Genomic DNA, 115,343 nt, shown 5'->3' on the forward strand with positions numbered 1-115,343 from the left:
TGAGGCTCCCGTGCTGAACAGAGGATTACCCGATGGCCAAGGCAAGCTTTAATTGGATTGACCCCCTTCTGCTGGACCAGCAGCTCACCGAAGAAGAGCGCATGGTGCGTGATAGCGCCCAGCAGTTTGCCAATGACAAGCTTGCGCCGCGGGTGCTTGAGGCTTTTCGTAATGAGCAAACCGACCCGGCTATTTTTCGCGAAATGGGTGCCACTGGGTTGCTCGGTGCCACTATTCCCGAAGCCTACGGTGGCAGTGGCCTGAATTATGTGAGTTATGGCTTGATAGCACGTGAAGTTGAGCGAATTGACTCAGGTTATCGGTCAATGATGAGTGTGCAGTCTTCCTTGGTAATGGTGCCGATTTACGAGTTTGGTAATGAGCAAACCCGGCAAAAATATTTGCCTAAGCTGGCCAGTGGCGAATACATCGGTTGCTTTGGTCTGACCGAGCCCAATCATGGCTCTGACCCAGGCGCTATGATCAGTCGTGCGCGCGCTGTCGACGGTGGTTATCGTCTGACGGGTAGCAAAATGTGGATTACCAACAGCCCGATTGCCGATGTTTTTGTGGTGTGGGCCAAAGACGATGCGGGCGAGATTCGCGGTTTTGTTTTGGAGAAAGGTTGGGAAGGTCTGAGCACTCCAGCGATTCACGGCAAGGTCGGCTTGCGTGCCTCGATTACTGGCGAGATCGTGATGGACAATGTGTTCGTGCCTGAAGTTAACGCTTTTCCGGATGTGCGCGGCCTTAAAGGTCCGTTCACGTGCCTTAATTCCGCACGGTATGGCATCAGTTGGGGCGCCTTGGGTGCGGCTGAGTTTTGCTGGCACACCGCTCGCCAGTACACGCTGGACCGCCATCAATTCGGCCGCCCGCTGGCTGCAACGCAGTTGGTGCAGAAGAAGCTCGCCGATATGCAGACTGAAATCACCCTGGCGCTGCAAGGTTGCCTGCGGCTGGGACGCATGAAGGATGAAGGCACTGCCGCTGTCGAGATTACCTCGATCATGAAACGCAATAGCTGCGGTAAATCGCTGGAGATCGCACGCATGGCGCGTGACATGCTTGGTGGCAACGGCATCAGTGATGAATTTGGCGTGGCTCGTCATCTGGTCAATCTGGAAGTGGTCAACACCTACGAAGGGACGCACGATGTGCATGCGCTGATTCTTGGGCGAGCGCAAACCGGTATTCAGGCGTTCTTCTGATTGGTGACAGGAGGGCGGCTGCCAAGGCTTCGCCCTCTATTTAATCCTTACTTCTGTTATGCCTCGTCTCAATTACGGAGTCTGAAATGTCCGGTGCTCTGTCGCATTTACGTGTTCTCGACCTATCTCGTGTATTGGCGGGGCCTTGGGCGGGGCAAATTCTCGCTGATCTCGGTGCCGAGGTGATTAAGATCGAGCGCCCTGGCGTGGGGGACGATACGCGTCATTGGGGGCCGCCGTTCTTGCAGGATAGCGCCGGGCAAAACACCTCTGAGGCGGCTTACTACCTCAGTGCTAATCGCAACAAGCAATCAGTCACCATCGACTTTACCCAGCCGCGCGGCCAGCAATTGATCCGCGAATTGGTAGCCGAGTCGGATATTCTGATTGAGAACTTCAAGGTCGGTGGTTTGGCGGCTTACGGTCTCGATTATGCGAGCCTGAAAGCGCTTAATCCGCGATTGATTTATTGCTCTATCACCGGCTTTGGCCAGACGGGGCCTTATGCCAAGCGTGCGGGCTATGATTTTATGATTCAGGGGTTGGGCGGGCTGATGAGCCTGACCGGGCGCCCAGAGGGTCAGGCTGGTGCTGGGCCAGTAAAGGTTGGGGTGGCGCTGACGGATATTCTTACCGGGCTGTATTCCACCTCAGCAATTTTAGCCGCGCTAGCCAGTCGTGGTGAGACCGGCAAAGGCCAACACATCGACATGGCGCTGTTGGATGTGCAGGTGGCATGCCTCGCCAATCAAGCGATGAACTACCTTGCTACCGGAACGTCGCCGAAGCGCTTGGGCAATGCTCATCCTAATATTGTGCCGTACCAGGATTTCCCTACGGCCGATGGCGACTTTATTCTGACGGTGGGCAACGATGGACAGTTCAGGAAGTTCTGTCAGGTCGCCGGGAAGGCTGAATGGGCGGATGATCCGCGCTTCGCAACCAATCAGTCCAGAGTCGCGCACCGAGCTGAATTGATCCCATTAATACGTCAGGTCACAGTGTTTAAAACAACTAAGCAGTGGGTGACGGATTTAGAGGGCGTTGGTGTGCCATGTGGCCCGATCAACGATGTTCAGCAGGTGTTTGCTGATCCTCAGGTTGTTGCGCGAGGATTGCAAATTGAGATGCCGCACGTGCTTGCGGGCTCTGTGCCGCAGGTCGCCAGCCCGATAAGGTTGTCCGAGACCCCCGTGCAGTATCGTAATGCCCCGCCTCTGTTGGGCGAGCATACTGAGCAGGTGTTGCAAAGCTGGTTGGGCCTGAGTGCTGCAGATCTGGCCGGCCTACGTGATGATGGAGTGCTTTAAGCAAGATTGATGAAGCGCGGAGGGGCAACAGGCCATCATTCAGCTAAACTCCGTCCTAGCTGAAAAGTGATGCCAAGATAATGGCGCCGTTTTTTTGCGAGAATCCTTGGACAACGAATTTATAATTTAATTTCACGCCTTCTGATATAACGCCTAACCTTACCCCTTTTTGGTTGACGGACAATTCCTACAGGGCTGTAGATGATTAGATTTTGTTGTATTCGATCTGCTGTAATCTTGACCGTCTCATTCTTTTCATCACTGCTTCGCTCGACACTTACTCTGATTAGTCAGCTTCGCCATCTGTTGATGTGTTTTTGCTTGCTACTTTCAGGTGTCACATCGGCTCAGCAGCCAGCGCCTAAGAGTGTGGCTTTCTGGTATGCAGCTTCACCACCATTGGCCGAGCTTGCTCAGTTCGACTGGAGTGTGGTCGAGCCTGTTCATCTGTCCCACGACGATGTTAACTATCTGCGTGCCCAAGGCTCCCAACCTTTTGCCTATCTATCCGTGGGCGAATTCGATGGCGATCTTAAGCAGCTGCAAAATCAAAGTTTGCAAGCCGGGGCCAGCCCAACGCGCAACGACGCATGGCAGAGTCAGGTTATGCGACTCAGCTCAGACGTTTGGCGTAATCATTTATTGCAACGAGCCAAAGCGCTCAAGGCCCAAGGCTACAGCGGGCTGTTTCTCGACACGCTAGACAGTTTTCAGTTGCTACCTAAAGACCAGCAAGAGGCTGAACGTGTTGCCCTGCGCGACTTCCTCAAACAACTGGCAAAGCAAGAGCCTGATCTCAAACTGTTCTTTAACCGTGGCTTTGAAGTCCTTCCCGAGTTGCCAGGTGTCGCGGCTGCCGTGGCTGTTGAGTCAATCCATGCGGGTTGGAATCCATCCAGGCGCAGCTATCGTGAAGTGCCCGCCAGTGACCGTGAGTGGCTTGAAGACCATCTAAAGCCGTTACGCGAACAGGGTATTCCATTAGTTGCCATTGATTATCTACCTGCCGAACGCCGTGTTGAGGCGCGCGAACTAGCTAAGCAATTGCAACGCGAAGGCTTTATCCCTTTTGTAACCATGCCCGATCTAAACTATTTGGGCATCAGCTCCATTGAAGTAAAGCCACGCAGAATCGCGCTGATATATGACCTGCGTGAAGGTGCGTTGTATCAGTCAACTGGCTTCAATGTGCTCGGTGGCTTGCTTGAATACCTGGGGTATCGAGTCGACTATTTCGCCGCTGATGAACTGCCGGATATCCCCGCAGCGGGTCTCTATGCTGGGGTTATTACATGGATGAACACTGGGTCGCCGGTGCAGGCCAGCGTATTCAACAAGTGGATCGCTCAGCGCCTTGATGAGCAGGTGCCGCTGGCGCTTTTCCAGGGACTGCCAATTTCAGATCCACAGCTTTTGCAACGTCTTGGCTTGCAATCAAGCACTGTCGATCTCAGTAAAAACGCCGAGTTGGTCAGTTATGACAAAACCTTGTTGGGCAGCTTTGAAGGGCCTGTCAAAATGCGTACGCGTGAATTCACGGCTGTGACTGCGTTGGCGAATGGCCCCACGCCTGCGCTGACCGTCAGTGATAACGGCGAGTTGTACACGCCTGTCGCGTTGGGCGATTGGGGGGGCGTAGCGCTCAGCCCGTTCGTGCTTGAGGCCACTCCCGATCAAAAGCGCTGGATTGTGGATCCTTTTGTCTTTCTGCAGCGCACATTGAAGCTAGAACCCATGCCGCGCCCGGATGTAACCACTGAGAATGGTCGACGTGTAGCGACTGTACATATCGATGGCGATGGTTTTGTTTCGCGTGCCGAAGTGCCGGGCAGTCCTTATGCCGGTGAAGAAGTTCTCCAAAGCTTTATCAAACCGCATGATTTCCTGACTTCAGTTTCCGTCATTGAAGGTGAGGTTGGGCCCAAGGGCATGTACCCGCATCTCTCGGCCGAACTTGAGCCGATTGCGCGCAAGATTTTTGCTGAAGACAAAGTTGAAGTGGCCACCCACACGTTCAGTCATCCATTTTTCTGGCGCCCGGATGATGCACTTAAGGGTGAGGGATTTGACCCCGAGTACGGTCTGATGATGAAGATCCCGGGGTACAAGGAAATTGACTTCAAACGAGAAATTAACGGCTCCACGGATTACATCAACCAGCGCCTGACTACACCGCAAAAGCCAGTAAAAATGGTTTTTTGGTCTGGTGATGCGATCCCGGATGCAGCCACCATCAAGCTGGCTTACGACAAAGGCTTGACCAACGTTAATGGCGGTAACACTGCACTGACCAATGCCTTTCCTTCACTGACCAACCTTTACCCGTTGATTAAACCCAGCGCCGGGGGCATTCAGTATTACGCGCCAGTGATCAACGAAAACGTATACACCAATCTCTGGCATGGCCCGTACTACGGGTTCCGTGATGTGATGCAGACGTTTGCCTTAACCGACAAGCCAAGGCGCTTGCGCGGGTTGCACCTGTATTACCATTTCTACTCCGGAACCAAGCAGGCCTCGATCAAGGTCATGGGCGAGATATATCGCTCGATGCATGCGGAGCATCCAATGTCCTTGTGGATGAGTGATTACATTCCGCGTATGCATGGCCTGTATCAAACCAGCATGGCTCAGCTCAGTGATGGCAGCTGGCAATTTCGCGGGTTGGACAAGTTACGCACCGTGCGTATTGAACCTGCAATGGGGTGGCCTGACTTAAGTCGTTCCAAAGGTGTTGCCGGTGTGAGGGATTTGCCGCAAGGCCGCTATGTGCATTTCAGCACGGAGTTCCCGGTTTTGGCGCTGCGTAAGACGCGTGACCCGCGTCCGGCGCTTGAAGAGGCCAATATCCCGCTGACCGGTTGGGAGTATCAAGATGATAAGACGGTGCGGGTGTCATTTTCCGGGCAATTTCCTTTGCAGTTCAGTGTCCGTGCTAATTCGGCTTGCACACTTGAAGTCGCGGGTAAGCGTTATGTAGCCAAGGCTGTAAAGGGTCTATGGCAATTTAAGATTGATAAAGCACAGGTGAATGATGTGCAGCTCACCTGTCGTTAAGAAAACCCGCTTACTTAGCCCCTGGACTCTACTGCTAATAGCCATTTTGGTCGGGGTGTTATTGGTTGTCAGTTTCTCGGGCAAGGACGCGCTCTTTCCGGACGATAACAAGCCGGATGCCGTTTCGGTCAACTACGCAGAGCTATTGCTCAAGGCCGATCCAGATAACCAGGAGTTGCGTGAGCAACTGATCGGGCAACTGATTGAGTTGGGCAGCTACGACGCTGCGCGCCGTCATATCAGTGAGCTCCCGGTTACCGCTTCTAATCTGGCTGGTTTTTTCGAGCTGGAACTGGATACCTTAGAGGCGCTGGCCAAGGTTGATGGCATTGACGCTGCCACCAATGCTGCACTGGTGGCGCGAATTCAGGCTTTGCCGCGCGCTGACCTTACCGTTGAGCAACTTAAGCGCCAAGCGCGTTATGCCTTGGCGCTAGGGGCTCCGGCCGTGGCTGCGCCAATCTATGAAACGTTGGCTGTGCGTGACCCTGAACAAAAAGCCGAATGGTTAGGGCAAGCGGCTAAGTGGTTCATGGCGGGCTCCGAGCCTGCGCGCGCGGCGGATGTTTATAAGCAGCTGCTTGCGGATGAAAAAAACCCTGAAAAGCACCTCGACCTGATCTATCAGACGGTGCGTGCCCTGCGCGGCGGCGGCCAAGAAAGCGCCGCAGCCATCTTTCTTAGTGAGCACATGGCGGCATTAAGTGGCCAGGACGCCGAGCTGCTGCATGAGGGGCTTCAGGCGGCTTTGGGTAGCAATCGTTATGATCTGGCAGTGCAGTTTGTCCGTGCGTGGCGTGATCAGCAGCCGAACGACATGCGAGCGATCCAGGCTGAGTTTGATTTATGTATGGCGTCGGGTGATATCGAGGCTGCATGGCCTCTGGGCCAAATGCTGGTCGATCATGATCTGGATAATCCAGAGCTTCTCACAACCATGGGCAAACTGGGCGAGTGGATTGAGCAGCCTATAGATGCATTGGACTACTGGGAGCGCTTGCTCGCACTGAGTGAAGACCCAGCAATTCGTGAGCATACGTGGCGCTTGGCTGCTCAGTTGTTCGAATTTGACCGAGCCATTCCTTTGCTAACTGAACTGAGTGAGATGCGCCAGCTCAGTAACGTAGAGCTCGACTCGCTGGTGTACAGCTATGAGTCTTTGGGCGAGCCTGAGGAGGAAGAACAATGGTTGCGCAACTATATCAAAGCGCAGCCTGGGCACGAGCTTGCGTGGGTGCGATTGCAACAACTGCTTGAGCGGACTCAGCAATTTGAGGCCGAAATACAAGTCTGGGCGCAGCTGGATAAGCGCTTTGGTGTGTCCACCAGCGGTCGTATCTATTGGGCGCAAGCTCACTGGCAACTCTTCGATGAGGAAGCTGCTTGGCAGGTCTTGGTCGCTAAAAATGCCCATGCCGAGAAGATCACTGATCCCGAATATTGGCGCTTAAGGGCTGAACTCGCCTGGGTGACAGAGAATGACCAGGATACGCAAGATTCGTTTGAGCGACTGCTGGCGCTCAACGAACCACTCTACAGCGCCGATCGCGAACAATTATTGAGCATTTACCAAAAGGTAGACCCGCCCAGGGCTTTGGCTTTGTTGGTGTCTTTCTGGCACGCACGCCACCAGCCTGAGCGGCTCGCCAACGCTTTGGATTTAGCTCAGCAGTTGGGCGACTGGGAGCAGTACGCCGCCTTGGTTGAGAGCGCCAACAAACTACCTGGTATGGAGAAATATCCAGCATTGTGGAATGCCCGTGCGCAATTGGCTCTTCGCGCAGGCGACAACGCCAAGGCTGAGCGCATTTATGAGCAGGCGCTGAGGCGTTTCCCTACGCAGAATATCTATCGCGAGCAGTTATTGTGGTTATACATCGCGCAGGGGCGACATGAAGATGTCGATCGGGCGCTGAATAAGTGGCAATCAATCGCCCGTGCTGACGGCATTATGTGGTTGCCGTTTGCCAGTGCCAATTTGATGCTCAATCGGACTGAGCGTGCGCTGGCTTGGTTCAAGCTTTATCTGCAGGCCAATCCGGATAACCTGTTGGTCAACGCAGCCTACGCCGACGCGCTAGAGAACTCGGGTTATCAGGAAGCTGCATTGCGCTCACGCAGCAAGCTACTCAAGCAAATGCAGGCGCAAATCTTACCAGCAGACCCGGATACATTACGCACATATTTGCGCCTGCTCGGCAGCACTCAATCGCAGAATGCAGCGACCGCGCAAGTGGTCAAGCTGGCGAGTGGCTCCAAAGCGATGCTGCAAGTATGGTTCGAGCAGTTCACGACTCAGCTCAGCGCTAACGGTCAGACTGATATAACGGGCCAATGGCTGGCGTGGGCGAGTGGCCAGGGTTTAAAGGTCGAGCGATACGAACAGTTGAGCGAGGCGCTGCGCACCATGAACAGATCACGCCTGCAAGTTGAGCTGGATCAAGGTGGCTTGGATCCTTTGCAAGAAACTGAAGTGCTTGCTGCGCTGAGTAAAGACGGTCCGGCACACGCTTATGCGCTGAGCCATCTTTCCAATCAATATCCAAATGCCGTGAGCAACCAGCTTCGCGACAGGCTCGCCGGTGTCATAGAAACTACACCACAAGGCGCTCAGTTAGGCTGGCAAAGTCAAGACTTTGGGGGACTCAAGCTGCAAGGTACTCGCACCGCAATTGCACGCAATGTCACCGATGACTGGTATGCGCGGCTCGATTTATTCGACGGCCGTTATGACTCGCAGAGCCTTGATGAAAGCGTGATTGGCACTGAGCGTAATGCCGAGCTGCTACTGCAGCACAAAATGGGCAACGGCGTGTTCGGCATTCTCTTTGATGGTAGCTGGCGTGATGATGAAGACCGCTTGGGGTTTGGTCTTTTCCGCACGCTGCAGCTGACTTCACGTGACTTACTGCGAGTTGATCTCGATGTCCATCGCGAAGCCGATGACAGTGGTTTGATGCGCGCGTTGGGCATGCGTGATGGTTTGACTGTCGGCGGCCAACATAACCTCACCGCGCGCGACCAGATAGCATGGTCGATTGGCCAGCAACGCTTCCAAACCCGTCAAGGTGATGACCTTGGCTCTGGTCAGAAGTACAGCTTGGAATACAACCACACGCTATTTTTTGCGGGACCCGCTTGGGTGCTACGCACAGGCGTGGATTATCAGCGCAATAGCCTGGAAGACACCTTGCCTGAAGATCTGCTGACACGCAGAGAAGTGGTCAATGATGATGGCGATGACTTTTTTGTGCCACTTGGTGGGGCATTAGCGGAGGACGGCGCGACACCAGAAGCCCTCCTCGAAGAGCGCTACGGACAGTTGTACTTGGGAACCAGCTGGCAGCGCGGCTTGCCCGGCTCATTGAATCGCAGTCATCCGCAGTACACCTGGTTTGTAGATATGCAGGCAGGCTGGCAGTGGGTTGAACATGAAATTAACTACGCCATCAGCACGGGCGTGGGAGTGGAGGTGCTTGGCGATGATGAGCTGGCATTTTCCATGGGTTATCAATCGGCACCACAAAACGGCGATGGCGAACCGGGTGGTACCGCTGCAATTACTTACAGCACCCGCTTTGGGCGTTGAACATTGATTTAAATGGAGGAACTGAGAATGTTGAGTATCCGTAAGCTGGCCTTGTTGGCGGTTGTTGTTGCGATTTCGGGCTGTTCAAGCTTCACCACGCCAGATGGTCAGGTGTTCCCGCGTGAAGCGCAGTGGGGCGTTCTGCCTTTGGTCAACTATTCGCAGGTACCTCAAGCAGGACAACGCAGTGAGCAGATTTTGCTCAGTGTGTTGAATGAAGAAGGGCTGCACCCTCGTTTGTATCCGGCGAGTACGCAAAGTGAATTGCCGTTAATTGATGATCGCGCACGTCTTGATGAGGCGCTGAACTGGGCGCGCAAAGAAGGTCTGGATTACGTTATTAGCGGTAGCGTTGAAGAGTGGCAGTACAAAAGCGGTTTGGATGGTGAGCCGGCTGTAGGCCTGAGCTTGCAAGTTCTTGAGCCTGCCACAGGGCGGGTACTCTGGAGCAACAGCGGTGCTCGTGCAGGTTGGTCACGCGAGAGCTTGGCTGGCACCACCCAAAAAGTTCTGCGTGAGCTGGTCGGCGAATTACAGGTTGAATAATGGCAACTGAGTCTGCTCACAAGGACTTTGCCTTGGCGCCTCGCGCCAGTGGCCATGTCTCCTGGATCGAAACCCTGTTAATCAGCGTGGTTGTCGTTGCGCTTGGTTATTGGCTGTCGCCCGCTGATCCATTGCTGGTGCATGGCTCGTTTCCATGGCTGATTCTGGTGCCATTGTTGATGGCCGTCCGTTACGGCTTTATGCGTGGCTTGATCAGTGCGTTGATTATTGTCGCTGCGCTCTTTGTCTACCGGGCCTATGGTTGGGAGCTTTATCAGGACCTGCCAGCATCATTTGTCGTGGGTGTATTGATTAGCGCGATGCTTATTGGTGAGTTTCGCGATATCTGGGAGCGACGCCTGGAACGTCTCAACATGGCCAACGAGTATCGCCAGTTGCGTCTTGATGAGTTTACCCGGGCGCATTACATCCTGCGCATTTCCCATGATCGTCTGGAGAAACGGGTTGCTGGCAATGATCAAAGTTTGCGCAGTTCACTGCTGGGGCTTCGCGCAAAAATGCGTGAACTACCGCGCGAAGGTTTGGCTATCTCGGTTTTGGCCGAATCGATCCTAACGCTGCTCGCGCAATATGGCTCATTTCGGGTGGCCAGCCTGCATTTGGTCAATGACAGTAAAACAGTGGTGCTCGAACCACTAAGCAGCATGGGCGAAGTTCGTCCTATGCTGGCGGATGATCTGCTGGTCAGGCAGTGCCTCGCGCAAGGTCAGTTGGTCAGTGTGCGTGAAGAGTTGATGGAGCGCGGTGAGCATCGTCGGCATTCGCAATATCAGGTCTGTATTCCGCTGATGGATACCGAAGACCGAATTTTGGCCTTGTTGGCAGTTGAGCAAATGCCATTCTTCTCCTTCACGCAGCGGGTACTTAGCCTGTTGATGATTCTTTGCGGACACATTGCCGACTTGCTGCAAACCGATGCGAAAACCCTGCAGCTTGCTGACTCGGATGCACAGGATTTCAGCAAGCAGATCAAACGTTCGATCAATGATGCTGTCGAGCATGATCTTGAAGCGCACATGTTTGTGATTGAGGCCAATCCAAGTGAGCATCAAGCAGCGCTGCTACGCCTGATTCAAGACAGCCGTCGCGGTCTGGATGTGCAATTGCGCACCACCAATGAGCGTGGCCATGAATGTATTCTGGTGCTGTTGCCACTGACTTCGGCAGATGGCGGTCAAGGCTACCTGACGCGGCTCAATAACATTATTCACGAGCACTTTGGTCTTGATCAGAGCTTCGAGTCGTTGGGTATTGTGATTCGCGAGTTCGATATCGACGGCCAGGGTGGGGGCGAAAGCTTGCGGCGTTTTCTGTTCAATGAGTGTGGGATCAATGATCATCAGCAAGTGGCTATTTAGCGGGGCGGTTGTTTTCGAGCTGAGCAGTTTTGCTGCTTTTCTCGAAAATCTATCCACAGTTGAGGCCACGCTGCTTTATGTCACGGCGCACGGCTTAGCGAGCTTAATGCTCAGCGCGGGTGTGTGGGTACTGTTGCCTCGTCGCTACAAACTCCCGCTACCGTGGAGTCCGATGCTGCTCTTTAGCCTGGCTTTCTTCATTCCCATACTTGGAACCCTGGGTGTGATTTTGTCGGTATTCCCGGCGCTTTATCTGCCTCGCAAGCAGAAGCCGCAGGTCTGGCATTCAATGGGCGTGCCCGAGCTGCCATTTCGCGCCCAAGAGCTTGGCCGTGACCTAATGTTCAGTGATGGTGGTTTGCAGGATGTATTGCGTCACGCGCCAAGTCCCGAACGCCGCACCATGGCTTTGATGGCCACGCGCCGGATGAATGGCAAAGACTCTATCCCGATTCTCAAGTTGGCGTTGCGCGACCCGGCGGATGATGTGCGCTTGCTGGCGTATTCGATGCTTGATCAGCAAGAAAGTCAGATCAACCAGCGAATCGAAAAGACCCTCAACCAACTGCAAAACGCTTCGGAAACACAACACGCTGCGTTGCATTCAACCTTAGCGCGTTGGTATTGGGAGCTGGCCTATATGGGGTTGGCGCAAGGCAGCGTACTTGAGCACGTGCTCAACCAGGCGCGTGAGCATGTTGAGCGTGCGCTGAGCTTAGGTGCTGGGGATGACATGCACTTGTTGGCGGCACGTATTGCCATGGAGCAGGGTTTGTTAGTCGAGGCGCGGAGTCATTTACTGGCGGCCAAGGCTGCTGGTCTAGCGCAGGAAAAAATTGCTCCATTCGAAGCGGAGATTGCATTTATACAAGGACGCTATGCCGACGTCCCTGTTCACTTGTCCCAGCTTTCTAGCGAAGCCCTGAAGCGTCCACCCTTTGGCGCGCTGGCGAGATATTGGTTATGAAATCCAAAGCGCAAAATACAGCGCCTGTTGCTGATATCTGCTTGTTGCTGGAGGGCACCTGGCCGTATGTACGCGGAGGCGTTTCCAGTTGGGTTAATCAACTGATTCTCGGTTTGCCTGAGCTGACTTTCTCGGTGTTTTTTATTGGCGGGCAACAAAGTGCATACAGTAAGCGCCAATATGCCATTCCGCCAAACGTAGTCCATATTGAAGAGCATTTCCTTGAAAGCTCATGGACCGCGGGCCGCGCAGTAAAGTCGGCCAAGCGTGAAGGGCCAAGAGCCGAAGTCAATATTCTGCATGAGTTCTTCCATCACCCGGACGAACCTCTTCCTGAGCAGGGCGAGCGAGTGCTTGAGATTCTCGCCGCGGGCGATGTGACGCTGGATGATGTGTTGCACAGTCGCGCCAGTTGGGATGCGGTGACGGAAGGCTATACCAAACATTGCAGCGACCCTTCCTTCGTCAATTACTTCTGGACGCTGCGCACTATGCAAGCGCCACTGATGATGTTGTGTGACGCCGCCATGCGCATGCCACGAGCTCGTGCATTGCACTCGATCTCCACCGGGTATGCCGGGCTGCTGGGCAGTATTTTGCAGTCACGCTGGAATTGCGCCTATGTATTGAGCGAGCACGGTATTTATACCAAGGAGCGCAAGATCGACCTGGCGCAGGCCAGTTGGATCTCCGACAGCCCGGACGAAGCGTTGAAAACAGGCATCGACTCTGAGGTCAATTACGTTCGACGCTTGTGGATCCGCTTCTTCGAGCGCATTGGCTTGCTGGCTTACCGCTCGGCCAATCCAATCACGGCTTTATATGAAGGCAATCGTCAGCGCCAACTTGCCGACGGTGCCGACCCTCAACGCGCGCGGGTCATCCCCAACGGCATAGCGATGGATGTCTGGAGCAATGCTGTTGAGCAGCGTCCAGCGGGAATTCCACCGATTGTTGGTTTGATCGGTCGAGTTGTACCGATCAAGGACGTAAAAACCTTCATCCGGGCGATGCGTGGAGTAGTCAGTGCGATCCCCGAAGCTGAAGGTTGGATTGTTGGGCCCGAGGAAGAGGATCCAGATTACGCCAGCGAGTGCCATAGTTTGGTGGTCAGTCTAGGCCTGCAAGACAAAGTGAAGTTTCTGGGCTATCGCAACATTCGCGAGTTGTTGCCCGAGCTCGGCATGATGGTCCTGACGTCAATCAGTGAAGCCCAGCCGTTGGTTATTCTTGAGGCCTGGGCTGCCGGAACTCCTGTTGTTAGCAGTGATGTGGGCTCTTGCCGAGAAATGATTGAGGGGGTTGAGGGGGACGACCGGGCATTAGGCCGTGCCGGAGAGGTGGTCGCTATTGCTGACCCTCAGGCAACTTCGCGGGCTATCGTCAGCTTGCTCAATGATGCGCAACGCTGGCATGCCGCTCAGGCTGTTGGCTTGAAGCGGGTCAATACCTACTACACAGAGACTCTGATGCTGCAGCGCTACCGCACACTTTATCGCGATGCGATTGCCATGGAGGGTCAATAAAATGGCTGGCATTGGTTTTGAGCTGCGTAAGATTCTTTCACGAGACTCCTACACTTCGACATTGCGAGCCTACGTCTATGCGGGCTTGATTGGATCAGGCCCATGGGTACTGTCAATTCTGAGCGTGATGATGATCGGTGTGCTCAGTCTCGGTATCGTGGTTCCCGAGCTGCTTATCAGGCAGTTTCTGATTACGGTCACCTACTTGATGGCAACTTCGTTGATCATCACGGGTGGCGTCCAGCTGATGTTCACCCGCTTCATCTCAGACCGTCTATTTGAAAAGGCCAATGACAAGATCCTGCCTAATCTGGTGGGTATGTTATTGCTGGTCACCATCGGCGCGGGGGTGCTTGGGTTTGTGTTGCTGGCGACACTCTTCGACACCCCCTTCATCTACCGCCTGCTGGTGGTGTCGAACTTTGTAGTGTTGTGCAACCTGTGGCTGGTGATCACCTTCCTATCCGGGATGAAGGCGTACAACCGGATATTGCTGGTGATGCTTACGGGTTACACGTTGATGGTGCTGTGCGCCCTGTTACTACGTTTTCTGAAGATGGAAGGCTTGCTGCTCGCTTTCCTCATTGGTCACGCCAGCCTGCTATTTATGTACTTGTTCGATATCTTGCGTGAGTACCCGGCTAAACAGTTGGTGGCGTTCGACTTCTTTAAGCGTCAGCAAGTGTTTTATAGCCTGTTGGTCACGGGGCTTTGCTACAACCTTGGCGTGTGGATCGACAAATTCATCTTTTGGTATACGCCGGCCACCTCAAGCCAAGTTATTGGGCCGTTACGCGCCTCTATTTTGTATGACCTGCCCATCTTCCTTGCGTATTTGGCGATTATTCCAGGTATGGCGGTGTTCTTGGTGCGAATCGAAACTGACTTCGCCGAGTGGAACGAGCGGCTGTATGTCGCTATTCGAGGCGGGGAAACCCTGCAGCATATTGGCCAGTTAAAAGAACAGATGATTTTGTCTATTCGCCAAGGCTTGCTGGAGATTTGTAAGGTTCAGGGTGTCACCGTGACGTTGCTGTTCCTGCTGGCGCCGCAACTGCTCGAATGGCTAGGCATCTCCAGCCATTACTTGCCCCTCTTCTATATAGACTTGATAGGGGTGAGTATCCAAGTGGTGTTCATGGCCCTGCTGAACGTGTTCTTCTATTTAGACAAGCGCGCCATCGTGCTTGAGTTGTGCATCTTGTTTGTCGTGCTCAACGCCGCGCTGACTATATTAAGCATCTATATGGGGCCGAGCTTCTTCGGCTATGGCTTCACCCTATCCTTGCTGGTCTGTGTGCTGTTGGCCTTGGGCCGCTTATCAAGCTCGCTGGATGATCTGGAGTATGAAACCTTCATGCTTAGCCGTTAATACGCGGGTTTGAAGGTTTTTTGGATTAGATCCGCAATAAACCCTTGACGGCAAATCTGAGGTGCCTATAATGCGCACCTCTTCCGGCGTAGACCTATCGGAAAACCTCTTGTAAAACAAGAAGTTAGCTTAAAAAGAGGGGTTGCAAAGCAACGAAAGTTGTGTAGAATGCGCCGGGCTCTGAAGGGTGTTTTAGATGGCCTTTAGAGTGATCGCCACGGTGATCGAAAGCGGTAGAAAAAGAGGTGTTGACAGCGGTTTTGAACGCTGTAGAATGCGCCTCCCGCTGACGAGAAGCTGGTTTGATCGGAAGCGCAAGTGGTTGAGTAGAAGCGGTTTTCTGCGGAAAAGAACTTCGAAAAACAGCTTGACAGTAAATGAGGCTGCTGTAGAATGCGCGCCTCGGTTGAGACGAAAGACTTAACCAACCGCTCTTTAACAACTGAATCAAGCAATTCGTGTGGGTGCTTGTGAGGTAAGACTGATAGTCAACAGATTATCAGCATCACAAAGCAACACTCGTTAATTCGAGAGTTACCTTACATTAATTTGTAAGTTTTGCGATTGCTGAGCCAAGTTTATAAGGTTTTCTCAAAACCTAATTGCAGTATTAAACTGAAGAGTTTGATCATGGCTCAGATTGAACGCTGGCGGCAGGCCTAACACATGCAAGTCGAGCGGTAACAGGAGGTAGCTTGCTACTTTGCTGACGAGCGGCGGACGGGTGAGTAATGCCTAGGAATCTGCCTAGTAGTGGGGGATAACGTTCGGAAACGGACGCTAATACCGCATACGTCCTACGGGAGAAAGTGGGGGATCTTCGGACCTCACGCTATTAGATGAGCCTAGGTCGGATTAGCTAGTTGGTGAGGTAATGGCTCACCAAGGCGACGATCCGTAACTGGTCTGAGAGGATGATCAGTCACACTGGAACTGAGACACGGTCCAGACTCCTACGGGAGGCAGCAGTGGGGAATATTGGACAATGGGCGAAAGCCTGATCCAGCCATGCCGCGTGTGTGAAGAAGGTCTTCGGATTGTAAAGCACTTTAAGTTGGGAGGAAGGGCAGTAAATTAATACTTTGCTGTTTTGACGTTACCGACAGAATAAGCACCGGCTAACTCTGTGCCAGCAGCCGCGGTAATACAGAGGGTGCAAGCGTTAATCGGAATTACTGGGCGTAAAGCGCGCGTAGGCGGTTTGTTAAGTTGAATGTGAAAGCCCCGGGCTCAACCTGGGAACTGCATCCAAAACTGGCAAGCTAGAGTACAGTAGAGGGTGGTGGAATTTCCTGTGTAGCGGTGAAATGCGTAGATATAGGAAGGAACACCAGTGGCGAAGGCGACCACCTGGACTGATACTGACGCTGAGGTGCGAAAGCGTGGGGAGCAAACAGGATTAGATACCCTGGTAGTCCACGCCGTAAACGATGTCAACTAGCCGTTGGATTCCTTGAGAATTTAGTGGCGCAGCTAACGCATTAAGTTGACCGCCTGGGGAGTACGGCCGCAAGGTTAAAACTCAAATGAATTGACGGGGGCCCGCACAAGCGGTGGAGCATGTGGTTTAATTCGAAGCAACGCGAAGAACCTTACCTGGCCTTGACATGCTGAGAACTTTCTAGAGATAGATTGGTGCCTTCGGGAACTCAGACACAGGTGCTGCATGGCTGTCGTCAGCTCGTGTCGTGAGATGTTGGGTTAAGTCCCGTAACGAGCGCAACCCTTGTCCTTAGTTACCAGCACGTAATGGTGGGAACTCTAAGGAGACTGCCGGTGACAAACCGGAGGAAGGTGGGGATGACGTCAAGTCATCATGGCCCTTACGGCCAGGGCTACACACGTGCTACAATGGTCGGTACAAAGGGTTGCCAAGCCGCGAGGTGGAGCTAATCCCATAAAACCGATCGTAGTCCGGATCGCAGTCTGCAACTCGACTGCGTGAAGTCGGAATCGCTAGTAATCGTGAATCAGAATGTCACGGTGAATACGTTCCCGGGCCTTGTACACACCGCCCGTCACACCATGGGAGTGGGTTGCACCAGAAGTAGCTAGTCTAACCTTCGGGGGGACGGTTACCACGGTGTGATTCATGACTGGGGTGAAGTCGTAACAAGGTAGCCGTAGGGGAACCTGCGGCTGGATCACCTCCTTAATCGACGACATCAGCTTCCTTATAAGCTCCCACACGAATTGCTTGATTCATTGCGAAAGACGATTGGGTCTGTAGCTCAGTTGGTTAGAGCGCACCCCTGATAAGGGTGAGGTCGGCAGTTCGAATCTGCCCAGACCCACCAATTGTTGAGGGGTTAGGCCTTGGATGTAAATGGGGCCATAGCTCAGCTGGGAGAGCGCCTGCCTTGCACGCAGGAGGTCAGCGGTTCGATCCCGCTTGGCTCCACCACTTTACAGATTGCTTGATTCGTTTTTGTTAGTGTTCAGAAATGAGCATTCCTACTGAAGGGTAGTTGAATGTTGATTTCTGGTCTTTGACTAGAAAGAAAATCGTTCTTTAAAAATTTGGGTATGTGATAGAAGTGACTAATTGATTACTTTCACTGGTAATTAATTTGGTCAAGGTAAAATTTGTAGTTCTCAATTGCAAATTTTCGGCGAATGTCTACTTCACGTTATAGACAATAACCAGATTGCTTGGGGTTATATGGTCAAGTGAAGAAGCGCATACGGTGGATGCCTTGGCAGTCAGAGGCGATGAAAGACGTGATAGCCTGCGAAAAGCTTCGGGGAGGTGGCAAATAACCTTTGATCCGGAGATGTCTGAATGGGGGAACCCAGCCATCATAAGATGGTTATCTTGCACTGAATACATAGGTGTAAGAGGCGAACCAGGGGAACTGAAACATCTAAGTACCCTGAGGAATAGAAATCAACCGAGATTCCCTTAGTAGTGGCGAGCGAACGGGGACTAGCCCTTAAGTTGATTAGAGATTAGCGGAACGCTCTGGAAAGTGCGGCCATAGTGGGTGATAGCCCTGTACGCGAAAATCTCTTTTCAATGAAATCGAGTAGGACGGAGCACGAGAAACTTTGTCTGAATATGGGGGGACCATCCTCCAAGGCTAAATACTACTGACTGACCGATAGTGAACTAGTACCGTGAGGGAAAGGCGAAAAGAACCCCGGAGAGGGGAGTGAAATAGATCCTGAAACCGTATGCGTACAAGCAGTGGGAGCAGACTTTGTTCTGTGACTGCGTACCTTTTGTATAATGGGTCAGCGACTTATTTTCAGTGGCAAGCTTAACCGAATAGGGGAGGCGTAGCGAAAGCGAGTCTTAATAGGGCGTTTAGTCGCTGGGAATAGACCCGAAACCGGGCGATCTATCCATGGGCAGGTTGAAGGTTGGGTAACACTAACTGGAGGACCGAACCGACTACCGTTGAAAAGTTAGCGGATGACCTGTGGATCGGAGTGAAAGGCTAATCAAGCTCGGAGATAGCTGGTTCTCCTCGAAAGCTATTTAGGTAGCGCCTCGTGTATCACTGCTGGGGGTAGAGCACTGTTTCGGCTAGGGGGTCATCCCGACTTACCAAACCGATGCAAACTCCGAATACCAGCAAGTGTCAGCACGGGAGACACACGGCGGGTGCTAACGTCCGTCGTGAAAAGGGAAACAACCCAGACCGTCAGCTAAGGTCCCAAAGTTATGGTTAAGTGGGAAACGATGTGGGAAGGCTTAGACAGCTAGGAGGTTGGCTTAGAAGCAGCCACCCTTTAAAGAAAGCGTAATAGCTCACTAGTCGAGTCGGCCTGCGCGGAAGATGTAACGGGGCTCAAACCATACACCGAAGCTACGGGTTCATCCTTTGGATGAGCGGTAGAGGAGCGTTCTGTAAGCCTGTGAAGGTGAGTTGAGAAGCTTGCTGGAGGTATCAGAAGTGCGAATGCTGACATGAGTAACGACAATGCGAGTGAAAAACTCGCACGCCGAAAGACCAAGGTTTCCTGCGCAACGTTAATCGACGCAGGGTGAGTCGGCCCCTAAGGTGAGGCAGAAATGCGTAATCGATGGGAAACGGGTTAATATTCCCGTACTTCTAATTACTGCGATGGAGGGACGGAGAAGGCTAGGCCAGCACGGCGTTGGTTGTCCGTGTTTAAGGTGGTAGGCTGGAATCTTAGGTAAATCCGGGATTCTAAGGCCGAGAACTGATGACGAGTTGTCTTTTAGACGATGAAGTGGTTGATGCCATGCTTCCAGGAAAAGCTTCTAAGCTTCAGGTAATTAGAAACCGTACCCCAAACCGACACAGGTGGTTAGGTAGAGAATACCAAGGCGCTTGAGAGAACTCGGGTGAAGGAACTAGGCAAAATGGCACCGTAACTTCGGGAGAAGGTGCGCCGGTGAGTGTGAAGGGTTTACCCCGTAAGCACATGCCGGTCGAAGATACCAGGCCGCTGCGACTGTTTATTAAAAACACAGCACTCTGCAAACACGAAAGTGGACGTATAGGGTGTGACGCCTGCCCGGTGCCGGAAGGTTAATTGATGGGGTTAGCTAACGCGAAGCTCTTGATCGAAGCCCCGGTAAACGGCGGCCGTAACTATAACGGTCCTAAGGTAGCGAAATTCCTTGTCGGGTAAGTTCCGACCTGCACGAATGGCGTAACGATGGCGGCGCTGTCTCCACCCGAGACTCAGTGAAATTGAAATCGCTGTGAAGATGCAGTGTATCCGCGGCTAGACGGAAAGACCCCGTGAACCTTTACTATAGCTTTGCACTGGACTTTGAGTTTACTTGTGTAGGATAGGTGGGAGGCTTTGAAGCGTGGACGCCAGTTCGCGTGGAGCCAACCTTGAAATACCACCCTGGTAACCTTGAGGTTCTAACTCTGGTCCGTTATCCGGATCGAGGACAGTGTATGGTGGGTAGTTTGACTGGGGCGGTCTCCTCCTAAAGAGTAACGGAGGAGTACGAAGGTGCGCTCAGACCGGTCGGAAATCGGTCGTAGAGTATAAAGGCAAAAGCGCGCTTGACTGCGAGACAGACACGTCGAGCAGGTACGAAAGTAGGTCTTAGTGATCCGGTGGTTCTGTATGGAAGGGCCATCGCTCAACGGATAAAAGGTACTCCGGGGATAACAGGCTGATACCGCCCAAGAGTTCATATCGACGGCGGTGTTTGGCACCTCGATGTCGGCTCATCACATCCTGGGGCTGAAGCCGGTCCCAAGGGTATGGCTGTTCGCCATTTAAAGTGGTACGCGAGCTGGGTTTAGAACGTCGTGAGACAGTTCGGTCCCTATCTGCCGTGGACGTTTGAGATTTGAGAGGGGCTGCTCCTAGTACGAGAGGACCGGAGTGGACGAACCTCTGGTGTTCCGGTTGTCACGCCAGTGGCATTGCCGGGTAGCTATGTTCGGAAAAGATAACCGCTGAAAGCATCTAAGCGGGAAACTTGCCTTAAGATGAGATCTCACTGGAACCTTGAGTTCCCTAAAGGGCCGTCGAAGACTACGACGTTGATAGGTGGGGTGTGTAAGCGCTGTGAGGCGTTGAGCTAACCCATACTAATTGCCCGTGAGGCTTGACCATATAACACCCAAACAATTTGCTGTTTGTGTGTCATAACAGAAGTTGATGAAACCGAAAGTTTGCACGACTACAAACATCACATACCCGATTCGAAGCAGCGTCCTAGACGAGGCTTCAAACAAATTGCTTGACGACCATAGAGCATTGGAACCACCTGATCCCATCCCGAACTCAGTAGTGAAACGATGCATCGCCGATGGTAGTGTGGGGTTTCCCCATGTGAGAGTAGGTCATCGTCAAGCGCCTATACCGAAACCCCAGATCATGTAAATGATCTGGGGTTTCTCTTTGCGCTGAAGAAAAGTTCGGAGGGGCGGCAGCGCACAGCGTGCCCGCCTATGCTTAACGGCCTAGGTGTTAGTAGCGACACAGCCGGTGGATGGATAAAGCGTCATCCACCCTACGTGGCAGCAGTCGCCGCGACCCGCATGGTGCGCACCAAACCGCGCGCAGGCCCAAATCTCACGCATTAAAAAGCCACCTGACGGTGGCTTTTTAATTACCACGGCTAGTCGCCGCGATACTCGCAGCCACTGGTAGGGGCTGAACGGATGTTCCCCAAACGCTCAGTTGGTTAGCAAGTCACCCAACTGGTAGAGCAATGCATGGTGAGTATTTGAGCTAAATGCGAAACCGCAGACCCGAGAGTGATGGTCAAATGAATAAAAAAGGCAGCCCTTGAGCTGCCTTTTTGTGTTTTGTGATTTATGCAGCGCGAGTCAGCTACGTGGGCCTAGGCTGCGCGCAATAATACTGGCGACTTGGCGAGGCTTGCAGTTGAAGTAGGCTGATTGCTGGGGCCAGCGTGCTTTAGGATGCCAGGCAAACAAAAATTGGCCGCCGCTCAGTTTGTTGACCACCATGCGCGCCACTTCAGGACGCACAGCAGGACAACCTAGGCTACGGCCAATGCGGCCCTGGCTGCGAATCAAGTTAGGGTCAACATAGCTAGCGCCATGGATGACGATGGCGCGTTCGCGTGCAAGGTCATTCAAGCCAGGCTCAAGACCGTCCATGCGCAGTGAAAGGCCGTGTTTGCCACTGTAGCTTTCAGAAGTGCGAAATAGCCCTAGGCTGCTTTGATAACTACCCAACCGATTTGAAAACTGGCTGGCAATATTTTCGCCCGACATGCGGCCATGGGCAACGTAGTCACGCAATATTAATTGCTGACTCTTAAGGTCGAATATCCATAGGCGCTTGGCTGATGAGGGCTTTGAATAATCGATGACTGCCAGTCTGTTGGCTTTGTCAGCGCCGTTATTGACCGCGCATTGCATGGCTGCAACAGCATGGCGTAGAGCATCCCGGTCGATGCCTGGGGCCGCGTTAACCAACTGAGCCAGCAGAGGGTCTTTTACCGGTTGAGTGGACGCCGCCAAAATAGGGGCACACAAAGACATTAGCCCTGCAACACAGAGCCGACGAACCCATACAGACATACGCGTATTTCCTCTAAAACAGTTACTTCTATGCATCCCGGCGTCGACCTTGCGATGACTCGCTTATACTTATTATTCGGCCACATTAGAGGTGGCGGATCTGTACAGCTAAGGATGGAGCAGTATGTTGATCAAAAAACGACCAGTCTACAGGGTCTTAGCACTTTTTCTGCTGCCACTTGTCGGTCATGCTGTGACGTTGCCGCCACTCGAATCGGACCCGACAGAGGGTATGAGCACGCTCATTGATACGCTATCTATGAGCTGTGCACCACTGCCGAGAAGCCTAGACGATTCTGAGAGAACACAACTACGAAAGTTCTATCAATCGCTTGCTGGCGGATTGGCATGGCCGAATGAAGCGACTCGCGTGATGTTGCTGGAACAGATCAATCAACTCGCCGATGACGGACTATCGCCGACAGATTACCCGCTACAGAGCATGCCCTTGGATGCCAGCCCGAAACTGCGCGCTTGCATCGATATTCTGACCACACATACCTATCTACAAGCGCTACATGACCTGCACTATGGCCGCCTGTCACAGCAAAAGCTTGAAAGCATGTGGCGCTCGCCGGACATGCCTGCGCGCCCTACAGCTGAAGTGAGCATTATTCCGGTGGCCTTGGCGAGCTTAGCGGAACCAGAGCGCGCATTCGCAACTGTACGGCCGAGCCTCGCGCAATATATGCAACTGCGCGCGGCGTATGCAGCGATCCGTACGCAACCGCTCAGAAGCTGGCAAGTTGTGCCTGATGGACCCACCTTGCATCCGGGAAAGTCTGATGTGCGGGTTCCAGCTTTGCGCGCACGTCTAAATGCTGAGGGCTACAGCTCTGTTGGTGCAATTGATGATATGAGCACGCGGTTTGATGAAGAGACGGTAATGGCGCTACAACAATTTCAGGCGCGACACGGGATTAACAATGATGGAGTGCTTGGCCCTGCGACATTGACAGAGCTTAATGTTTCACCGCTCACCCGGCGTGATCAGCTACGCATCAACCTTGAACGCTTGCGCTGGCTTAGTGATGATTTAAGTGATGCCCGGATTGCGGTTAATGTCGCAGGGGCTGAGATTTTGCTGATGCAAAACGGCACGGAAATCTGGCGTAAACGAACCCAGGTCGGTCGCGCAGAACGCAAAACGCCGTTACTGGTATCGCGTATCAACCGGTTGACCTTGAACCCGACATGGACGGTGCCCCCGACTATTTTGCGTGAGGACAAAATCCCAGCAATCCGCAACGACATAGGCTATCTCGATAAGCACCAGATGACGGTTTACAACTATCAAGGCCAGCGTCTTAATCCGCATGACATAGACTGGTCGTCACCGGGTGCGGTCATGCTGCGTCAGGCCGCAGGGGTGAATAACCCGCTTGGCCGAGTGGTGCTGCGTTTTGATAATCCATACTCGGTGTACCTGCATGACACGCCTAGCCAGCGCTTATTCAATCGATCTCCACGGGTGTTCAGCTCGGGGTGTGTGCGGGTTGAGGCGATCGACACCTTGCTCAGTAAAGTATTGAGCGAAGATGAGTTGTACACGATTAAGGCTCGCCTTAACTCAGGCAAGACCAGCCAATACCGTCTTGATCAGCAACTCAAGCTAGTTATGGCTTATTGGACAGTCGAGGTCGATGCCGATGGCGTTGTCCATTACTTCCCGGATATGTACAGCAACGACCACAGAATCATCACGGCACAACTACTCGATAAACAAGCGCCGCCGGCTTTGGTTCTGTCGCGATAGAGGCTCAAGCACCGCTGTTTGCAGGCATTGACCTGTCGCAGAGGTTAAAGTGACTGGGCAATTTTTCTGAGCTGGGCCAGCACGCTTCTGGCCGATGGCGAAAGCAAGTCCTCATGTTTGGTGATGATTCCATACGCCATCAAGCTACGATTTAAATCCTCTTCGATTCCCGGCTCAACATTGACCACCGCAAGCATGTTATAGCGTGCGTAATGGGCAACCACTTCGCGCGGCAGAACCGTGAGCATGTCGTTGTGCTCAAGCAAAGTGGTGACCATCAGTAAGTTTTCGGCGTTCACCACTTTGCTCGGTGGCAGCATGCCCTTTTGTTGGAACAACGCATCAAACTCATAGCGCAAAACGCTGCCAGAGGGCGGCAACACCCAGTCGGCTTTATGCAACTCCTCGCGAGACAGTTGCTGATCGACTAATCCGGCGCGCGCGCATACGCACAGCGGCTCTTTGTGTAACGGCTCGAAGTGCATCCCACTAAGGCCGACATCGGCGAAGAAGCGTGCGACCAAAAAATCCAACTCACCGTCATTCAGGGTTGTCATCAGGTCGCGACTTGAGCCTGTGTGGATGCTCAGCTCAAGATTGGGATGCAACTGCTTTACCTGACGGATCAACTCCGGCAACAGGTCGGCGCAAGGGGTGAGAATAGTGCCGATGCGTACATGACCATGGTGTCCCGCCCGCAAAGCAGTCACTTCATCAAAAGCGCTATCAAGGCTGGTTTGCACCCGTCGCGCGTAACGAATTACTGCCTCACCGTAGAGCGTGGGTATTACGCCGCGAGCGTGACGTTCGAACAGCGGCACTTCGAGCCCATCCTCTAATTCTTTAACCAATTTGGAGATAGCTGGCTGAGAAATACCTAAGCCTTCAGCTGCTCGATTGAGGTTGCAGGTTTCACCAAGGGCAACCAGCACCGGAATGTGCCGACTCTTAAGGCGGGCGCGAACAAACCAATTGTTATTGAGCGGTTTCATTCAGTCGAGGTATATCCAGTTGTATATGTATTTGGCGAAATTACATATTTGTTGATTATCCGTGATCTGTCTACTCTCTGGCCTTGGAACACGTGTGTCGGTCTGTTTTTTGACCGGGTACACATGCGTGCGAGTAGCGCCCTAGACGGTTCTACCACCAAAATGCCTGATAAAAATAAATGGAGAGGCACCATGCAACCCAGTAAATTTTCCCATCGCCTGACCCTGAGCGCCGTTGCTATGGCTGTGCTCATGAGTTCCACTGCCGCTTTTGCCAAAGAGGAGTGGAAATTCCAGATCAACGTCAACGCTGGCGATGATGAATACCGAATCGCTCAGAACTGGGCGAAAGATGTGGCTGAAAAAACCAAGGGTGAGATCGTCATCGAAGTGATGCCTACCGGGACCATCGTCGGCAACAATGAGACGTTGGACGCGGTTGGCGCCGGTATCATTCAGGGCCAAATCACCGACCCCGGTTACTTCTCAGGTAAGAACCCTGCCTTTGCTGTATACGGCAATATGGTCGGCGCCTGGAACGACACCTCAACCTTCCTCGACTACATGCGTAATGGCGGTGGCGAAGCGGGTTACAACAAACTGGTCGAACCCTACAACGTTCACTTGATTCGCGCAGGCGCAGTTGGCGTTGAAGCGTTGATCAGCAAAAAGCAGATCAACACCCTGGCCGACTTCAAAGGTATGAAGATTCGTGCACCTGAAGGCATGGTTTCAAACATCTTCAAGTTGGTCGGTGCAGCGCCCGTGAACTTACCGACATCCGAGGTTTACACCGCTTTGGAGAAGGGTGTGATCGATGCCGCTGATTACACCGTGTTCGCCACCAACTATGAGCAGGGTTATTACAAGTACGCGCCATTCGCCGTGCATCCGGGTTTCCACTCGATGCCAATGAAAGACATCTCAATCAACAAAACCATTTGGGATGGCTTGAGCGCGGAGCAACAGAAAGTCCTTGAGGACTCGGTTGACCAGTTCACCGCGACGCTAATCAGTGACCTGCACAAGAAAGACCAAGAGCAGGTGGAGCTGGCTACCCAACGTGGCGATGTGACCTTGACCACTCTGTCCCCTGAAGAGCTGAAGAAATTCCGTCAGATTGCCCGCACCGAGTGGGACACCTGGCGTAATAGCAGCCCTGAAGCTAAGGGAGCTGTGGATTCAATTAAGTCCTATCTGCAGAGCAAAGACCTGCTCTGATCCCCCGCACGACCTGTGCTGCTCTGCACAGGTCGCTCTGGAAGTCAGGAGTCACCCGTGAAAGCGAACCCGCCTTCGAGCGACGATCCGCTCGGTGTTGCTGAGCCCGAATCTGTGCTCAGCAGCAATCCCCTCGACCGCTTTATCCAGCGTATTGGTCAGGCAATTGCCTGGCTGGTGTTTCTGGCCATGTTGGTCAGTGTTTATGAAGTGATCATGCGTTACGGCTTTAATGCCCCCACCGATTGGGCGCACGAAACCACCACGTTCCTGGTGGCGTCGATCTTCGCCTTGGGCGGCCCGTATGCGTTGGCGACCAATCGGCATATTCAGATTCGTATTCTGCTCGATCGGCTCTCACCGCGTAAGCGTAACTGGCTCGAGATGTTCAATCTGCTGCTGGGCATTTTGTTTTGCCTTGCGATTGGCTATGCCGCTTGGGTGTTGGCATTTAACGCCACCCATTCGCCAACCGGTGCCTGGCGCCTCGAAACTTCAGGCTCGGCCTGGAATCCGCCGCTTCCTGCTTTTACCAAGATCGTCATCCTGATTGCGATTGCCATTATGGCGTTGCAGCAGGTGGTGCGTATCGGTCGCCAATGGCGCAACAAGCAATAATTCGAGAACAGCGCCATGAGTATTGAAATTGCTACGTATTTGATGATTTTTGCCATCTTTGGCCTGCTGGTTATGGGGCTGCCGCTGGCGTTTGTTACCGGCCTGGTTGCTGCAGGTTTCACCCTCGGCTGGTTTGGTCCTATGGCCACACCGCTGGTGGCCAGCCGCATGTATGGCTTTATCACCGAGTACTCACTCGTCGCGGTACCCATGTTTGTGTTTATGGCGGGGTTACTCGACAGGTCGGGCCTGGCCCGAGACCTATTTAACTCAATGCGGTTTTTCGCCGGCAGACTGCCCGGCGGAGTTGCCGTGCAGACTTTGGTGGTGGCGTTCTTCCTGGCTGCCATCTCCGGCATCATCGGCGGCGAGATTGTCCTGCTCGGCTTGTTGGCGCTGCCGCAAATGTTGCGTTTGGGGTATGACAAACGCATCGCAATCGGTGTGGTGTGCGCCGGTGGTTCGCTCGGCACCATGGTTCCGCCGTCAATCGTTTTGATCATCTACGGTTTGATCGCCAGCGTGTCGATTGCCGACCTGTTCAAGGCAGCTTTGGTGCCCGCCGTTCTGCTGATGGGTTGCTACATGCTTTATGTGGTGGTGATGTGCATCCGCTACCCGCAAATGGGCGGCGCGCATATCAAGCAGGACGCCGATGGCCTTCCGCGCCTGACCGTGTCCGAAGCGGTCAAGGGCATGTTCTACCCGGTGGCCATTGCTGGGTTGGTACTGGGTAGCATTTACGGCGGTATCGCTTCGGTTACCGAAGCTGCGGCCATGGGCGCTCTTGGTGTGCTCTTGGCCATTATTCTGCGTAGCGAATTTAGCGTGAAGATGCTTCAGGCCAGCCTGACCCAGACTCTGGAAACCTGCGGCATGATCGTTTGGATTGGTATTGGCGCTGCCTGCCTGGTTGGCGTCTACAACTTGATGGGCGGGAACCGCTTCGTTTCTTCGGCGATCACCGGCCTCGACGTTGCGCCTATCGTCATCATCATGGTGATGATGCTGATCTTCTTGGTGCTGGGGATGATTCTCGACTGGATCGGCATTGCCATGTTGTGTCTGCCGATCTTTGTGCCGATTGTTGTGCAACTGGGCTACAACCCGGTGTGGTTCGGGATTCTCTTCGCCGTGAGCATGCAGGTCTCGTATATCTCGCCACCGTTTGGGCCCGCCGCTTTCTATCTGAAAAGTGTGGCGCCCCCGGACATAACCCTGACCGACATTTTCAAGGCGATGGTGCCATTTATCATCATTCAGCTGTGCGTACTCAGCCTGCTGTTGTTCTTCCCGGTTATTTCTACCGGCTTGCTCTGAACCGAACCTTTTCCCGATCACTCAGGGAAGCTCAGATGGGTTTCCCGTTGCACGACAGGTCACAATCATGACTGAGAAACGCACGCTTCGTTCTGCCCAATGGTTCGGTACAGCCGATAAAAACGGCTTTATGTATCGCAGTTGGATGAAAAACCAAGGCATTCCCGATCACGAGTTTCAGGGCAAGCCAATCATTGGTATCTGCAACACCTGGTCTGAGCTGACGCCGTGTAATGCGCACTTTCGCAAGATCGCCGAGCACGTTAAAAAAGGTGTGCTTGAGGCGGGCGGCTTCCCGGTCGAGTTTCCGGTTTTCTCCAGCGGTGAATCCAATCTACGACCAACCGCCATGCTCACCCGTAACCTGGCGAGTATGGATGTAGAAGAGTCTATTCGCGGTAACCCGGTAGACGCCGTGGTGCTGCTCACAGGTTGTGACAAGACCACGCCTGCCTTGCTGATGGGCGCTGCCAGTTGTGACGTTCCGGCGATTGTTGTAACCGGCGGGCCAATGCTCAATGGTAAGCACAAAGGCAAGGACATTGGTTCCGGCACCGTGGTTTGGCAGCTAAGCGAAGAAGTCAAAGCGGGCAAAATCTCGATTCATGACTTCATGGCGGCTGAAGCTGGCATGTCGCGCTCAGCAGGCACCTGCAACACCATGGGTACTGCATCGACCATGGCTTGCATGGCGGAAGCGCTGGGTACATCGCTGCCGCATAACGCGGCAATTCCGGCCGTGGATGCTCGGCGCTATGTGCTTGCGCACATGTCGGGTATGCGCATTGTCGACATGGTGCGTGAAGACCTGCGCTTGTCGAAAGTGCTCACCCGTGAGGCGTTCGAGAATGCGATTAGGGTCAACGCCGCCATTGGTGGTTCAACCAATGCGGTGATTCACCTCAAGGCGATTGCCGGGCGCATGGGCGTCGAACTTGAACTGGATGACTGGACCCGCGTGGGCCGCGGCACGCCGACTATCGTTGACTTGCAGCCCTCGGGACGTTTCTTGATGGAGGAGTTCTATTACGCAGGCGGCTTACCAGCAGTGATTCGCCGTCTGGGTGAAAAGGGCCTGTTGCCTAATCCAGATGCGCTGACGGTTAACGGTAGCAGCCTGTGGGAAAACTGTATCGAGGCGCCTATCTACGGCGAAGACGAAGTGATTCGTCAGTTGGATAACCCTTTGCGTCGCGACGGTGGCATCAGTATTTTGCGCGGCAACCTTGCACCAAAAGGCGCGGTACTAAAACCCTCTGCTGCTTCGCCAGAACTGATGCAGCACCGTGGTCGGGCGGTGGTTTTCGAGGATTTTGACGATTACAAAGCGCGTATCAATGATCCTGATCTGGATGTCGATGAGACCTGCGTATTGGTGCTGAAAAATGCCGGGCCCAAGGGTTATCCGGGTATGGCCGAGGTCGGCAACATGGGCCTGCCGCCGAAAGTATTGGCCAAGGGCATCACCGACATGGTGCGGATTTCCGATGCACGCATGAGCGGAACGGCGTACGGCACCGTGGTGCTGCACGTAGCCCCGGAAGCCGCTGCTGGCGGGCCGCTGGCCGTGGTGCAAAATGGTGACTTTATCGAACTCGATTGTGATGCCGGTCGTCTGCATCTGGATATTTCTGATGACGAGTTACAGGCGCGACTCGCGGCTTGGCAAGCGCCGCAGGGTTTGATTTGGGATGGCGGTTATCGTCGTCTGTATGTAGATCACGTACTGCAGGCCGACGAAGGCTGTGACTTCGACTTTCTGGTCGGTTGCCGTGGTTCAGATGTGCCGCGCCATTCGCATTAAGTGAAATGTTGTCCGGTGCATGGGCTGTGCGTCGGCCTAGCTGATGTTGCTTATGATCATTGCCACCGCTTGTGCTGGAGTAAGCAAGGCGGTGTCGATGTTCAAAGGCGCGCTATCCCAGGCTTCATAGTCATGGTTGACGACTGATTGCCATGTCGGTGGATTCAGCCCGGCGATATCTGAACTTCGCGTTTCAACCCGCCGCTGATGCTCTGTTTTATCCGAACAAATCACCTCGATATTTACGAGCTTTACGCGTGCATTTGTTGCTGTGTCGCTCCAGGCTTTTCTGCTTTCAGCGACAGGGTTTACGCAGTCAACGACGACCCTGTTGCCAATTTGCAGATTGCCTAGGGCAAGCGCATTGGCGACCCCATAACCACTGCGTCCAACACCGTCTGCCAGAACCGCAGAATTTCGCAGCGCCTGCTCTATCGAATCGATCCGCAGATATACGGCGCCTGTTTGGCGAGCAAGCTCACTGGCGATGGTGGTCTTGCCGGTGCCGGGCAGGCCGCTGAAGACGATGAGCATGTGTTGTCCTTGTGTCTGGGCGTTCATCCAGCCTAAGCCGTTGTCCGTATTGTGCCAGCCTTGCGCCGACGGCTGTATAAGCGGGTCTTGTGCAGGCATAGACGCTCAGCAAAAAAAGCCCGGCGCATTAGCCGGGCATTTTTATTGCGGGTGCCGAAGCACTCAGTTTTGCGTCAGGCGCTGCGGCTAAGCCAGAGCGCTGGTGCTGGGCTTACCATCGACGAGCCGCTGAATACCCAGTGGGTTGGCATTCTGCAGCGCTTGTGGCAGCAGTGCATCCGGGCAGTTCTGGTAGCACACTGGACGCAAGAAACGATCAATCGCCAGTGTTCCCACCGAGGTGCCGCGTGAGTCAGACGTTGCTGGATATGGTCCGCCATGGACCATCGAGTCGCAGACTTCAACACCCGTTGGGTAGCCATTGAGCAGCAGGCGTCCGGCTTTCTGCTCAAGTATCGCCAACAGATCGGCAGCATTGCGCAGATCAGCCTCTTCGGCGATCAGGGTGGCGGTGAGTTGACCGTGCAGGCTGTGCAATGCGCGCAGCAGCTCTGCACGATCCGCAACTTCGACAACGATAGTGGTCGGGCCGAAAACTTCTTCCTGAAGCAACTCATCACCTTCCAGCAGCATGTTCACATCCGCTTTGAATAGCTGCGGCTGAGCCTGCTTGCCAGTTTGCTCGCTGCCTGCCAAATGGCTGATGCCGGCATGCATATGTAGACGTTCAAGGCCACTGACGTAGCTCTTGAGTGTGCCAGCGTTGAGCATAGTTTGTGCCGGCTGTTCGCCCATGCGCTCGGCTAGGGTTTTGATGAATGCGCTGTACTCCGGTGAGCTGACACCGATTACCAGGCCTGGGCTGGTGCAGAACTGGCCGCAACCGAGCACAACTGAAGCGCTCAGCTCAGCCGCGATTTTGTCGCCCCGTGTTTTCAATGCTTCCGGCAACATCAAGACCGGGTTGATGCTGGACATCTCGGCGAATACAGGGATTGGCTGTGGACGTGCAGCGGCCATGTCACACAAGGCGCGACCACCTTTCAATGAGCCGGTGAAACCGACGGCTTGAATGGCGGGGTGTTTGACCAGCGCCTCGCCGACACCTGAACCGTAGATCATATTGAATACGCCAGCAGGCATACCGGTTTTCTGCGCCGCACGAGTGATCGCACCCGCTACGCAATCAGCGGTGGCCATGTGGCCGCTATGCGCCTTAAACACCACCGGGCAACCCGCGGCTAAGGCAGCAGCGGTATCGCCGCCGGCGGTTGAGAATGCCAAGGGGAAATTGCTGGCGCCGAACACTGCAACCGGGCCTACACCGATACGGCACTGGCGTAGATCCGGGCGTGGCATTGGCTGGCGATCTGGCAGTGCCTGATCAATCCGTGCGCCGTAAAAGTCGCCACGGCGCAGCACCTGTGCAAACAAGCGCATTTGCCCGCTGGTGCGGCCACGTTCGCCCTGAATACGGGCGGCTGGCAATGCGGTTTCACGGCAGACCAGCGCCACGAAGTCATCGCCCAATGCATCAATTTCAGCTGCGCAGGCGTCGAGGAACTCAGCGCGTTTTGCTGCAGGCAGGCTGCGGTAAGCCGGATATGCAGCCGCGGCTGCTTCGGCGGCCGCGTTTACTTCGTCAGCAGTGGCTTGATGAAAGCTGAATGGCAGCGCTTCGCCGCTCTGGGCGTCATAGCTCTGAAGGGTAGTGTCGCCTGCAGCGCTACGGCCACCTGCAATGTAGTTCTGACCGAGAATATCGGGCATGTTCGACTCCTTGACTTTGTGGGTTCAGAGAACCTCAAACGCAACACGTCGAGGCGATGGGCATAAGCCCGCGAATGGTGAGGACGGGTTATTTTGAAACCGCGAAGAGACGCCAGTTCCGTGGTATGGCACTGGCGTCCTGATGTCCTTGGAAAACGCTATTAAAGCGCTTTGACTGTACCGGCAACAAAACCAGTCTGGTTAACGTTAATGCCATTACGCAGCGGCTCGCCGAAGGCCTCAATGCTGATCTCGAATTGATCACCCGGCTGTGCTTTGATGCCATCAGCGAATGACAGTGTAGCGGTGCCAAAGAAATGCACATGGACATCGCCCGGCCGCATGAACTGCGCATACTTGAAGTGGTGGTATTCAAGGTTTTCCAGGCTGTGACACATGTTTTCTTCGCCGGAGAGAAACTCCTTTTCCCACAGCACTGTGCCATCGCGGTGAATACGGCTCATACCGGCCAGATGCTTGGGTAGCTCACCCAAGCGCACTTCTGGGCCGAACGAGCAGAAGCGTAATTTTGAGTGGGCCAGATACAGGTAATTCTTGCGCTCAACGATGTGATCGGAGAACTCGTTGCCGAGGGCGAAACCAACGCGGTACGGCATGCCGTCATCACCAATCACGTAAAGTCCAGTCAGCTCTGGTTCTTCACCAAAATCCTCGGCGAAATCCGGTGCCGGAAAGTCTGCGCCAGGGCGCACCACGATGCTGCCATCGCCTTTGTAAAACCACTCGGGTTGAGCGCCAGGCGTTCCTGGGGCCGGACGACCGCCTTGCATGCCCCAGCGGAACATTTGCATGGTGTCGGTGAGCTTGGTTTCTTCCTGCTCACTCTGCTGGTGCATCTTGTCACGGGTCGAGGCGCTACCAAGATGAGTCAAGCCAGTACCGCTGACGAGGCAATGCGCAGGGTCATCATGGTCCAGCGGTGGGAGTACACGTCCGGCGTCGAGCACTTCGCGGTAGAGCGGACCAACGTCAAGGCCTTGAACATCTATCTGCGCCTGCAAGTTGCGCTGGTTACGAATAGCGGTAAGCGCCAATTCACGGGTGCTACGGGCATCACGTACGATATCAATACGTTCGCCGTTAACCACGCCGACGTGGCGTTGGCCCTGTTCGTTTTCGAATTGAATCAAGCGCATAACCGTAGCTCCGGTAGTTGCAGTAATCGCATGTGCAGCGGTAATTGATAACCACCACTTTAAAAATCCCTGGCGATGCTGCCTAATGAAAGCTGCTGATTGAGCGATAACTTTTAGTCATTCCCATGATCTCGTCCTTACCTTCAATTGTTTCGCGCCTGCGCATCAAGCAACTGCGTCTGCTGATCGCTCTCGATGAGCAAGGTTCGTTGCACCGCGCTGCCGAGCAAGTGGCGATTACTCAGCCCGGCGCAACCAAGGCGCTGCACGAGATTGAGACGACCTTTGGTGCCAGTCTGTTTACCCGCACCAGTCAGGGTTTGGCGGCGAATGATCTAGGCCGCTGCGTAATTCGCTATGCGCGACTTATCCACAGCGACTTAGCGCATTTGCGCGAAGAAATGATCGGCATCATTCAGGGCCACGGTGGGCGGTTGTCGGTTGGAGTGATCATGGGTGCTGTGCCGCAACTGATGCGCGCTTTAACCCGTCTACGCGAAACGCAACCAGAGCTGTCGGTGGAAATAGTCGAAGACACCAGCGAGCGGCTGCTTAGCTTGATCGATCAAGGGCGTCTGGACCTGGCTATCTGCCGCAGTAGTGTCAGTCGCCGACCGGATGCTTATGATTGTTTAAGTGTCTACGAGGAACAGCTGGTACTGGTAGCTCATCCCGAGCATCCTTTAGTGGGTGTTGAAGGGCTGCAACTGGCGCAACTCAGTGATTGCCGCTGGGTCATCTACCCGGCCAATATGCCGATGCGCTTGTTACTCGAACACGAGTTCAGTCAAGCAGGGCTTGAGTTCCCGCGTTACCCGTTGGAGACCGCCTCGACCTTCACCATGCTCAGCCTGTTGCAGCAAAACACAATGTCGGTGGCGGTGATGCCACGCGAGGTCGCTGAGTTCAGTGAAGGCTTCGGTATGATTCGCCGTCTGCACCTGCAACTGCAATCACGGCGTGAGCCCTACGGTGTGATTGTTCGCCACAACAGCCAACTCTCTTACCCCGCGCAATTGCTGCTTGAAGAGCTGCAGCGAGAGGCACTGTAACGGCCTCGGCGGTTGTTCAGGTTTTCTAATCAACCCAGTTACAACGTCTGGAGTTGATGTCTAATCGGTCTGCCACAGTTGGCGCAACGCGCTTGGCGCTAGCCCGGTCCAGCGCTTGAAGGAGCGGCGTAAGTTGGTGGAGTCGTGAAATTGCAGGTAGGCGGCCACTTCGTCATTGCTCTGGCCCTTGATCTGGTACAGATACAGCGCCATATGTTTGCGCGCCAAGTCGAGTTGTTCTTGAAAGTGCGTGCCGTGCCTTTGCAGTTTGCGCTTCAGTGTTGAGGGGCTCATGCCCAGGGCCGAAGCAACGTTCTCCAACTGCGGTTGACGGCGTAGGTTGGCCAGCAAGTGGCGATAGAGGTGATCGAGCAAACTGGCTTCGAACCCCAGTTCTTGCAGTTGCTGCATGCTCTGTTGCTGCGCCGCCAGCCCCGCAGTCGGTGCTGCGGCGGGCCATGGTTGGTGCAGATATTCTCGCGGCAAGCTGAGCAAGTCCAATGGCGCATCGAAGCGTACGTCTTCCCCGAGATTGACCCAATACTGTTCAACTTGGCGTGGTCTCGCCTGAGCAATGCTGACTTTCCAGGGCAACGGAGCACCGGCCAGCCAGCGGCTCATGGCAATTAACGCGGTCATTGCCGACTCAATTAAAAAACGCTGTTGTGCACCGGCCCCACAACTGTCCAGCCAGTACAGGTAGACATTGTGTTCATCCAGCACCATGCGCGGGCTTAGCAGTGGGCTAAGCAGGGCCCGGTGCCGACAAATCACATCCAGTGCCTGGCTCAGGTCTGTTGCATGCTGCAGCGCATGGCTGGCTGCGCCGTAATAACCAGGCAACAGACGCTGACCAAACAGAAAGCGGGTGTCTGCTGCGGCCAGTAAGCGTTCGCTATTGTCGATCAGTTGTAAGAACTGTTGCGCGCTTAGCCGAGCACGGCCTGCCTGTAAATCTTCGTGGAACAAACCAGTGCCGCGTAACAGTCGATGGCTATCGATGCCGCGCGACAAGGCTAAATCGACTAGCACCGCAGGTTGCCAGTGGCCGGGGATAAAACGACTGTCGTTCTCGTACCAGGTTGTCTTGAGGGTCATTGCATGGCCTCAAGCGCTGCGCGCGTAAATGGCCGGCTTTGCCTGCGCCAGTGCTAGATTGAGGCGCTGCAGCAAGCTTTCCGCATTATCTTGCAGGGCCATCACGCACGCCACGCTGGCGCGCAATTGCAGGCGTTCACCGTGAGCGCGGGCCTTGTATGCAAAGTGTTCAACGCTCAAGCGCAGGTCCTCGGCTAACTGCTGTGCCTGACGCTCGCCGGTGTTCGGTAAGAGCACCACGAAGCGGTCCCCGGCCAAGCGGCAAAGTAAATCCTGATGACGCAAATTGAGCACTAATAACTGGCTCAGAGCCTGCAACACACGGTCGCCCTCGGCATGACCGTGCAGGTGATTGATACGGCTGAAATCGTCTAAATCAATCATCACCAACGACAGTGGTTGTTGCGCGGTGCGAGTCTGGTTTAGCGCTTGGTCTAACAGCTGGCGCAGATACTCGGCGGTATTCAGCGAGGTCAGCGAGTCGAACAAGCGGTGCTCGCGGAACAGGAGCTCACGTTTTTCCATTTGCGCGCTGATAGCCAGCTGTTCGCGGTGCCAGTGATAGATGCCCAGTGTCAGCAGCAGCAGGCCAAGCGGCATCGGTGCGGACTCCATCCAGTGGTCCCAGACGATGCTGTCCGGCAGGCGGATAAATTCGTCGAGGGTATCGACCCACCAAGAAAAAAACACCAACCCAAGACCGGCTGCCAGAAAGCGCGTCACCCGTCCTGCTGGCCGGCTCTTCAGCACCAGCCCAAGCCAGACCAGACACAGCAATGTCGAGCCGCCTTCGCCAAGGATATCCAGCCACACCCATTCGCTCATCGACTTGATATGCCCGGCCGCAAGGTGCAGCAACAACGCGAGGTTGGTGGCGAGTAACAGTACGGCCAGTTTCAGGCGGTGCAGTTTAAGCAGGGAGGTCATGGCCGCAGGCTCCGAGTGAAGTAGCGCGCAGCACAACAGAGTCTTGTTACCAAGTTATTGCAATGAGGGAGGTCTGATTAGCTCAGCCAGGCTTACGACTTTTTTAGCCCGTTGTGATCGCGCCTCTGCAGCGTGGCGGGTCTGCGCATTGAGGGAGGTCGGTTCAGCTCGCTTAAATCGGGTCATTTCAGCTCAAAACGCTAGCCAAGCCACGTGTTTAGCGCCTTGCGCTGATGGCTTGTCATGTAACTGTCACGCCGCACTCCTAGCTTGCGCTGCAGGTCGCCGGGTATTGCCTGGCCAGCACGCTTATCAGGAGAGAGCAGTATGCATAAGCACCAACTCAATGCCCGTCGTGTGGGTTTTCATGTCAGTGCCTTAGCGCTAGCCGTGGCCTTTACACCGTTGTGGGCAGGCGCAGAGACCAGCACTGAGCATGTCAATGTTGTGGGTCAGGCCGCCAGTCTCGATCAAGCATTGAAAGAGCAGCGCCGTGCGGATCAGATTGAGAGCGTCGTGCATGCGGATGGTGTCGCGCAGTTGCCAGACCAGAACGCCGCCGAAGCCGTGCAGCGCCTGCCGGGTGTGTCTGTAGAGCGCGATCAGGGTGAGGGCCGCTTTGTCAGCGTGCGCGGCCTTGGTCCGGACCTCAATAGCGTCACTATCAACGGCACGCTGGTGCCTTCGCCAGACAGCGATCGTCGCGCCGTGGCGCTTGATGTATTGCCAGCGGAGTTAGTGCAGTCGCTGTCAGTGATCAAGACCCTGACCCCAGACATGGATGCCAACTCATTGGGCGGGACAATCGAGGTTGAGAGCTTGTCCGCGTTCGATCATAAAGGGCTGTTTTATACCGGCACCAGTGAGGCCAGCTACGACGACAACACAGATCAAACCAGCCCCAAATTCTCTGGTGCAATCAGTGACGTGTTCAGCCTGGGCGATGGTGTGGATAACTTCGGCGTTGCCGCAGCGTTCAGCTGGCAGCAGCGTGATTTCGGCTCGGACAACGTTGAAACGGGCGGCGACTGGGACTTCTCCGATGGTAGCCGTTTAGAGCAATTTGAGCAGCGCGATTACGATATCCGCCGCGAACGCAGCGGCCTGGGATTGAACTTCGATTATCGCCCAGACGACTACTCCAGCTATTACCTGCGCACGCTTTACAGCCGTTTCAGAGACACCGAAACCCGCAACGCCGCCGGGGTTGAGTTTGCGGACGCCCAGCTTGCCGGTGAAAGCGCTGATGCCGAAGGCTGGCGCGAGTTGAAAGACCGCGAAGAAACCCAGGAAATCCAGTCATATGTATTTGGCGGCGAGCACTTGATTGGCCAGTGGACGCTGCAAAGTCAGGTCGGCTACAGCAAGGCTAATCAGGACACACCAGGGCACATCGGTGGCGCAGTATTTGAGGGGCTTGATGACTTTGGCGACGCTGGTTTTAGTAGCACCAAAAAGCCGCACCTGAATATTGCTGATGGCTTCTATGACCCCAGCAACTTCATGCTTAATGAGGTGGAGTGGGCTGAGGAAAACACCAAGGACACCGAGAAAAACATCAAGCTCGACATCGCTCGCGACTACGACTTGGCCGGTAACGCCGCGCAAGTAAAATTCGGCGGTAAACTCAGCCGCCGCGACAAAGATAACGATACCAATATCTGGACCTATGAAGACTTTGCTGATTTCGGCTTGAGTGACGATCAGCTGAACATGGATCAGTTCAGCAAGGACAATGTTGACTACAGCCTTAATCACTTCGGCCCAGGGTTGTCTGCTGACAGAATCGAAGACCTGATTTCCGGCCTCGACCGCAATAGCTTCTATGACGAGGAAGAGTCGCGGGTTAATGACTTTGAAATGAGCGAAGACATTGATTCGGCGTACCTGATGCACACCCTAGATATTGATGACTTGAGCGTAATTGTCGGCGTTCGTTATGAGGGCACCAAGTTCGATGCCAAAGGCACTGGCCTGCGTGATGGCAGCTATGAAGCCATCAAATCGAAGAACGAGTATCACAACTGGTTACCGGGCCTGCATCTGCGCTATCAGCTGGATAAAAACACCCAACTGCGTGGCGCAATAACCCACTCGGTGGTGCGGCCGACCTTTGGCCAGTTGGCACCTGGCTTCGTTATCGATGGTGACGAAGCCAGCTTCGGCAACCCAGATCTTGACCCGCTGGAGTCGCGTAACTTCGACTTGGGTATCGAGCATTACTTGGGGCGTGCAGGGGTTGTCTCGGCCTTCCTGTTCTACAAGGACATCGACAACTTCGTTTACAACGCAGATTTGTCTGGCAGCGGTGATTGGCTGGATTTTGCCGAGGCCAATACCTTCGACAATGGAGACAGCGCAGATCTCTACGGGTTGGAGTTAGCCTACTCACAAAAATTCGACTGGTTGCCAGCTCCATGGAACGGTCTGTTGGTGGGCGCTAATGCCACATTCAGTCGCTCTGAGGCGACTATCAGCGGCAATGACGCGGCAACTGGCGGTAACCGATCGCGTGACATCGACCTGCCGTTCCAATCCGACACCATCGGTAACCTGATGCTCGGTTGGGAAGATGACAAGCTCAGCGTGCGCCTGTCTGCCAACTACAAATCGGACTACTTGTACGAAGTGGCGAGCATTAACGACAAGGCTCACGACCAGCACGTGGATGACCAGGTTTTCGTCGATTTTAGCGCCGGTTACTTTTTGACCAAAGGCCTGCAGTTGCGCTTCGAAGCGCAGAACATCACTGACGAAAACTATTACGTCTATACCGGCAGCCGCTCTTACAACGCGCAGTACGAAGAGTACGGCCCAACCTACAAGCTCGGCCTGACCTACACCAATTTCTGATGCACGACGTGCTGTGGCGCTTTCCAGCGGTGGCCTTCTCCCGGTGTGGGGGAGTGCTGCCTGCCTTGAAACGCAGCAACGCTTTAATACAAGGACAAACCGTTCGATGAATTCGCTGTTTAGCTGTTCCCTGCTATTTGCAGCCCTGACCATGGCGGGTTGTGAGCGTATACCGACTCAGACCGCTGGCTTTAGCCCGAATGTAAGCCCCAGCGTATCGCTGAGCCCGTGGGACGCCGCGTCTCGAGTCGAGGCTGAGGATGTACGTTTCGTCCCTGCCGAGCTGACTGCTGGCGCTGACTTGCGCATCGCGGCCAGTGAGCGCCGCGGCCTGCTTCTGTTCAACGATAAAGGTGATGAACTGGCTCGGTTGCCGGGTAACTACTCAACGTTGGACAGTCGCGCGGCTGGCGAGAGCTTGATCGTCGCCAGTATCAATAACACCACTCAGCAAGCCACGCTGGCTGGACTCGACGTTTCTGGTCGTGAGTGGGGGCGCCCGCTATTACTGCCTGCTCAAGACTATGCCGTGGCCGGTTTATGTCTGTATCGCGACGAAGCGAGCAACCTGTTCTTGTTTCTGGTTGGCGAGGAAGGCCGAGGTGAGCAGTGGCTGGTGGGCACTGGCAGCCGCTTGAATGCCAGCGCCGAGCGAGTCCGCCGCTTACCGTTGCCACCACAGGCAGAATATTGTCAGGCTGATGACAGCGCCAACCTACTGTTCGTCAATGAAGAAAACGTCGGATTGTGGGCTTATCCCGCACATCCAGAAGCCGATGTCAGTCGCTTGCCGGTTGATATGCGCGCACCTTTTGGCAGCCTTAAAGCATCCGCTGGCGCGATGGCCAGCGTCCCCGGTGGCCTGCTGGCGCTGGATCACGATGCGAGCGAGTTGCACCTCTATCAGCAACAAGATGAGCGTTGGTTATCGGTGGCCAGCCTGGCGTTACCCGATTTGCAGGCGCCAGAGCGTTTAGCCGTAAAACCCAACGCAGATGGCTTGCAGGTGCTGGTGCATGACGACGCCAGTGGTCAGGTTTATCAAGGGCAACTCAACTGGCAACCCAAGCCAGTAAGCACGACGCCTGTGCTGGCGAGTGTTGCTGCCCTGCGTCAGACCGAACCGGTTGGGCGTCAGGGCGATGCGGCGGATGATCCGGCAATCTGGGTGCACCCAACCCAGCCGAGTTTGTCGCGTGTGCTGGGTACCAACAAGAAGCAGGGGCTGCTGGCTTACGACCTTAACGGCAAGTTGCTGCAAGAGCTGCCCGTTGGCCGTCTGAACAATGTCGATGTGCGCGCCAACTTCAACCTGGCCGGGCGAATGATCGACCTGGCCGTGGCCAGCAACCGCGATAACAACAGCATCAGTCTGTTCGCTATTGATCGCGCCAGCGGGAAGATTACTGAGGCGGGCGAGATACCGACACCGCTATACGAAATCTACGGTATCTGTTTATTCAAGCCAGATACGGGTGGGCTGTATGCCTTCGCCAATGGCAAGGACGGTAGCTTCCTGCAATACCGCCTTAAAGATGTCAGCGGCAAAATAGAAGGCGCTCTGGTTCGACGCTTTGCGGTTGCCAGCCAGCCCGAGGGCTGCGTCGCCGATGACCGCCAGCAGGTGTTGTTTCTCGGTGAAGAGGATGTAGGTGTGTGGGCGGTGGATGCGCGTGCAGACGGAGCTACCGAGCTGACTTCCGTGCTGGCGGTGGGTGATTTACTCAAGGCCGACGTCGAGGGCATCGCGCTTTATCAGGCAGACGACCAAGGCTATCTGGTGATCTCCAGCCAAGGTAACGACAGCTATGTGGTGCTCGATTCCGCAGCGCCGTACGCGATTCGCGGCGCCCTGCGTGTAGGGCTCAACGGTGCGCTGGGGATTGACGGGGCCTCTGAAACCGATGGTTTGGAAGTCACGTCCGCCAATCTTGGTAGCCCCTGGGCCCGCGGCATGTTGGTGGTGCAAGACGGGCGTAAACGCATGCCGGAGACCACCCAGAACTTCAAGTTTGTGCCCTGGAGTGAAGTGGCCAAGGCGCTGCAATTGCAGTGATTGTCATCATTCGGTAATCGCCGCGTAATCAAATAGCCAATATTTCACGGCCTTGATCTCAGCTACTGATAGCGGAGGTCAAGGGCAGACAGCCGCCATGTATTGGGCGGTGCGAAAGAACAGGAGCATCATCATGCACAACACTCTCGAACAGATGACTGTATGGAGCTTGATCGGCGATGCCAGCGTTTTGGTTAAGCTGGTCATGCTAATCCTCTTGGTTGCCTCATTGGCCAGTTGGTATCTGATTATCCAGCGCAGCCTGTTGCTGGGGCGCTGCGAGCGGTTGCAGAAAGACTTCATGAAGCGTTTTCGTCAGCAAAGCGACCTTGCTCAGCTTTACCGCGAAGGCGCTGAACAAGCCGATGCTGATGCTGCGTTTGAGCATATATTCCGCGCCGGTTACGGTGAGTTCGCCCAGTTGCAACGCCAACCTGGCGCGAGCCCGGACGCACTGATTGATGGTGTTGAGCGTGGCATGTTGGTGGCTATTTCCGAACAGGAAGAACGTCTGGAAAAGGGCTTGCCGTTTCTTGCCACTGTTGGCTCGGTCAGCCCTTATATCGGCTTGTTTGGCACTGTGTGGGGAATCATGAATTCATTCATCGGTTTGTCTCAGGTGCAGCAGGCAACGCTTTCAACCGTTGCGCCGGGTATTGCCGAAGCGCTGATCGCCACAGCCATTGGCCTCTTCGCCGCGATTCCCGCAGTGGTTGCATATAATCGTTTCGCCGCCCGAGTCGCCACGCTCAGCTCGCGCTTCTACGCCTTTGGCAACGAATTGCAGAGTCGTTTACAGCGCAAGCTGCAGTCTGCGCCGAACCTGTCTCAGGCCGCCTGAGGAGAGCGTCATGCGTAAACCTCAAAGCAAATACGCCGCCAAGGCAGAGATGAATGTGGTGCCTTATATCGACGTAATGCTGGTGCTGCTGGTGATCTTCATGGTGACCGCACCGATGCTTACGCAAGGCGTTAAGGTTGAGTTGCCCAAGGTCGCTGCTGAGGCGTTGCCAAGCGATAGTCAGCAGCAGGTTCTGACACTTTCGGTACAAGCCGACGGTGGTTATTACTGGAATCTCGGCCCAGAGCTGGATATCGACAGCCGTGGCGACAGCGCGGTTGATCTGCAGGAAATGACGGCCAAAGTCGGTGAACTGCTCGCCGCACGAGGCGACACACAGGTCTACATCCGTGCCGACGGTGCTGTCGACTATTCACGTGTGGTGGCGGGTATGGCCGCGTTGCAGCAGGGTGGCGTGACTAACCTTGGGTTGATTACCGAGGCGCCGCAGTGAGTGCCACCATGATGCTCTCCACCCAGAGTTTTGGTTTGTCACGCTTATCCAATGCGAGCGGCTGGCGAAACTTCATGGCTGCTGGCGTTGCGGTGGGGGTGCACGTACTGGTCTTGGCGCTGCTGTTGACGCAATGGTCCAGTGAGAAACCCGATGCGCCACAGGTGCGCACGTTGACCACTCAACTGATTACCCTGCCGGCGCCAGCGCCGCCTGCTGTGCCGGAAATTATCACACCGCCTGAGCCTGTGGCTGCGCCGCCCGTGCAACCGGTAGAGCCGATTGAGCCGGTTGAATCAGTCGAAGCGCCGAAGCCAGATCCACGCATCCAGCAACAGAAGCTGGAGCAAGCCGCATTGGCGCGTAAGCGGGTAGAAGAACAGGAGCGCCAGCGTGAACGCGAGTTGCAACAAGCGCGGCAGCAACGTGAACAGCAACGAGTTGAACGCCAACGTCTTGAAGCCCAAGCCCAGCAGCGTGACGCAGAAGCTCAAGCGGCGCGTCAGGCTGAGGCTGAGTCTGCAGCGGCTGCAATTCGCCAGTATCTGCCAATTGCCAAGGAAGCCCCGGATTATCCTGATCGCGCCCTGGACAAAAACATCGAAGGCGACTGCACCGTCAGCTATAGAGTCAATCCCCAAGGCCGAGTTGAAAATCCACAAGTTATCGGCGATTGCCACCCACTGTTTGTGCGCCCCTCACTCTCTGCCGCTAAAACCTTCCGCTATCAGCCTCGCCTGGAAAATGGCCAAGCGGTTGCAGTGGACGGGGTGAAAAACACCTTTCATTACCGTATCGAGTAAGTCCTTTAGCCATCATGATTCGCATTTGCCACGGTTTGCTTTTGCTGTACGCCTATGGTTAATTCCTGCGCTGGTTTAGGTGGGGTATGAACAGGATGAAACTTCATCAACTCAGGGCGCTGGTTGCGATTCACCAGTCTGGAAGTATCCAGGAGGCGTCCAAGGTTATGCATATCACCCAACCTGCGCTAAGCCGCTCAATCAAAGAGCTGGAGCGGGAGCTGGGTTTCAGCTTGCTACAGCGTTCCTACAAGGGCATGTCGCTGACCGACGAAGGTCGGCGGGTCATTCGTCACGCCAACCTGGTGGTGGAGAGCATTCGACGCCTGCAGGTGGATGCCGCGCATATTCAAGATGCTGCGGTGGGGCAAGTGGCGATAGGAGTGACCTCCTTGACGGCGATGCTCGACGGTATGGATGAAGCCATTCTGGCGATACGCCGTAAATTCCCGCGCTTGACCATTAGCATCACTGACCTGCGGCCGAATCAGATGCTACAGCGCGTGCGCGATGGCTCATTGGATTTCGCCATCACCTCACAGCAACCGCTAAGCCGCCTGAATCTGGACTGGGAAGCGTTGGGCAGCGTCAAAGGAATGGTGGTTTGCCATAAAAGTAATCAGCACAAGTTCTCACGCTCCTTGCGCTCTTTGCAGTACGCCAGCTGGATTAGCCTGGACGAATTGGACGAGCCCGCTTCGCAGTTTCACCAATTGTTCGAAGTCAACGATGTGCGTCGCCCGCAAAGCGCAATTGAGTGCACATCGATCATGCTGGCGCTGAACCTGCTCAGGCAGACTGACTCGCTGATGACCATCAGCGAAGTGGCAGTCAGAGACTTCAACCGTTATCCACAGGGCGAAGACTTGGCTCTTGTGGAGATTCAGGAATTGATCCCGGACTACCCGATCAATCTTGTGTGCATCGACCGACATAGCCTCACAGCACCCGCTGAAGAGTTATTCAATGAGTTGAAAGCGCGATTGTTCGCCACGCCCCACGTTTGACTGTTCTGTCCATCCTGCCGTCCTTTGCCGATGAGGTTCACCCTGAAGCTGTGAACATTTTGCGAATGACGTAATTGTTTATTTGCTCATGCTATGCCGAACAGTTAATTGAATCCTGTCGAGCACTCGTGGGGTGGGGTTATATGACTCATTGCCGGCTGGGTAACGTATCGGATGGAAACCGATTCAGCGGTGCGAGCCTGTTGAATACTGAGCCAATTTGGGGCGCCGGCCTCATTACACACCTATCGTGCGCCGCAATGTAGCAAGCTAGAGCCATTCACCCTGAGCAAGTTAACCAACAGCTAATCCCTAGCCGAATGTGCATGTGTATTGTTTTTCGGTTTACCAGATAGTGATTTCACAACAACTACGGTGATGGGGATAGGCTCTTATGCAAGCGCAAACGCTATCAGTCACGGGTGTCGACAACACTCCTATTCCGGCACGCCAGCACGAGCGCAAAGCAGTGGTTGCATGCTCGCTCGGTAATGCGCTGGAGATGTATGACTTCACTATCTACAGCTTCTTTGCCGTATTAATCGGCAAGCACTTCTTTCCATCCGAGTCGGCAGTCGCTTCGCTATTGATGTCGCTCTCCACTTTTGGCGTGGGCTTCCTGATGCGCCCGGTCGGTGCGGTTTTGATTGGCCGGTTTGCCGACCGTCGAGGACGCAAGTCGGCCTTGAGCCTGACCATCGGCTTGATGACCTTGGGCACGGCGATGATCGCTTTTGCGCCGACTTATCAACAAATAGGGATTTTCGCCACTGTGATCCTGGTCTGCGGGCGGTTGATTCAGGGCATATCAGCAGGTGGTGAAATCGGTACCGCATCGGTGTTTCTGATGGAGTCAGCCCACACCTCTCGACGTTGCCACATGGTCAGTTGGCAAGCGGCCAGCCAGGGTTATGCGGCTTTGGTCGGCGCGGGGTTTGGTTTTACCCTGAGCCAAATATTAGAGCCCTCGGCGTTGGAGAGTTGGGGCTGGCGCATCCCCTTTATCTTTGGCTTGCTGATTGGCCCTGTTGGCTGGTACATCCGCACGCGCTTGCCTGAAACACATGATGAGCAAGCCCCGGTGCAAGCTGCGGATACTTTCGCATCCTTGTGGCGGCGCATAGCCTTGGGTATCGGGCTGATGGCCAGCGCAACAATTGGCATGTACTTGTTCGTGTTTTATATGCCGACCTACTTGGTGACAGCCCTGAACTATCCGCAGAGCAGTGCCATGGCTATCGGCTGCCTGGCAGGCGGCTGCATGGCTATTATTACGCCGCTGGCTGGGCGTTTCGCCGATCGTTATCAACTGCGTAAAACGCTGCTGGGCTGGACGGTTGCGCTACCTGTAGTGCTGGTGATTCCGGCTTTTTATGTGCTCAGCCATACCAGCCAATTGTATGTGGCCATGTTGGTGGTTGCCGTTTTGGTATTACCAGGCTGTGTCGGTGCCGGTGCATTTTTCTCGCTGATCATGGAGGGCTTCTCCAAGGAGAACCGAGCCCTTGGCACCTCCGTCAGCTACAGCTTTGGGGTGACCCTGTTCGGTGGTTTCTCACCGCTGATTGCAGCCTCCCTGACGGCTGTTTTCGACAGCCCAATGGCCCCGGCGTTCTACCTCGTGGCCGGTGGTGTCATCAGCCTGGTTTGCCTCAAATACTATCCAGAACATAAAGGACGCGAGTAATGAATATGCACGCTCTGCACACGACGTCTGCGACGCCAGACATTGCTACATTCGTCGATATCCGCCGCCAGATTCACGCGGCCCCTGAACTCGGTGGTGACACGCCGCACACTGCTGCGATGGTTGCTGAAATGCTTGAGGGCTGGGGTTACGAAGTGCACCGTAATGTCGGCGGCCATGGTCTAGTTGGCGTGCTGCGTAACGGCGATAGCAGTCGCACGCTGGGCATTCGTGCCGACATGGATGCGTTGCCCATGAGCGAGAAAAACCAGTTTGCTCATGCCAGTCGTGTGCCGGGGCGCATGCATGCCTGTGGCCACGATGGTCATACCGCAATCCTGCTTGCCGCCGCCGCCCGAATCGCGCAAACGCGCCAGTTCAACGGCACCCTTAACCTGATCTTTCAGCCTGACGAAGAAGGCCTTGCCGGGGCCAAAGCCATGATCGACGATGGCATGTTCGAGCGCTTTCCGTGCGATGCCGTATTCGCCTTGCACAATATGCCCGGTATTCCTGTAGGAACCTGCGTGGTTCAGGCGGGGCCGACCATGGCTTCGTCCGAGCGAGTCAAGATCAACATCACCGGTAAGGGTGGCCATGGGGCCATGCCTGAGTTGACTGTCGATCCCGTGCCGGTATTGGCGAGCTTGATTAATGCAATTCAGACCATCAAGTCGCGGGTGCTGGCAGTGGAAGAATATGCGGTGATCAGTATCGGCTCGGTGCAAGCTGGCACGGTTTACAACATCATTCCCGACGAAGCCTCGATGCTGATCAGCGTGCGTACAGACACCACTGAAACCCAGCAGAAAATCAATAATCGCCTGACTGAAATCGTCAAAGGCCACGAGCAGACCTTTGGCGTAAAGATTGACCTGAGCATGGTCCAACTGGCTCCAGCGCTGGTCAACCATGAGCGCGAAACCGAAATCCTGCGCCAGAGCCTTAGCCCGCTTTTCGGCGAAGGGCAGTTGCTATCGACGATGCCGAAGAAAGTCATGGGCACCGAAGACTTCGCCTACATGCTGGAAGAACGGCCAGGCTGCTATTTCATGCTGGGTAACGGCACTGGCGAGTTCCATGGCTGTTCGGTACACAACCCGCACTACGATTTTAATGATGAGTTGATCGAACTCGGCGCGGGCTGCTGGATCAAGTTGACCGAAAACTTTTTGGCCTAACCGCCTGGGCACCTAAAGATTAAGGTTGCAGTTTGATCTTCAGGTGCCTGAACCGCTTCCTTAACGGCCCACATTGGCTGAAATTGCCACGGCGGCTGCGGCCGTTCGCGTTTCTACGCCGAGTTTTACGTAGACGTGTTCCAGGTGTTTATTCACCGTGCGCGGCGACAAACCGAGGATATCGCCGATGTCGCGGTTGGTCTTGCCGCACGCGACCCAACTGAGTACTTCGACCTCGCGTTCGGTTAGGGAAAACCGCGCAGACAGTGTTTCGTAGGCTGTCTCATTGCTCAGGCTGATATCGCGTGGAGCGGCGGCTTCTCGAGCGGACTTGAGTATCTGTGCGGTGCGCAGGTGCGAGGCGACACGGGCGATCACTTGTTCGGGGTGAATCGGTTTGGTTACGTAGTCGATTCCGCCCGCTGCAAAACCCTCAATCACGTGCTCGCTATCGGTCAGTGCAGTCATAAAGAGCACCGGAATATCAGCCGTCTGTGCTTCGGCTTTTATTCGCCTGCAGGTTTCGAATCCATCCAGGCCGGGCATCATGGCGTCGAGCAGAATCAGGTCAGGGCGCCGGCGCTGAATACGCGATAGCGCGCTGAGACCGTCGAGTGCTACCAGCACCATATAGCCTGCGTCATCCAGTGCATCGGAGAGCAACGCCAAATTATCTGGAGTGTCGTCAACAATAAGGATCACGCCGCGCGTGGCGGCCGCTTGCTCATGGGGTGATGTCAGCGCGTTCATGGTCGGCCTCCTTGAGTTGGCGGGTGAGTTCGTCGAGTCGAAAGTGTTTCACCAGCAACCGTAAGGGCGCAGTGAAACCGATAAAGTCAGGTGATTGTCGGTCAATATCATCGAGTTTTTCCTGTAGGCCACGGATATAGCCGAGCGTAGCCAGTTCATATAGAGCCTCCAGGTCATTGGCCGACGGTAAGCGCAGTGGTGTGCTTTGGGGAGTGGCTTGGCTGCTGGCACGATGTAGCCACAGCAGGTCTAGTTGCTTCTGGATGCGCTCAAGTAACTGCGGCGTGTGCACCGGCTTGGCCAGATAATCGTTGCAGACACTGGTTGCACTGCGCTCGCGGTCGTCAGCAAACGCGTTGGCTGAAAGTACGATGATCGGCGCCTGTGACAGGGCATTGCGACGGATTAGGCGGCTGGTTTCCCAGCCATCCATTTGTGGCATCGACAGATCCATGAAAATTAGATCCGGATGCAGCAATGCGACTTGGCGAATAGCTTCATGGCCACTGCCAGCTTGGGCGATATTGAAGCCCAGTGGTTCGAGCATTCCAGCCAGAACACGTCGATGTTCGATATGGTCATCGACCACCAGAATCAGTCTGCGTGGACCTTGATAACCGATAATGTCGTGCTCCACATGCACCACCGCTTGAGGCACGCGAACCTCAGAAAGAAACAAGCGAACCTGAAAGCTGGTGCCTTGGTCGAGCACGCTGCGCACTGACAACTCACCGCCCATCAGCGATGTGAGCATGCGGGTGATGGTCAAGCCAAGCCCCACGCCGTTGTCTTGGCGCATCAAGTCACCGCGCTCGAATGGTTGGAAAATTCGCTCGATCTGTTCCGGATCAATGCCGATGCCGGTGTCGATAATCTCGAAATTTGCCGTCTCACGCAGATAGCTGACACGCAGGCAGACCTCGCCGCTGTCGGTGAACCGTACGGCGTTACCCAGCAGATTGATCAATATCTGCCGTACGCGTTTTTCATCGCCACGCACGACGCTAGGCATTCGCCCTGTGGTTTGCAAACGAAACCGCAGGCCCTTCTCTTCGGCTTGCGGGGTAAACATGCGCTCCAGTTGGTGAATGAACTCAGGAAAAGGGATCTCTGAAAGCTCAAGGTTGAGTTTGCCAGCTTCAATCTTGGCCACATCAAGCAAGCCATCGATTAACGAAAGCAGGTGCGAGCCACTGCGGAAAATGGTGCCAAGCGCATCTTTATGCTGACTGGGCATGGCGCCGTCACGTTGCAGAATCTGGGTGTAGCCGAGAATGCTGTTAAGCGGTGTGCGCAGTTCGTGGGACAGGCCGGTGACATAGCGGCTTTTGGCTGCGTTAGCCGCCTCGCTGGCTTCTTTGGCCTTTTGCAGTTCCTCGTCGGTGCGCCGGTGGGCTTCGATTTCTTGCATAAGCAATAAGGTTTGCCGGTCCGATTCCTTCTGTGCAACGTGACGGCTTTCCCGCGTTAGCACCACCCACCAGGCAAGAATTGCCGCGAACAGCGAAAGCGTTAGCAAGGCTTTGAGAAACGACTGATAAAGCGTTGCCAGCATCTCTGGTGAATGGGGCACAAGACCATGAGATATCTGGCCGTAGATCAGCCCCAAGGCACCGCTTAGCGCCAGAACCAGAACCGTCAGCAGCCCAAGGTATTGCGCAAGACGACTGTGCAGGCGCGGAATCGAACCTTTGGGCAAGAGCCAGCGGGCAAAGTCATCAATCTGTTCACTTAGGCGCGCATGAGGCTTACAGGCATCGCCACAGCGAGCATCAAGCGAGCAGCATAATGAGCAGATCGGTGTGCTGTAAGCCGGGCAGAACGCCATGTCTGGCGCCTCAAAGGCGTTGTTGCAAAGACCACATTCTAAAGTTGCCTGTGGCCCGCTGGGGTAGAGCAGCTGCGGGGCGCTGGAGCGAGCGATGTAGTAGCGGCCTTGAGTGAGCCAGGCAATCAGCGGTGCAAAAATACACGCACTGCCCAGCGCTACCATCGGTGAGGCGGCTTGAGCCATGGCTCCAAACAATCCGACGTAGGCGAGCCCCGAGAGCAGAGAGGCAATTAGCATGGCGCCGACGCCCACCGGGTTGATGTCGTACAGGTGGGCGCGCTTGAACTCAATGCCCTTGGGTGACAGGCCCAGCGGTTTGTTGATGACTAAGTCGGCCACCAGAGCGCCGATCCACGCGATGGCAATGTTGGCGTAGAGGCCGAGCACCTGCTGAATTGCATCGAATACGCCGAGCTCCATTAGCATCAGGGCGATGGCGACGTTAAATACCAGCCAAACCACCCGCCCCGGATGACTATGCGTGACGCGAGCGAAGAAATTCGACCAGGCTAAAGAGCCCGCGTAGGCATTGGTCATGTTGATCTTGATTTGCGAGATGATGACGAACAACACCATCGCCCCGAGCGCCCATTCAGGTGAGCTGAACACATAAGTGAACGCGACCAGGTACATCTGCGTGGGTTCGGCGGCGCGCTCAATGGGTATCTCATGTTGCAGGGCGAGAAACGCGAGAAATGCGCCGGCGAGCATCTTTAGCGCACCGGGGATAATCCAGCCGGGCCCGGCCATGATCAGGGCTGCCCACCAGCGTTTGCGGTTGGCTTTGGTTTGCTCTGGAAGAAAACGCAGGTAGTCAACTTGCTCGCCAATCTGCGTGACTAGTGACAGCGTCACCGTGCAGGCTGCGCCGAAATACAACAGGTTGAATGTGCCACCTTCGCCGACACGGCCACCGAAGCTGGTGAGGTCGCTGAATGCGTCTGGGTTTTTCCACATGACGAACAAGTAAGGCACCAGCAGTAAAAACAGCCACAACGGCTGAGACCACATCTGCAAGCGGTTAATCAGGGTGACCCCGTAAGCCACCAAGGGGATAACGATGATCGAGCAGATGACATAGGCCAACGCCAGTGGAATCTTGAAATACAGTTCCAGGGCCAACGCCATGATCGCCGCCTCCAGGGCGAAGAACAGAAAGGTAAAACTGGCGTAGATCAGTGATGTGATCGTCGAGCCGATGTAGCCAAAGCCCGCGCCACGGGTCAGTAAGTCCATATCAACACCGTAGCGAGCGGCGTAGTAACTGATGGGCAGGCCGGTCAGGAAAATCACCAGCGCCACCGCCAGCACTGCCCAAAGGGTATTGGTAAAGCCATAACTGATCGCGAGCGCCCCGCCGATCGCTTCCAGGGCGAGAAATGACACAGCGCTCAGCGCCGTGTTGGCAATGCGTAGCTCAGACCATTTACGGAATGACTTCGGGGTAAAACGAAGCGCGTAGTCCTCCATGGTCTCGTCGGCGACCCAACTGTTGTAGTCGCGGCGAATCTTGACGATGCGCTGGGTACCGGTTGGTTGCACGACGGAGTTTCCTTGAGTATCTGCGCGGCGATTGTTCGGGTCGTATTACAGCCCGCAGGAACAGGGTGATGCTTGCAACAAGCATGCCCCGGCCCTACTACGGCCAGCTCACGCGCGCGAGCTTCTGTCTGACTGCGTTTCAGGCGTGATCTTGCACCAGTGCGGGGCGTTTGCCTGTACGTCAGACGACGTATGCGGTTACGTCAAGCTGCGTATACCGCCATTGCTCTCTGCAGCCGCATGCTTGCTGCAACCCGACCTGGTACCCGAAAGGCGAGCCGGTGCGGTAACACCACAACGAGGAGCAAGACCATGGATTTACGACTCACGGGTGCGAAAAGAATGCTTCCCCGACGACTGACTCTGGGGGCTGCGGCGCTTTCATTGCTGGCCGCGAGCGTGCTCAGCCAAACCGCCCTGGCGGATGACGTCAACACCACCGGTTTGGCGGTGACCGATACCACCGTAACCGTCGGCCAACTGCATTCGGCAACTGGCACTATGGCGATTTCGGAAACCGGCTCTATTCAGGCTGAGCGCTTGGCGATTGACCAGATCAACGCTTCGGGCGGCATCCTGGGTCGGCAAATCAAAATCATCCAGGAAGATGGTGCGTCTGACTGGCCAACCTTTGCTGAGAAGGCCAAGAAACTTCTGGAAAGCGACAAGGTTGCCGCTGTTTTCGGTTGCTGGACTTCCGCGTCGCGTAAAGCGGTACTGCCGATTTTTGAGAAAGACAACGGCTTGCTTTACTACCCGACGTTTTATGAAGGCCTGGAACAATCGAAGAATGTGATTTACACCGGCCAGGAAGCCACTCAGCAGATCCTTGCGAGCCTTGACTGGATTGCCAAAGAGAAGGGCGCAAAGACCTTCTACTTGCTCGGCTCTGACTACATTTGGCCACGCACTTCAATGAAAATTGCACGTAAGCACATTGAAAACGTGCTCGGCGGCAAGGTCGTTGGTGAAGAGTATTACCCGCTGGGCAACACCCAGTTTGGTTCGCTGACCAACAAAATCAAACTGAAAAAACCTGATGTGGTCTTCGCCGCAGTTGTGGGCGGCTCCAACGTCGCCTTCTACAAGCAATTGAAAGCCGCAGGTATCACCTCCGACAAGCAAACCCTGCTGACCATCTCGGTGACTGAAGATGAAATGCTCGGTATCGGTGGTGAAAACATGAAGGGTTTTTACTCCTCGATGAAGTACTTCCAGACGTTGGATAACCCCAACAACAAAAAATTTGTTGAGGAATTCAAAGCTAAGTTCGGCAAAGACTCAGTCATCGGCGACGTAACTCAAGCAGGCTATCTCGGCCCATGGTTATGGAAAGCAGCGGTTGAGAAAGCCGGTAGTTTCGATGTCGACAAAGTGGTTGCTGCCTCACCGGGTATTGAGCTGACCACCGCACCTGAAGGCTACGTGAAAGTTCATGAAAACCATCACCTGTGGAGCAAGGCGCGCATCGCCGAGATTCAGGCTAACGGTACGTTCACGGTCGTTCATGAGTCCGAGCTGATCGAGCCTAATCCATTCCCTAAAGGCTACCAGTAAGCAAGGCCAGCAAGCGCAGCGATGGCGGCAGTGCCATCGCTGCAGAGTTCGCCCGCGTGATTGCCGGGCGAACGCTTATCTCCCTGTTTAATTCTCCACCAGCGGGAGCCTTCAAGATGGACGTATCACTCTCCGAATTCGGCGCGATTGCCGTCATGCAAGGCTTTAACGGCCTGTCGGTATTCTGTGTACTGTTGCTTATGGCCTTGGGCCTGGCGATTATTTTCGGCCAGATGGGCGTGATCAACATGGCTCACGGCGAGTTCCTGACCGTCGGTGCCTACACCACTTACGTGATCTCATCAGTCACCTTGCAATATTTCCCGGCGTTGCAGCCGTACTATTTTTTCTTCGCCATTGTTGCGTCGTTCCTGATCGCGGGGGCACTCGGTTGGCTGGTTGAATGGTTGATGATTAGCAAGCTTTATCACCGGCCGTTGGACACATTGCTGGCCACTTGGGGGTTGTCATTGGTGATGCAGCAGGCGTTTCGTTCGATCTTTGGTGCGCGCGAGGTCGGTGCGGAAATGCCGGAATGGATCATGGGTTCCTGGGCGCCTTCCGAGGCCATCGACATTCCTAAAAACGGCTTGTTCGTGATGGGTCTTACGGCGCTGCTGACGGCCACCATTTTCATCATGTTGTATCGCTCGCGTTGGGGCCTGCAGGTTCGCGCGACCATGCAGAACCGGGTGATGAGCCGAGCGGTAGGCATCAACACCAAAAAAGTCGACCGCATGACCTTCGCCCTTGGTTGCGGCGTGGCTGGCGTGGCTGGCGCGGCGTTTACCACCATCGGATCGACTGGCCCAACCGCTGGTTCGCTGTACATCGTCGATACCTTCCTTACCGTGGTATTTGGCGGCGCAGCCAGCCTGGTCGGGACCATCGCCTCGGCGTTCACCATCGCTCAAGCGCAATCGATCATGGAGTTCTTCCTTTCCGGCTCAATGGCCAAGGTGCTGACGTTGTCAGCGGTGATTTTGATCCTGATGCTGCGCCCACAAGGGTTGTTCTCGATCAAGGTGCGCAAGTAATGCAGATGTCGCTTTTGAAAGGCGCCAGTGCGCTGGCGCAGGAGCTTGCAGTGCCCCGTTGGGTCATTGCAGGCGTGATGCAGAGTCGTAGGAGCCGTCCATGAAAAATGCATATGAAAGTCTGCTGGGTGGCAAACAGGGGGCTATTGGTCTGCTGGTGCTGGCCGTACTGATTCTGGTGGTGTTTCCGCTGATGCTGGACACCTTTCGTCTGAGCATGGTCGGCAAGTACCTGACCTATGCATTCGTTGCCGTGGGGCTGGTGCTCTGCTGGGGTTACGGCGGCATTCTCAGCCTCGGCCAGGGCATCTTCTTCGGGCTGGGTGGCTACTGCATGGCGATGTTTCTCAAGCTTGAGGCATCCGATCCGGAAAGCACCAAGATACAGTCAACGCCCGGTATTCCAGATTTTATGGATTGGAACCAGATCACCGAATTGCCGATGATGTGGCAACCGTTTCACAGCTTCAGCTTCACCCTGCTGGCGGTGATTGCAGTGCCGACGCTACTGGCATTGATCATTGGTATCGCCATGTTCAAGCGCCGGGTTGGCGATGTTTACTTCTCTATCGTTACCCAGGCGATTGCAGCGATTCTGACCATTCTGATTATTGGTCAGCAGGGCCTTACGGGCGGGGTCAACGGCATCACTGATCTGAAGACCCTGCTTGGCTGGGATATTCGCCCTGATAGCTCGAAGATCATCCTTTACTTTGTGAATGCCTTCTTGCTGCTCGGTTGCGTATTGCTGGGGCGTTTTATTCTGACCTCGAAACTTGGCCGCTTGTTGATGGCCATGCGCGACAAAGAAGAGCGTGTGCGTTTTTCTGGTTATGACGTAGCCAGCTTTAAAATTTTCGTGTTCTGCGTGGCGGCGGCCTTTTCGGCGATTGGTGGGGCGATGTTTGCCTTGCAAGTGGGCTTTATGTCGCCCAGCTTTGTCGGCATCGTGCCGTCGATTGAAATGGTCATCTTCGCCGCTGTGGGAGGGCGTATGTCGTTGCTTGGCGCGGTGTACGGAACCTTGCTGGTGAGCTTCGGCAAAACCTATTTCTCCGAGAGCTTCCCCGAGCTGTGGCTGTACTTGATGGGCGGGCTGTTTATCGTCGTGGTCATGTATTTCCCCAACGGTATTGCCGGGCTGTGGGAAAGCCATGGGCGTAAATGGCTTTCACGTACGACGCTGGGCAGCAAGTTGTTTGGCCTGCCAGTGCCCAAGACCCGTGTGCAAGTGAGCAAGCCCGCTGAAGTGCAACCCGCCCGTGAACTGGAGACCACGCCATGAGTAGTCCAGCAGGATTTCAGGCTGCCAAGCCGGTACTGGCCGTTGAAGGGCTGACGGTTTCCTTTGATGGGTTCAAGGCGGTCAACGACTTGAACCTCTATGTCGATCGCAACGAGGTACACGTGGTGATCGGGCCGAACGGAGCCGGTAAAACCACGGTACTTGATTTGATCTGCGGCAAAACCAAGTCAACCGCTGGCAGCATTGAGTTCGATGGCCGCGAGCTCACCAAAATGCGCGAGTACGACATCGTTCGCGCCGGGGTCGGGCGTAAGTTTCAGAACCCGTCCATCTACGAGAACCTGACGGTGTTCGAGAACTTGGAGATGTCTTATCCCAAAGGTCGCAACGTCTTCAGCGCGCTGTTCTTTAAGCGCACACCGGAGGTGGTTGCGCGGGTTGAGGAGGTCGCTGCTGAAATCTTCCTCAGTGACTTTCTCGATAAGCAAGCCGATCTGCTGTCTCACGGCCAAAAGCAGTGGTTGGAGATTGGCATGCTGCTAATGCAAGACCCTGCGCTGTTGATGCTCGATGAGCCCGTTGCCGGGATGAGCGTCAGCGAGCGAGTGCAGACCGCGCAACTGCTCAACCGCATCAGCCAAGGCCGCTCGGTGTTGGTGATTGAGCATGACATGGAGTTCGTCAAAAGCATCGCTAACCGCGTCACGGTGCTGCATCAGGGCAAGGTTCTGGCGGAGGGCAGCATGGAGGCGGTGCAGAGCAACCCGAAAGTGATTGAGGTGTATCTCGGCCATTAAGTGCGGGGTGCGCCCAGAACAGGGCGCCGAGCTGTTTAAACGCGTATTCCAGCGGCCAACTTATCGAGCAAACAATCGAGCATCGGCTGGCTACACCTTGTGTGGTCCAGCTGAACGTCACAGGGGATAACCATGTTCAAAATCAGTAATCTGGTGTCCGGTTACGGCCAGAGCCAAATCCTTCATGAGCTTAATTTGGACGTGGCGAAGAAGGAAATCGTTGCTGTCATGGGCCGCAACGGGATGGGCAAGACCACGTTATTCAAGAGCCTGATGGGTGTGCTGCCGCAGTGGGGCGGACAGATCACTATCGACGGTCATGATGTGTCCCAGTTGGAAACCCACCAGCGGGTCGAGCATGGCATTGCCTATGTGCCGCAGGGGCGGATGATTTTCTCGCACATGAGCGTACTGGAGAACATCCAGACCGGCCTGCCTGCCTCGGCCAAGGGCAAAGTGCCTGACGACCTATATGCGCTGTTTCCGGTGCTGCACGAGATGCGTTCACGCAAGGGCGGCAACCTTTCAGGTGGGCAGCAGCAACAACTGGCGATTGCCCGCGCCTTGGCAACCAACCCCAAGGTTTTACTGCTTGATGAGCCAACCGAGGGGATTCAGCCATCGATCATCAAAGACATCGCCCATAAGCTTAAAGATATCCGCAATCTACGTGACCTGACGATCGTGGTGTCCGAGCAAGTGCTGTCGTTCACCCTGGAAGTTGCGGATCGTTTCCTCGTCATCGAGAAGGGCAAGTTTGTCATCGAGGAAACCCGCGACCAGGTCGACGAGGCAACCATCAGTCGGTATTTGTCGGTTTAATTACTGATCTCAACGGTCGATTGCCGAGCTGGCACAGGTTCTCTGTGCTGGCTTTTTTCGGTGCCCACGTTGCGCTGAAAGCCTCGCGGCAAGAGGGGGCGCTAATACGTCATTCAGCGTATTCCGTCATTTTAGCCTACGTTTAAGACTAGCCCCGTATCCGGCGCTTCAGCGCCAAGTCCCTATCAATGGTCCCAGGAGTTCTGTCATGGCCGAAACACTCATCAAGGTCGACCTCAATCAACCCGCCACCGAGAACGAGCAAATTCATAACCGCTGGCATCCGGATATTCCGATGGCTTGCTGGGTTAAACCGGGCGACGATTTCATCCTTGAAACCTATGACTGGACTGCTGGTGCGATCAAGAATAATGACGATGCCAGCGACGTGCGTGATGTTGATCTGTCCACCGTGCATTACCTGTCTGGACCGGTTGGCGTGCACGGTGCCGAGCCCGGTGATTTGCTGGTGGTTGATTTGCTCGACATTGGCGCCAAGGCTGAGTCCATGTGGGGCTTCAATGGCTTCTTTTCCAAGCAGAATGGCGGTGGATTTCTGACCGATCACTTCCCCATGGCGCAGAAAGCTATCTGGGATTTCAAAGGGATGTTCACCAGCTCGCGGCACATTCCGGGGGTGAACTTCGCAGGCTTGATTCACCCTGGCCTGATCGGTTGTTTGCCTGATCACAAAATGTTGGCTGACTGGAACAAGCGCGAGCAGGAATTGATCGATACCGATCCGCATCGCGTACCTGCGCTGGCCAACCCGCCAATGGCGCCCACTGCACACATGGGCAAGATGAAAGGTGAGGCGCGCGATTTGGCAGCCATGACCGGTGCGCGCACTGTACCGCCGCGTGAGCATGGTGGTAACTGCGATATCAAAGACCTGTCGCGTGGCTCAAAAGTCTTCTTTCCGGTTTATGTCGATGGCGCGGGTTTGTCGGTTGGCGACCTGCATTTTAGTCAAGGCGATGGTGAAATTACCTTCTGCGGCGCTATCGAAATGGCTGGTTGGGTGCACATGAAGGTTGAGCTCATCAAAGGTGGCATGGCCAAGTACGGGATCAAGAACCCGGTGTTTAAACCCAGCCCAATTGTGCCGAACTACAACAACTACCTGATCTTCGAAGGCATCTCGGTCGACGAGTCCGGCAAGCAGCATTACCTCGACGTCAACATCGCCTACAAGCAGGCCTGCTTGAATGCCATTAACTACCTGACCAAGTTCGGTTATTCACCCGCCCAAGGTTATGCATTGCTTGGCTCGGCGCCGGTGCAGGGGCATATCAGCGGGATTGTCGACGTACCCAACGCCTGCGCCACCTTGTGGCTGCCGACAGAAATCTTCGACTTTGACATCAACCCGAACGCCAACGGTCCAACCCAGTTTCTTGATGGCAGCATTGACCTGCCGATTGCGCCGGACCTTTAAGCCAAACCGCTTCTTTGATCAACAAGCCGGTGCATACCTCCGGCAACCGAGTTCTCCCCCTGGCAGGTTTGGCGCTTTGGACGGCGGCCAGGCTTGCCAGGGCGGCGAACACTAAAACTTCAGGAGCCGTGTATGCCGATCTACGAATATGACTGTGCCCGTTGCGGTGATTTCACCTTGCTGCGGCCCATGGCCGATCGCGATCAACCCTGTGGTTGCCCGTATTGCGGAACCTTGAGCACGCGCGTGATTCTTAGTGCGCCGAGTTTGGCAACTATGCCTGGCGCTCAGCGTAGCGCTATCGCAGCCAACGAACGCAGCGCCAACGCCCCGCAGACTCTTGATGAGTACAAGCAAAGCCGCAAACACCCCAAAGGCTGCGGCTGCTGTACACCCAACAAGCCACTGTCACCCACCAAGGCCAATCCGCATGCGATGAAAGGCAAGCCTGCGGGTCGCCCCTGGATGATTAGTCATTGAATTCAGCTTCAAGCACCGCCGCGAAAGCAGGACAGTCCCCAAGCGGTTAGCTTAAAAGGCAGGTGGTAATGCTGCTGGGTGTCGTCCAGCCCGAAGCGGTAGACCAGTACATCCAGAAAGGGCACTCGCGGTAGCTGTTGACCTTGTGCGCGATAGAAGTCCGCTACATCGAGACTGACTTCGTAGTGGCCAGATTCGAATACCGCCGAGTGCTCGCTTAGCTCAGCGAATAAGCCATTGGCTGCAATCTGGCCTGCGCAGATCAGTTCGCGGTTTGTACCGGTGAGACGCTCGATGCTTAGGGCTAATCCTTCGGCGACTTTTCCGGTCGCAACATCAACGACATGGATGGAAATGCCGGCATTCATTGCCAAAAACCTTGATGAGGCCTGGCGGCTTCTTCCTCCAGCATCGGTCCCAATACTTCAACCTGTCGTTGGCCACGCACGAACACTTCGCGGCATGGCAAGGAGAAGGTGGGGTTTTCCGGGTGGTCGCCGGTCAGCCCTAGCAATGCGTGCTCAGAAAGGGCGTATACCACTCGGCCGATACCGGTCCAATAGATCGCGCCGGAACACATGCAGCAGGGTTCGGCGCTGGTGTAGAGCGTGCATTTAGCCAGTTTTTCCGGGCTCAGCAGTTTGGCTGCCAAGGCTGCCGCAGCCAGTTCCGCGTGTTGGGTTGGATCACCTTCTGGCGGCATGGAGTTGTTGCCAGCACTGGCAATGATTTTGCCATTCTGATCGGCGACCAAGGCGGCGAAAGGGTGACGGCCGCGCTGTTTGGCTTCCTCAGAAAGCTGGATCGATTGACGTAGCAGATCCAGGTCGAGCTTTGAAACGTTGGCAGGGGTAAGGTTGGTAAAACTAGTCATAACGACTCCTGTCCTGATTATTGGCAGATCCTCCTCTTGGTCAGGTGCAAGAGGAGGAGGGGCTTACTTGATCGGTTCGGGATTAGTTTCGAGGGCTAGATCGTTTACGTTTTGATCTTCATTGTTGAGCAACAGATTCAGAACAATCGCGGTGATGGCGCCCAGGAAAATACCGCTTTCCAGGATCAGCTTGAGGGTGCCGCTGGCTTGTTCAAATAATGCAGGGTATGACATTGGCAGAACGCCAATGCTGACCGAGACAGCCACAATAATGCCGTTGCGTGTGCCTTCGAATTTGACTCGAGACAGCTCTTGAATACCGGCCACGGTAGTCATTCCGAACATCACGATGGCGCAGCCGCCCAGCACTGGCGTCGGTACCGCTGCAATCAACGCGCCCAGTTTGGGAAACAAGCCCATCAGCACCATGATCGCGCCAGCGGCGGCAACGACGAAGCGACTCTTGACGTTGGAGAGCGCAATTAAACCGGTATTCTGGGTGAAGGCATTGTAGGGAAAGCTGTTGAACAACCCGCCGAGCATGGTTGATAAACCGTCGGCGCGAAAGGCACCCGCTAGCGTTTGTTGGGTGGTCGGTTTGCCAGTCAGCTTGCCGATGGCCAGACAGTTACCGGTGGTTTCAGCCATGATCACCAGCATTGCCAGAGTCATGATCAGAATAGGCATCAGCGAGAATTCCGGTGCGCCAAAAGCCATCGGTGGGCTCAGCTCGAACCATGCCGCCTCGCCTATTCGGCTAAAGTTGGTCATGCCGAAGGCCGCTGCGACCAAGCTGCCCAAAATAAGGCCGATGAGCACGCTGAGATTGCCGATAAAACCGGAAAACTTAGCGTAGACCACCAGTGTGATTGAGACCGTGACCAGCCCAAGCAGCAGGTTGGCAGGCGAGCCAAAGTCGTCGGCTCCTGGATTACCACCGCCCAACCAGATAGCTGCAGCGGGCATCAGTGAGATGCCAATGATGGTAATCAGACTGCCAATGACAACCGGCGGGAAAAAGCGCAGCAGGCGGCTGAAAATTGGTGCGAGGGCAATGGTGATAGCGCCAGCGGCGATCACTGCACCGAATATCTGACTAAGGCCGAACTCCTTGCCAATCATGATCATGGGGGCGAGGGCAATAAATGAGCAGCCTTGGATCAACGGTAGGCGGGCACCAAATTTCCAGAAGCCAATGGTCTGGATCAAAGTCGCCACACCTGAAGTCAGCAAGTTGGCGTTGATCAGCAATATTACTTGCGCTGAGGTAAGCCCCAGCGCGCTACCCAGAATCAATGGAACGGCCACGGCGCCAGCATACATAACCAGAACATGTTGCAAACCAAAGGTGAACAATTGGCGGATGGGTAGAACCTCATCAACCGGATGGACTTGTGTAGGCTTCATTAGCGTGTCTCCAGAAGAGGGCAGCTTTGTTCTTATTAATGCAGCTCAGGCTATCGACTCTTTGGCCGATTAGAGAATCTGGGCTGGCTGAGTTGAGTATTCCCCTCTTGATCTCGATGGAACAAATGAATAACCATCGCTATTGTCGATGGATTACTTGGGCCTTGCTATGCGCTTTTCACTGGATCAGTTACAGGTTTTCATCCTCGTCGTGCAAGCGGGTTCGTTCTCCGCGGCGGCGCGCAAAATGGGCCGCACACAATCGACAGTCAGCGCTGCGATAGCCAATCTGGAGACTGATCTGGGCGTGGCGCTGTTTGATCGCTCAAGTCGTATTCCGACCCTGACCGCCGCTGGCCAGAAAATGCTTTTGCAAGCTGAAGCCGTGATCGAACGTTGTCTTGCGCTGGAAAGCCACGCCGACGGCATGGCCGAGGATGTGGAACCATGCCTGACGCTGGCCATTGAGGTTCCCTACACCACAGTGGTGCCGGTCCTCGTCGAGTTTGAGCAGCAATTTCCTTCGGTCGACCTGATCGTCCGGCATCCTGTGGATGGTGATGTCAGCGAGATATTGCTCAAAGGCGAGGCCGTGCTTGGCGTGGCGTTCTCGCAACCCGACTACCCGCGCGAACTTGAGTTTATGCAGATGGGTAAATTGATCATGGTGCACGTCACTCATCGAGAGCACCCTCTGGCTCAGCACCAACAAGTGAGCTTTGCCGAGTTGCATGCGCATCGTCGGCTGGTATTCAGCACGCATGCCGACAAACTACCGAGCAGTGAATACCTCAGGTCCACGCAGATGTGGCAGGCGGAAAGTTACCTGGCCATATTGGAAATGGTGCGTGCGGGATTGGGCTGGGCAACCTTGCCGCGACAGCTCATCTTGCGCGAGCTGGGCAATGGCGAATTGGTTGAGTTGCAACTTGACGCTTACCCACACACTGACTGGTTGGTGGGGGTTGACCTCGTATGGCCGCGACAGTCACGTGGTGGCAAAGCCGAGCGCTGGCTTAAGCAGCGCTTGATGCAAAGCAAAGTGTTCGAGCTGGACCGCAACGGCCAGTCAACGACGTTGTAAGACAGGTCAGCACGCAGAAAATTAATCGGGAACACACCTCGATTATTTTATCCGTGGCGCGAAGATGCCCTGTAGCCAAGACATCTTCGCCTGAGCCACGCAGTCAGGAAATGGCTGTGCCTTGGAGTGCTTCGTCACTCATCAGTTTCTCAAGACTGATGGGCAGGTCGCGCACTCGTTTACCGGTCGCATGGTAGACAGCGTTCGCCACCGCTGCGGCAAGTCCGGTTATCCCGATTTCACCGATTCCGCGAGCGCCAAACTCATTGAGGTTGTAGTCAGGATAGTCGAGCAGAATTACCTCGATCTCCGGCTGGTCGGCATGCACCGGCACCATATATTCGGCGTAGTTATTGTTCACCGGCATGGCATTGCGCTCGTCGTAATCGGTGGTTTCGAACAGCGCCATACCGATTGCCATGACAATTGCCCCCTCGACCTGATTGAGCGAGGTCTTGGCATTAATGACTTTGCCAACATCGATTGCGCTGACCACCCGCGAAACCCGCAACCGCGAAATACCCGGGTCCCAACGCACCTCAACGAAGTGCGCGCCAAAGGAGCCGAACGCATGCTTCTCGGTATCAGCCATTCCCGTGTGACCTTCGCCCTCGGCACTGGAGAGTTTCAAGCGCTTGAGAACATCAGCGAATGCGATGCTTGTGGTACCACTTTCCAACTTGCCGTTACTGACTTTTATTGCATCCGGCTTGGCGTCGGCAAGCCCGCCATCGGTAGATACGGCAAAGCCTTTAAGTTGCGTAAGCGCTGCGCGGGTAGCTTCAGCCACCGCGGGCAATACGCTGGCTGTAACCCAGGAGCCGCCGGATACAGGGCCCGGAGGAAAAGTCGAATCGCCCAAGTGCACGACGATTTTGTTCAATGGCAAGCCCGTGAGGTCGCTGACACATTGCGCGATTACCGTGTAGGTTCCAGTGCCGATATCCTGGACGCCGCAAAAGGCTTCGGCGCTGCCGTCGGACTTCAAGGATACACGCGCCTTGGAAGGTGTTCGCAAAGCCTCCCAATTACACTGCGCCATCCCGTAACCTATGACTTCATGACCTTCACGCATGCTGCCAGTTTTTGGATTGCGCTTATCCCAGCCAAACCGCTTGGCTCCTTCGGCCAAGGCTTCGCGCAAATGATTACCGGACCAAGGCAGCTTTTCCTCCTCATTTTGCTCAGCCCAATTGAGTTGGCGGAACGCGAGAGGGTCCAACTGACATTTTTCGGCCAACTCATCAATCGCAGACTCCAAGGCAAACAAGCCCGGCGCCGCCCCAGGTGCACGCATCGACGTCGGCGCCCCACGGTTGACCGGCACTGTGGCGTGGCTGGTTTCGACATTGGCACATGAGTAAAGGCTGGCGCTCATACCTGCGCAATTCTCAAGATACGGATCGCCCATCCCCCGGGTGTTCACCGACTCATGTCGCAGTGAAACCAGCTTGCCTTGGGCATCGGCCGCCAAGCGCATGCGTTGCTGCGTTTCGGGACGATGCCCAACGGTCGTGAACATTTGAGCCCGCGGCACAACCAACTGTACGGGGCGGCCAACCACCTTGGCAGCGGCACATGCAGCCACCGAGTGGGGCCAAACCCACAGCTTTGCGCCAAAGCCTGAGCCAATAAAAGGGGCTCTGACCTCCACCCGTTCGGTCGGCAAACCAAAAATCTGGGCAAGGGTATTGCGGTGCACAACCACCGACTGGGTGGATTCATACACCACCAGCTTGTTGTTCTCCCATAGCGCGACGGTGGCGTGCATTTCCATTGGGTTATGGGTTTCAACTGGCGTGGTGTATGTCGCGTCAATCGTTTGCACACCGGCGTCGAACGCTTCGGCGGGATTGCCGCGCTTATGTCCTCGGCCGCTGTCATCAGGCGAGCCTTGCTGCAATCCTTGCTTGAGATTGGCCAATGCGCGGCTGTCGGTGTAGCTGACCTTAACTTTGTAAGCGGCCTCGCGGGCATGTTCGAAAGTGTCAGCAATAATCAGAGCAACGAACTGCCCTGCATAGCGAATGACCTCGTCTTCAAACGGCAAACGCTTCTCGTCAATACGTGTGGATGTCAGTACTTTTTCGAGGGAGAACTGCGCGGGCGGCGAGTGGAATGCTTGGGGAAAATTGCCATGGTGAAGAATTTCGATCACCCCAGCAGAGCGCCGTGCGGATTCGATATCGAGTGATTTGATCGAGCCGCTGGCAACGTTACTAAACACGCCATATGCGAAGACCATTCCTTGCGGATGCTGGTCCGCGGCATACATGGCCTGGCCGGTGACTTTCAAGCGCCCGTCGACGCGTCGAGGGGATGCACCCATAATTGATTCGCTCATGCCAACGCTCCTGTACCAAGTGTCATGAGGTTGCGCACAATGGCCTGCCGCCCCAATGGGATCTTGTAGGCGTTGTGCGAATAAGGCACTGCACCTTGCAGGGCAATAGCGGCGATCTTGGCGAAGGCTTCCGGGCTAGCCGTTACCCCACGCAGTGCGAGTTCTGCTTCGAGCGCCCGCCATGGTTTTGTACCCAGGCCGCCCATGGCAATACGCGCTTCGCGGATAACCTTGCCATCCATGACCAAAATCACGGCGCTGGATGCCAGAGCGAACTGGTATGAACTGCGATCACGCAGCTTTAAATAACCGGACTGATTGTTCGCCAGCGGTGCGTCCAAGGTGACATGCGTGATCAGCTCATCCGGCTTGAGTGCATGCTCCTTCCACGGCGTGCTTGCGGGCAATAGATGGAAATCCAAGAAATTGATTTCGCGCTTGCCGGACGGGCCTTGCACTTCAACACTGGCGCCAATTGCAGCCATGGCCACACACATATCCGAGGGATGGGTGGCAATGCATTGATCGCTGGTGCCCAACACTGCATGCACGCTGCGGTTGTGGCCCTCAATGGCCGCACAGCCCGAGCCGGGATTACGTTTATTGCACGCTGAGACGCCATCGCGGAAATAATTGCAGCGCACTCGCTGCATCACATTACCGGCAGTGGTTGCCTTGTTGCGCAGTTGAGTAGTTGCCCCGGAAAGCAGAGCCTGCGACAACACCGCGTATTCACTTTTGATTCGCGGGTGATTGGCCAGTTGCGTATTGCTGACCATGGCGCCAATCCGGGTTCGACCATCGCTCAAGGTTTCGATCTGGTTCAGCGCCAAGGTATGCACATCAACCACTTGGTCAGGTTGCATGATGTCGAGTTTGACCAGGTCCAGCAGTGTGGTGCCGCCCGCAAGAAAGGCCGTAGCGTCGTTGCGTGAGTGAGAGGCAATGGCCTGCTCGGGACTGCTCGCGCGGATATACTCCAAGGTTCTCATTAGCTGGCTCCTTGCAGTTTGCCACGGGCATCTTGCACCGCTGCCAGAATGTTCTTGTAGGCGCCGCAGCGGCAGATATTGCCACTCATTGCTTCACGTACACTGGCGTCGTCGGCTCCGATATTGGGGTCTTTGATGATCGCCGCAGCGGTCATCATCTGGCCTGAAGTGCAGTAGCCGCACTGAAACGCGTCATGTGCCCAAAAGGCTTCTTGAATGGGGTGCAGTTGACCGTTTTGCTCCAGCCCCTCAATGGTGGTGATTTCATCACCCTCATGCATCGCGGCCAGGGAGAGACAACTGTTCATCGGCTGCCCGTTAACGTGCAAAGTACAAGCCCCGCACTGGCCGTGATCACAACCCTTCTTGGTGCCGGTCAATTGCAGTCGATCGCGTAATACGTCAAGCAGCACTGCGTTGCCAGGAATGTTGAGAGCGTGTTGCTGGCCATTCACCTTAAGCGAGACGCGCAGCTCACCTTTTGCTAACGGTGTGTCGCTGTCGTCGATTGGCGTTTCAAGCTGTGCGGCCTGGGCCCACATAGGTGCGGTCGCAGCAGCCATGCCGGAAATACCGATAGTACGAAGGAAATTGCGCCTTGAGGGCGTCGTCAGTTCCTTGAACAATTGGCCGGTGCTGTCTGAGTCGTGAATATTGCTTTCAGTCGGATCAGTCATTACTTCGGTCCTCATCGGTTGTAACGCTTCAAATCACGGAGCTGTTTTGTATAGATCGAACAGCTGGATCGGGACTGCTTGAGCCCTCTGCATCGCGCTTGTTTTTATCTGTCCAAGATTGAATCGTGTGCAAGCCAGCTCAACTGCTGCCGTGCGCCCTGATGATCAAAGGCGTAGCGCAGTCGAAAGACGGCTGGCAGCAGAAAGCGCTGCTCATAACGGTGCCACGGTTAGATGTCTGATAGATAACCGCACCTGAACTGCCGCCTCATCACCCGCAGCAAAGCAGTTTCACTTCTTTATATGAGCTTATATATCGACGAGTGTTCAGACTTGCTCAATAGGAGCGAGTTATTGCCTATTTCAGCAAATTGGCTTTGGGGGGAGGGTAACGGGAAGGCTTCAATGATTAGTTCTATTGAATATCTTGGGTAAGGCGAGCTAATGGAGCGGTCACACGATGTCCAGATCAACCAGACACTTGTAGGCGCTGCGCGAGCGCAATGCTAGTGGCGTTTGGTTACAGCGAGCAGTGACTTCTGTGAAAATTTGTTCGACTTGGATGATTTCACGAACGCGATGTCATGCAAAGGAATGAAGTCTGTCCGAGCATCAGGTGGGCAGGTGCGATTGGTCTGTTGTGAAATCTAAGGGCAACGTCAGTTCGGCTTATACCCCTAAGTTCATGTGTCCCCTGTTTTGTGTCCCCCGGTACGAAACCGTCCTGGGGAAATATCAAAAAACTCTCGGAAGCATCGACGGAAGTGTGAAATGCTAATAAATCCGCTTGCCACTGCGATATCGGCTAAGGACCTGTTGGTTTGTTGTAGCAACTGGCGAGCATGGGTTAAACGCAACTCGAGGTAATAACGGGGAGGGGTAACATTGACATGGCGACAGAACAGGCGCTCAAGTTGACGCCTGGACATGCTTACATGAGCGACGATTTCATCAATCGTCAGGGGTTCTTCTATATTATTGTGCATCAACTCCAGAGCCAGTTTGAGCGGCTGTGGCAAGGTCAGGTTGTTGTCTAGCGTTAGCGCCGAAATATCCAGAGTTTCTTTGGTTTTATCGCAGCTGAGTACTTCCTCTACGGCATGAACCAAGCTGTCACCATGCCCAAGCTTGACGAACTCGAGCATCATGCCTAACGAGCTGTTAGCGCCTGCGCAGCCTATTCGCTTGCGATCTAATACAAATGAGTGTTTTGAAAGCTGAACTTTAGGGAAAAGCTCAGCCATCATGGCCCTGCTGTCGGGGTGGAAGGCGCAGTCGTATCCATCCAAGAGGCCTGCCTCAGCAATAAAATACGAACCATTCCACAAGCCGCCAAGGGTTGCCCCGGCCGAGTCGGCTGAGCGTAATTTGGTTCTGATAATCTGTTGCGCCTTTAATGCCACACGGAAACCACCGCAAATCAAGATGAGACTTTGTTGGCGTTCATCTAAATCAGCTAGGTTGCAATCGACTGAAATTGAGATGCCCAGGTCGCTGACAATCAGGTCTTGAGTCCCAACCACTAATATTTCATAAAGTGGCGCCGTGCTCATCAAATTCGCCGTGACAAGCGCATCGACTGCGCCGGTAAACGCCATCATCGAGAAATTGTCGAGCAACAAAAATGCAACGTGCTGCACAGCCTTCTCTCGCTCGTCATATATCAAGCGATTGAGGTGCAAACGGTTTTTATCTTTCAGGACGCTCTCGAACGACGATCTCATAATTTTGCTACTCATTAATTGCGTATAGCTTGGCCGGAGCGATATTCATGGTGCGGATAATCATATTGATCTGTAGCGCGGGTGAAAATAGCGGTTCAACCACTGCCCAGATCGACCTGCAGTGGCGAGGTTTGAGTCGCCCTGAGGTGTAGACCCGCTCCGACTACCTCCGCACCTTACCCAGAGACAATGCAACGGGGCACTGACAGGTACCTTATCCCCACTTTTTCGCTTTGTAACGGACATTTCTCGCTGCACAGAGAACGCCAGATGCTCGACAAATCTTGGCTTGCCCAGTTTTGGAAATAAACCGTGCCGCTGGTGCTCTTTGCCTACTCAGGCTCGGGGGAGTCTGTAATCAGCTGCGCATGGCGATCCGTCGCGTAGAAAAGAGCTTGCTTTGGCATTCCTGCGTTCTCAAGAGGTCGCCTTAAGGCAGGAAACGATATGTGTGAGGGAGGCGTTGTGGCTGATGGCGGCGAGTACTTTGACCCAGGACAACCTGAAGACAGGCCACAACAGTCGTCTTCAGGGTGCAATTGGCCGTAGTGAGGCCAGCTTTGCGCATGTCTTCAACGCGTTCGCGGTTTCAGTAGACCACCACACCAAGGTGCACGGCTTAAATCCTGGCGTCAGTGAGACGCATACACACCTGCGCAACCTGTGCCGGACTATTAATTGAGTGGTTTTTTTGAGGTCTCAGGCAGTGCGAGGCCACCGATAAGGGCCAGCAGGGCAATAACGATTAAATAATAGGCAGGTGACATTTGGTTGCCCGTCTCTGCAATCAGCCATGTCGCAACCAGGGGCGCCGTTCCACCGAACACCGTGTAGGCCATGTTGTATGTGAAGGCTGATGCTGTATATCTGACTTGGGTTGGAAATTGCTCGGACAAAAGAACTGCTGTTACCACGCCGCATATCACCGCCCCGACTGCAAGCAGTGAGGCGCCTAGGATTAAGTAAATCAACTGTCCGGAAGCCGCCATCGCAAACGCTGGATACACAGCGGCGATAAGACACCCGCAGGCGGTCATGATCGTTTTTCTGCGCCCGACATAATCTGAGTAGCGACCAACAAATGGGCACAGGCAAGCGGCAAAGATGAGAGCAGAAAATACAGCCAGCAACGCGGTGGGACGACTGGCTCCCCCTACAACTTGCATGTAAGTGCTTAAGTAGGTAGTGAACATATAGAAAGAAAGCGCTGTAGCGGAAATAAAAGCCATGAGGCAAGTAATAGTCTGCCAATGATTCTTAAAGGTGTTTTTGAGGGGTGAATGCTCTGCTACAGGCTGCGCTTTTAATGCTACAAACGCGGGTGACTCATCCAGATGCAAGCGCATGTATAAACCAATTAACCCTAATGGCGCTGCGATCAAGAACGGGATACGCCATCCCCACTGGTTCATATCAGGCTCTGAGACGAAAAAATTAAGGCCATAAACTAATGCTGCAGCCAAGGCGAACGCTATGAAGGTGGAAACTGGAATAAAACTCCCGTACCGAGCCTTTTGCTCTACCGGCGCATGTTCAATAACGTAAGCGCATGCACCCGCATATTCCCCACCTGCGGAGAAACCTTGCGCACACCTTGCGAGTGCTAAAAGCAGTGGCGCATATATGCCTATGGCTGCATAAGTCGGCAATAGGCCAATCATCGCTGTCGCGCCAGCCATCATAAGAACTGTAATTGCTAAAACACGCTTTCTGCCTATTTTGTCACCCAAGGTTCCGAAGAAAATGCCTCCGAGTGGACGTAACGCAAAGGACACCGCAAAAACAGCAAATGTTTGCAGTAATGCTAATGCTGCGTTGCCTTCAGGAAAGAACAAACTGGCTATGGTGACAGCGAGAAAGCCATAGACCGCGAAGTCAAACCACTCGACAAAGTTCCCGATTGCAGAGGCTGCGATTACCTTCTTTAAGGTCGCGAGATCTACAGATCGTGCGTCTGTTATCTGCTCGTGGCTGGTCATGGATTCCCTTTTTTTGCTTGTTGTTAGGTTATGAAGGTCAATTTTCAAAATACCCATTGCATCTTTTGAACAGGGGTACTCCTTTCGCCAAAAAACTATCCATACACGACGCTTAAGCTAAAGCTTTAGGGCCTGAACAGGGGCAACCCTATAGTTCGCTCAGCATTAGTCGCCAATAATGACGACTGCTCACATTGGGCCATAGAGGATAAGTTGTGGAGGTGGGGTTAAGAGATAGGGAGATAGGGGTAGGTCTAACCTAGGCTTTCACCTCAGGATTAATAAGAGACAGACCACGTTTTATTTAGATTCTCGATCAGAAAACCGTGGCTTGTGCCCTATTATTTATATCCGACACAAGTGGCCGAACGTATTACTTCGCTTGTGTCGTCTACTTTATAGTTAGAGCACACGCCGCTGCACCGAGCAGCTCCAAGGAAGATCGCATGCAAGATCAATTCATCGCAGGCGCTGTCATCTATGCAAAAGACATTGGGCGTGTGAGCCAGTTTTATTCAGAGCTGGCCGGTTTGCCAATTCTCCAGCAAGAGCCTGATCATGTGTTGCTTGAGTCCACCAAGTTTCAGCTTGTCGTGGTGGCCATCGCGCCTGCAATCGCAGATCAAATCGTCATCTCGTCCCCACCAGAGCGTCGAGAGAACACAGCCATCAAACTTTGTTTTGCCGTTCAGAGTCTTGCCACTGCTCGGGAAGTTGCTATGCGTTTAGGTGGCGAACTGAATAGCCCAGAACGCGAGTGGGAGTTCCAAGGCTATAAAGTCTGTGATGCCCATGATCCCGAGGGCAATGTCTTTCAGGTTCGGGCCAGTATGCTCTGACAACTGGTTCAAACCGTCCGCTGGAGAAATGGGGGCCAGACCACGTTTAAATCGAAATTTCGCAAAACCGTGGTCTGTCCCCTGAAGCACTCCCGCAAGTGTCTCGTGCCGAAATTGAATAACTGGAAGTGAGGTAACAAGCGCTTTTGGCGTCTCACTGAGCTCAGCCAGGTACGTTGTCGCTTAATCGCTGCTGAGACACCTTGGATGTGTTCGCTGCGATCACCATGGCAGCGAGGTTCACGCAGATGCTTGCCAAAATCGGTACCGTGTAGCTTTGGTTCAAATCGAAGGCATATCCGGCCGCGCTGGGGCCTATCAATGTGCCGAACGCTACGCTGGTGTAAAGAATGCCGATGAGGCTGCCGACCTTGCTTTCACCGAAGTAGTCCATGACGAGAGCTGGAAGGACAGCGACCCAGCCACCATAAAAGATGCCATATGCCAGAGCGAAAATGACTAACAACCAGAGTTCGGTCGCGATCAGCCAGATCATCATGGCGAGCGCCATTCCGGTGAACATGACCAAAAGGGAAAAGCGCCGGCCGTACCGGTCAGCAAAACCGCCAAGCAGGAAACGCCCAGCCGTGCTTCCAAGCCCTATCATGGCCAGAAGATAGACGGCCTGTGCAGGCGCCACGCCAAGATCCACAGCGTATGGAACGAGGTGGACGAACGGCACGAAGACGCCGAATGAGCAGAGTAAGCAGGCAATATAAAGGCCGATGAAGCGCTGTGACTTGACGGCTGTGGCTACAGCGAAATCTTTAGGTGGCTCGGATCGCCCACCGATTTTTAAAGGGTCCCCGTCGGGGGCAACGCCCATATCTCTGGGGCTGTTAACAATCAATAGCGCCATTCCCGCCCCAACAATCACGGCGAGCCCGCCGAGTACGAAGTAGGCGTCGCGCCACCCGATGGATTCGACTAGCAGGGCGGAAAGTGGCGGCATCGCAAGCGTGCCTACGCCAATTCCACTGACCGCGACTCCCGATGCGAACCCGCGACGGCGAACGAACCACCGCTGCACGGTGCTCAGCACGGGCACATAAGAAAGCCCTACACCGAGCCCCACCCCAAGCCCGTACGCGATATAGACTTGCGTCATGCTGCGGGCCATACCGGCTAATGCCAGGCCGAGCCCCACCAGAACCATACCTGTCACAGCCAATACGCGAGAGCCCCATCGATCCGAGAGCGGCCCGCTCAGGATCCCCAGGCCGAAATACAGAAAGGCCGCCAGCGAGAACACCAGAGAAACTGAGCCACGCGAGGCGGAGAACTCGTTCTGCAGAGAGGGAACGAAAGTGCTGAACGTATAAGCGCTTCCGAATCCGACGAAAGTGACGGCGAACGCTGCGGCCACAACAAACCAGCCGTAAAAGATACGATAAGACATTGAGTTGTTTTTCATCGGAAACCCCTTAAGACCGATTAGACCAATGGGTGACGGCGATGCCAGGATGTAGCGGTCTGAAAGGCGGTACCCGCGCGGAGAAGCATTGCCTCGTCGAGATGGGCAGAGACGAGTTGGAAACCGATGGGTAAGCCCAACTCGGTAAAGCCACCAGGCAAAGTGATGGTGGGATTCCCAGTCAGGTTGAACGGGCAGGTATAGCGCTGAAGCCTGGCTATCAGTTCGGGTTGTTCGCCCAATGTCTGTATCGCATCGAGGCTCAGTGGTGCGAAGGGGTGTACCGGCGTGAGCAGCAAATCAACGGCGCTGAAGAAAGTCGCGACGCTTCCACGGAAGTTCAGCCGCCGCAGCAGTAGCTTTTGATAGTCAATGCCGGACAGACTGCTACCTGCTTCGATTACGGATGCCAGCACCGGGCCGTATTCGCTCTTGCGCGCGGGGTAGGTGGTCTGGTGAGCGACGGCTGCCTCCACCGAGCAGATGGGATACCAGTCAGCCACCGCCTGCTGCACATCGGGAAAGGTGACTTCAGTAATATGTGCGCCGAGCGAGCGAAAAACTTCCATCGTTTCCGATAGAGCCTGTTGGGTCGAGGGGTGGACATCGGCGCTGTTCCACTCGGTGTCCACACCTATACGTACACCCCGGATGCCTTGGCCGGCCGCTGCCATGTAATTGGGGACCGGGTCGGGTATGGCAGTTGGGTCCTTAGGATCGCCACCGGCGATAATTGTCAGGAGGGCGGCAATATCCTCGGCACTACGGGCCATGAGCCCAACATGATCGAGACTGGCAGCAAGCTCGAACACGCCGTGACGACTGACGCGCCCCCAACTGGGCTTCAGGCCTGTCACACCATTGGCCGCAGAAGGCCAGCGGATCGAACCTCCCGTGTCGGAGGCAAGCGCGCCGTAGCACAGCCCTGCCGCTGTTGCCGAGCCCGGGCCGCTGGAAGAGATGCCAGGCCAAAAGTCAGCGTTCCAAGGATTCTTGGGTGGTGTGATCAAGGGGTGGTGATCGGAATAGGCGCCTTCGGTGAGTTGAAGTTTGCCCAGCAAGATTGCGCCGGCCTCCTTGAGGCGCCGGACAACAGTTGCATCCTCGGTCGGGCAATTTTCCTGGTGAATCCGCATGCCGGCTGCTGTTGGGATATCTTTGGTCCAGAACAGGTCCTTCACGGCAATTGGTACGCCATGCAAGGGGCCTCGGTATCGGCCCGCCGCGATATCCGCCTCAGCCGCTTTAGCTTGAGACAGAGCAAGATCCGCCATTACAAGCGCGTAACCACCAAGGTTCCCATCTATGGCTGCGATTCTGTCCAGCTGCGCCTGCACGACCGTAACTGGTGATATCTGGCGCGACTTGATGAGAGCCGACAGCTGGGTCAGTTCAAGGTAATGCAACTCTGTCGATTGGGTGATCACGTGGTCGTCTCCGCAGTAGAGAAATATGCTGATCAAGCGCTGCTTGGTTCGCATGAGAACGGCTAAGCTGAAAGAATAGTGACCCCTTGCAGAATAGGGCGCAAACGAGTAATTCTGTCTGTTTCGAGTTAGGTGAGCTAAATGATTGGGCGCAAGATGCCACCCCTGAACGCGCTTCGTGCGTTTGAAGCTACGGCACGGCATCTGTCCGTTAAAAATGCCGCGGAAGAACTTTGCGTGACACCAGGTGCAGTGAGCCAGTTGCTCAAGACGCTCGAACTCAATCTAGGCGTCAAGTTATTTCACCGAGTGAACCGGGGCATCTTCCTGACTGATATCGGACAGGCTTACCTGCCGCCAGTACGCAATGCCTTCAGGCAAATAATCGAAGCCTCCAGTCGAATTGCGAGTGCCGAGGAAACAGGGATTTTGACTGTGAGCGTGACATCCTTTTTCGCTTCCGCCTGGCTCGTGCCGCGTCTGACTCAGTTCCAGAACAACAATCCGGAGATCGACCTGCGGGTGGTTACTAACAATCAGCTGGTCGATTTCTCCCGTGATGGTGTGGATGTCGCTATCCGCCACGGACTAGGCGTCTATCCAGGGCTGGCAAGTCACCGCGTGCTCGCAGTGGATATCGTTCCGGTGGCGGCCCCGAAACTCGTTGACCGGTTAGGGCGACCAGCATCGCCAGCCGACCTGACGCGTTGGCCGCACGTACATGACGCGGAGCGCAAGGCCTGGCATCGCTGGTTCCAATCGCAAGGAGTAGAAGAGGTGGGGCCACTCCGGGGGCCATCCTTCGACGACTCTGGTCTGCTGGTCAAGGCCGTACTGGCCGGGCAGGGCGTCGGGTTGCTGCCCGCCGCCATGGTGGCGACTGAGCTTGCGCAGGGGCAACTCGTCAGGGTTGCGGATATCACGCTGCTAGAGGACTTTGCTTACTACCTGGTCTACCCCGAAGCTCGACACGATCGGCCAAAGATCGCCGCGTTCCGTCGCTGGATACTAGACTCGGCTGCGGAAGCCGATCATCCAGAGTGAAAGTTCCTCGCTCCATTCCGGCGCGCCTGGGCGTTGGCTTAATGCTGATTGGCTGGCGGACGGGTTTGGCGGGGAGGGCGTACTAGGCGGAATTCGAATCCGCGATCCCTGTTTTCTGAGTCCTAAAATTCGACGTTTAGAATCAATGCCTGCGTGCGAATAAGCTGGACAATAAAAAGGTTATCGCAGCTGGTCTTAGTGGGATTTCGCTCTGCTCAGCGAGGTGAGTATTGCAAGTCTGCTGTCGATTCACGACTCGCCGTCAACAAGTCTCACTATGTGACAGTCAGACGGTCCAAGTTTTTGACCGCTTGATGAGCGAACATCAATCGGCATCAGAGGTTCGCCGGACTTGTTGTCCATCAGCACGGAACGCGTCTCCTGCGGCTTGAACAGGAAGCGCTCGCCCCACTGTCTCATACTGACCACAACCGGAAAGATCTCCCGTCCTTTGTCCGTAAGCACGTACTCCTTATAGGCACTTCCATCTGACGCCGGTCGAACGTCGAATACCCCAACCTCGACCAACGTTTTCAGTCGCGATGCCAGAATATTTTTGGCCACACCCAAGCTTTTTTGAAATTCGCTAAATCGACGAATGTCATCAAAAGCGTCGCGGATGATCATGAGCGACCAGCGATCCCCAATTACCGCCAGTGTCCTTGCGACAGGGCATTCGCTGTTTTGCGTTGAGGCGTCTTCGACCATCTTCTTAACCTTTCGTAATGAGGGGTTGCCAAGTCTGTCCCTCTGCTCGATGCAATATGGTTGCAATTTGAAACCAGATAAAGCAACAATTGAATCTAGTTCCTAATTGAAACCAGTTTAACGCCATGGATGTGTATATGACAGCTGATGCCGACTCAGTCACCAAACAGTTCTCTAGGCAGGCTTCAGGGTTGCTGCATTCGGATACCGGAGAAAGCAGCAAGACTGACCGGTCTCCAGAGCTTTCCCCATCGCTCACGTTACTGTTTTCTGTCACCTGCGCGCTGGCAGTGGCCAACGTTTACTTCGCACAACCGCTACTCGATTCAATGGCTCAGAGCTTGGATGTGGCCTCATCCCTGATCGGATTTGTCGTGGCTGCTACTCAGGTTGGTTACGCGTTGGGGTTGCTGTTCATCGTCCCACTGGGCGATTTGGTAAGTCGTAAGCGGCTGATTCTGACTCAGGTACTGCTGTCTGCGGTTGCACTCGCAGCGGTCGGCGCAGCACAGCAATGGTTGGCCCTGTTGGGTGCCATGATTGTGATGGGTTTACTGGCAGTGGTTGTGCAAGTACTTGTGGCATACGCCGCCGTGTTGGCAACGCCATCACAACGGGGGCATGCAGTAGGGACGGTAACAAGTGGAATTGTCCTGGGCATTCTTCTGGCGCGGTTTACCTCTGGCCTGATTGCGGACATCGCGGGCTGGCGCGCCGTTTACTTCGTGTCTTCAGGATTAATGCTGGCCATTGCGGCGGTGCTGTGGAAAGTGGTTCCTGTCACGCCACCGCCAAGGCACAAAGACACTTATCTGGCGCTTATACGTTCGGTTTTCAAACTGTTCATCACCGAGCGCACTTTACGTGTCAGGGGTCTTCTCGCCTTATTGATCTTTGCCTCTTTTTCCGTGCTGTGGACATCCATGGTGCTGCCGTTGAGCGCCCCGCCACTGTCGCTTTCACACACTGCAATCGGTATGTTTGGATTGGCAGGCGTCGCCGGTGCTCTTGCCGCTAGTAGAGCCGGTCGTTGGGCCGATCAAGGCCTGGGACAACGAGTTACCGGCATTTCGCTGGGGCTCCTGACATTTTCGTGGCTGCCCATCACTTTTGCCGAAACGTCGTTGATAGCTCTGGTTTGCGGCGTAGTACTGCTCGACTTCGCGGTGCAAGCAGTACACGTTACCAACCAGAGCCTCATTTTTGCTGCACGTCCTGACGCCCAGAGTCGCATGGTCGGCGCATACATGTGCTTCTACTCGCTCGGTAGCGCGCTGGGAGCCGCAGCCGCGACTCAGGTTTATGCGCTATGGGGCTGGATTGCAGTAAGCCTACTGGGTGCCTTGATCAGTGCTATTGCCTTGGTTCTGTGGTTTCTCACGTTTTATTTTTCAACGACCAATCAAGGCGGACCAGCATGAAAGCCATCGCGATGTAACAGCGCTAGCTGGAGATCTTCTGAACACTGATGAAGCTCAGAGGGCTTTCTTGCTCAAGCTTGAGTAGTAATAGGGTGCAGAACACGTCTAAATCGAAGCTTCACAAGGCCGTGGTTTGACCCCTATTACTGTTGACCTTTAACGCAAGTTGGCATTTTTCAAGCTATAGGCTGGATGTTACTAGTGGCAATGGTTCTAATCTGGATTACTGCAGAATTTACTGACAAGCCTAATGAGGCTCGTCAGTAAATAAATATGCATTTACCCGACCAGCAATAAGGACATAACACTCGATGAAACTGCCGTCCCTTGCACTGCTTCTAACCTCCGCGCTGCTCCTGCCCTCCGTCGCCCAAGCCAGCGATTCTGCGCTAACCGAAACACTCAAGGCTTTCACTCGCTGCGATGCCAGCTTCTTTAACAGCCTGAATACCTATCACGATGCGTGGGAGGCGATTGCGCCGCTTAAACAGAAAAAAGATGTGGCGTGGATTACCGTCAAAAACCGCGGGAGCAGTCCGGAAAATTCAGTTCAACTTAGCGATACGCCGACAGTTGCCGGTATGAAACTGTTGTCCTATGTTGACGAGAGCAACGACCTAGGTCGACTGGGTCATTACTATTACTGGGGCTTTATTGTTGAAGGTGGCGTAGACGAAGTAGCTAAGCACCTAGCTCCGTTGATGGAACAGCCCGCGCAACTGCAGAACGTAGGCTCATCCTTTGTGCGCAGTGAACTAAAGGTGGATGACCAGTGGCAAGTCATTCAACCCCAGCCAGGTACAGCGCCAGGTAGTAAACGTGTTGAGCGCATCCTGATCGTCGAGCCAGAAGGCAAACAGGGCACTCAGTCGCGGGTCAATTGCTCCCTGCAAGGCGGCGTTGATGGAGTGATGCTTGGCCAGTTGCGCCCAGACATCGCACCGGCTGATTATCCTCAATCCCAACCGGATCCAGATATTGCTGCTGTTGCCGTGCCAGAAGACGTGCTCAAGAAACTTAACTTGCCACTGCTCCAGCCAAAATTCAAAACGCTGAGATACACCTTCAACAGCACAACTGACACTTCTACGGCAGGTTACCCAGTGAAAGTCGAGTACATTGCTGACGGAGGAGTGCTGAAGATAAAAGAAACCTATAGCGAAACCTTCCACGTTAAGCGCCTCACCAAAGCAGGCCTGATTCAGTTGAAGTCGCAAATGATCGGCATAGGTGATGGACGTGTTTTACGAACTAGCGAACTTGATGTTAATCCCCCGGCGAGTTGGAGCGCCGGCCAGATGTTAATCGCTCGCCTAATGATGAAATATGCACCTGCAAGATCAACCGACGTACCTCGAATGTTATCGATGACTTGCACTGTGGGTCAGCGCTTTCCCGCTAGGCAAATATCTGGCGCACTTACCGGCGATGCCATTGCGCTTGAGTGCGAACAAGACACCAGTAAATTCTCCAATGCATTTATCGAGGATTTGGGGGTTTCCCTCACGCTGAAAACGGTGGAGGACGAAAGAGTTAGTACGTACACCTACTCTGCAATGGAGGTTGTGCGTTAAACCGAGCCTGAGGCAAAGGCAGGCTTTAGATGCAGCGGCTGCCCGAGCAGCCGCCAGCAGCAAGAGGACAGGCCACGATTAGGCTCTTTCACCACTTTGAGTGACTGCTGGGCTTCTCAATCCTGGCGTAATAGGGGGACAGACCACGTTTAAATCGAATTCTCACAAAACCGTGGTCAGTCCCCTACAGCAGTCCCTGCGCTGGGTAACCTGTCCGGTGACACAACTAAGGGCTATTGGCCTGCGAGCACCGTTGAGCCGCGGTCACTTACCTCAGGCGTCGCGCGCTTGCTCAAGTCGTCGGCTTGCCTGCCCAGGTACCAGCCAAGCACGCCCCAGATCAATGCGCAGGTCGCGCCTACCAACGCTACCAGCACTGCGCCCTGGCCCAGCATGTCCAGGCTACTCTTCAACCAGCCACTGAGCGCATCACCTGCCCGGTAGACGACCGTATCGATAAAGCCCTTCGCCTTGTATTTGCTTTCGGCATCCAGCGGCGCGAAGAGCATTTCTCGCCCAGGCCTGACGAAGGCGTACTCACCTATGCGCCTGACAATCATCAGCGCCGCCAGCATGGCGAACGTGGGCGCCAGGGCGAGCCCGATAAAGCCCACGCAGACCAGCATCGGCACGATCGCCAGCAGCATGCGCACGCCCAGCTTCTGAGCGATGCGCCCGGTGATGAACAATTGCGACAGCAAGGCTCCGGCCTGCACGATCACATCGATGATGCCGAATACCCTGATCTGCGACTCGCGGTCAGGAAAGCGCTCAGCCACAAGGCGTGCCTGTTCGAAATACAGAAAGGTCGTCACGGTGGCGAGCAGCACGACAAACCCGGCGATCGCAAACAGGTAAGGTGATTGCATGACCCGAGTCAGGCCGCTGAACGGGTTGCCCGTTACCGGCTTGCGGGTGCTCTCTGTGATTGGCGCGCCCGGTCTGCCAGCGCCACCGACTTCCCGCCAGCGCATCAGCGGCGCTTTCAGAACGAGGGCGACGCCCAGTAATACGGCCGCCAGCAGCATCAGCCCGGACTGACCGACGATACCGACCAACAGCGCACTCATGGCCGGCCCGACCAGGCCGCCGACACTCGCGCCGGCGGCGATGAACGCGAACAGCCGCTTGGCCTGATGCCCGTCGAACACATCGGCCATCAGGCTCCAGGCCACCGAGACCACGAACAGGTTGTAGACTGAGATCCACACGTAAAACACCCGCGCCAACCAGACGTTATCATCGCTGAGTTGAAACAGCCCGGCGAATGCCAGCAGGTTCAGGCAGAAGAACCCGTAGACCCAGTCGACGAAGTGAATACGCGGCACCCGGGAGCTGAGCCAGGCGAACAACGGCACCGCCACCAGCATGACGACGAAGGTGGCGGTGAACAGCCATTGCAAGTTCTCGATCCCCGCCATGATGCCCATCGACTCGCGAATGGGCCGCAACATGAAATAGCCGGAGAACAGGCAGAAAAACAGGGTGAATCCCGCAAGCGCGGAATTCAGCTCGTGACGTTCGGCGTTGATGGCGACGCCGAGGCGCTGCACCAGAGTTGCTGACAGCATGATGACTCTCCTGGCGCGAGGATTAGCGGTAGCTGACACCGGTCAACTGTTCGCTTACCGTCCACAGGCGAGCGGCCGCTGTAGCATCTTTTGCGGCTGCCGGTACGCTGGCCAACCCCAGAGGGCCACGCTTTTCCTCCTCACCAATCGGCCCGTAATAGACGCCGGGCTGGGCTTCGGGCGCGGTGGCTGCGTACAGTGTCGGCAGCGCACCCTGAGCTGCGGAGTGGTAGCGCTCACGATCCTTGGCCCAGTTGCGTCCGAAGTCGCTATCCAGGCCCGGGCCGCGCTTGATCAGCTCGGTCACGGCCACGCCGGGGTGAGCGGCAATGCTCTGAATCCCCCAGCCTTGCGCCTCGCTGCGGCGTTGCAGCTCGAATGCCCATATCAGACCTGCCAGCTTGGACTGGGCATAGGACGCGTAAGGGTCATAGGCCTGCTCGAATTGCAGATCATCGAAGTTAATGCTGCCGCGTGCGGCCGCGATGCTGGACAGCGTCACCACCCGTGCGGAGTCGCTTTTGCGCAGTAGCGGTAGCAGATGGGAGGTCAAGGCAAAGTGGCCCAGGTAGTTGGTAGCCAGTTGCAGCTCGAAGCCATCGGCTGAGGTGGCACGTTGTTGCGGTGCCATGATCGCTGCGTTATTGATCAGCCCATCGAGGCGCGGCAAGGTCGCATTGAGGCGTTCGCCCAATGCCTGAACCGATGCCAGATTGGCCAGGTCCACCGCTTCGAACTGCACCTGAGCGTCAGCAACCTCCTGCTTGATACGGGCAATAGTTTCCTCGCCCCGTTGTTGATTGCGCGCGGCAATCACCACCTGAGCGCCAGCCGCCGCGAGGGCCTTGGCGTCTTCGTAGCCCATGCCGCTGGTGCCGCCTGTGACCAGGAAAATACGCCCGCTCTGCGAGGGCATGTCCGCCAGACTCCAGTCAGGCTTTGGCTGACTCTGGGCGCTAACAGTGCCGGCTTCCAACATGCAGCTCAAGGCCAGACCAAGGGTTGCCAGACCTCTGCGCCAAGCAGCGCTGGCGGTACTTATGGGATCCATCTGTAGGGTTGTGTTTGTCATTGTTCGATCCTCACGTAGGTAATGATCTGACGAACCGCTACAAGGCGGTGCGTCGACGTAAGGCATTGTTCACCCGTAGATTGCTGCCGATAAGCCGTATTGAAATGGACGCTATGTACGTCCAGTCGTACAATCCGGCCTTCCTCTTTTGGAGAGTAGCCATGCGCCAGCCCAACCTGACCGATGTCGCACTCTTTGCTGCAGTAGTGGAGGCAGGCGGTTTCCGGGTGGCGGCGCAGAAACGTGGCATGTCGGCTTCCTCCATCAGCGATAGCGTCCGCCGGCTGGAACGCGACCTGGGCGTCAGGCTGCTCAATCGCACGACCCGCAGCGTATTTCCTACGGAAGTCGGTGCTCGCCTGCTGGAGCGGCTACGCCCGGCTCTTGAGCAAATAGGCGCAGCCTTCAGCGACCTCGATGACAACGTGCTGCGGCCGGTTGGCACCCTGCGTCTTAACGTCCCGGTTCCAGTCGCTCGCTTCGAACTGCCTAAGCTAATCCCTAAGTTTCTCGAGCGTTACCCTGGGGTAAGCGTTGAAGTGGCGATGGATAACACCTTTATCGATGTCATCGCAGCTGGCTACGACGCGGGGGTGCGTTACGAGGAAAGTGTGGCCAAGGATATGATTGCCGTGCCCATTGGCCCGCGTCGGCAGCGCTTTGTGGCCGCCGCATCGCCTGGCTATCTGGAGCAGAACGGCATACCGCTGCATCCCCGCGACCTGCTTAACCACCGCCTGATCGGTCATCGCTTCGAAAGCGGCAAGCTGGGCGTATGGGAGTTTGAAAAAGACGGCGCAACCATACGCGTACCGCCGCAGGGACCACTGCTCAGCTCATCCCAGGACTTAGAGGTGGGCGCCGCGATAGGCGGCGTAGGGATTATCTACACCTTCGAGGAATACCTCGGGCCGTTGATCAAGCAAGGCACGCTATTACCGGTACTGGAAGACTGGTGGCAGGCATTCGACGGCCCCTACCTGTATTACAACGACCGTCGGCATGTGCCTTCGCCGCTCCGGGCATTCGTCGATTTTCTGAAAATCGAAGCTCAGCAAAGCCTTTAAATGACGACAGTAATAGGGGACACACTACGATGATTATCCAGTGACTACTCAAATTGCTGAGCGGTTTGCTTGAGCCAGTACCGGGCGGCTTTGCGAGCCAGGGCCCTCCCGTACAATTGACCTACCGCGATGCTCGCTGGGCCGAGACGGGTGCGTACCTTTATCGACTTCGCCACTCCAATGCTAAACGTTCATCCCGCATTCGCTAGGCGCATCATGAAACGAGTAGCACGGCACCTACAAGCCTGAGTTCGCATCCCACAGTTTCATCAGATGATCGATAGCTCTATCGATCACTAGCAGGGGGACGCCATCGCGCGCCATTGGCGAGATACCTAACAGAAAACTCTCGAAGACTGCCGCGAGCGCCTGAGCGTCCGTGTCTGCTCGCAATTCACCGCTACTCAGGCCGCGTTCGACGCACGAGAGAAAACCTGCTCGTGTGCGGGCGCGTGCATCGTAGAGTGGTTTCAGCACATTAGCGTCGGTTGATGCGCAAGATGCCTGAGTGCCAAGAGCAACCAGGCAACCTTTCGGGTTGTTCTCGTCGCATTGCATCCGCGCCGAGCGTTTCAGCGCTGAGCGGATCGCTTCGCGGGGCGCCAGCGCCTGGTCGAAGAGTGGGTCGTTCACCCGGCCGTGGGTTGCCATGTAGCGCTCGACCACTTCCTTGAACAGCGCCTCCTTGGAGCCGAAGGCGGCATAGAAGCTGGGTGCTGTTATGCCTGCACCGATGTGTGCTTTGAGTTGGCTGAGCGACGTGGCGTCGTAGCCATACTTCCAGAACAGCCGCATCGCATCCTCAATCGCTTGCGCCCGATCAAACGAGCGCGGACGCCCCATCTGTTTCATAGTGATAATCTCCGCTGAAAATCGACTTCCATACTATTCGATACAAAAGTAATTGACTACGAAACGATTTGTGCGCTACTTATATACCAATCGATACATAAGTAGAGGCGAGTGTGACAACAACGACTGATACGACTGAAAAGCTGCCGTTGGCAGCGCTACTGGCGCTGGCGATGACCGGGTTCATCTGCATCATGACGGAGACGCTGCCTGCGGGGCTGCTACCTGAAATCAGCGCAGGCCTGGATGTTTCGCCATCCCTGGCGGGACAGACGATAACCGTCTATGCGATAGGTTCGCTGATGGCGGTAATACCCTTGACAGTGGCAACCCAAGGTTGGCGCCGGCGGCGGGTGTTGCTTGCGACAATTCTGGGCTTTCTCTTCTTTAACTCGCTGACGGCGCTATCGCCCAGCTACACGCTGACACTGTTCGCCCGGTTTGCCGCAGGGGCGGCGGCAGGTCTGGCCTGGAGCCTGTTGGCAGGCTATGCCCGGCGGATGGTGAGTCCGGCACAGCAGGGGCGAGCGATGGCTGTCGCCATGGTCGGTACCCCCATCGCACTCTCGCTAGGTGTGCCATTGGGTACATGGTTGGGCAACCTGATGGGATGGCGACTGGCTTTTGGTTTGATGTCAGGACTGACACTGCTGTTGATCGTCTGGGTGCTGGTGAAGGTGCCGGACTATCCGGGGCAGGCCAAAGGTCAGCGATTGCCGTTACGCCACGTGTTCTGTATGCCGGGTATTCGCCCAATTCTGGCAGTCGTTTTCGCCTGGATGCTGGCGCACAACATCCTCTACACCTACATCGCGCCGTTTGTGGCGCAAGCCGGGCTGGCTGACAGAGTCGACCTGATGCTGCTGGTCTTCGGTTCTGCATCTCTGATAGGCATATGGGTAACCGGTCGAATGGTGGATCAAAGCCTGCGCCATGCCGTTCTGGCAAGCCTTGCTGTGTTCGCGCTGGTTTCCGTTTCCATGGGCCTGGGCAGTCATTCTGCGGCAACACAATTCGCCAGCATTTTCGTCTGGGGATTGACCTTCGGTGGTGCTGCGACATTGCTTCAGACCGCCTTGGCAGACACGGCAGGAGTGGGTGCCGATGCAGCGCTCTCGATGAACGTCGTGACTTGGAATGGCGCAATTGCTGGTGGCGGAATTGCCGGCGGCATTTTGCTCGATACCCAGGGTGCGGGCTCGCTTCCCTGGGCTGTGCTCATGCTGCTTTTGGTTGCGCTAGCTGTCGCTTCTCTCGCTCACCGCCATGGCTTTCCAGGCGGAGCGCGCTCGACCTCGTCTCCCGCAGTGAGCCATTGATGAACTTCAACTAAAAAGGTTACTTACGATGAAAGCATCAAATACACGCAACAGAAGCGCCCTGGTAATTGGTGGCAGCCGTGGTATCGGCGCTGCCATTGTGCGGCGCCTGGCACAGGACGGTGCAACGGTTACCTTTACCTATGTTCGCTCGCAGGAACAGGCTTCGCAGCTTGCAGTTGAAGTCGGTGGCAACGCGCTCTGCTTGGACAGTGCTGATCGTACTGCGCTGATCTCTACCGTCGACGGGATGGGGCCGTTGGATGTGCTGGTCGTCAATGCAGGGGTTTTATGCGCAGGTGATCCATTGACCATGGATCCCGAGGAAATCGACAACCTGCTCCGAATCAACATCAATGCTCCCTACCATGCTGCAGTGGCAGCAGCGCGACACATGCAGAGAGGGGGCAGGATTGTCTTTATAGGTTCGACGAACGCCGACAGAACACCGATTGCAGGGCTTGCTGCTTATGGCGCGAGTAAGGCTGCCTTGAAGGGAATGGCCAAGGGCTTGGCCAGAGACTTTGGCGAAAGGGGCATCACGGTGAATGTGGTGCAGCCAGGCCCCACAGATACTGACATGAACCCTGCCGACGGACCGCTTAAAGACGCCATGCACGGCTTTATGGCTATCAAGCGTCACGCCAAAGATGACGAAGTCGCGGCCATGGTCGCATGGCTTGCCGGCTCAGAAGCGGCCATGGTGACAGGCGCAGCATTCACCATAGATGGTGGCTTTTCCGCCTAAGGCACCATAGCTGATGCCCCCGGTTAGAAAGTGAATCGACCCTGCGTTTGTAGACACACTGAATGGCTGCTTTTGGCCGAAAGTGGTAACCATCTGGCCAACACGCTGCAATTACGCAGCTATTCAGGTGAATGCAAATACGCAATGTCTAGTTGAATAGGCGCGTACGAATAAAAAAGGGGCCTTGCGGCCCTAGGGATGGTTCTTTCAGCTCTGGATGAGTTTCTCGATTTTGTTGATTAGATAGTCCAGAGGATTTTGACCTTCTAGCCGCTTAGTGAAGATCTCATAGACAAAGGGGGGCAGACCACGATCAATCCTGCATCACCTCTTTGAGTGACTGCGGGCGAGGAGTTTGGTGAAGTCATTTATGAGCACAGTAAATGAGTATTGCAGAGTTCATTTTTGGTTATCTTGGTGGGGGAGTGCTTCTCGCCTTATTAATTTGGATTGGCGTTGCGCTACATATGGCTTACACCAAGATGGATCTAATGTTGGGGCATCTGAAAAACTGCTCAGTCATCATGGTTAGAGCGCCCCTCCGACATGGTGGTCCTTGGGGAAAGCTGCTTCTGGTCGGTGGTATTTCCGGAATCGTGACGTTTCCCAGCTTTTACCTTAAAAGAGGTGAGCTAAGTTCAGAAGACTTAACAAATTTCCCCGCAGCGCTTAAGCGAAAGCTAGCGATCATGCAATGGAGCGTAATTGGGCTTTTGGGCTTCGCTTTCTTGCTATGGGTTATAGGGAAAATCGTGGGATGGCACAATTGACATCCTCCCCGGAGCGCTAGCGCTGCTGACTTGGGCAAATGCCCTATTGACCTCAAACGCAAGCTCAAGTTACAGGTTGGACGTTCTGATCGGTGGCATCTGGCAGAAAAGCGCACAGTTAAGGCCGCTGGATTCAGGTTGATTAATTTTTTCGGCGGGCATGGCGCAAGTTAAGCGCCGGAAAAACAAAAGGGCCTAGGTTTTCACCTAAGCCCTTTGTTGTATGTGCGCACCAAGCGGGATTTGAACCCACGACCCCTGCCTTCAGAGTCCTAAAAATCGACGTTTAGAATCAATACGTTAGCGCGGATTAGCCGGGGAATCAAAGGGTTGCCGTAGCGGGTTTTCGCCCCGGTTAGCGGGGCGAGTGCGGCATATTTGTGGCGTTCCGATCGATTGGACTCACCCAGGGTAGTCAGTAGTGAAGAGCAGTAAGCGGTCAAAAGCAACGGGCTTGCAATGAGGAGGAGTCCATAAACGTACTGATGATTCGCGCCAGTGAATATCGTCAGCAGATTTCCCGATCATTTAGGCCAATGAGTTCAGAACGCTTTCTTCCGCAGGAAATCGTTTCACGCCAAACTCATCCGCATGATTAACCACAGCGGTAGCCACCATGATCTCCCATGTTTTTTCTAGGTAGCCGATACCTGCGTGGTTTCCGCGGCAGGCTACATCCTTCGGAAAGCGGGTCACCATGGTTTCGCACGATGGAGTGACCAGATCGTTAGCTTATTTAGAATTTAGACTATGGTTAGGTTAAGTATCAGATTCTAGGTCATGGCTAGGCCTAGTGTCAAATTTAGGTCACAGTTAGACCGATCGTCAAAATTTAGTTTTTTGTTAGGTCAAGCGTCAAAATTTAGGTTATGGTTTTGCCAAGTGTCAAATTTCTGAGACTGGTCAATAACCATTGAGCTTGGTGCAAAAGGATTTGTTAAGCAGGTTTTCCCGCTTTCCGAGTAACTGGCGTGGACTTAGTCTTTGGATCTGCCTATAGCAGGTGCAAGGCGCATGATGTAGCCATTCTGATTGCGTTGTCAGCACCTTCATTGTGAAAGCGTGAGGGATACTAGATGGACGAAGGAAAGGTCCGTAAGAGACTTATCAGGCGCCAATTGATGGCGCTGGAACCGCGCATGATGTTCGATGGCGCGGCCGTTGCTACTGCCGTAGTCGGTGTTGATGCTGTGCAAGATCAACAGCATTCCGCAGGTGTCCCCGATGCCCCCGACGTACAGGCTGGTGGTGACCGAGGTGCGGAGATCAGTAACCTCCTCGCTGCTTTCCAGCGTTCTGATGTGCAAGCGGATGGGCAACAACATTCGGAAGCACCTGACAGCGATCGCGGCAAAATATTTGTGTTTGTCGACAGCGCTGTTTCAGGATTCGATCAGCTTGCTGCCGACTGGTCTGGCCCTGGAAAATTAGTAGCGCTTGACCCTGCACGCGATGGAATCGAGCAGGTGTTAACGGTACTGGCTGGTGAGCGAGACATCGGCGCTATCCATCTCGTCGGTAAAGGCGCTGGAGACGATTTCACGCTAGGCGCTACCTCCCTTCGCAGTGAAACAGTTGTTAGCGAGCTCGCAGGCAGTCTTGCCATGATTGGGGCGAAACTGGGCGACACCGGTGAGTTCTATCTTTATGAGGAGCGCGTATCCGGAACGTCCCACGACGAGCTATCGACGGCTGTCGTGGATTCCGCAGTTTCTCTACTTGAGGCCGAGCGCAATACAGCAGTAGATGAGGGAGTCAAAGATAGGGTCTCTACACTTGATGATCCAATAGCTCTTACTTCAGCGCCGGCGGGTGAAAGAGGAATAATATTTGTAGATGGCTCCGTCGAGCATTATCAGGATCTCATTGCCGGGATCGGTAGTGATCTAGAAGTTGTCATGATCAGTCCGGGCGCCGACGGCGTGGAACAGATCGCGGCGGCGCTGGCGGGAAGGCATGATGTGGATGTGATTCACATTTTGTCGCACGGCGACGCGGGCAGGCTTTGGCTTGGTAACGCCGAACTCAACGCTGAAACCATCGCCGGCCGGTATGCCGATGAGCTATCGGCAATAGGATCGGCGATGTCGAGCCAGGCCGACATCCTGATCTACGGTTGTGACTTCGGTGCCGGCGACGCAGGCGCACGCGCTACCTCACTGCTGGCACAGTCAACCGGTGCTGACGTGGCGTCTTCTAATGACGCTACTGGCTCAGAAACACTTGGCGGAAATTGGGATCTGGAGGTTGAAACAGGCACCATCGAGTCACTCGTGTTCTCTGTTCCTCAATGGCATCACCTTCTTGCCCCCCCGCAGATCGATCTCGATACGACGAGTAGCGGCGCGGACTATGTCGCCAGCTATGACCAGGGGAAGGTAGCGATCGGCAATTCGATTTCCGTCACGGATGCCGAGAATCAGAACCTGACATCAATGACCGTGACGTTGGCGGGTGCAACGTCTGCTGACAGATTGTCGCTTACAGCGAACGTGACGGGTATCACCGCCAGTTATAATTCCACCACCGGAGTGTTGTCGCTGATGGGCTCTGCTTCGCTTGCGAGCTATCAGGCGGCACTGAATAACGTCCGCTTTGAGACCACCTCCGGTGCCTTGTCTTCACGCACTCTCTCTGTCGGCGCGATTTCCTCGAGCGGGGCAGAGATGTCCAATTTGGCGACTGCCACGCTAACGCCACTCGACACGGACGGCGACACCGTCGCTAATGCCGGGGACATTGACGATGACAACGACGGCATACTCGATACCGTCGAGGCGGGCTCTGCTGGCGACGCCGACAATGACGGAGTTTCAAACCGTCTCGACCTCGATAGCGACAACGACGGCATTACCGACAATGTCGAGTCACAATCCACGGCGGGCTATATCGCGCCGAGTGGCGTGGACGCCAACGGAAATGGGCTGGATGATATCTATGAATCTAACTCAGAGCTGGTAGCTAACGGCAATTTTACAGGGAATTCTTTGGCTGGTTGGACTGTGACTGGATCGGTTATAGGGGCCGGTGACGTAATGATCTTCAACAGTAGTAATACTACCCCTAACGGTGAGGCTCGCCAGACCATCACCACGGTGCCCGGCCAATCATATACGCTGTCATTTGATATTTCGAGAAGCGGCACTGGTACCAATATAGTCGGTCTCACTGTGCAAGCGCTTGACGGCCTATCTGTTTTGGGTACCGAAACAGTTACCAAGTCTACCAATGGTCTCACTAGTCATTCGATAACCTTCATTGCTACCAGCAATCAGACGACGATCCTGCTTGATGACGTAACAACGGTCACAACGAACGGCGATATCTTTACAGACAATATCTCCCTAAAAGCTCTCGGCTTAAACCCTGTAGATACCGACCGCGATGGCACAGCCGACTATGTAGATGCCGACTCTGACAACGACGGTACTGGCGATATCGGCGAGCGGGGCGATGGGCAGCCGACCTCCATTACCAGTATCGCAGACACCGATGCGGATGGACTTCTCGACATCTTCGAGGGCACGAACATCAATGATGGCTTCGATCCCAACGACGAGAACGTCGGTGGCGGCGGTATTTTCAATCTAGCTGACACCGACGGTGACACGGCAGCAGCAGGCACAAACGCCGTGCCACTTTTCCACGACTTAGACTATCGCGACAATTTCACTGCACCTCCGGTCGTCGATCTCAATTCCGGGGTTACACCCACTGAAATTATCCAAAATGGAGCCATGACCAGCACGAACGGGACCGCCGCAGGCTGGACTTCAACGGGTGGCGGAACCGGTCTCGGTTTTATCGGCGGCTTGTGGGGCGTCAATGACCCTGCCGTACTGACGCAAACCGATGTTTCGGGCTGGAATATTGGTTTGGCTCCATCGGGCGCGGCCCAACTTACCTTCGATTTCGCCTGGGACAATAACACTGGTCCCCCGGCGCGCTTCACCGTTTCGATTGGTGGAGTTGTTTACGCAGTATTCGATGGATCGGCCGGCGCTGGAGCCAATGACAATACGGCAGTGGGCACGCTTACCTTCTTCAACGGGGCGAGCGGCGGTCCGCTCACCATTCTGACTTCGACGTCGGGCGCGTTTACGTTCTACCCGATAACGATAAATCTGCCGGCGAACGTCGCTCCGACGGGAAATCTGACCTTCACCTACTCCGAGCCCTTCGGCGCCTCGGCAGACACATTAGCTATCGACAATGTCAGCGTTCTGACCACCCGGCATGACATCGCTACGGATGTGACCGCTGGCGTCGACTATGCGACTACGTTCACCGAAGGCGGTGCAGCGGTTTCAATCGCTGATATCGACAACAGTGTTCATGATGACGATGGCCAGACGATCGCCTCGGCGACCATCGTTTTGACTAATGCCCAGATGGGCGATGCGCTGGTCATTTCCGCCTCACCGCCGGCAGGGATTAACGTCTCTATCGACAGCACGTCTGTGCCAGGCCAGATCACGGTTACCCTCACTGGCGAGGCTAGCAAAGCCGCCTATGCCGAAGCAATTCGGTCTATCGCTTTTCAGAACATTGGCGATGATCCGTCGACTGTCGATCGTATCGTTGAAGTGACGGTAAACGATGGCGTCTTGACCTCCGATGTCGCCACAACAACGATCACAGTCATACCGGTAAATGACGTTCCCGTCGCTACAGACGACACGGGCACGGTCGCCGAAGACGTTACGCTGACAGTCGCTGTCGGTGACGGCTTGCTGACCAACGATGACGACGTCGACGGCGATCCGCTGACCGTGACTCAATTTACGATCGCGGGCGATGCGACGGTGTACACGGCCGGCAGCACGGCAACCATCACCGGTGTTGGCGCTTTGACCATCAATGCCGATGGCTCGTACAGCTTCACACCTGTGGCCGATTACAACGGATCAGTGCCGGTTGTGACCTATACGGTCTCCGATGGTGCGACGACCGATACCGCAACGCTGACGTTGACAATCACGCCTTCGAATGACGTTCCCGTCGCTACAGACGATACGGGCACGGTCGCCGAAGACACTACGCTGACAGTCGCTGTCGGTGACGGCGTGCTGACCAACGATGACGACGTCGACGGCGATCCGCTGACTGTGACTCAATTTACTGTCGCAGGCGATGCGGCGGTGTACACGGCCGGCAGCACGGCAACCATCACCGGTGTTGGCGCGTTGACCATCAATGCCGACGGCTCGTACAGCTTCACGCCAGATGCCGATTACAGTGGCCCTGTACCGGTTGTGACCTACAGTGTTTCGGACGGCCAGGGTGGTGTGGATACCGCAACCCTGACTCTGGCCATTACTCCAGCGGCTGATACACCCGTCGCGGTCGACGATGTCAACACGGTCGCCGAAGACACTACGCTGACGGTCGCTGTCGGTGACGGCTTGCTGACCAACGATGATGACGTCGACGGCGATCCGCTGACCGTGACTCAATTTACGATCGCGGGCGACGCGGCGGTGTACACGGCCGGCAGCACGGCAACCCTTATCGGCGTTGGCACCCTAACCATCAACGGTGACGGCTCGTACAGCTTCACGCCAGATGCCGATTACAGTGGCCCTGTACCGGTTGTGACCTACAGCGTTTCGGACGGCCAGGGTGGTGTGGATACCGCAACCCTGACGCTGACAATCACGCCTGCAAATGACGCACCGGTCGCGGTCGATGACGTGAACACGGTCGCTGAAGACACTACGCTGACGGTCGCGGTCGGCGACGGCCTTCTGTCCAACGACGGTGACATCGATGGTGATCCGCTGACTGTGACTCAATTTACTGTCGCAGGCGATGCGACGGTGTACACGGCCGGCATCACTGCAACCATCACCGGCGTTGGCGCTTTGACCATTAACGCCGATGGCTCGTACAGCTTCACACCAGATGCCGATTATTCTGGCGCGATTCCGGTGGCGACTTACACCGTTTCGGACGGCCAGGGTGGTGTAGATACCGCAACGCTGACTCTGGCAATCACGCCTGCAAATGACGCACCGGTCGCTACAGACGACACGGGCACGGTCGCCGAAGACACTACGCTGACGGTCGCTGTCGGTGACGGCTTGCTGACCAACGATGATGACGTCGACGGCGATCCGCTGACAGTGACTCAATTCACTATCGCGGGCGACGCGACCGTGTACACGGCCGGCAGCACGGCAACCATCACCGGTGTTGGCGCGTTGACCATCAATGCCGACGGCTCGTACAGCTTCACGCCAGATGCCGATTACAACGGATCAGTACCGGTTGCGACCTACACGGTTTCGGACGGCCAGGGTGGTGTGGATACCGCAACCCTGACGCTGGCAATCACGCCTGCAAATGACGCACCGGTCGCGGTCGATGACGTGAACACGGTCGCTGAAGACACTACGCTGACAGTCGCTGTCGGTGACGGTTTGCTGAGCAACGACGGTGACGTCGACGGCGATCCGCTGACAGTGACTCAATTCACTATCGCGGGTGACGCGACGTTGTACACCGCTGGCAGCACGGCAACCATCACCGGCGTTGGCGCTTTGACCATTAACGCCGATGGCTCGTACAGCTTCACGCCAGATGCCGATTACAGTGGCCCTGTACCGCTCGTGACCTACGCGATTTCAGACGGTAATAGTGGCGCAGACACGGCGACGCTGACGTTGACAATCACGCCTGTAAATGACGCACCGGTCGCGGTCGATGACGTGAACACGGTCGCTGAAGACACTACGCTGACAGTCGCTGTCGGCGCGGGCTTGCTGAGCAACGACGGTGACGTCGACGGCGATCCGCTGACAGTGACTCAATTCACTATCGCGGGCGACGCGACCGTGTACACGGCCGGCAGTACTGCAACCCTTATCGGCGTTGGCACCCTGACCATCAACAGTGACGGCTCGTACAGCTTCACACCAGATGCCGATTATTCTGGCGCGATTCCGGTGGCGACTTACACCGTTTCGGACGGCCAGGGTGGTGTGGATACCGCAACCCTGACGTTGGCAATCACGCCTGCAAATGACGCGCCGGTCGCTACAGACGACACGGGCACGGTCGCTGAAGACACTACGCTGACAGTCGCGGCTGGTGACGGCTTGCTGAGCAACGATAGCGACGTCGACGGCGATCCACTGACTGTGACTCAATTTACGATCGCGGGCGACGCGACGGTGTACACGGCCGGCAGTACTGCAACCCTTATCGGCGTTGGCACCCTAACCATTAACGCCGATGGTTCGTACAGCTTCACACCTGTGGCTGACTACAACGGGTCAGTGCCGGTTGTAACCTATACGGTCTCCGATGGTGCGACGACCGATACCGCAACGCTGACGTTGGCAATCACGCCTTCGAATGACGCGCCGGTCGCGGTCGACGATGTCAACACGGTCGCCGAAGACACTACGCTGACAGTCGCTGTCGGTGACGGCTTGCTGAGCAACGACGGTGACGCCGACGGCGATCCGCTGACTGTGACTCAATTTACGATCGCGGGTGACGCGACGTTGTACACGGCCGGCAGCACGGCAACCATCACCGGCGTTGGCACCCTGACCATCAACAGTGACGGCTCGTACAGCTTCACACCAGATGCCGATTATTCTGGCGCGATTCCGGTTGTGACCTACAGCGTTTCGGACAGCCAGGGTGGTGTGGATACCGCAAGCCTGACGTTGGCAATTACGCCTTCGAATGACGTTCCCGTCGCAACAGACGACACGGGCACGGTCGCTGAAGATGGTTCGCTGTCGGTCGCGGCCGGCACGGGCTTGCTGAGCAATGACGGTGACGCCGACGGCGATCCGTTGACCGTGACTCAATTTACAATCGCAGGCGATGCGGCGGTGTACACCGCTGGTAGTACCGCAACCATCGCCGGCGTGGGTACCTTGACCATCAACGCCAATGGCTCGTACAGCTTCACGCCACAAGCAAATTACAGTGGCCCTGTACCGCTCGTGACCTACGCGATTTCAGACGGTAATAGTGGCGCAGACACGGCGACGCTATCGTTGGTGATCACGCCGGAAAATGACACTCCTATCGTCAATGGAGTCATTCCTGATAGCGCCCAGGCAGACGGCGCGACCTTTGAATACGACATTGCCCCCTATTTCTCTGATCCGGACGGTAATACGCTGACCTATTCGGTTACCGGACTGCCTGCCGGGCTGTCGATCAACTCGGTGACCGGCGAAATCAGCGGCACGATTGACAATTCGGCCAGTCAAGGTGGTAGCGGTGGTGTCTATACCGTAACCGTCACCGTCGACGATGGAAGCGGCGGCACAGCATCCGACAGTTTCTATCTGACCGTGACCAATCCATCGCCGGCTGCCGTTGATGATTTAGCATCGACCAACGAAGACCAACCGCTTGATATCGTGGTGCTGAGCAACGATAGCGATCCGGATGGGGACTCATTGACGGTATTAACTGCAAGCGCCGTCAACGGAACAATTGTGATCAGGCAAGACGGTGTTCTGAACTACACCCCGAACGCAAACTTCAATGGCACCGACACCATAACGTATACGGTCAGTGACGGAGAAGGCGGCACCGCGACCGCTACGGTCACTGTCTCGGTGATACCGGTGCAAGACCCGCCAGTAGCTGAGGACGATAGCGCCTCAGGAACGCCAGACACTCCGATCGTCATCCCTGTACTCGCTAATGATAGGGACGTTGATGGCGACCCGTTAACGGTGACATCGGCGAGTTCACCTAACGGTACGGTGATGATCAACCCTGACGGCACGATCAGTTTCGTGGCGACTCCAGGTTTTTCAGGCACGACAACGATTACCTATACCGTGAGCGATGGCTACGGTGGGTTCGACACTGGTACCGTGATCGTTAGTGTGCGCGGCGGTGGAGCCGACATCAATTTCCTGCTCCAGCCCAACCCGCAACGAGAGCCCCTTTCCACAATCCCGGCAGGGCGATTGAGTAGTTTTATCGACACGCCCTTGGTCATCAGCGGTACGGTCAATGGCCTGAGACCTCTAGGTTCCGTCGCGGACATTGGTGGCGAACGTCCGCTTCTGTTTGCAGTTAACGGCCTGCGCTCACTGAACGGGATGGGAGAGTTCAAACCTAGCGAACCCATCATTCTTCAGGTCGTGGACAGCCTCGACAAAATGGGTCATGTGCGTAACGAGCTGGATAGGCTTTTTGCTCCCCGATTCGGAGATTTTCTCGAAAATAGTCTGAAGGGCTATTCAGTCAGCCAACTCGATACAGGTGGCGGCCGGGTGATGATCGAATCTGTTTCCCGCGATAACGTCATCTACTTGCAGATGTACGACGCTGACGAGGGTGGTCAATCTCAGGTGGCTAGATTTGAACTGCGGATGGTTGATGGGTCGTCCTTGCCGAGCTGGATTCACATGGACGGGCGCGGATTAGCGATTATCGAACGTACCCCTGCTGTTGAAGAGCTGCGGATGATTGTCAGGGCGGTGCGCGAGGACGGATCCTATTCGGATACGCCGATCACTATTCAGGGGGCAACGGGGGAAATACAGCTGGATACTCACGTAAGGGACATGTCTTCGATGCGTGCCACAACTCTTGGTGAGGCACTGGATGCTGCTGGCATGGCGCAAGTTAATGGAGAACTGCGGCTGTTGGCCGCCTTTGAAGAGAGTCGAGGAGCGTCATGACCAGAGCAAAATTACTCATAACGATTGGCGCTGTTACCGTATTAAGTGCCTGCTCGGTGACACCGGAGAAGCTCACTTCTGCCGACCTTGAGACCAACGCCGAGCGAAATTTACGTCTAGTCGACGCTGAACAGGATCCGATCACTGGCTCGATCGACCTAAATCAGGCAGTTGCTCGCGCCTTGAAATACAATCTTGACTACAAAGTTGAGCTGATGGAGCACGCATTGCGTGCGCGGGAGCTGGATCTGTCTCGCTATGACATGCTGCCGCAACTGGTCAGCAGCGTGGGGTATGCCGGGCGCAATAATTATTCAGGATCCAGTTCTCGATCATTAATAAGCGGACAGGAATCGTTAGAACCGTCCACATCCGCCGAGAAAGATATATTCAGTGCTGACCTCACGCTCAGTTGGGATGTGCTCGACTTTGGCCTTTCCTATGTACGGGCGCAGCAGAAGGCTGATCAGGTATTGATTGCCATGGAGCGTCGCCGGAAAGTCGCGAATCGCATCATCGAGGAGGTGCGCATTGCCTATTGGCGTTCGGTAAGTGCAGAGCGCTTGATGGCCAAATTGCATCAGTTGGAAAGTTCGGTACAGGAAACGCTAACGAACGGTCAGCGCCTATCCGAGCGCCGGCTTTCATCCCCGTTGACGGCGCTGACTTACCAGCGCGAGTTGATTGATATCCAGTCTAACGTCAGGCAACTGCAGCGCGAGCTGGTGGTAGCTAAGGCACAGCTCTCGGCACTGATGAACGTGCGTCCCGGAACAAAGTACTCGCTAGTTTTACCGGATCGTGGCGCTGAAATACCAAAGGTTCATTACTCCGGTGAAGAAATGATGATGACGGCACTGCAACACCGTTCGGAACTTCGAGAGGTGAGTTACCTACAGCGAATCAACGCCAAAGAGCTTGACGTGGCAATGCTTTCAGCATTGCCAAATTTCAAAACATTCATCGGCGTTAACTATGATACGAATGACTTTTTGTATAACAACAACTGGCTCCAATATGGCGCGAGTGCCAGCTGGAATGTGCTGAATTTATTCCGTCTTCCTGCTCATAAGCGCACTGTCAAAGCAGAGGAAGCCTTACTGCAACAACGCGAACTTGCTTTGGCGATGGCTGTCATGACCCAGGTTTACGTTTCGCGTGCGCAGTTGGCCCACCGCCGTGGGGAGCTGGACAGCGCCTCGCGAAAATATAAGGTGCAGAGTTTGATTCTGGATCAGATCAAAGGCGGCTATGGCGCGGGTGCGATGAGCAAACAGACGCTTTTGCGCGAAGAGATGAATACTTTAGTGACCGAGGTGAAATACGACATCGCGTACGCAGAAGCCCAAGGTGCCTACGCGAACTTGTTCTCCTCTATGGGAATTGATTCTTTCGGATCGTATTTGACCGGAGAGAGAAATGTTGTGACGTTGAGCCATTCAAATGGACTCTGATGGTTCAAGTGATGGATAAAAACAATAAATAAACCAGAACGGACGGTATTTTGTGACTAGATGGTTTGTAGGTGCGCTCATTGCGACAGTATTGCTAATCGGTGGTTACTTGCTAGCTTCTGGGGTTGTTGAGCTGCCTTGGCACGAAAAGTCGAATGAAGCGATCTGGGGGACAACCCCTACAGAAGTCGCGTCACACGAGAGTAAAGCGAGCGTGCAAGAGGCCCTTCCGCAGGCGCCTCCCCCCCCCCAGCCAGCCTCTACACCAGAAGACAGCAAGCACGAAGCGCGTGGCGTGGTTCGAGCTGCAGAAACAGCCACACTCGGCTCACGGATTACCGCGAGCATTTCGTCCATACCTTTCCGTGTCGGGTCGAAATTCGAACGGGGCGCGGTACTGGTGCAGCTTGACTGCCGGTATCTGGAGGCGGAGCTCAAAGCGGCAAATGCGGCCTCAGTTGCCTACCGTAAATCGTACGAAACCAATCTTGAGTTAGATCAGTACGAAGCGATAGGCAAGAACGAGGTGGCGGTTTCGCAAGCGAACCTCAACAAAGCCGAGGCGGAAGCCGCGTCAGTCTCGGCGCAACTGGAGGGCTGCGAGATCCGCGCTCCATTCGACGGCACAGTTGTAGAAGAGATCGCTCATCGAGGTGAAATCGCTGCCAGTGGGCAACCTTTGATCAAGCTACAAAGCGGTGGCGAACTGGAAGCTGAATTGATCGTGCCCAGTACGTGGCTCACTTGGATCAAACCGGGAGTGGAGTTTGGTTTTGTTATCGATGAGACAGGTGAGCAAGTGTTAGGCGTGGTCAGGCGCTTGGGCGCCTCAGTCAATCCTGTTAGTAAGACGATCAGGGTGATAGGAAATCTTTTCCCTCGCGACGAGCTTGTCTTGCCGGGCATGAGTGGTACGGCCTTATTTGAGGAGCTAGAACAAGACAAGGCCGCTGGAGCACCGAACGGCGGTAAAAATGGCCGAGGCGGATCCGATTATCAAGCGCCCTGACGGGACGGCTAGCAGCGGGGCGGGTGAGGGAGGCCTTGCTGCCCTGTTGCAGTACGAGGCCGAGCTCCGCAGGCACGCGGAAGTCCCAGCATTGCACTATTTCCTGGCCAACGAGTCAGGCCGGGTTGTCGGCTACGATCAGTTGTTCATCATGCGTCGATCCCGCTTTGGGAGCGGCTTTGAGATTGTGACTGTTTCCAGCCTGGCTACAGTTGATCGCAATGCGCCGTTAATTCATGCGATTGAGCAGGAGATGAACGCCCGCCTCGTTGATGAAGCTGCGACGCAGGTAATGGTAATGGATGTCTCTTCCTATACGAACCCCGAGCAAGGGGTGGAGATGGAGATCAGAGATTACCCGTTTCATCACTGGCTTTGGCAGCCCTTGATGTTTGAAGAAGGACCCTGCTTCGGAGGGCTGTTACTGGCCCGTACTAACGAATTTAGTGAGTCAGAAAAGGCTCGCTTGGCAAGAATTGCGGAAACGGCAAGCCATGCTTGGCGGGCACTTACCCACGGCCATCCTGTTAGACAAATTCGCAAACCGACAAAGCGCCAGACACGTATTTTGCTGGGGCTCTTGGTTGTCGTCTTGCTATTTCCGGTGCGGATGTCTGCCCTCGCACCAGTGGAAGTTGTGGCAGCTCGCCCCTTTGCTCTGACGGCTCCGGTAGATGGGGTCATATCGCGCATCCATGTCGTACCCAATGCATTGGTTGAGAAGGGGCAATTGCTCGTCAGTTTTGACGATTTAAAGCTGAGCAACGAATTGCAATTAGCCGAAGATCAGGTTGCGATCGCTAAGGCCCGCGCTGAACGTGCAAACATTGAAACATTTACCGACCACTCCCGCGCACGGGAGATGTCGATCACCCGTGCAGAATTGGAGTTGGCACGAGCGGATCTAAGCTACGCAAAAGCTATGTACGAGCGCAGAAACATACTAGCACCGCGCGCTGGTATGGCGATCTACAGTGACCGGCGGGACTGGGAGGGTCGCGCGGTGTCGATTGGAGAGCCAATAATGCAACTGTCGGATCCGCAAGATGTGTTGTTCAGAATCAACCTGCCCGCTCGCGAGCAAATGGCGCTGGCTCCCGGTAACAAGGTCAAAGTGTTTCTCGACATCCAGCCGCTGTGGTCGCTTACAGGGCGCCTCGAGACCGCCAGCTACCAAGCGCGGATGACCCCCGACGAGGTAATGGCGTTTGCGCTGACCGCCCGCCCTGTCGGTGATGTGCCAAGGATCGGATCACGCGGTACAGCCCGCGTTTACGGACGTTGGGTACCGCTGGCGTATTCCCTGTTTCGTCGGCCTATTGCTTCGTTCCGTCAGTTCATCGGTTTCTGATCATGGAGAAAGCTCCGGAAAACTTTCCGCACATGCTGCGGCAAGAACTCAGGATTCAACCGGGCGCGCCGGACGTCAACGGTGCACCTGGCTGGATGTTGTTCGATCCGGTGCGTCATATGTTCTTTCGGCTAGGTCGCGTCGAGTTTTTGATTTTCACTCATTGGGCGAATAACCGGCTTGAGGCTCTAAAATTGGCCCTAGAGCGCGAAGGAATATCCGGCGACGATTCAGACCAGGCACTGTCGGATGTGGTTGAGTTCAGCCTTGCAAACAATCTTGTGACGAGGCCGGCCGAAGGGGCGGTCGTTGCGTTCAGCCGCCAGAGGCGCGCCATGCGCAAGAGCTGGTGGCGTTGGTCAGTAGATAACTATCTCTTCATCCGTATTCCATTAGTCAAGCCAGGCGCGTTTCTGCATCGGACTCTGCCACGAGTTGAGTTCCTATTCTCACAGGCCAGTTTGGTGACCTTCGTCCTGGCGGGACTTCTTGGTCTGTATCTCGTTTCACGTCAGTGGGACACATTTATCAACTCGTTTCTCTATTTCTTCAGCCCAACGGGGTTGATGGCCTATGCGCTTGGAATAGTTGTGGTGAAAGTTATTCACGAGTTGGGACATGCTTACATGGCAACTCGATTCGGCTGCCGGGTGCCTGCAATGGGCGTTGCTTTTCTAGTGATGATGCCAATGCTCTATACCGATACGACGGCTGCCTGGCGTTTAAGATCGCGCAGGAAACGACTGCTGATTGACTGCGCCGGTATGATGGCTGAGCTGGGGGTTGCCGTAATTTCGACACTTTTATGGGTGGCTCTACCAGACGGACAATTGCGAAGCGTTGCTTTTATTCTCGCTACGACTGGTTGGCTTATGAGTCTTGCCGTGAATATCAATCCGTTTATGCGGTTCGATGGCTACTACGTTTTAAGCGACTTCACCGGAATCCCTAATTTGCAAGGGCGTGCATTTGCGCTTGGTCGCTGGCGCTTGCGCGAACTGCTATTCGGTCTTGGTGATGAACCGCCCGAAGATCTGCCACTGCGAACGCAGCGATGGATGATTGTCTATGCCTATGCGACCTGGATTTACCGCCTGATCCTATTTGTGGGCATTGCGCTGCTGGTCTATCACTTTTTCTTCAAGCTACTTGGCCTGATTCTCTTTGTGGTGGAAATTATTATGTTCGTGGCGCGCCCCATCTTTCAGGAGCTCAAGGTCTGGTATGGGATGCGTCAAAGAATCAAGAGCACGTCGCGGTCAAGGGGTGTAATGATCGCAGGCGCATTGTTGTTTCTCCTGCTTGTGCTTCCGTTGGACAGGACAATTAGCGCACCCGCTGTCCTCTCCGCCGTTCAAAGCCAGCCGCTCGTTGCAGGACACCCGGCAAGGCTAGAGCGGTTACTCGTCAAAAACGGACAGTTCGTTAAAGCCGGGACGCCCGTTGCCGTACTGGAGGACATGGCTATTGATCGCGAAGTAGCGCGTGCGAAGGTCCGAATAACCCAACTTGGGGCTCAGACGGGACGTGCGACTGTGGATGAAGAAGATCGAGCAAACCTGCTGGTATTAAATTCGGATCTGGCCGGCGAGCGACTGACCCTGGCCGGACTTCAAGCACAACATGAAAAATTGACGTTAATTGCCCCTATGGACGGGATTGTTGTGGATATCTCGAATGATATGACCCCAGGTCGATGGCTGGCCGGCAATGAGCCTGTGGCCCAGATCGTGTCGCCGGCGGCATACGACATTCGAGGTTATGTAAAGGAAGCGGAGCTGTGGCGGCTTGAGAAGGGCGCTTCTGCCCGCTTTGTCCCTAATGATCCTGCCCAGCGATCTTGGAGCGCGGAGCTACATGAAACAGCGGGTGCCGCATCGGAACACCTTTCTGTAGAGATTCTTGGTTCTTTGTATGGGGGCCCGATTGCCGTCACCAAAGATCCAGAGGGTGGTTTGAAGCCTCGGGAAGCTATTTATCCCATACGTTTGTTCATAGACGCGAATCAGCAGCAACGGCCACAGCTCCAACAGATTGTACCTGGTATGGTCATTATTGATGCTAAACCAGCCAGTCCGCTGCTTACTTTCATCCGCACTATTGGCAGAGAGTGGCATTCATTTTAGCCACGTTTACAGTCTGTTGATCTGGACTCTCAGTAAAAGGGGGACAGACCACGATTAATCCTACACACACTCTTTGAGTGGCCGCTGAGTCTCTCGATCCTTTCGCTATGAAGCTGCACTTTTACGTTTCTGACTAGAAAGAACACACCCATATATCTATCGTTATCCTCCCCCCCAATTTAAATGCAGCCCTTTCAGTTCGGGCCTTTCAGGCAGGTCGCGCAAAGAATTGCGCAGTTTTACTCTGCTAGAGTGCGGCTGAATAAATTATCAAGACCAAAGGAATGGTGATGATACCTACAGCACGACTCGGCGATATGCATGATTGCCCAATCACAGGCCACGGCAAAACAGCTATTGTTTCAGCCTCACCCGATGATCAAACCAACTTTCTCGGAGCCGCCCGAGTGGGTGATAAATGCGGCTGTGGTGCAGTGATCACAACGGGCTTTCCTTCTATTCTCGTCAACAATCGACCACTGGCCTATGCAGGGAGTCGTTCGAGTCACGGCGGCACCATTGTTTCAGGAAGCCCTGATACCTTCGGTGGCTTCCAGTCCGGCGGTGGCGCAAGCAGTGATATTGTTGACTTCGCTCAGCTCGGCGCTATCCAAAGCGACGGCTCGGTCGATGATGCGCGAATGACGACGCTTTTAAAGAATCCAAACCTAATGCAGCAAGCCTTGGTTAAAGAGCCATCGTCAGTCGAAGCGAGTAACGCTCTGGTTGAACCTGTAGCTAAGGTGCAAACCCAAGAGCCCGGTTTTTATATCGTTCCGCAAAGCATCACAGCAGAAGGACTTGAGACTCAACTCTTCACCTCGCCAAGCTCGGCTGTACTCGATAAGTTCAAGACGCTTAACCCAAATCTAGGCCACGCCAAAGCTGGCGAGATGATTGTGCTCAGCGACCCGAACAACCAGCAATGCACGCGTGAAGAAGCCTTGCTGATGGAGGCCGCCGCGAAGGTCAACGCCAGTTTGGAATCGCTGACGCCAGAGGAAGCGGACTTCATGGCGCGCCACCGTGACGAAATCGAGTCATTTCTTGCTCAAGGCTCAACATCGATTGGCATCGGTGTAGCAATATTTGCCAAGCATTTGGAGGGCGTGAGTAATTCACTTCGCAGCATCGATAGCTTGCACCAGCGATCCTTCCAACAATATGGGCACTTACGCGCCCCTGAGTTCTTCGCAGAGCGCCAGCGCTTGTTCAGCCAACTTGAAATGCAATTGACCTCATTAACCAAAAAAGGGATAGGCTTTCCAGATCATCCCGACCTCAAAAGCGCTTTAGGCATTTCGAGCCGAAGCCTGGTGCATCACTGGACGAAAGCCGGCGCACCAGGCCAAATCCCGGGTTATGCAACTCATACAAGCGGAGTCGCCCGAGCTGCAAAATACATAAAAATGGGCGGTTGGATCGGTACAACAGTTGGCGCTGGAGCTTCGTATATGAAGGTTCAGGATGTTTGTACAGCGGGTAATACGGAGGAGTGTGAACGAGTCAAATTTACTGAGACTGGGGCGTTTGCTGGCACAGTTTTGGGCGGCGTAGGTGCAGCGGCATTCTTGACGGGGGCTACCACAGGGACTATTTGTGTAGCTCTTGGAGTTCCGACAGGAGGTGTAGGGACGCTAGCGTGCGGCCTTGTGGTGGTCGGGGCTGCATCCTTAATGGCAGGAAGCATTGGTGGCCGAGTTGGTGAAGATACGGCGGAAATTGTTTATGAGGCCACTAACTGAATGAGTGTAACCCTCACTGAAAAAATATTTATGGTTGCAGGAATAGTCGATTTAGGAGGATTGTTCCTTTGGATTAGCGTGTGCCTATATTTGGCGTACACCAAAATGGATTTAATGTTTGAACACCTAAAAAACTGCCCAGCTATTATGGCTCGTGCCCCTCTCAGGCATGGAGGTCCATTAGGTAAGATACTGCTAATCGGCGGAATCTCGGGAATCGTTACATTTCCTAACTTTTACCTAAAAAATGGTGGTATGAATGCTGACGATTTAAATAATTTTCCAGTTTCACTCAAGCGCAAACTAGCAATATTGCAGTGGTCTGTGATTGTACTTCTATTACTCATGCTCGTTCTTGGAGCAATACTCCAGCTAGACCTTGTGTAGCACGCAGCATTCCAACTGGAGGCATTGCTACTTTGGCTTGTGGTGTTGTTGTGGTCGGAGTTGGTTCACTTGCTGAAGTTGCCGTTTTAGGTGCTGCGGGCGAGGAGTTTGGCGAAATCATTTATGAGTGTGCTAAATGAGCACTGCTGAACTAGTTATTGGCTATCTAAGCTGCCTGATAATCTTTTCCATGCTTATTTGGTTGGGAGTCATGCTCCACATGGCTTACACCAAGTTAGACATGATGCTGGAATATCTAAAAAATTGCCCAGCGGTCATGACTAGAGCTCCCTTTAAAAAGGGAGGGCCAGCAGGTCGACTGTTTGTGCTGAGTGGAATTATTGGCGTTGTAACGCGGCCAAAAATTTACTTACGCGACGGAGGGGCTATAGCAACTGACCTTGATAAGTTCCCTGTTGGTCTGAAGCGCAAGCTGGCATTTTTTCAAGCCACAGGTTGGGTGCTGCTTGGGGCAATGGTTTTAATTTGGCTTATTGCAAAACTAACCGACAAGTTTAGTTGAGCAGGCGGGTAGTGGTTGTCGGGGCCGCTTCCTCAGGATCTGGGGCTATCGGTGGCATTGGTAGTGAACAAACAGGGACAGACCACGATTGTCATAATGCTGACCGGTGGTCATCTGGCAGGAAAGGACACGGTTAAGGCCGTTGGATTCAGGTTGACCAATGTTGACGGCGGTGTGGTGCAAATTAAGCGCCGGAAAAACAAAAGGGCCTAGGTTTTCACCTAAGCCCTTTGTTGTATGTGGCGCACCAGGCGGGATTCGAACCCACGACCCCTGCCTTCGGAGGGCAGTACTCTATCCAGCTGAGCTACTGGTGCGTTGCGGCCGCAATGATACGCATCTAGCTCGCGGGCGTCCATGGGCATGGTTTGTTCGTGATTCTGAACAAAATATATGCAGTTAACAGTCGCTTGTCGTTTAAGTGATAAATAATTGCCTAAATCGTTAATTTTTTCGAACAGACTATTGCCCTTTACCCCTTACGACCCTAGGATTCGTTTGAGATTTCAAACACACGCCCTGAATCTGATCGGAACTCGCCAGCCCCATGCTGCTCGAAACCCTTACAGGCCAGGTTGATGCTTGATCCGCGCGGCCATTCGACCGACATTTTTTCACATTGGGCACACGCCTAGGCTCCCATAACAACCTTCCGGTTTTAGCGCCGGTACTCAGGAGACTGCCATGCAATTGCAAGACACTCAGCTATTTCGTCAGCAGGCTTATATTGATGGTGCCTGGTTGGACGCGGATAGCGGCCAAACCATTAAGGTGACTAATCCGGCAACCGGCGAGACCTTGGGTACTGTGCCAAAGATGGGTGCCGCAGAAACGCGCCGTGCGATCGAAGCCGCTGACCGGGCATTACCGGCTTGGCGTGCGCTGACTGCCAAAGAGCGCGCTAACAAGCTGCGCCGTTGGTACGAGTTGTTGATCGAGAATCAGGATGACCTGGGTCGCCTGATGACACTGGAGCAGGGCAAGCCATTAGCTGAGGCTAAAGGTGAGATTGCTTACGCGGCCTCGTTTATTGAGTGGTTCGCGGAAGAAGCCAAGCGCATTTATGGTGATGTGATTCCTGGGCATCAGCCAGACAAGCGTCTGATCGTGATAAAGCAGCCGATTGGTGTGACTGCGGCTATTACTCCGTGGAACTTCCCGGCTGCGATGATCACCCGTAAAGCGGGGCCAGCGCTGGCTGCTGGTTGCACAATGGTGATCAAACCTGCTTCGCAAACGCCTTTCTCGGCGTTGGCGCTGGTGGTATTGGCTGAACGTGCGGGTATCCCTAAAGGTGTGCTGAGTGTAGTTACCGGCAGTGCTGGCGATATCGGCGGCGAGCTGACCAGCAACCCAATCGTGCGCAAGTTGTCGTTCACCGGCTCGACTGAAATTGGTCGTCAACTGATGGCTGAGTGCGCCAAAGACATCAAGAAGGTGTCGCTGGAGCTCGGCGGTAACGCGCCGTTTATCGTGTTTGATGACGCCGATCTCGACGCTGCTGTTGAAGGTGCGATCGTTTCCAAGTACCGCAACAACGGCCAGACTTGTGTCTGCGCCAACCGTTTGTATGTACAGGATAGCGTTTACGATGCCTTCGCTGACAAGCTCAAGGCTGCAGTTGCCAAGCTGAATATCGGTGATGGCCTGACTGAAGGCACCACCACTGGCCCGTTGATCGACGAGAAAGCCGTGGCCAAGGTGCAAGAGCACATCGAAGACGCAGTCAGCAAAGGCGCCAAGGTGCTTACTGGCGGCAAGCCGCACAGCAAGGGCGGTACGTTCTTTGAGCCAACCATTCTGGTTGATGTGCCGCTTAACGCTGCTGTCGCTAAAGAGGAAACCTTTGGTCCGTTGGCACCACTGTTCCGCTTTAAAGATGAAGCTGAAGTGATCGCCATGTCCAATGACACCGAGTTTGGCTTGGCCTCGTACTTCTATGCCCGTGACATGAGCCGTGTGTTCCGTGTTGCTGAAGCGTTGGAATATGGCATGGTCGGCGTCAACACCGGTTTGATCTCGAACGAGGTTGCGCCATTCGGTGGCATCAAGGCTTCTGGCCTGGGCCGTGAAGGTTCCAAGTACGGTATTGAAGACTATCTGGAAATCAAATACCTGTGCCTGAGCGTCTAATCCCTTAACGCGTGGCCTGATGGCCCGCGGGTGATGGCTGAAAGACTAACTGGCAAGAGTCAGCCGGGTCTTTTGGTCATTCACACTTTGATTTAAATAACCCTGTAACCGGGGAGGGCGCAGCAGTCGATCATCGTATGCTGCTGCGTTTGACACTGGTTGCGCAGTCCTTGAACCACGCCGCACGATGAGCGGTGAATGAGGAATCCATGAGCAAGACTAACGAATCATTGATGCAACGCCGTACCGCTGCAGTTCCACGTGGCGTTGGCCAGATCCATCCGATTTTCGCTGAGAAAGCAGAAAACGCGACGGTAACTGATGTTGAAGGGCGCGAGTTCATCGATTTCGCGGGCGGTATTGCGGTGCTTAACACCGGCCACCTGCATCCAAAAATCGTTGCAGCTGTTCAAGAGCAGTTGACCAAGCTTTCCCACACCTGCTTCCAAGTGTTGGCCTACGAGCCGTACGTTGAAGTGTGCGAGAAGATCAACGCCAAGGTGCCGGGTGATTTCGACAAGAAAACATTGCTGGTCACCACCGGTTCTGAAGCCGTAGAAAACGCGGTGAAGATTGCTCGCGCCGCAACTGGCCGTGCAGGTGTTATCGCCTTCACTGGCGGTTACCACGGTCGCACCATGATGACGCTGGGTCTGACCGGCAAGGTGGTACCGTACTCGGCAGGCATGGGCCTGATGCCGGGCGGTGTATTCCGTGCACAGTATCCGTGCGAGATCCACGATGTGAGCACTGATGATGCGATCGCCAGTATCGAGCGCATCTTCAAGAACGACGCTGAGCCAAAAGACATCGCTGCAATCATCATCGAGCCTGTTCAGGGTGAAGGTGGTTTCTACGTTGCGCCGAAAGATTTCATGAAGCGTCTGCGCGCATTGTGCGACCAGCACGGCATTCTGTTGATCGCTGACGAAGTACAAACCGGCGCTGGCCGTACCGGCACCTTTTTCGCGATGGAGCAGATGGGTGTTGTGCCAGACCTGACCACTTTCGCCAAGTCGATCGCTGGCGGTTTCCCGCTGGCTGGCGTGTGTGGCAAAGCTGAATACATGGACGCTATCGCTCCAGGCGGTCTGGGCGGCACTTATGCCGGTAGCCCGATTGCTTGTGCAGCGGCTCTGGCGGTCATGGAAGTGTTTGAAGAAGAAAACCTGCTGGATCGCAGCAAGGCAGTCGGCGAGCGTTTGGTTGCTGGCCTCAAGGCTATCCAGGCCAAGCACAACTCCATCGGTGATGTGCGTGCGCTGGGCTCGATGATCGCCATTGAGCTGTTTGAAGGCGGTGATCACCACAAACCAGCCGCTGCATTGGTTGGCCAAGTGGTTGCGAAAGCCCGCGACAAGGGTTTGATCCTGCTGTCGTGCGGTACTTACGGCAACGTGTTGCGCGTGCTGGTGCCGCTGACTGCAGAGGATGAGCTGCTGGATAAAGGCTTGGCGATTATCGCTGAGTGTTTTGACGAACTGGCGTAAGCCTTGATGCAATAAAAAGACCCGCTTCGGCGGGTCTTTTTTTGGCGGGGTGAAAGTGAGTGCAAGGGGGCGAGGGGCGAACTTCCGAGTTAAGTCTTGGGCGTCGCTTTATTTGTTCGCCATTCGCGTTCAGCGGCTGATAAAGGTTTTAGCAAAAATCAGCGTACCCACACCCCATGCCGCGTTAACCAGGAAGCCGATTAAAAAACGTCCCGGTAACTGAGCCATATCGAAGCCCATGCCCTTGAGCGGGAAAACCACCAGCAGAGCGACTAGAGTTAATACAATACCGCCAAATAACAGGCCTTTAACCCACGGTTGCGGTTTTTGTGCATCCCAATGCAAAACCTTAAGCATCACGATCGCCCAAACCCCGCCCCAGAATGACGCCGAGATTAACGCTGGAACCCCCAGCGGCAGGGTTGCGGCCATATTAAAGGGTGCGAAGGGCACGACGCCGGTGGCGTGCAGCAGCCCCAGAATCGGTTGGTGGAAGAAAGGTACGGCGAGAAACCCGGCGAGAAAGAACAAGCCTATGCGCGGCATGGTGAGCTCCTTGAGCATCTTAATTAACGTACGGGTACTTTGTACAAACGTTATAGAACAGTACAGTAAGTTTTGGCTGTGCGTTGGCTGTAACAAAAGCTGCGCACATAGCTCTATATCCCATAATTTTCATTGGAGCCCCCTGTGCACGCGATGTTACCGCTGCTCGATCGCTTGGCTTTTCCTGCCTTAACCCGCGGTCAGCTCGAAGCTTTGCAGGTCAATCTAACGTATGTGTGCAATCAGCGTTGCCTGCATTGCCATGTCAACGCAGGGCCTACGCGTACTGAGTCAATGACTGATGAGAGCCTTGCGCTGCTGCATCAGGTGATTGATGCGCACCCTGTACATACGCTCGATTTGACCGGCGGTGCTCCGGAAATGCACCCACGCTTCCGTGAAATTGTCGTGCATGCGCGGCGTGAAGGGTTGCGGGTGATTGATCGCTGCAACCTGACGATTTTAAGCGAGCCTGGCTATGAGGATCTCGCGCAGTTTTTAGCCGAGAATCAGGTTGAAATCAGCGCGTCGATGCCTTGTTATTCCCGTGATAACGTCGACAAGCAGCGTGGTGACGGTGTTTTCGATGCCAGCATCATCGGTCTGCAAAAGCTCAATGCCCTGGGTTATGGCAAAGAAGGCAGTGGCTTGATCTTGAACCTGGTGTACAACCCGCAAGGCGCAAGCTTGCCACCGCCACAGCAAGCACTTGAGGCCGACTACAAAAGCCACCTTGTTGAAGATTTCGGCATTGTCTTTAACCACTTGCTAACCATCACCAACCAACCGATTGCCCGCTTTGGCAGCACGTTAGTGAGCAAAGGCCAGTTCAACAATTACATGCAATTACTGCGTGACAGCTATCGCGCTGAAAACGTTGAAGGCCTGATGTGTCGTTCTTTGGTCAGCGTAGATTGGCAAGGTTATTTATATGACTGCGACTTCAACCAGATGCTCGATTTACCACTTGAATTGCAAAGCCAGGTGATAAGCCGCCAGCGTCCGCACTTGAGTGACCTGCTTAACGCGACATTAGCTGGCAACAGTATCGTGACCCGTGATCATTGCTTCGCTTGCACGGCTGGACAAGGTTCCAGTTGCGGCGGCGCGCTCAATTCCTAAGGAATAACCTATGCAACCCAACAGTGCTCTTGGCCTGTTTTTTTGGGGGTTTCTGGTGCTGTACGGGGTGTTGATGGTGGTGCTGTCACCGCGTGCCGTCACCATTGGTGGTTTTTTCCATGGTGAGGATAACCAAGGGCGTAGCGCGGCGCCTTGGCTACTGACCTCCAGTATTTTTATCAGCTGGATCTTCGCCAAGTCGGTGACCAATGCTGCCAACCTAGGCGCAAGCTACGGTTTGATCGGCGGTTTGGCCTACGCCACATACTGGCTGGCGATTCCGTTGACCGGCTTTGTGATTTACCGGCTGCGGCGCAAGTTTGCAGCAACCGGATTGGTCAGTTTTCTCAGCTCTCATTACGGTCGCGGTGCGGCATTGGCCTTCACCGCGGCGATATTGATTCGCCTGTTCAACGAGGTCTGGAGTAATACCGCGGTGGTTGGCGGCTATTATGGCGACTCAGGCAGCGCCGGGTTTATCACCGCCGCCTTGCTGTTTACTGCAGTCACTCTGGCCTACAGCCTACGCGGTGGCCTGCGCAGTTCGATCCTGACGGATGCGGCGCAAGCGGCAATCTTCGTCGTGGCCTTGGTTTGGGTGCTTGGCTTGGTACTGCCGCAGCACTCCGTCGCCGAATTAGCCAGTACCAGCCATTGGGCCTTTAATGGCGGCGTGGACTTACTCCTGGTCGCGGGCTTGCAAGTGTTTAGCTACGGCTTCCATGATCCGGTCATGACCGATCGAGGTTTTATCAGCGAAGAGAAAACCATGCGCCGGGCTTTTGTCATCGCTGGCGTATTGGGCTTTTTCGCGATTCTCGCCTTCAGCTTGATTGGCGTCCACGCGCAACTCTCGGGACTGGCTGCATCCAACAATGTGCCGGCTGATCTCGCTAAGTCGATGGGCGTCGCCGCGTTGATGGTCATGACCGTGGTTATGGTTTCCGCCGCAGGCTCAACCCTGGATTCAACCTTCTCCAGCCTGGCCAAACTGGCGGGCCGCGAATTGCCACATTTGGCCGGGCGCGATCTTGGCCAGAAAGCGATTGGCGTCGGTATGGCGGTGATGGTGGTGTTTGCCCTGCTCGGCAACCTGCCAATGATCGCGGGGACCGACATTCTCAAAGCCACTACGATCAGCGGCACCATGGTGATCGGTCTGGCGCCGGTGTTTATTCTTCACGGCGTAGTCAAACCGACGCGTCTTGGGTTCCACCTGAGCTTTTGGTGCGGCCTGTTGTCGGGCCTTGCATTGAGCCTTGGCTGGATACCGCAAAGCTGGGCAATCGGCGACGGCGACTATGCATTGTTACTGGGCACCAATTTTTATGGGCTGATTCTCTGTACGCTGGGGTATCTATTACCCGGGCTTATCTCCAGGACGCCCAACGCTACACTCACTTCGACAAGGAATTAAAGATGAGTCAGTTGATCCCGCGCCAAGCTGTACCTGCGCTGAGTGTTGCCTTGATGCCTGAAGGCCAGTGGACGTTGAATGCCGATGCACCGAAAAACTTCACTTTGCTGGTGTTCTATCGCGGTATGCATTGCCCGCTGTGTCGCAAGTCATTGCAAGAACTCAATGGCCTGGTTGAGCGCTATGCCGCGTTGGGCGTAGATGTGATTGCGCTGTCGACCGATAGCCGTGAGCGTGCAGAGCGAACCCAAGCCAGCTGGACAATCGAGAATGTGCGATTGGGTTACGGCCTAAGTATCGAAGCGGCGCGTAGTTGGGGGTTGTTCGTTTCCGCGGGGAAATCGGGCTCACAAGAACCGGAGATATTTGCTGAACCGGGTGTGTTCCTGGTTCGCCCGGATGGCACCCTGTATATGTCGTCGGTTAACACCATGCCGTTTGCCCGTCCACATTTTGACGAGTTGCTCGGTGCGGCCGAGTACGTGATCAACAACAATTACCCGGCACGCGGCGAAGCCTGATCATGGAATTACGCGCTGGTCGCGACTGCCCGCTGGACTACCGCCTGCCCGCGCAGGCGTTCGCTGCGCAGCCGCTGTTTAGCTGCGAGACGCTGTATGTAGTCGGTGGCTTGTATGGCAATCGTCAAGCCTTGGCAGCGCTACAGCGCCGGGCTCAATCCGAGCCGCAAGCGCGGGTAGTCTGCAACGGTGATGTGCACTGGTTTGATTGCGACCCCCAGCTGTTTATGCAGATCGAGGATGGTTTGAGTGCCTACACCTTGCTGCGCGGCAATGTTGAAACCGAACTCGGGCGCGACAGTGATAGCGGGGCGGGTTGTGGTTGTGCATATCCAATGTCGGTTGATGACAGCGTGGTCGAACGCTCGAATGCCATGCAACAGCAACTCAACCACACCGTGCAAGGTCTGCCCGGAATGGCTGCACAGCTAGCGGCGCGACCAGCAACTGCGGTGGTTGAAGTGGGCGGACGGCGTGTGGCTGTCAGTCATGGCGACGAGCAATCGCTGGCGGGCTGGCAGTGCTCGCGTGAGGCATTGAGTGAGTCTGAGCGGCAGCAGGCGTTGGATCAGTGGCTGCAAGACTGCAAGTGTGAAGTCTTGGCCACCAGCCATAGCTGCACTGCGGCTGCTATTAACCTGCAACATGGCGCCGTTATCAATAATGGCGCAGCGGGAATGCCGAACTTCAGCGGTGGTCGTTATGGTGTGATCACGCGCATTGCCACCACGCCACATGCAGCAGCGCTGTACCGCGCTGAGCGCAACGGTTTGTTTATCGAAGCCTTGGCGCTGAATTACGACCACGAACGATTTATCAGTGACTTCGATCGCCAGTGGCCGGCATCTAGCCCGGCGGCGCTGTCGTATCGCTCACGTATCCAAGGCCAGGCACTGTTACCGGTGTCGAGCGCTTTACTGGCGGGCTTTAGCCTGTGTCAAAGCCTATGCGCCATGGAGGCGCTTAACTAATGAATACCCGCAAAATATTGTTAATGGGCGTGATCCTGGCGCTGCTCGGTAGTTTCTTTGTTTTCGACTTGGGCCAATACCTGAGCCTGGACGCGCTTAAAGCTCAGCAGGCATCACTGAATGCGCAGGTCTCGGCACAGCCGCTGCTGGCAGCGGGTGCCTTCTTTGTTATTTATGTCGCGGTGACCGCATTGTCGTTGCCCGGTGCAGCGTTGATGACCCTGCTCGGCGGTGCATTGTTTGGGCTCGGGGAAGGCTTGCTGCTGGTCTCATTTTCCTCGGCCATGGGCGCTACATTGGCCATGCTCAGCAGCCGCTTCTTGCTGCGTGACTGGGTGCAAAAGCGCTTCGGCAAACGTTTGGCGAGTATTGATCAAGGGATTGAACGTGAAGGTGCGTTCTACTTGTTCGCTTTGCGACTGGTGCCGCTGTTCCCATTCTTTCTGATCAATCTGGCCATGGGCCTGACCCGCCTACCGGCACGCACGTTCTGGTGGGTCAGCCAATTGGGCATGTTGCCAGGCACGCTGGTCTACGTGAACGCCGGCCGTGAGCTGGGCAAAATTGACTCGCTGAGTGGAATTCTCTCACCGGGTTTGATCGGTGCATTTGTGCTGCTCGGTATTTTCCCGATTATCGCGCGCAAGTTGCTTGGCTTGATTCAGGCCCGGCGCATCTACAAGAACTGGATTCGTCCAGATTCTTTCGATCGCAATCTAGTGGTGGTTGGCGCAGGTTCTGGCGGCTTGGTCAGCGCTTATATTGCGGCGGCGGTGAAAGCCAAAGTCAGCTTGATCGAAAAGCACAAAATGGGCGGCGATTGCCTGAATACAGGCTGCGTGCCGTCGAAGGCGTTATTGCGTTCGGCCAAGTTTAACGCTGAGTTGAAAAAAGCGGATGCGTTAGGTTTTCGCGCGGCACATGCTGAAATTGACTTCCCGGCGGTGATGGAGCGCGTACAGCGGGTTATCAGTGATATTGAGCCACACGACTCAGTTGAACGTTACACCGGCCTGGGCGTTGAAGTGATTACCGGCGAGGCAAAAATTACTTCGCCGTGGACAGTTGAAGTCAACGGTCAGACATTGAGTGCACGCAGCATGATCATTGCCGCTGGTGCACGGCCTCTGGTACCAAATATTCCAGGGATTGATCAGGTGCAGATGTACACCTCTGACACCGTCTGGAATTTGCGTCAGCAACCACGGTGGATGTTGGTGTTGGGCGGCGGGCCAATTGGTTGTGAGCTGGCGCAGGCGTTTCAGCGTTTGGGCAGCCAAGTGATTCAGGTTGAACTGGCTGACCGTTTGCTGCCGCGAGAAGATGCGGATGCCAGCGAGCAGGTATGCAATAGCCTGCGTAACGATGGCGTCGATGTGCGCTTGCAGCATAAAGCCGAGCGCTTCGAGTTGGTTGACGGCGAGCAACGTATGATTGCGCGGCGCATGGATACGGGTGAGGAAGTCACCATCGCGTTCGACTGCCTGTTGTTGGCGTTGGGCCGGGTGGCGAATGTCAGCGGTTATGGCGCTGAAGACCTCGATCTGACGGTACGCCCAAACGGTACGCTGGAAACCGATGAATACCTCGCTACGCGCTTCCCTAATATATACGCGGTGGGCGATGTAACCGGGCCTTACCAGTTCACTCATGTGGCTGCGCATCAGGCCTGGTTCGCGGCGGTTAATTCACTGTTCAGCGGTTTTAAGCGGTTTAAAGTGGATTATCGGGTGATTCCGTATTGCACCTTCACCTCGCCAGAAGTCGCAAGGGTGGGTTTGTCCGAGACTGAGGCTAAAGCACAGGATGTAGTCTATGAAGTCACCCGTTATGAGATTGATGATCTCGACCGCGCGATTGCGGATGAAGCTGCACATGGTTTTGTCAAAGTTCTCACTGTGCCGGGTAAAGACCGCATTCTTGGCGTCAGCATTGTTGGTGAGCATGCCGGTGAGTTGTTGGCTGAATATGTGCTGGCGATGAAGCACAATCTGGGTTTGAACAAGATTCTCGGCACCACGCACAGCTATCCAACCATGGCCGAGGCGAATAAATTCGCCGCAGGTGAATGGAAGCGTGCCCATGCGCCGCAAGGCCTGTTACGTTGGGTTGAGAAATTCCATGGCTGGAGGCGCGGTTGAGACACTCGCTCAGTGCTGTATTGATTGCCTGTGTATTGGCGCAGGCATCTTGGGTTCAGGCAGCTTCAAACCCGTCAGATAACCAGCTACAGGCTTGGACATCCGGCCCGCCAACGGGCGAGTGGTCAAGCCCTTGGCGGCTGGCGGATATTCCCAAGCTGAAACCTTCGACCCGCACCCTTGAAACTCAGGATGGTCGACAGGTTTTGCATATCAAGGCTGATGCAGCGGCGGGCGGTTTGTTGCATCCACTGGACCTTGCTGGTGACAAGCCGTGGATATTGAGGTGGCAGTGGCGCACTGAAAAGCGATTGAGCAAAGCGGCATTTGCCACGCGTGATGGTGATGATTACAGCGCACGGGTGTATGTGCTGCTGGATTATCCGCTGGATAATTTACCCTTTTTGACCCGGCAAAAAATCCGTTTGGCACGCACCTTCTATGACCCGGACCTGCCCGCCGCGACTCTAGCTTATGTATGGGATAACAAAGCGGCGCCCGGTGCCCATTCACGCAGCGCCTATACCGATCAAGTGGAGATGCAAGTACTGCGTGGTCCGGAAGCGCCACTCGGTAAGTGGCTGGACGAAAAGCTCAACCTGCGTGCTGATGCGATTGCCGCCTTTGGCAGTGCGCCGCAGCGGATCATCGGCGTGGTGTTTGCTGCGGATAGTGATAATACCGGTGAATCGGTTGAGAGCTATTTTGCTGCACCGACCTTGAAGCTTGAAGCGCAATAAAACACAGCGGCAACATCCGCTGTGTTTTATTTGAGCATTACAGGCGAAGCTTAAGCCGTCTGTGTTTCTGGATTTTCCTGGGCCTGGTCTTTGCGCTGCCAACGATTAGCGCGGCTGAAGGTGCCGAAGTCGTTAAAACGAACGCCTGCCTCACGCATCACTTTATGGGCGAAAGGTACGCTCAGTTGGCGAATGTAGAAGGGCTCCTTTACCACGAAGTGATGGATCGCGTGGCTGCTGCCAAAGTTGAAGCAGAACGCTTGTAGCGGCCACATCCACCAAGGGTTCAGCACTTGGGTTTGCTGTATTACATTGCCCAGTTCTACGTCGCCGTAATAGTGCATGTTAGAGCTGACAAAGTGCAGGCAGAAGGTGCGCAGTACATTGGGGCCGACCAATACCACCACCGCAATATTCACTCCATGCATAAACTGCAGGGTGCTGGCCGACCAGTCGATCGGCATGCCGAGGCCGCTGCTGAGAAGATCAATGGCGTGGAAGCC

Annotated in this window: 81 protein-coding genes, 3 tRNA genes and 3 rRNA genes (1 of these 87 cut by a window edge); 61 read left to right on the forward strand and 26 right to left on the reverse strand. The window is 55.0% G+C overall.

The window, feature by feature from the left end; all coding sequences use genetic code 11:
- Positions 1-32 precede the first annotated feature (32 nt).
- From B9K09_RS00770 to rrf, 14 genes are all read left to right on the forward strand, one after another.
- Complete coding sequence (locus tag B9K09_RS00770; RefSeq protein ID WP_087515023.1) at positions 33-1,211, forward strand: acyl-CoA dehydrogenase; 1,179 nt, start codon at positions 33-35, stop codon at positions 1,209-1,211.
- Between the two features lie 86 nt (positions 1,212-1,297).
- Positions 1,298-2,521, forward strand: a complete 1,224-nt coding sequence (locus B9K09_RS00775; protein ID WP_087515024.1) for a CaiB/BaiF CoA-transferase family protein — start codon at positions 1,298-1,300, stop codon at positions 2,519-2,521.
- 201 nt (positions 2,522-2,722) lie between these two features.
- A complete protein-coding gene (locus B9K09_RS00780) occupies positions 2,723-5,578 on the forward strand; it encodes an endo alpha-1,4 polygalactosaminidase (RefSeq protein ID WP_371917425.1) in 2,856 nt (951 codons plus the stop codon).
- A complete protein-coding gene (locus B9K09_RS00785; protein WP_087515028.1) occupies positions 5,553-9,167 on the forward strand; it encodes a tetratricopeptide repeat protein in 3,615 nt (1,204 codons plus the stop codon). Before B9K09_RS00780 ends, B9K09_RS00785 begins: the two co-directional genes overlap by 26 nt.
- Positions 9,168-9,194: 27 nt before the next feature.
- Positions 9,195-9,713 carry a penicillin-binding protein activator LpoB gene (locus B9K09_RS00790; RefSeq protein ID WP_087515031.1) on the forward strand — a complete coding sequence of 173 codons (519 nt, stop codon included), beginning with the start codon at positions 9,195-9,197 and terminating at the stop codon, positions 9,711-9,713.
- The gene (locus B9K09_RS00795; RefSeq protein ID WP_177408619.1) at positions 9,713-11,092 is read left to right on the forward strand and encodes a PelD GGDEF domain-containing protein; all 1,380 of its coding nucleotides are present in this window, start codon (positions 9,713-9,715) and stop codon (positions 11,090-11,092) included. The genes B9K09_RS00790 and B9K09_RS00795 overlap by 1 nt, the downstream gene beginning before the upstream one ends.
- Positions 11,070-12,059 carry a transporter gene (locus tag B9K09_RS00800; protein ID WP_087518921.1) on the forward strand — a complete coding sequence of 330 codons (990 nt, stop codon included), beginning with the start codon at positions 11,070-11,072 and terminating at the stop codon, positions 12,057-12,059. Before B9K09_RS00795 ends, B9K09_RS00800 begins: the two co-directional genes overlap by 23 nt.
- Positions 12,056-13,585: a GT4 family glycosyltransferase PelF gene (gene pelF, locus B9K09_RS00805; RefSeq protein WP_087515035.1), complete on the forward strand. Its 1,530-nt coding sequence runs from the start codon at positions 12,056-12,058 to the stop codon at positions 13,583-13,585. The genes B9K09_RS00800 and pelF overlap by 4 nt, the downstream gene beginning before the upstream one ends.
- Position 13,586: 1 nt before the next feature.
- The gene (gene pelG / locus B9K09_RS00810) at positions 13,587-14,957 is read left to right on the forward strand and encodes an exopolysaccharide Pel transporter PelG (RefSeq protein WP_087515038.1); all 1,371 of its coding nucleotides are present in this window, start codon (positions 13,587-13,589) and stop codon (positions 14,955-14,957) included.
- 612 nt (positions 14,958-15,569) lie between these two features.
- Positions 15,570-17,112 (forward strand): 16S ribosomal RNA (locus B9K09_RS00820).
- A 65-nt stretch (positions 17,113-17,177) separates the two neighbouring features.
- Positions 17,178-17,254: transfer RNA gene (locus tag B9K09_RS00825), tRNA-Ile, on the forward strand.
- Between the two features lie 31 nt (positions 17,255-17,285).
- Positions 17,286-17,361 (forward strand) — tRNA-Ala (locus B9K09_RS00830).
- Between the two features lie 260 nt (positions 17,362-17,621).
- Positions 17,622-20,513 (forward strand): 23S ribosomal RNA (locus B9K09_RS00835).
- 126 nt (positions 20,514-20,639) lie between these two features.
- Positions 20,640-20,755, forward strand: a 5S ribosomal RNA gene (gene rrf / locus B9K09_RS00840).
- Together the 16S, 23S and 5S rRNA genes with 2 tRNA genes alongside form the textbook arrangement of a ribosomal RNA operon.
- Before the next feature lie 477 nt (positions 20,756-21,232).
- Here the strand turns inward: rrf and B9K09_RS00845 are convergent.
- Positions 21,233-21,916, reverse strand: a complete 684-nt coding sequence (locus tag B9K09_RS00845) for a murein L,D-transpeptidase catalytic domain family protein (protein ID WP_371917426.1) — start codon at positions 21,914-21,916, stop codon at positions 21,233-21,235.
- A 271-nt stretch (positions 21,917-22,187) separates the two neighbouring features.
- On the opposite strand from B9K09_RS00845, the gene B9K09_RS00850 reads away from it, so the two are divergent.
- The gene (locus B9K09_RS00850) at positions 22,188-23,711 is read left to right on the forward strand and encodes a murein L,D-transpeptidase (RefSeq protein ID WP_256574166.1); all 1,524 of its coding nucleotides are present in this window, start codon (positions 22,188-22,190) and stop codon (positions 23,709-23,711) included.
- A gap of 44 nt (positions 23,712-23,755) precedes the next feature.
- Here B9K09_RS00850 and B9K09_RS00855 read toward each other — a convergent pair whose 3' ends face one another.
- On the reverse strand, positions 23,756-24,703 hold the full coding sequence (locus B9K09_RS00855; protein ID WP_256574168.1) for a LysR family transcriptional regulator: 948 nt from the start codon (positions 24,701-24,703) through the stop codon (positions 23,756-23,758).
- A 192-nt stretch (positions 24,704-24,895) separates the two neighbouring features.
- Between B9K09_RS00855 and dctP the strand changes: the two genes are divergently transcribed.
- From dctP to B9K09_RS00875, 4 genes are all read left to right on the forward strand, one after another.
- A complete protein-coding gene (dctP, locus tag B9K09_RS00860) occupies positions 24,896-25,924 on the forward strand; it encodes a TRAP transporter substrate-binding protein DctP (RefSeq protein WP_087515050.1) in 1,029 nt (342 codons plus the stop codon).
- A 57-nt stretch (positions 25,925-25,981) separates the two neighbouring features.
- Positions 25,982-26,542: a TRAP transporter small permease subunit gene (locus B9K09_RS00865; RefSeq protein ID WP_157699311.1), complete on the forward strand. Its 561-nt coding sequence runs from the start codon at positions 25,982-25,984 to the stop codon at positions 26,540-26,542.
- Positions 26,543-26,557: 15 nt separating this feature from the next.
- Entirely contained in the window at positions 26,558-27,862 is a 1,305-nt protein-coding gene (locus tag B9K09_RS00870; protein WP_087515053.1) for a TRAP transporter large permease subunit, read from the forward strand.
- Between the two features lie 67 nt (positions 27,863-27,929).
- Positions 27,930-29,666, forward strand: coding sequence for an IlvD/Edd family dehydratase (locus B9K09_RS00875; protein ID WP_087515055.1), 1,737 nt, complete (start codon positions 27,930-27,932; stop codon positions 29,664-29,666).
- Between the two features lie 36 nt (positions 29,667-29,702).
- Here B9K09_RS00875 and B9K09_RS00880 read toward each other — a convergent pair whose 3' ends face one another.
- From B9K09_RS00880 to araD1, 3 genes are all read right to left on the reverse strand, one after another.
- Positions 29,703-30,200, reverse strand: coding sequence for an AAA family ATPase (locus B9K09_RS00880; protein ID WP_087518925.1), 498 nt, complete (start codon positions 30,198-30,200; stop codon positions 29,703-29,705).
- A gap of 186 nt (positions 30,201-30,386) precedes the next feature.
- The gene (locus tag B9K09_RS00885) at positions 30,387-31,970 is read right to left on the reverse strand and encodes an aldehyde dehydrogenase (NADP(+)) (protein WP_087515065.1); all 1,584 of its coding nucleotides are present in this window, start codon (positions 31,968-31,970) and stop codon (positions 30,387-30,389) included.
- Between the two features lie 161 nt (positions 31,971-32,131).
- The gene (gene araD1 / locus B9K09_RS00890) at positions 32,132-33,127 is read right to left on the reverse strand and encodes an AraD1 family protein (RefSeq protein ID WP_087515069.1); all 996 of its coding nucleotides are present in this window, start codon (positions 33,125-33,127) and stop codon (positions 32,132-32,134) included.
- Positions 33,128-33,252: 125 nt separating this feature from the next.
- Between araD1 and B9K09_RS00895 the strand changes: the two genes are divergently transcribed.
- Positions 33,253-34,179 (forward strand): LysR family transcriptional regulator, encoded by a 927-nt coding sequence (locus B9K09_RS00895; protein ID WP_087515071.1) that lies wholly within the window; start codon positions 33,253-33,255, stop codon positions 34,177-34,179.
- Positions 34,180-34,239: 60 nt separating this feature from the next.
- On the opposite strand, the gene B9K09_RS00900 is transcribed toward B9K09_RS00895, so the two are convergent.
- Entirely contained in the window at positions 34,240-35,277 is a 1,038-nt protein-coding gene (locus B9K09_RS00900) for an AraC family transcriptional regulator (RefSeq protein WP_087515073.1), read from the reverse strand.
- A gap of 9 nt (positions 35,278-35,286) precedes the next feature.
- Positions 35,287-36,204 carry a GGDEF domain-containing protein gene (locus B9K09_RS00905; RefSeq protein WP_087515075.1) on the reverse strand — a complete coding sequence of 306 codons (918 nt, stop codon included), beginning with the start codon at positions 36,202-36,204 and terminating at the stop codon, positions 35,287-35,289.
- A 327-nt stretch (positions 36,205-36,531) separates the two neighbouring features.
- On the opposite strand from B9K09_RS00905, the gene B9K09_RS00910 reads away from it, so the two are divergent.
- The 8 genes from B9K09_RS00910 (at position 36,532) to B9K09_RS00945 (ending at position 47,086) form a co-directional block, all read left to right on the forward strand.
- On the forward strand, positions 36,532-39,057 hold the full coding sequence (locus B9K09_RS00910; RefSeq protein ID WP_087515077.1) for a TonB-dependent receptor: 2,526 nt from the start codon (positions 36,532-36,534) through the stop codon (positions 39,055-39,057).
- 106 nt (positions 39,058-39,163) lie between these two features.
- Positions 39,164-41,113: a phytase gene (locus tag B9K09_RS00915; protein ID WP_087515079.1), complete on the forward strand. Its 1,950-nt coding sequence runs from the start codon at positions 39,164-39,166 to the stop codon at positions 41,111-41,113.
- 133 nt (positions 41,114-41,246) lie between these two features.
- Positions 41,247-41,954: a protein TolQ gene (gene tolQ, locus B9K09_RS00920; RefSeq protein ID WP_087515081.1), complete on the forward strand. Its 708-nt coding sequence runs from the start codon at positions 41,247-41,249 to the stop codon at positions 41,952-41,954.
- Between the two features lie 10 nt (positions 41,955-41,964).
- Entirely contained in the window at positions 41,965-42,408 is a 444-nt protein-coding gene (gene tolR / locus B9K09_RS00925) for a protein TolR (RefSeq protein WP_087515083.1), read from the forward strand.
- A gap of 8 nt (positions 42,409-42,416) precedes the next feature.
- Positions 42,417-43,211, forward strand: coding sequence for an energy transducer TonB (locus B9K09_RS00930; RefSeq protein ID WP_087515085.1), 795 nt, complete (start codon positions 42,417-42,419; stop codon positions 43,209-43,211).
- 95 nt (positions 43,212-43,306) lie between these two features.
- Entirely contained in the window at positions 43,307-44,218 is a 912-nt protein-coding gene (locus tag B9K09_RS00935; RefSeq protein ID WP_087515087.1) for a LysR family transcriptional regulator, read from the forward strand.
- Between the two features lie 394 nt (positions 44,219-44,612).
- Complete coding sequence (locus B9K09_RS00940; protein WP_256574170.1) at positions 44,613-45,905, forward strand: MFS transporter; 1,293 nt, start codon at positions 44,613-44,615, stop codon at positions 45,903-45,905.
- Positions 45,905-47,086: a M20 aminoacylase family protein gene (locus B9K09_RS00945; protein ID WP_087515088.1), complete on the forward strand. Its 1,182-nt coding sequence runs from the start codon at positions 45,905-45,907 to the stop codon at positions 47,084-47,086. Before B9K09_RS00940 ends, B9K09_RS00945 begins: the two co-directional genes overlap by 1 nt.
- 60 nt (positions 47,087-47,146) lie before the next feature.
- On the opposite strand, the gene B9K09_RS00950 is transcribed toward B9K09_RS00945, so the two are convergent.
- Both B9K09_RS00950 and B9K09_RS00955 read right to left on the reverse strand, forming a co-directional pair.
- Entirely contained in the window at positions 47,147-47,836 is a 690-nt protein-coding gene (locus tag B9K09_RS00950) for a response regulator (RefSeq protein ID WP_087515089.1), read from the reverse strand.
- On the reverse strand, positions 47,811-51,209 hold the full coding sequence (locus B9K09_RS00955) for an ATP-binding protein (protein ID WP_087515090.1): 3,399 nt from the start codon (positions 51,207-51,209) through the stop codon (positions 47,811-47,813). Before B9K09_RS00955 ends, B9K09_RS00950 begins: the two co-directional genes overlap by 26 nt.
- Positions 51,210-51,551: 342 nt before the next feature.
- On the opposite strand from B9K09_RS00955, the gene urtA reads away from it, so the two are divergent.
- The 7 genes from urtA (at position 51,552) to B9K09_RS00990 (ending at position 58,586) form a co-directional block, all read left to right on the forward strand.
- Complete coding sequence (gene urtA / locus B9K09_RS00960) at positions 51,552-52,766, forward strand: urea ABC transporter substrate-binding protein (RefSeq protein ID WP_371917442.1); 1,215 nt, start codon at positions 51,552-51,554, stop codon at positions 52,764-52,766.
- Positions 52,767-52,882: 116 nt separating this feature from the next.
- Positions 52,883-53,803 carry an urea ABC transporter permease subunit UrtB gene (gene urtB / locus B9K09_RS00965; RefSeq protein ID WP_177408620.1) on the forward strand — a complete coding sequence of 307 codons (921 nt, stop codon included), beginning with the start codon at positions 52,883-52,885 and terminating at the stop codon, positions 53,801-53,803.
- 100 nt (positions 53,804-53,903) lie between these two features.
- Positions 53,904-55,088, forward strand: coding sequence for an urea ABC transporter permease subunit UrtC (gene urtC, locus B9K09_RS00970; RefSeq protein WP_087515092.1), 1,185 nt, complete (start codon positions 53,904-53,906; stop codon positions 55,086-55,088).
- Positions 55,085-55,846, forward strand: coding sequence for an urea ABC transporter ATP-binding protein UrtD (urtD, locus tag B9K09_RS00975; RefSeq protein ID WP_087515093.1), 762 nt, complete (start codon positions 55,085-55,087; stop codon positions 55,844-55,846). Before urtC ends, urtD begins: the two co-directional genes overlap by 4 nt.
- Positions 55,847-55,978: 132 nt before the next feature.
- On the forward strand, positions 55,979-56,668 hold the full coding sequence (gene urtE / locus B9K09_RS00980) for an urea ABC transporter ATP-binding subunit UrtE (protein ID WP_087515094.1): 690 nt from the start codon (positions 55,979-55,981) through the stop codon (positions 56,666-56,668).
- 208 nt (positions 56,669-56,876) lie between these two features.
- Complete coding sequence (fmdA, locus tag B9K09_RS00985; protein WP_087515095.1) at positions 56,877-58,106, forward strand: formamidase; 1,230 nt, start codon at positions 56,877-56,879, stop codon at positions 58,104-58,106.
- A gap of 132 nt (positions 58,107-58,238) precedes the next feature.
- Complete coding sequence (locus tag B9K09_RS00990; protein ID WP_087515096.1) at positions 58,239-58,586, forward strand: zinc ribbon domain-containing protein; 348 nt, start codon at positions 58,239-58,241, stop codon at positions 58,584-58,586.
- Positions 58,587-58,594: 8 nt separating this feature from the next.
- On the opposite strand, the gene B9K09_RS00995 is transcribed toward B9K09_RS00990, so the two are convergent.
- The 3 genes from B9K09_RS00995 to B9K09_RS01005 form a co-directional block, all read right to left on the reverse strand.
- Positions 58,595-58,954: a hydroxyisourate hydrolase gene (locus tag B9K09_RS00995; RefSeq protein WP_087515097.1), complete on the reverse strand. Its 360-nt coding sequence runs from the start codon at positions 58,952-58,954 to the stop codon at positions 58,595-58,597.
- Positions 58,951-59,460, reverse strand: coding sequence for a nucleoside deaminase (locus tag B9K09_RS01000; RefSeq protein WP_087515098.1), 510 nt, complete (start codon positions 59,458-59,460; stop codon positions 58,951-58,953). The genes B9K09_RS00995 and B9K09_RS01000 overlap by 4 nt, the downstream gene beginning before the upstream one ends.
- 63 nt (positions 59,461-59,523) lie before the next feature.
- Positions 59,524-60,867, reverse strand: a complete 1,344-nt coding sequence (locus B9K09_RS01005) for a nucleobase:cation symporter-2 family protein (protein ID WP_087515099.1) — start codon at positions 60,865-60,867, stop codon at positions 59,524-59,526.
- A 169-nt stretch (positions 60,868-61,036) separates the two neighbouring features.
- Between B9K09_RS01005 and B9K09_RS01010 the strand changes: the two genes are divergently transcribed.
- Positions 61,037-61,951: a LysR family transcriptional regulator gene (locus B9K09_RS01010; protein ID WP_087518928.1), complete on the forward strand. Its 915-nt coding sequence runs from the start codon at positions 61,037-61,039 to the stop codon at positions 61,949-61,951.
- 103 nt (positions 61,952-62,054) lie between these two features.
- Here the strand turns inward: B9K09_RS01010 and B9K09_RS01015 are convergent, their stop codons facing one another.
- The 4 genes from B9K09_RS01015 to B9K09_RS01030 all read right to left on the reverse strand — a co-directional run bounded on the left by B9K09_RS01015 (position 62,055) and on the right by B9K09_RS01030 (position 67,688).
- A complete protein-coding gene (locus B9K09_RS01015; protein WP_087515100.1) occupies positions 62,055-64,295 on the reverse strand; it encodes a xanthine dehydrogenase family protein molybdopterin-binding subunit in 2,241 nt (746 codons plus the stop codon).
- Entirely contained in the window at positions 64,292-65,287 is a 996-nt protein-coding gene (locus B9K09_RS01020) for a xanthine dehydrogenase family protein subunit M (RefSeq protein WP_087515101.1), read from the reverse strand. Before B9K09_RS01020 ends, B9K09_RS01015 begins: the two co-directional genes overlap by 4 nt.
- The gene (locus B9K09_RS01025; RefSeq protein ID WP_087515102.1) at positions 65,287-65,964 is read right to left on the reverse strand and encodes a (2Fe-2S)-binding protein; all 678 of its coding nucleotides are present in this window, start codon (positions 65,962-65,964) and stop codon (positions 65,287-65,289) included. The genes B9K09_RS01020 and B9K09_RS01025 overlap by 1 nt, the downstream gene beginning before the upstream one ends.
- 683 nt (positions 65,965-66,647) lie before the next feature.
- The gene (locus B9K09_RS01030; RefSeq protein WP_087515103.1) at positions 66,648-67,688 is read right to left on the reverse strand and encodes a GlxA family transcriptional regulator; all 1,041 of its coding nucleotides are present in this window, start codon (positions 67,686-67,688) and stop codon (positions 66,648-66,650) included.
- A gap of 472 nt (positions 67,689-68,160) precedes the next feature.
- Here B9K09_RS01030 and B9K09_RS01035 point away from each other — a divergent pair, with 472 nt between their 5' ends.
- Positions 68,161-68,370 (forward strand): hypothetical protein, encoded by a 210-nt coding sequence (locus B9K09_RS01035; protein ID WP_087515104.1) that lies wholly within the window; start codon positions 68,161-68,163, stop codon positions 68,368-68,370.
- Here B9K09_RS01035 and B9K09_RS01040 read toward each other — a convergent pair.
- Positions 68,363-69,667 carry an MFS transporter gene (locus B9K09_RS01040; RefSeq protein ID WP_087518929.1) on the reverse strand — a complete coding sequence of 435 codons (1,305 nt, stop codon included), beginning with the start codon at positions 69,665-69,667 and terminating at the stop codon, positions 68,363-68,365. The two genes, B9K09_RS01035 and B9K09_RS01040, sit on opposite strands and share 8 nt — an antisense overlap.
- Before the next feature lie 446 nt (positions 69,668-70,113).
- Between B9K09_RS01040 and B9K09_RS01045 the strand changes: the two genes are divergently transcribed.
- Complete coding sequence (locus B9K09_RS01045) at positions 70,114-70,506, forward strand: VOC family protein (protein ID WP_087515105.1); 393 nt, start codon at positions 70,114-70,116, stop codon at positions 70,504-70,506.
- Between the two features lie 163 nt (positions 70,507-70,669).
- Here the strand turns inward: B9K09_RS01045 and B9K09_RS01050 are convergent, their stop codons facing one another.
- Positions 70,670-71,920, reverse strand: coding sequence for an MFS transporter (locus B9K09_RS01050; protein ID WP_087515106.1), 1,251 nt, complete (start codon positions 71,918-71,920; stop codon positions 70,670-70,672).
- Positions 71,921-71,940: 20 nt separating this feature from the next.
- Positions 71,941-73,347 carry an amidase gene (locus B9K09_RS01055; RefSeq protein WP_256574172.1) on the reverse strand — a complete coding sequence of 469 codons (1,407 nt, stop codon included), beginning with the start codon at positions 73,345-73,347 and terminating at the stop codon, positions 71,941-71,943.
- A 141-nt stretch (positions 73,348-73,488) separates the two neighbouring features.
- On the opposite strand from B9K09_RS01055, the gene gcvA reads away from it, so the two are divergent.
- Positions 73,489-74,391 (forward strand): transcriptional regulator GcvA, encoded by a 903-nt coding sequence (gene gcvA, locus B9K09_RS01060; protein ID WP_087515108.1) that lies wholly within the window; start codon positions 73,489-73,491, stop codon positions 74,389-74,391.
- Positions 74,392-74,640: 249 nt separating this feature from the next.
- Here gcvA and B9K09_RS01065 read toward each other — a convergent pair whose 3' ends face one another.
- Positions 74,641-75,099, reverse strand: coding sequence for a helix-turn-helix domain-containing protein (locus tag B9K09_RS01065; RefSeq protein WP_087518930.1), 459 nt, complete (start codon positions 75,097-75,099; stop codon positions 74,641-74,643).
- A gap of 137 nt (positions 75,100-75,236) precedes the next feature.
- Here B9K09_RS01065 and B9K09_RS01070 point away from each other — a divergent pair, with 137 nt between their 5' ends.
- Both B9K09_RS01070 and B9K09_RS01075 read left to right on the forward strand, forming a co-directional pair.
- Positions 75,237-76,520, forward strand: coding sequence for an MFS transporter (locus tag B9K09_RS01070; protein WP_087515109.1), 1,284 nt, complete (start codon positions 75,237-75,239; stop codon positions 76,518-76,520).
- Positions 76,521-76,831: 311 nt separating this feature from the next.
- Positions 76,832-78,094 carry a hypothetical protein gene (locus B9K09_RS01075; protein ID WP_087515110.1) on the forward strand — a complete coding sequence of 421 codons (1,263 nt, stop codon included), beginning with the start codon at positions 76,832-76,834 and terminating at the stop codon, positions 78,092-78,094.
- Positions 78,095-78,327: 233 nt separating this feature from the next.
- Here the strand turns inward: B9K09_RS01075 and B9K09_RS01080 are convergent, their stop codons facing one another.
- The gene (locus tag B9K09_RS01080) at positions 78,328-79,665 is read right to left on the reverse strand and encodes an NTP/NDP exchange transporter (protein ID WP_087515111.1); all 1,338 of its coding nucleotides are present in this window, start codon (positions 79,663-79,665) and stop codon (positions 78,328-78,330) included.
- A 22-nt stretch (positions 79,666-79,687) separates the two neighbouring features.
- Positions 79,688-80,644, reverse strand: coding sequence for an SDR family oxidoreductase (locus B9K09_RS01085; protein WP_256574295.1), 957 nt, complete (start codon positions 80,642-80,644; stop codon positions 79,688-79,690).
- Between the two features lie 254 nt (positions 80,645-80,898).
- Between B9K09_RS01085 and B9K09_RS01090 the strand changes: the two genes are divergently transcribed.
- Positions 80,899-81,804 carry a LysR family transcriptional regulator gene (locus tag B9K09_RS01090; protein WP_087515113.1) on the forward strand — a complete coding sequence of 302 codons (906 nt, stop codon included), beginning with the start codon at positions 80,899-80,901 and terminating at the stop codon, positions 81,802-81,804.
- 237 nt (positions 81,805-82,041) lie between these two features.
- Here the strand turns inward: B9K09_RS01090 and B9K09_RS01095 are convergent, their stop codons facing one another.
- A complete protein-coding gene (locus tag B9K09_RS01095; RefSeq protein WP_087515114.1) occupies positions 82,042-82,656 on the reverse strand; it encodes a TetR/AcrR family transcriptional regulator in 615 nt (204 codons plus the stop codon).
- A 173-nt stretch (positions 82,657-82,829) separates the two neighbouring features.
- On the opposite strand from B9K09_RS01095, the gene B9K09_RS01100 reads away from it, so the two are divergent.
- The 11 genes from B9K09_RS01100 (at position 82,830) to B9K09_RS01150 (ending at position 103,759) form a co-directional block, all read left to right on the forward strand.
- Entirely contained in the window at positions 82,830-83,975 is a 1,146-nt protein-coding gene (locus tag B9K09_RS01100; RefSeq protein WP_087518931.1) for an MFS transporter, read from the forward strand.
- A gap of 28 nt (positions 83,976-84,003) precedes the next feature.
- A complete protein-coding gene (bdcA, locus tag B9K09_RS01105) occupies positions 84,004-84,723 on the forward strand; it encodes an SDR family oxidoreductase (RefSeq protein WP_087515115.1) in 720 nt (239 codons plus the stop codon).
- Between the two features lie 383 nt (positions 84,724-85,106).
- Positions 85,107-85,493, forward strand: coding sequence for a hypothetical protein (locus tag B9K09_RS01110; protein ID WP_087515116.1), 387 nt, complete (start codon positions 85,107-85,109; stop codon positions 85,491-85,493).
- Between the two features lie 1,121 nt (positions 85,494-86,614).
- Complete coding sequence (locus tag B9K09_RS01115; RefSeq protein WP_177408621.1) at positions 86,615-95,164, forward strand: cadherin-like domain-containing protein; 8,550 nt, start codon at positions 86,615-86,617, stop codon at positions 95,162-95,164.
- The gene (locus tag B9K09_RS01120) at positions 95,161-96,618 is read left to right on the forward strand and encodes a TolC family protein (RefSeq protein WP_087515118.1); all 1,458 of its coding nucleotides are present in this window, start codon (positions 95,161-95,163) and stop codon (positions 96,616-96,618) included. The genes B9K09_RS01115 and B9K09_RS01120 overlap by 4 nt, the downstream gene beginning before the upstream one ends.
- 52 nt (positions 96,619-96,670) lie before the next feature.
- Complete coding sequence (locus B9K09_RS01125; RefSeq protein ID WP_157699312.1) at positions 96,671-97,627, forward strand: efflux RND transporter periplasmic adaptor subunit; 957 nt, start codon at positions 96,671-96,673, stop codon at positions 97,625-97,627.
- Positions 97,593-98,978: an efflux RND transporter periplasmic adaptor subunit gene (locus tag B9K09_RS01130; protein WP_087515120.1), complete on the forward strand. Its 1,386-nt coding sequence runs from the start codon at positions 97,593-97,595 to the stop codon at positions 98,976-98,978. Before B9K09_RS01125 ends, B9K09_RS01130 begins: the two co-directional genes overlap by 35 nt.
- 2 nt (positions 98,979-98,980) lie before the next feature.
- Positions 98,981-101,104: an HlyD family efflux transporter periplasmic adaptor subunit gene (locus B9K09_RS01135; RefSeq protein WP_087515121.1), complete on the forward strand. Its 2,124-nt coding sequence runs from the start codon at positions 98,981-98,983 to the stop codon at positions 101,102-101,104.
- A 290-nt stretch (positions 101,105-101,394) separates the two neighbouring features.
- Positions 101,395-102,849 carry a PAAR domain-containing protein gene (locus B9K09_RS01140; protein ID WP_087515122.1) on the forward strand — a complete coding sequence of 485 codons (1,455 nt, stop codon included), beginning with the start codon at positions 101,395-101,397 and terminating at the stop codon, positions 102,847-102,849.
- The gene (locus tag B9K09_RS01145) at positions 102,850-103,236 is read left to right on the forward strand and encodes a hypothetical protein (RefSeq protein ID WP_087515123.1); all 387 of its coding nucleotides are present in this window, start codon (positions 102,850-102,852) and stop codon (positions 103,234-103,236) included.
- Between the two features lie 136 nt (positions 103,237-103,372).
- Positions 103,373-103,759, forward strand: coding sequence for a hypothetical protein (locus B9K09_RS01150; RefSeq protein ID WP_087515124.1), 387 nt, complete (start codon positions 103,373-103,375; stop codon positions 103,757-103,759).
- 240 nt (positions 103,760-103,999) lie between these two features.
- Here B9K09_RS01150 and B9K09_RS01160 read toward each other — a convergent pair.
- Positions 104,000-104,076 (reverse strand) — tRNA-Arg (locus B9K09_RS01160).
- A 367-nt stretch (positions 104,077-104,443) separates the two neighbouring features.
- Between B9K09_RS01160 and gabD the strand changes: the two genes are divergently transcribed.
- Positions 104,444-105,892: an NADP-dependent succinate-semialdehyde dehydrogenase gene (gene gabD / locus B9K09_RS01165; RefSeq protein ID WP_087515126.1), complete on the forward strand. Its 1,449-nt coding sequence runs from the start codon at positions 104,444-104,446 to the stop codon at positions 105,890-105,892.
- Between the two features lie 209 nt (positions 105,893-106,101).
- Positions 106,102-107,382 (forward strand): 4-aminobutyrate--2-oxoglutarate transaminase, encoded by a 1,281-nt coding sequence (gene gabT / locus B9K09_RS01170; RefSeq protein WP_087515127.1) that lies wholly within the window; start codon positions 106,102-106,104, stop codon positions 107,380-107,382.
- Between the two features lie 129 nt (positions 107,383-107,511).
- Here gabT and B9K09_RS01175 read toward each other — a convergent pair whose 3' ends face one another.
- Positions 107,512-107,928, reverse strand: coding sequence for a hypothetical protein (locus B9K09_RS01175; RefSeq protein WP_087515128.1), 417 nt, complete (start codon positions 107,926-107,928; stop codon positions 107,512-107,514).
- Positions 107,929-108,081: 153 nt separating this feature from the next.
- Here B9K09_RS01175 and arsS point away from each other — a divergent pair, with 153 nt between their 5' ends.
- The 6 genes from arsS to B9K09_RS01205 are packed head-to-tail and all read left to right on the forward strand — an operon-like array spanning position 108,082 to position 114,840.
- A complete protein-coding gene (gene arsS / locus B9K09_RS01180) occupies positions 108,082-109,050 on the forward strand; it encodes an arsenosugar biosynthesis radical SAM (seleno)protein ArsS (RefSeq protein ID WP_218191996.1) in 969 nt (322 codons plus the stop codon).
- Positions 109,051-109,060: 10 nt separating this feature from the next.
- Positions 109,061-110,467 (forward strand): sodium:solute symporter, encoded by a 1,407-nt coding sequence (locus B9K09_RS01185; RefSeq protein WP_087515130.1) that lies wholly within the window; start codon positions 109,061-109,063, stop codon positions 110,465-110,467.
- Positions 110,468-110,469: 2 nt separating this feature from the next.
- The gene (locus B9K09_RS01190; protein WP_087515131.1) at positions 110,470-110,988 is read left to right on the forward strand and encodes a redoxin domain-containing protein; all 519 of its coding nucleotides are present in this window, start codon (positions 110,470-110,472) and stop codon (positions 110,986-110,988) included.
- A 2-nt stretch (positions 110,989-110,990) separates the two neighbouring features.
- Positions 110,991-111,959, forward strand: coding sequence for a metallophosphoesterase (locus B9K09_RS01195; protein ID WP_087515132.1), 969 nt, complete (start codon positions 110,991-110,993; stop codon positions 111,957-111,959).
- Positions 111,959-114,100, forward strand: a complete 2,142-nt coding sequence (locus B9K09_RS01200; RefSeq protein ID WP_087515133.1) for an FAD-dependent oxidoreductase — start codon at positions 111,959-111,961, stop codon at positions 114,098-114,100. The genes B9K09_RS01195 and B9K09_RS01200 overlap by 1 nt, the downstream gene beginning before the upstream one ends.
- On the forward strand, positions 114,097-114,840 hold the full coding sequence (locus tag B9K09_RS01205) for a DUF3047 domain-containing protein (RefSeq protein ID WP_157699313.1): 744 nt from the start codon (positions 114,097-114,099) through the stop codon (positions 114,838-114,840). Before B9K09_RS01200 ends, B9K09_RS01205 begins: the two co-directional genes overlap by 4 nt.
- Before the next feature lie 50 nt (positions 114,841-114,890).
- Here the strand turns inward: B9K09_RS01205 and B9K09_RS01210 are convergent, their stop codons facing one another.
- A protein-coding gene (locus tag B9K09_RS01210; RefSeq protein WP_087515135.1) for a fatty acid desaturase crosses the window boundary here: on the reverse strand, positions 114,891-115,343 show its end. 618 nt of this gene lie beyond the right edge of the window; 453 of the gene's 1,071 nt are visible here — the last part of the coding sequence; its start codon lies beyond the right edge, outside the window; the stop codon is at positions 114,891-114,893.

This window comes from Pseudomonas sp. M30-35, assembly GCF_002163625.1.
In the GTDB taxonomy this organism is placed as follows: Bacteria; Pseudomonadota; Gammaproteobacteria; order Pseudomonadales; family Pseudomonadaceae; genus Aquipseudomonas.

What these genes read in the sequence shown, in the direction of transcription:
- B9K09_RS01085 (WP_256574295.1), bottom strand. Translation starts at nt 80,644, where the DNA reads ATGTTGGAAGCCGGCACTGTTAGCGCCCAGAGTCAGCCAAAGCCTGAC.
- gabD (WP_087515126.1), top strand. Translation starts at nt 104,444, where the DNA reads ATGCAATTGCAAGACACTCAGCTATTTCGTCAGCAGGCTTATATTGAT.
- dctP (WP_087515050.1), top strand. Translation starts at nt 24,896, where the DNA reads ATGCAACCCAGTAAATTTTCCCATCGCCTGACCCTGAGCGCCGTTGCT.
- B9K09_RS01050 (WP_087515106.1), bottom strand. Translation starts at nt 71,920, where the DNA reads ATGAAAAACAACTCAATGTCTTATCGTATCTTTTACGGCTGGTTTGTT.
- B9K09_RS00770 (WP_087515023.1), top strand. Translation starts at nt 33, where the DNA reads ATGGCCAAGGCAAGCTTTAATTGGATTGACCCCCTTCTGCTGGACCAG.
- araD1 (WP_087515069.1), bottom strand. Translation starts at nt 33,127, where the DNA reads ATGCGCTTGATTCAATTCGAAAACGAACAGGGCCAACGCCACGTCGGC.
- B9K09_RS00940 (WP_256574170.1), top strand. Translation starts at nt 44,613, where the DNA reads ATGCAAGCGCAAACGCTATCAGTCACGGGTGTCGACAACACTCCTATT.
- pelG (WP_087515038.1), top strand. Translation starts at nt 13,587, where the DNA reads ATGGCTGGCATTGGTTTTGAGCTGCGTAAGATTCTTTCACGAGACTCC.
- B9K09_RS00915 (WP_087515079.1), top strand. Translation starts at nt 39,164, where the DNA reads ATGAATTCGCTGTTTAGCTGTTCCCTGCTATTTGCAGCCCTGACCATG.
- B9K09_RS01000 (WP_087515098.1), bottom strand. Translation starts at nt 59,460, where the DNA reads ATGACTAGTTTTACCAACCTTACCCCTGCCAACGTTTCAAAGCTCGAC.
- B9K09_RS01185 (WP_087515130.1), top strand. Translation starts at nt 109,061, where the DNA reads ATGCAACCCAACAGTGCTCTTGGCCTGTTTTTTTGGGGGTTTCTGGTG.
- tolQ (WP_087515081.1), top strand. Translation starts at nt 41,247, where the DNA reads ATGCACAACACTCTCGAACAGATGACTGTATGGAGCTTGATCGGCGAT.
- B9K09_RS00775 (WP_087515024.1), top strand. Translation starts at nt 1,298, where the DNA reads ATGTCCGGTGCTCTGTCGCATTTACGTGTTCTCGACCTATCTCGTGTA.
- B9K09_RS01115 (WP_177408621.1), top strand. Translation starts at nt 86,615, where the DNA reads ATGGCGCTGGAACCGCGCATGATGTTCGATGGCGCGGCCGTTGCTACT.
- B9K09_RS01150 (WP_087515124.1), top strand. Translation starts at nt 103,373, where the DNA reads ATGAGCACTGCTGAACTAGTTATTGGCTATCTAAGCTGCCTGATAATC.
- B9K09_RS01195 (WP_087515132.1), top strand. Translation starts at nt 110,991, where the DNA reads ATGGAATTACGCGCTGGTCGCGACTGCCCGCTGGACTACCGCCTGCCC.
- fmdA (WP_087515095.1), top strand. Translation starts at nt 56,877, where the DNA reads ATGGCCGAAACACTCATCAAGGTCGACCTCAATCAACCCGCCACCGAG.
- pelF (WP_087515035.1), top strand. Translation starts at nt 12,056, where the DNA reads ATGAAATCCAAAGCGCAAAATACAGCGCCTGTTGCTGATATCTGCTTG.
- B9K09_RS00945 (WP_087515088.1), top strand. Translation starts at nt 45,905, where the DNA reads ATGAATATGCACGCTCTGCACACGACGTCTGCGACGCCAGACATTGCT.
- B9K09_RS00795 (WP_177408619.1), top strand. Translation starts at nt 9,713, where the DNA reads ATGGCAACTGAGTCTGCTCACAAGGACTTTGCCTTGGCGCCTCGCGCC.
- B9K09_RS01140 (WP_087515122.1), top strand. Translation starts at nt 101,395, where the DNA reads ATGATACCTACAGCACGACTCGGCGATATGCATGATTGCCCAATCACA.
- gcvA (WP_087515108.1), top strand. Translation starts at nt 73,489, where the DNA reads ATGATTGGGCGCAAGATGCCACCCCTGAACGCGCTTCGTGCGTTTGAA.
- arsS (WP_218191996.1), top strand. Translation starts at nt 108,082, where the DNA reads ATGTTACCGCTGCTCGATCGCTTGGCTTTTCCTGCCTTAACCCGCGGT.
- B9K09_RS00855 (WP_256574168.1), bottom strand. Translation starts at nt 24,703, where the DNA reads ATGAAACCGCTCAATAACAATTGGTTTGTTCGCGCCCGCCTTAAGAGT.
- B9K09_RS01075 (WP_087515110.1), top strand. Translation starts at nt 76,832, where the DNA reads ATGAAACTGCCGTCCCTTGCACTGCTTCTAACCTCCGCGCTGCTCCTG.
- tolR (WP_087515083.1), top strand. Translation starts at nt 41,965, where the DNA reads ATGCGTAAACCTCAAAGCAAATACGCCGCCAAGGCAGAGATGAATGTG.
- B9K09_RS01030 (WP_087515103.1), bottom strand. Translation starts at nt 67,688, where the DNA reads ATGAGATCGTCGTTCGAGAGCGTCCTGAAAGATAAAAACCGTTTGCAC.
- B9K09_RS01065 (WP_087518930.1), bottom strand. Translation starts at nt 75,099, where the DNA reads ATGGTCGAAGACGCCTCAACGCAAAACAGCGAATGCCCTGTCGCAAGG.
- B9K09_RS01095 (WP_087515114.1), bottom strand. Translation starts at nt 82,656, where the DNA reads ATGAAACAGATGGGGCGTCCGCGCTCGTTTGATCGGGCGCAAGCGATT.
- B9K09_RS00950 (WP_087515089.1), bottom strand. Translation starts at nt 47,836, where the DNA reads ATGAACGCGCTGACATCACCCCATGAGCAAGCGGCCGCCACGCGCGGC.
- gabT (WP_087515127.1), top strand. Translation starts at nt 106,102, where the DNA reads ATGAGCAAGACTAACGAATCATTGATGCAACGCCGTACCGCTGCAGTT.
- B9K09_RS00845 (WP_371917426.1), bottom strand. Translation starts at nt 21,916, where the DNA reads ATGTCTTTGTGTGCCCCTATTTTGGCGGCGTCCACTCAACCGGTAAAA.
- B9K09_RS01040 (WP_087518929.1), bottom strand. Translation starts at nt 69,667, where the DNA reads ATGACCAGCCACGAGCAGATAACAGACGCACGATCTGTAGATCTCGCG.
- B9K09_RS00905 (WP_087515075.1), bottom strand. Translation starts at nt 36,204, where the DNA reads ATGACCTCCCTGCTTAAACTGCACCGCCTGAAACTGGCCGTACTGTTA.
- B9K09_RS00790 (WP_087515031.1), top strand. Translation starts at nt 9,195, where the DNA reads ATGTTGAGTATCCGTAAGCTGGCCTTGTTGGCGGTTGTTGTTGCGATT.
- B9K09_RS01010 (WP_087518928.1), top strand. Translation starts at nt 61,037, where the DNA reads ATGCGCTTTTCACTGGATCAGTTACAGGTTTTCATCCTCGTCGTGCAA.
- B9K09_RS01015 (WP_087515100.1), bottom strand. Translation starts at nt 64,295, where the DNA reads ATGAGCGAATCAATTATGGGTGCATCCCCTCGACGCGTCGACGGGCGC.
- B9K09_RS01110 (WP_087515116.1), top strand. Translation starts at nt 85,107, where the DNA reads ATGAGTATTGCAGAGTTCATTTTTGGTTATCTTGGTGGGGGAGTGCTT.
- B9K09_RS01020 (WP_087515101.1), bottom strand. Translation starts at nt 65,287, where the DNA reads ATGAGAACCTTGGAGTATATCCGCGCGAGCAGTCCCGAGCAGGCCATT.
- B9K09_RS00900 (WP_087515073.1), bottom strand. Translation starts at nt 35,277, where the DNA reads ATGACCCTCAAGACAACCTGGTACGAGAACGACAGTCGTTTTATCCCC.
- B9K09_RS01025 (WP_087515102.1), bottom strand. Translation starts at nt 65,964, where the DNA reads ATGACTGATCCGACTGAAAGCAATATTCACGACTCAGACAGCACCGGC.
- B9K09_RS01145 (WP_087515123.1), top strand. Translation starts at nt 102,850, where the DNA reads ATGAGTGTAACCCTCACTGAAAAAATATTTATGGTTGCAGGAATAGTC.
- bdcA (WP_087515115.1), top strand. Translation starts at nt 84,004, where the DNA reads ATGAAAGCATCAAATACACGCAACAGAAGCGCCCTGGTAATTGGTGGC.
- urtD (WP_087515093.1), top strand. Translation starts at nt 55,085, where the DNA reads ATGAGTAGTCCAGCAGGATTTCAGGCTGCCAAGCCGGTACTGGCCGTT.
- B9K09_RS00870 (WP_087515053.1), top strand. Translation starts at nt 26,558, where the DNA reads ATGAGTATTGAAATTGCTACGTATTTGATGATTTTTGCCATCTTTGGC.
- B9K09_RS01190 (WP_087515131.1), top strand. Translation starts at nt 110,470, where the DNA reads ATGAGTCAGTTGATCCCGCGCCAAGCTGTACCTGCGCTGAGTGTTGCC.
- B9K09_RS01130 (WP_087515120.1), top strand. Translation starts at nt 97,593, where the DNA reads ATGGCCGAGGCGGATCCGATTATCAAGCGCCCTGACGGGACGGCTAGC.
- urtA (WP_371917442.1), top strand. Translation starts at nt 51,552, where the DNA reads ATGCTTCCCCGACGACTGACTCTGGGGGCTGCGGCGCTTTCATTGCTG.
- B9K09_RS00935 (WP_087515087.1), top strand. Translation starts at nt 43,307, where the DNA reads ATGAAACTTCATCAACTCAGGGCGCTGGTTGCGATTCACCAGTCTGGA.
- urtB (WP_177408620.1), top strand. Translation starts at nt 52,883, where the DNA reads ATGGACGTATCACTCTCCGAATTCGGCGCGATTGCCGTCATGCAAGGC.
- B9K09_RS01120 (WP_087515118.1), top strand. Translation starts at nt 95,161, where the DNA reads ATGACCAGAGCAAAATTACTCATAACGATTGGCGCTGTTACCGTATTA.
- B9K09_RS01080 (WP_087515111.1), bottom strand. Translation starts at nt 79,665, where the DNA reads ATGCTGTCAGCAACTCTGGTGCAGCGCCTCGGCGTCGCCATCAACGCC.
- B9K09_RS01070 (WP_087515109.1), top strand. Translation starts at nt 75,237, where the DNA reads ATGACAGCTGATGCCGACTCAGTCACCAAACAGTTCTCTAGGCAGGCT.
- B9K09_RS01135 (WP_087515121.1), top strand. Translation starts at nt 98,981, where the DNA reads ATGGAGAAAGCTCCGGAAAACTTTCCGCACATGCTGCGGCAAGAACTC.
- B9K09_RS00995 (WP_087515097.1), bottom strand. Translation starts at nt 58,954, where the DNA reads ATGAATGCCGGCATTTCCATCCATGTCGTTGATGTTGCGACCGGAAAA.
- B9K09_RS00850 (WP_256574166.1), top strand. Translation starts at nt 22,188, where the DNA reads ATGAGCACGCTCATTGATACGCTATCTATGAGCTGTGCACCACTGCCG.
- B9K09_RS00875 (WP_087515055.1), top strand. Translation starts at nt 27,930, where the DNA reads ATGACTGAGAAACGCACGCTTCGTTCTGCCCAATGGTTCGGTACAGCC.
- B9K09_RS00880 (WP_087518925.1), bottom strand. Translation starts at nt 30,200, where the DNA reads ATGCTCATCGTCTTCAGCGGCCTGCCCGGCACCGGCAAGACCACCATC.
- urtC (WP_087515092.1), top strand. Translation starts at nt 53,904, where the DNA reads ATGAAAAATGCATATGAAAGTCTGCTGGGTGGCAAACAGGGGGCTATT.
- B9K09_RS00785 (WP_087515028.1), top strand. Translation starts at nt 5,553, where the DNA reads ATGATGTGCAGCTCACCTGTCGTTAAGAAAACCCGCTTACTTAGCCCC.
- B9K09_RS00990 (WP_087515096.1), top strand. Translation starts at nt 58,239, where the DNA reads ATGCCGATCTACGAATATGACTGTGCCCGTTGCGGTGATTTCACCTTG.
- B9K09_RS01100 (WP_087518931.1), top strand. Translation starts at nt 82,830, where the DNA reads ATGACCGGGTTCATCTGCATCATGACGGAGACGCTGCCTGCGGGGCTG.
- B9K09_RS00910 (WP_087515077.1), top strand. Translation starts at nt 36,532, where the DNA reads ATGCATAAGCACCAACTCAATGCCCGTCGTGTGGGTTTTCATGTCAGT.
- B9K09_RS01090 (WP_087515113.1), top strand. Translation starts at nt 80,899, where the DNA reads ATGCGCCAGCCCAACCTGACCGATGTCGCACTCTTTGCTGCAGTAGTG.
- B9K09_RS00885 (WP_087515065.1), bottom strand. Translation starts at nt 31,970, where the DNA reads ATGCCCGATATTCTCGGTCAGAACTACATTGCAGGTGGCCGTAGCGCT.
- B9K09_RS01200 (WP_087515133.1), top strand. Translation starts at nt 111,959, where the DNA reads ATGAATACCCGCAAAATATTGTTAATGGGCGTGATCCTGGCGCTGCTC.
- B9K09_RS01175 (WP_087515128.1), bottom strand. Translation starts at nt 107,928, where the DNA reads ATGCCGCGCATAGGCTTGTTCTTTCTCGCCGGGTTTCTCGCCGTACCT.
- B9K09_RS00930 (WP_087515085.1), top strand. Translation starts at nt 42,417, where the DNA reads ATGATGCTCTCCACCCAGAGTTTTGGTTTGTCACGCTTATCCAATGCG.
- B9K09_RS01045 (WP_087515105.1), top strand. Translation starts at nt 70,114, where the DNA reads ATGCAAGATCAATTCATCGCAGGCGCTGTCATCTATGCAAAAGACATT.
- B9K09_RS01005 (WP_087515099.1), bottom strand. Translation starts at nt 60,867, where the DNA reads ATGAAGCCTACACAAGTCCATCCGGTTGATGAGGTTCTACCCATCCGC.
- B9K09_RS00780 (WP_371917425.1), top strand. Translation starts at nt 2,723, where the DNA reads ATGATTAGATTTTGTTGTATTCGATCTGCTGTAATCTTGACCGTCTCA.
- B9K09_RS00895 (WP_087515071.1), top strand. Translation starts at nt 33,253, where the DNA reads ATGATCTCGTCCTTACCTTCAATTGTTTCGCGCCTGCGCATCAAGCAA.
- B9K09_RS01035 (WP_087515104.1), top strand. Translation starts at nt 68,161, where the DNA reads ATGGCGGCGAGTACTTTGACCCAGGACAACCTGAAGACAGGCCACAAC.
- urtE (WP_087515094.1), top strand. Translation starts at nt 55,979, where the DNA reads ATGTTCAAAATCAGTAATCTGGTGTCCGGTTACGGCCAGAGCCAAATC.